General features: G+C 33.1%; 102 protein-coding genes and 2 tRNA genes (2 of these 104 cut by a window edge). 56 read left to right on the top strand and 48 right to left on the bottom strand.

Annotated features, from left to right (window positions below; translation table 11 throughout):
• Nucleotides 1–767, top strand: partial view of a L,D-transpeptidase family protein gene (locus NLJ00_RS09340; protein ID WP_256637000.1) — the 3' portion only. 817 nt of this gene lie to the left of the window's left edge; 767 of the gene's 1,584 nt are visible here — the last part of the coding sequence; the start codon falls outside the window, past its left edge; the stop codon is at nt 765–767.
• Here NLJ00_RS09340 and NLJ00_RS09335 read toward each other — a convergent pair.
• A complete protein-coding gene (locus tag NLJ00_RS09335) occupies nt 756–1,484 on the bottom strand; it encodes a murein L,D-transpeptidase catalytic domain family protein (RefSeq protein ID WP_256636999.1) in 729 nt (242 codons plus the stop codon). The genes NLJ00_RS09340 and NLJ00_RS09335 overlap by 12 nt on opposite strands.
• Before the next feature lie 300 nt (nt 1,485–1,784).
• Between NLJ00_RS09335 and NLJ00_RS09330 the strand changes: the two genes are divergently transcribed.
• Both NLJ00_RS09330 and gpmI read left to right on the top strand, forming a co-directional pair.
• Nucleotides 1,785–4,214 (top strand): DUF5916 domain-containing protein, encoded by a 2,430-nt coding sequence (locus NLJ00_RS09330; RefSeq protein WP_256636998.1) that lies wholly within the window; start codon nt 1,785–1,787, stop codon nt 4,212–4,214.
• A 141-nt stretch (nt 4,215–4,355) separates the two neighbouring features.
• Complete coding sequence (gene gpmI / locus NLJ00_RS09325) at nt 4,356–5,873, top strand: 2,3-bisphosphoglycerate-independent phosphoglycerate mutase (RefSeq protein WP_256636997.1); 1,518 nt, start codon at nt 4,356–4,358, stop codon at nt 5,871–5,873.
• Between the two features lie 317 nt (nt 5,874–6,190).
• Here the strand turns inward: gpmI and NLJ00_RS09320 are convergent, their stop codons facing one another.
• Complete coding sequence (locus NLJ00_RS09320) at nt 6,191–7,444, bottom strand: DUF445 domain-containing protein (protein WP_256636996.1); 1,254 nt, start codon at nt 7,442–7,444, stop codon at nt 6,191–6,193.
• A gap of 234 nt (nt 7,445–7,678) precedes the next feature.
• Between NLJ00_RS09320 and map the strand changes: the two genes are divergently transcribed.
• The 6 genes from map (at nt 7,679) to apaG (ending at nt 14,624) form a co-directional block, all read left to right on the top strand.
• On the top strand, nt 7,679–8,497 hold the full coding sequence (gene map / locus NLJ00_RS09315; RefSeq protein ID WP_256636995.1) for a type I methionyl aminopeptidase: 819 nt from the start codon (nt 7,679–7,681) through the stop codon (nt 8,495–8,497).
• A gap of 70 nt (nt 8,498–8,567) precedes the next feature.
• The gene (locus NLJ00_RS09310) at nt 8,568–8,942 is read left to right on the top strand and encodes a GxxExxY protein (RefSeq protein ID WP_256637467.1); all 375 of its coding nucleotides are present in this window, start codon (nt 8,568–8,570) and stop codon (nt 8,940–8,942) included.
• Nucleotides 8,943–9,023: 81 nt separating this feature from the next.
• Entirely contained in the window at nt 9,024–9,797 is a 774-nt protein-coding gene (locus NLJ00_RS09305) for a class I SAM-dependent methyltransferase (protein ID WP_256636994.1), read from the top strand.
• 122 nt (nt 9,798–9,919) lie between these two features.
• Nucleotides 9,920–12,820: a DEAD/DEAH box helicase gene (locus NLJ00_RS09300; RefSeq protein WP_256636993.1), complete on the top strand. Its 2,901-nt coding sequence runs from the start codon at nt 9,920–9,922 to the stop codon at nt 12,818–12,820.
• Nucleotides 12,821–12,898: 78 nt separating this feature from the next.
• The gene (locus tag NLJ00_RS09295) at nt 12,899–14,158 is read left to right on the top strand and encodes a type IX secretion system plug protein (RefSeq protein ID WP_256636992.1); all 1,260 of its coding nucleotides are present in this window, start codon (nt 12,899–12,901) and stop codon (nt 14,156–14,158) included.
• 79 nt (nt 14,159–14,237) lie between these two features.
• Nucleotides 14,238–14,624, top strand: a complete 387-nt coding sequence (gene apaG, locus NLJ00_RS09290; protein ID WP_073489142.1) for a Co2+/Mg2+ efflux protein ApaG — start codon at nt 14,238–14,240, stop codon at nt 14,622–14,624.
• On the opposite strand, the gene pdeM is transcribed toward apaG, so the two are convergent.
• The 4 genes from pdeM to NLJ00_RS09270 all read right to left on the bottom strand — a co-directional run bounded on the left by pdeM (nt 14,621) and on the right by NLJ00_RS09270 (nt 20,856).
• Nucleotides 14,621–15,256 carry a ligase-associated DNA damage response endonuclease PdeM gene (gene pdeM, locus NLJ00_RS09285; protein WP_256636991.1) on the bottom strand — a complete coding sequence of 212 codons (636 nt, stop codon included), beginning with the start codon at nt 15,254–15,256 and terminating at the stop codon, nt 14,621–14,623. The genes apaG and pdeM overlap by 4 nt on opposite strands.
• Before the next feature lie 7 nt (nt 15,257–15,263).
• Nucleotides 15,264–17,723, bottom strand: a complete 2,460-nt coding sequence (locus tag NLJ00_RS09280) for a ligase-associated DNA damage response DEXH box helicase (protein WP_256636990.1) — start codon at nt 17,721–17,723, stop codon at nt 15,264–15,266.
• A 289-nt stretch (nt 17,724–18,012) separates the two neighbouring features.
• The gene (locus tag NLJ00_RS09275; RefSeq protein ID WP_256636989.1) at nt 18,013–19,614 is read right to left on the bottom strand and encodes an ATP-dependent DNA ligase; all 1,602 of its coding nucleotides are present in this window, start codon (nt 19,612–19,614) and stop codon (nt 18,013–18,015) included.
• A gap of 180 nt (nt 19,615–19,794) precedes the next feature.
• Nucleotides 19,795–20,856: a ligase-associated DNA damage response exonuclease gene (locus tag NLJ00_RS09270; RefSeq protein ID WP_256636988.1), complete on the bottom strand. Its 1,062-nt coding sequence runs from the start codon at nt 20,854–20,856 to the stop codon at nt 19,795–19,797.
• A gap of 192 nt (nt 20,857–21,048) precedes the next feature.
• Here NLJ00_RS09270 and pruA point away from each other — a divergent pair, with 192 nt between their 5' ends.
• Together pruA and NLJ00_RS09260 are read left to right on the top strand one after the other, a co-directional pair.
• Nucleotides 21,049–22,674 carry an L-glutamate gamma-semialdehyde dehydrogenase gene (gene pruA, locus NLJ00_RS09265; protein WP_256636987.1) on the top strand — a complete coding sequence of 542 codons (1,626 nt, stop codon included), beginning with the start codon at nt 21,049–21,051 and terminating at the stop codon, nt 22,672–22,674.
• A 318-nt stretch (nt 22,675–22,992) separates the two neighbouring features.
• Nucleotides 22,993–23,724: a hypothetical protein gene (locus NLJ00_RS09260; RefSeq protein WP_256636986.1), complete on the top strand. Its 732-nt coding sequence runs from the start codon at nt 22,993–22,995 to the stop codon at nt 23,722–23,724.
• A 73-nt stretch (nt 23,725–23,797) separates the two neighbouring features.
• On the opposite strand, the gene rsmG is transcribed toward NLJ00_RS09260, so the two are convergent.
• Nucleotides 23,798–24,427 (bottom strand): 16S rRNA (guanine(527)-N(7))-methyltransferase RsmG, encoded by a 630-nt coding sequence (rsmG, locus tag NLJ00_RS09255; protein ID WP_256636985.1) that lies wholly within the window; start codon nt 24,425–24,427, stop codon nt 23,798–23,800.
• A 107-nt stretch (nt 24,428–24,534) separates the two neighbouring features.
• Between rsmG and NLJ00_RS09250 the strand changes: the two genes are divergently transcribed.
• A complete protein-coding gene (locus NLJ00_RS09250) occupies nt 24,535–25,632 on the top strand; it encodes a fatty acid desaturase family protein (RefSeq protein ID WP_053472042.1) in 1,098 nt (365 codons plus the stop codon).
• 72 nt (nt 25,633–25,704) lie between these two features.
• The gene (locus NLJ00_RS09245) at nt 25,705–26,895 is read left to right on the top strand and encodes a pyridoxal phosphate-dependent aminotransferase (RefSeq protein ID WP_053472041.1); all 1,191 of its coding nucleotides are present in this window, start codon (nt 25,705–25,707) and stop codon (nt 26,893–26,895) included.
• Nucleotides 26,896–26,946: 51 nt separating this feature from the next.
• Here NLJ00_RS09245 and NLJ00_RS09240 read toward each other — a convergent pair whose 3' ends face one another.
• Nucleotides 26,947–28,005: a serine hydrolase domain-containing protein gene (locus tag NLJ00_RS09240; RefSeq protein WP_256636984.1), complete on the bottom strand. Its 1,059-nt coding sequence runs from the start codon at nt 28,003–28,005 to the stop codon at nt 26,947–26,949.
• Between the two features lie 363 nt (nt 28,006–28,368).
• On the opposite strand from NLJ00_RS09240, the gene NLJ00_RS09235 reads away from it, so the two are divergent.
• The 7 genes from NLJ00_RS09235 to NLJ00_RS09205 all read left to right on the top strand — a co-directional run bounded on the left by NLJ00_RS09235 (nt 28,369) and on the right by NLJ00_RS09205 (nt 34,398).
• Entirely contained in the window at nt 28,369–28,824 is a 456-nt protein-coding gene (locus NLJ00_RS09235; RefSeq protein ID WP_053472040.1) for a ferritin-like domain-containing protein, read from the top strand.
• 120 nt (nt 28,825–28,944) lie between these two features.
• A complete protein-coding gene (locus NLJ00_RS09230) occupies nt 28,945–29,523 on the top strand; it encodes a hypothetical protein (protein ID WP_256636983.1) in 579 nt (192 codons plus the stop codon).
• Nucleotides 29,524–29,657: 134 nt separating this feature from the next.
• Complete coding sequence (locus NLJ00_RS09225) at nt 29,658–31,532, top strand: peptidase U32 family protein (RefSeq protein ID WP_256636982.1); 1,875 nt, start codon at nt 29,658–29,660, stop codon at nt 31,530–31,532.
• A 324-nt stretch (nt 31,533–31,856) separates the two neighbouring features.
• Nucleotides 31,857–32,345 carry a hypothetical protein gene (locus NLJ00_RS09220; RefSeq protein ID WP_256636981.1) on the top strand — a complete coding sequence of 163 codons (489 nt, stop codon included), beginning with the start codon at nt 31,857–31,859 and terminating at the stop codon, nt 32,343–32,345.
• The gene (purT, locus tag NLJ00_RS09215; RefSeq protein ID WP_256636980.1) at nt 32,342–33,502 is read left to right on the top strand and encodes a formate-dependent phosphoribosylglycinamide formyltransferase; all 1,161 of its coding nucleotides are present in this window, start codon (nt 32,342–32,344) and stop codon (nt 33,500–33,502) included. The genes NLJ00_RS09220 and purT overlap by 4 nt, the downstream gene beginning before the upstream one ends.
• Nucleotides 33,503–33,505: 3 nt before the next feature.
• Nucleotides 33,506–33,823 (top strand): DUF6370 family protein, encoded by a 318-nt coding sequence (locus tag NLJ00_RS09210; RefSeq protein WP_256636979.1) that lies wholly within the window; start codon nt 33,506–33,508, stop codon nt 33,821–33,823.
• Nucleotides 33,823–34,398 (top strand): Crp/Fnr family transcriptional regulator, encoded by a 576-nt coding sequence (locus NLJ00_RS09205; protein WP_256636978.1) that lies wholly within the window; start codon nt 33,823–33,825, stop codon nt 34,396–34,398. Before NLJ00_RS09210 ends, NLJ00_RS09205 begins: the two co-directional genes overlap by 1 nt.
• A 209-nt stretch (nt 34,399–34,607) precedes the next feature.
• On the opposite strand, the gene aceA is transcribed toward NLJ00_RS09205, so the two are convergent.
• Together aceA and aceB are read right to left on the bottom strand one after the other, a co-directional pair.
• On the bottom strand, nt 34,608–35,888 hold the full coding sequence (aceA, locus tag NLJ00_RS09200; protein ID WP_256636977.1) for an isocitrate lyase: 1,281 nt from the start codon (nt 35,886–35,888) through the stop codon (nt 34,608–34,610).
• A gap of 339 nt (nt 35,889–36,227) precedes the next feature.
• A complete protein-coding gene (aceB, locus tag NLJ00_RS09195) occupies nt 36,228–37,829 on the bottom strand; it encodes a malate synthase A (RefSeq protein ID WP_256636976.1) in 1,602 nt (533 codons plus the stop codon).
• Between the two features lie 196 nt (nt 37,830–38,025).
• Between aceB and NLJ00_RS09190 the strand changes: the two genes are divergently transcribed.
• From NLJ00_RS09190 to NLJ00_RS09175, 4 genes are all read left to right on the top strand, one after another.
• On the top strand, nt 38,026–39,507 hold the full coding sequence (locus tag NLJ00_RS09190; protein WP_256636975.1) for a helix-turn-helix domain-containing protein: 1,482 nt from the start codon (nt 38,026–38,028) through the stop codon (nt 39,505–39,507).
• A gap of 30 nt (nt 39,508–39,537) precedes the next feature.
• Nucleotides 39,538–39,873: a hypothetical protein gene (locus tag NLJ00_RS09185; protein ID WP_256636974.1), complete on the top strand. Its 336-nt coding sequence runs from the start codon at nt 39,538–39,540 to the stop codon at nt 39,871–39,873.
• Between the two features lie 390 nt (nt 39,874–40,263).
• Complete coding sequence (locus NLJ00_RS09180) at nt 40,264–40,980, top strand: pirin family protein (RefSeq protein ID WP_053471584.1); 717 nt, start codon at nt 40,264–40,266, stop codon at nt 40,978–40,980.
• 154 nt (nt 40,981–41,134) lie between these two features.
• Nucleotides 41,135–41,668 carry a YceI family protein gene (locus tag NLJ00_RS09175; RefSeq protein WP_256636973.1) on the top strand — a complete coding sequence of 178 codons (534 nt, stop codon included), beginning with the start codon at nt 41,135–41,137 and terminating at the stop codon, nt 41,666–41,668.
• A gap of 304 nt (nt 41,669–41,972) precedes the next feature.
• Here NLJ00_RS09175 and NLJ00_RS09170 read toward each other — a convergent pair whose 3' ends face one another.
• Complete coding sequence (locus NLJ00_RS09170) at nt 41,973–42,836, bottom strand: helix-turn-helix domain-containing protein (RefSeq protein WP_256636972.1); 864 nt, start codon at nt 42,834–42,836, stop codon at nt 41,973–41,975.
• Between the two features lie 96 nt (nt 42,837–42,932).
• Here NLJ00_RS09170 and NLJ00_RS09165 point away from each other — a divergent pair, with 96 nt between their 5' ends.
• Nucleotides 42,933–43,295, top strand: a complete 363-nt coding sequence (locus NLJ00_RS09165) for a DUF983 domain-containing protein (protein ID WP_073489108.1) — start codon at nt 42,933–42,935, stop codon at nt 43,293–43,295.
• 72 nt (nt 43,296–43,367) lie between these two features.
• Complete coding sequence (fabD, locus tag NLJ00_RS09160; protein WP_053471588.1) at nt 43,368–44,243, top strand: ACP S-malonyltransferase; 876 nt, start codon at nt 43,368–43,370, stop codon at nt 44,241–44,243.
• A 91-nt stretch (nt 44,244–44,334) separates the two neighbouring features.
• Here fabD and NLJ00_RS09155 read toward each other — a convergent pair whose 3' ends face one another.
• From NLJ00_RS09155 to NLJ00_RS09135, 5 genes are all read right to left on the bottom strand, one after another.
• Nucleotides 44,335–44,652 carry a hypothetical protein gene (locus NLJ00_RS09155; protein WP_256636971.1) on the bottom strand — a complete coding sequence of 106 codons (318 nt, stop codon included), beginning with the start codon at nt 44,650–44,652 and terminating at the stop codon, nt 44,335–44,337.
• The gene (locus tag NLJ00_RS09150) at nt 44,640–44,837 is read right to left on the bottom strand and encodes a hypothetical protein (protein ID WP_256636970.1); all 198 of its coding nucleotides are present in this window, start codon (nt 44,835–44,837) and stop codon (nt 44,640–44,642) included. The genes NLJ00_RS09155 and NLJ00_RS09150 overlap by 13 nt, the downstream gene beginning before the upstream one ends.
• Nucleotides 44,838–44,889: 52 nt before the next feature.
• Nucleotides 44,890–45,795 carry a DMT family transporter gene (locus tag NLJ00_RS09145; RefSeq protein WP_053471591.1) on the bottom strand — a complete coding sequence of 302 codons (906 nt, stop codon included), beginning with the start codon at nt 45,793–45,795 and terminating at the stop codon, nt 44,890–44,892.
• A gap of 82 nt (nt 45,796–45,877) precedes the next feature.
• A complete protein-coding gene (gene galE, locus NLJ00_RS09140) occupies nt 45,878–46,894 on the bottom strand; it encodes a UDP-glucose 4-epimerase GalE (protein WP_256636969.1) in 1,017 nt (338 codons plus the stop codon).
• A gap of 35 nt (nt 46,895–46,929) precedes the next feature.
• On the bottom strand, nt 46,930–48,063 hold the full coding sequence (locus NLJ00_RS09135) for a DegT/DnrJ/EryC1/StrS family aminotransferase (RefSeq protein WP_256636968.1): 1,134 nt from the start codon (nt 48,061–48,063) through the stop codon (nt 46,930–46,932).
• A gap of 133 nt (nt 48,064–48,196) precedes the next feature.
• Between NLJ00_RS09135 and NLJ00_RS09130 the strand changes: the two genes are divergently transcribed.
• Both NLJ00_RS09130 and NLJ00_RS09125 read left to right on the top strand, forming a co-directional pair.
• Nucleotides 48,197–49,429 carry a 3-deoxy-D-manno-octulosonic acid transferase gene (locus tag NLJ00_RS09130; RefSeq protein WP_256636967.1) on the top strand — a complete coding sequence of 411 codons (1,233 nt, stop codon included), beginning with the start codon at nt 48,197–48,199 and terminating at the stop codon, nt 49,427–49,429.
• A gap of 344 nt (nt 49,430–49,773) precedes the next feature.
• A complete protein-coding gene (locus NLJ00_RS09125; protein ID WP_053471595.1) occupies nt 49,774–49,998 on the top strand; it encodes a PG1828 family lipoprotein in 225 nt (74 codons plus the stop codon).
• Nucleotides 49,999–50,159: 161 nt separating this feature from the next.
• Here NLJ00_RS09125 and NLJ00_RS09120 read toward each other — a convergent pair whose 3' ends face one another.
• The 4 genes from NLJ00_RS09120 to mutS all read right to left on the bottom strand — a co-directional run bounded on the left by NLJ00_RS09120 (nt 50,160) and on the right by mutS (nt 53,620).
• Nucleotides 50,160–50,540, bottom strand: coding sequence for a DUF1508 domain-containing protein (locus tag NLJ00_RS09120; protein ID WP_256636966.1), 381 nt, complete (start codon nt 50,538–50,540; stop codon nt 50,160–50,162).
• A 139-nt stretch (nt 50,541–50,679) separates the two neighbouring features.
• Nucleotides 50,680–50,765: transfer RNA gene (locus tag NLJ00_RS09115), tRNA-Leu, on the bottom strand.
• A gap of 14 nt (nt 50,766–50,779) precedes the next feature.
• Nucleotides 50,780–50,852 (bottom strand) — tRNA-Gly (locus tag NLJ00_RS09110).
• 161 nt (nt 50,853–51,013) lie between these two features.
• Nucleotides 51,014–53,620, bottom strand: a complete 2,607-nt coding sequence (gene mutS / locus NLJ00_RS09105; protein ID WP_256636965.1) for a DNA mismatch repair protein MutS — start codon at nt 53,618–53,620, stop codon at nt 51,014–51,016.
• Between the two features lie 156 nt (nt 53,621–53,776).
• On the opposite strand from mutS, the gene NLJ00_RS09100 reads away from it, so the two are divergent.
• The 3 genes from NLJ00_RS09100 (at nt 53,777) to NLJ00_RS09090 (ending at nt 57,968) form a co-directional block, all read left to right on the top strand.
• Nucleotides 53,777–54,208 carry a DUF1573 domain-containing protein gene (locus NLJ00_RS09100; protein ID WP_053471598.1) on the top strand — a complete coding sequence of 144 codons (432 nt, stop codon included), beginning with the start codon at nt 53,777–53,779 and terminating at the stop codon, nt 54,206–54,208.
• Nucleotides 54,209–54,282: 74 nt separating this feature from the next.
• Nucleotides 54,283–54,819 (top strand): RNA methyltransferase, encoded by a 537-nt coding sequence (locus NLJ00_RS09095; RefSeq protein WP_256636964.1) that lies wholly within the window; start codon nt 54,283–54,285, stop codon nt 54,817–54,819.
• Nucleotides 54,820–54,932: 113 nt separating this feature from the next.
• Nucleotides 54,933–57,968, top strand: a complete 3,036-nt coding sequence (locus NLJ00_RS09090; RefSeq protein WP_256636963.1) for an Ig-like domain-containing protein — start codon at nt 54,933–54,935, stop codon at nt 57,966–57,968.
• Between the two features lie 94 nt (nt 57,969–58,062).
• Here the strand turns inward: NLJ00_RS09090 and folK are convergent, their stop codons facing one another.
• Complete coding sequence (gene folK / locus NLJ00_RS09085; RefSeq protein ID WP_256636962.1) at nt 58,063–59,196, bottom strand: 2-amino-4-hydroxy-6-hydroxymethyldihydropteridine diphosphokinase; 1,134 nt, start codon at nt 59,194–59,196, stop codon at nt 58,063–58,065.
• A 137-nt stretch (nt 59,197–59,333) separates the two neighbouring features.
• Between folK and sppA the strand changes: the two genes are divergently transcribed.
• The 3 genes from sppA (at nt 59,334) to NLJ00_RS09070 (ending at nt 64,821) form a co-directional block, all read left to right on the top strand.
• Nucleotides 59,334–61,091 carry a signal peptide peptidase SppA gene (gene sppA / locus NLJ00_RS09080; RefSeq protein WP_256636961.1) on the top strand — a complete coding sequence of 586 codons (1,758 nt, stop codon included), beginning with the start codon at nt 59,334–59,336 and terminating at the stop codon, nt 61,089–61,091.
• Between the two features lie 12 nt (nt 61,092–61,103).
• A complete protein-coding gene (locus tag NLJ00_RS09075; RefSeq protein ID WP_256636960.1) occupies nt 61,104–62,051 on the top strand; it encodes an alpha/beta hydrolase in 948 nt (315 codons plus the stop codon).
• Nucleotides 62,052–62,220: 169 nt separating this feature from the next.
• A complete protein-coding gene (locus tag NLJ00_RS09070; RefSeq protein WP_256636959.1) occupies nt 62,221–64,821 on the top strand; it encodes an AsmA-like C-terminal region-containing protein in 2,601 nt (866 codons plus the stop codon).
• Nucleotides 64,822–64,897: 76 nt separating this feature from the next.
• Here the strand turns inward: NLJ00_RS09070 and NLJ00_RS09065 are convergent, their stop codons facing one another.
• Nucleotides 64,898–65,950, bottom strand: a complete 1,053-nt coding sequence (locus NLJ00_RS09065; RefSeq protein WP_256636958.1) for a glycosyltransferase family 9 protein — start codon at nt 65,948–65,950, stop codon at nt 64,898–64,900.
• 284 nt (nt 65,951–66,234) lie between these two features.
• The gene (locus NLJ00_RS09060; RefSeq protein WP_256636957.1) at nt 66,235–67,029 is read right to left on the bottom strand and encodes a DUF2797 domain-containing protein; all 795 of its coding nucleotides are present in this window, start codon (nt 67,027–67,029) and stop codon (nt 66,235–66,237) included.
• A gap of 220 nt (nt 67,030–67,249) precedes the next feature.
• Between NLJ00_RS09060 and NLJ00_RS09055 the strand changes: the two genes are divergently transcribed.
• On the top strand, nt 67,250–68,758 hold the full coding sequence (locus tag NLJ00_RS09055; RefSeq protein ID WP_256636956.1) for a GH3 auxin-responsive promoter family protein: 1,509 nt from the start codon (nt 67,250–67,252) through the stop codon (nt 68,756–68,758).
• 243 nt (nt 68,759–69,001) lie between these two features.
• On the opposite strand, the gene serB is transcribed toward NLJ00_RS09055, so the two are convergent.
• From serB to NLJ00_RS09020, 7 genes are all read right to left on the bottom strand, one after another.
• Nucleotides 69,002–70,231 carry a phosphoserine phosphatase SerB gene (gene serB, locus NLJ00_RS09050; RefSeq protein ID WP_053471675.1) on the bottom strand — a complete coding sequence of 410 codons (1,230 nt, stop codon included), beginning with the start codon at nt 70,229–70,231 and terminating at the stop codon, nt 69,002–69,004.
• 157 nt (nt 70,232–70,388) lie between these two features.
• Nucleotides 70,389–70,826: a VOC family protein gene (locus NLJ00_RS09045; RefSeq protein ID WP_053471606.1), complete on the bottom strand. Its 438-nt coding sequence runs from the start codon at nt 70,824–70,826 to the stop codon at nt 70,389–70,391.
• Between the two features lie 117 nt (nt 70,827–70,943).
• Nucleotides 70,944–71,387 (bottom strand): SRPBCC family protein, encoded by a 444-nt coding sequence (locus NLJ00_RS09040; RefSeq protein WP_256636955.1) that lies wholly within the window; start codon nt 71,385–71,387, stop codon nt 70,944–70,946.
• A gap of 2 nt (nt 71,388–71,389) precedes the next feature.
• Nucleotides 71,390–71,797 carry a VOC family protein gene (locus NLJ00_RS09035; protein WP_053471608.1) on the bottom strand — a complete coding sequence of 136 codons (408 nt, stop codon included), beginning with the start codon at nt 71,795–71,797 and terminating at the stop codon, nt 71,390–71,392.
• Nucleotides 71,798–71,914: 117 nt separating this feature from the next.
• Complete coding sequence (locus NLJ00_RS09030) at nt 71,915–72,319, bottom strand: SRPBCC family protein (RefSeq protein WP_256636954.1); 405 nt, start codon at nt 72,317–72,319, stop codon at nt 71,915–71,917.
• Nucleotides 72,320–72,343: 24 nt separating this feature from the next.
• Nucleotides 72,344–72,751, bottom strand: a complete 408-nt coding sequence (locus NLJ00_RS09025) for an SRPBCC domain-containing protein (RefSeq protein ID WP_256636953.1) — start codon at nt 72,749–72,751, stop codon at nt 72,344–72,346.
• Nucleotides 72,752–72,772: 21 nt separating this feature from the next.
• Complete coding sequence (locus tag NLJ00_RS09020) at nt 72,773–73,171, bottom strand: VOC family protein (RefSeq protein WP_256636952.1); 399 nt, start codon at nt 73,169–73,171, stop codon at nt 72,773–72,775.
• A gap of 155 nt (nt 73,172–73,326) precedes the next feature.
• Here NLJ00_RS09020 and NLJ00_RS09015 point away from each other — a divergent pair, with 155 nt between their 5' ends.
• From NLJ00_RS09015 to NLJ00_RS09005, 3 genes are all read left to right on the top strand, one after another.
• Nucleotides 73,327–74,292 carry a GlxA family transcriptional regulator gene (locus NLJ00_RS09015; protein WP_256636951.1) on the top strand — a complete coding sequence of 322 codons (966 nt, stop codon included), beginning with the start codon at nt 73,327–73,329 and terminating at the stop codon, nt 74,290–74,292.
• Between the two features lie 185 nt (nt 74,293–74,477).
• Nucleotides 74,478–75,113: a hypothetical protein gene (locus NLJ00_RS09010; protein WP_256636950.1), complete on the top strand. Its 636-nt coding sequence runs from the start codon at nt 74,478–74,480 to the stop codon at nt 75,111–75,113.
• Nucleotides 75,114–75,118: 5 nt separating this feature from the next.
• Complete coding sequence (locus tag NLJ00_RS09005) at nt 75,119–77,086, top strand: hypothetical protein (RefSeq protein ID WP_256636949.1); 1,968 nt, start codon at nt 75,119–75,121, stop codon at nt 77,084–77,086.
• A gap of 68 nt (nt 77,087–77,154) precedes the next feature.
• Here NLJ00_RS09005 and clpX read toward each other — a convergent pair whose 3' ends face one another.
• The 6 genes from clpX to NLJ00_RS08975 form a co-directional block, all read right to left on the bottom strand.
• Entirely contained in the window at nt 77,155–78,387 is a 1,233-nt protein-coding gene (clpX, locus tag NLJ00_RS09000; protein ID WP_073489066.1) for an ATP-dependent Clp protease ATP-binding subunit ClpX, read from the bottom strand.
• Between the two features lie 158 nt (nt 78,388–78,545).
• Nucleotides 78,546–79,220 (bottom strand): ATP-dependent Clp endopeptidase proteolytic subunit ClpP, encoded by a 675-nt coding sequence (gene clpP / locus NLJ00_RS08995; protein ID WP_053471615.1) that lies wholly within the window; start codon nt 79,218–79,220, stop codon nt 78,546–78,548.
• A gap of 222 nt (nt 79,221–79,442) precedes the next feature.
• On the bottom strand, nt 79,443–80,765 hold the full coding sequence (locus NLJ00_RS08990; protein ID WP_256636948.1) for a trigger factor: 1,323 nt from the start codon (nt 80,763–80,765) through the stop codon (nt 79,443–79,445).
• Between the two features lie 114 nt (nt 80,766–80,879).
• Nucleotides 80,880–81,224, bottom strand: a complete 345-nt coding sequence (locus NLJ00_RS08985) for a phage holin family protein (RefSeq protein ID WP_053471617.1) — start codon at nt 81,222–81,224, stop codon at nt 80,880–80,882.
• Nucleotides 81,225–81,314: 90 nt separating this feature from the next.
• A complete protein-coding gene (locus tag NLJ00_RS08980) occupies nt 81,315–82,244 on the bottom strand; it encodes a sterol desaturase family protein (RefSeq protein WP_256636947.1) in 930 nt (309 codons plus the stop codon).
• Nucleotides 82,245–82,388: 144 nt separating this feature from the next.
• Entirely contained in the window at nt 82,389–83,153 is a 765-nt protein-coding gene (locus NLJ00_RS08975) for an alpha/beta fold hydrolase (RefSeq protein WP_256636946.1), read from the bottom strand.
• 210 nt (nt 83,154–83,363) lie between these two features.
• Between NLJ00_RS08975 and NLJ00_RS08970 the strand changes: the two genes are divergently transcribed.
• Together NLJ00_RS08970 and NLJ00_RS08965 are read left to right on the top strand one after the other, a co-directional pair.
• The gene (locus NLJ00_RS08970) at nt 83,364–84,512 is read left to right on the top strand and encodes a M12 family metallopeptidase (RefSeq protein ID WP_256636945.1); all 1,149 of its coding nucleotides are present in this window, start codon (nt 83,364–83,366) and stop codon (nt 84,510–84,512) included.
• A 349-nt stretch (nt 84,513–84,861) separates the two neighbouring features.
• Nucleotides 84,862–86,217, top strand: a complete 1,356-nt coding sequence (locus NLJ00_RS08965; RefSeq protein WP_256636944.1) for a hypothetical protein — start codon at nt 84,862–84,864, stop codon at nt 86,215–86,217.
• A 47-nt stretch (nt 86,218–86,264) separates the two neighbouring features.
• On the opposite strand, the gene NLJ00_RS08960 is transcribed toward NLJ00_RS08965, so the two are convergent.
• The 3 genes from NLJ00_RS08960 to NLJ00_RS08950 form a co-directional block, all read right to left on the bottom strand.
• A complete protein-coding gene (locus NLJ00_RS08960) occupies nt 86,265–87,119 on the bottom strand; it encodes a DUF4249 domain-containing protein (RefSeq protein WP_256636943.1) in 855 nt (284 codons plus the stop codon).
• Nucleotides 87,120–87,121: 2 nt separating this feature from the next.
• Complete coding sequence (locus tag NLJ00_RS08955) at nt 87,122–89,395, bottom strand: TonB-dependent receptor plug domain-containing protein (protein WP_256636942.1); 2,274 nt, start codon at nt 89,393–89,395, stop codon at nt 87,122–87,124.
• A 78-nt stretch (nt 89,396–89,473) separates the two neighbouring features.
• Nucleotides 89,474–90,187 (bottom strand): pyridoxine 5'-phosphate synthase, encoded by a 714-nt coding sequence (locus NLJ00_RS08950; RefSeq protein WP_053471624.1) that lies wholly within the window; start codon nt 90,185–90,187, stop codon nt 89,474–89,476.
• 116 nt (nt 90,188–90,303) lie between these two features.
• Between NLJ00_RS08950 and NLJ00_RS08945 the strand changes: the two genes are divergently transcribed.
• The 8 genes from NLJ00_RS08945 (at nt 90,304) to murI (ending at nt 98,738) form a co-directional block, all read left to right on the top strand.
• A complete protein-coding gene (locus NLJ00_RS08945) occupies nt 90,304–90,963 on the top strand; it encodes a CBS domain-containing protein (protein WP_053471625.1) in 660 nt (219 codons plus the stop codon).
• A gap of 67 nt (nt 90,964–91,030) precedes the next feature.
• On the top strand, nt 91,031–91,915 hold the full coding sequence (locus NLJ00_RS08940; protein WP_053471626.1) for an NAD kinase: 885 nt from the start codon (nt 91,031–91,033) through the stop codon (nt 91,913–91,915).
• 173 nt (nt 91,916–92,088) lie between these two features.
• Entirely contained in the window at nt 92,089–92,778 is a 690-nt protein-coding gene (gene porG / locus NLJ00_RS08935) for a type IX secretion system protein PorG (RefSeq protein ID WP_053471627.1), read from the top strand.
• 5 nt (nt 92,779–92,783) lie between these two features.
• Nucleotides 92,784–93,524, top strand: coding sequence for an isoprenyl transferase (locus tag NLJ00_RS08930; protein WP_053471628.1), 741 nt, complete (start codon nt 92,784–92,786; stop codon nt 93,522–93,524).
• Nucleotides 93,457–96,213, top strand: a complete 2,757-nt coding sequence (locus NLJ00_RS08925; RefSeq protein ID WP_256636941.1) for a BamA/OMP85 family outer membrane protein — start codon at nt 93,457–93,459, stop codon at nt 96,211–96,213. The genes NLJ00_RS08930 and NLJ00_RS08925 overlap by 68 nt, the downstream gene beginning before the upstream one ends.
• Before the next feature lie 59 nt (nt 96,214–96,272).
• Complete coding sequence (locus tag NLJ00_RS08920) at nt 96,273–97,295, top strand: OmpH family outer membrane protein (protein WP_256636940.1); 1,023 nt, start codon at nt 96,273–96,275, stop codon at nt 97,293–97,295.
• 13 nt (nt 97,296–97,308) lie between these two features.
• Nucleotides 97,309–97,812: an OmpH family outer membrane protein gene (locus NLJ00_RS08915; RefSeq protein ID WP_177178064.1), complete on the top strand. Its 504-nt coding sequence runs from the start codon at nt 97,309–97,311 to the stop codon at nt 97,810–97,812.
• 149 nt (nt 97,813–97,961) lie between these two features.
• The gene (murI, locus tag NLJ00_RS08910; protein WP_256636939.1) at nt 97,962–98,738 is read left to right on the top strand and encodes a glutamate racemase; all 777 of its coding nucleotides are present in this window, start codon (nt 97,962–97,964) and stop codon (nt 98,736–98,738) included.
• Here the strand turns inward: murI and NLJ00_RS08905 are convergent, their stop codons facing one another.
• Nucleotides 98,739–99,977 (bottom strand): aromatic hydrocarbon degradation protein, encoded by a 1,239-nt coding sequence (locus NLJ00_RS08905; protein WP_256636938.1) that lies wholly within the window; start codon nt 99,975–99,977, stop codon nt 98,739–98,741.
• Entirely contained in the window at nt 99,978–101,306 is a 1,329-nt protein-coding gene (locus tag NLJ00_RS08900) for a DUF4270 family protein (protein ID WP_256636937.1), read from the bottom strand.
• A gap of 281 nt (nt 101,307–101,587) precedes the next feature.
• On the opposite strand from NLJ00_RS08900, the gene NLJ00_RS08895 reads away from it, so the two are divergent.
• The 5 genes from NLJ00_RS08895 to NLJ00_RS08875 all read left to right on the top strand — a co-directional run bounded on the left by NLJ00_RS08895 (nt 101,588) and on the right by NLJ00_RS08875 (nt 105,648).
• Nucleotides 101,588–102,379 carry a DUF6268 family outer membrane beta-barrel protein gene (locus NLJ00_RS08895; protein WP_256636936.1) on the top strand — a complete coding sequence of 264 codons (792 nt, stop codon included), beginning with the start codon at nt 101,588–101,590 and terminating at the stop codon, nt 102,377–102,379.
• 16 nt (nt 102,380–102,395) lie between these two features.
• Nucleotides 102,396–103,403, top strand: coding sequence for a Kelch repeat-containing protein (locus NLJ00_RS08890; protein WP_053471635.1), 1,008 nt, complete (start codon nt 102,396–102,398; stop codon nt 103,401–103,403).
• A complete protein-coding gene (locus NLJ00_RS08885; protein ID WP_256636935.1) occupies nt 103,393–103,722 on the top strand; it encodes a DUF4907 domain-containing protein in 330 nt (109 codons plus the stop codon). The genes NLJ00_RS08890 and NLJ00_RS08885 overlap by 11 nt, the downstream gene beginning before the upstream one ends.
• A complete protein-coding gene (locus NLJ00_RS08880; RefSeq protein ID WP_256636934.1) occupies nt 103,723–104,814 on the top strand; it encodes a sensor histidine kinase in 1,092 nt (363 codons plus the stop codon).
• Nucleotides 104,815–104,931: 117 nt separating this feature from the next.
• Entirely contained in the window at nt 104,932–105,648 is a 717-nt protein-coding gene (locus tag NLJ00_RS08875; RefSeq protein WP_053471638.1) for a LytR/AlgR family response regulator transcription factor, read from the top strand.
• Between the two features lie 110 nt (nt 105,649–105,758).
• Here NLJ00_RS08875 and NLJ00_RS08870 read toward each other — a convergent pair whose 3' ends face one another.
• Nucleotides 105,759–106,271 (bottom strand): gamma carbonic anhydrase family protein, encoded by a 513-nt coding sequence (locus NLJ00_RS08870; protein WP_256636933.1) that lies wholly within the window; start codon nt 106,269–106,271, stop codon nt 105,759–105,761.
• Nucleotides 106,272–106,280: 9 nt separating this feature from the next.
• Nucleotides 106,281–107,270, bottom strand: coding sequence for a PorP/SprF family type IX secretion system membrane protein (locus tag NLJ00_RS08865; RefSeq protein ID WP_256636932.1), 990 nt, complete (start codon nt 107,268–107,270; stop codon nt 106,281–106,283).
• Between the two features lie 143 nt (nt 107,271–107,413).
• Here NLJ00_RS08865 and NLJ00_RS08860 point away from each other — a divergent pair, with 143 nt between their 5' ends.
• The 3 genes from NLJ00_RS08860 to NLJ00_RS08850 all read left to right on the top strand — a co-directional run bounded on the left by NLJ00_RS08860 (nt 107,414) and on the right by NLJ00_RS08850 (nt 109,678).
• Nucleotides 107,414–108,313, top strand: coding sequence for a NifU family protein (locus NLJ00_RS08860; RefSeq protein ID WP_256636931.1), 900 nt, complete (start codon nt 107,414–107,416; stop codon nt 108,311–108,313).
• A 134-nt stretch (nt 108,314–108,447) separates the two neighbouring features.
• Nucleotides 108,448–108,774 carry a hypothetical protein gene (locus NLJ00_RS08855; protein ID WP_053471642.1) on the top strand — a complete coding sequence of 109 codons (327 nt, stop codon included), beginning with the start codon at nt 108,448–108,450 and terminating at the stop codon, nt 108,772–108,774.
• A 91-nt stretch (nt 108,775–108,865) separates the two neighbouring features.
• Nucleotides 108,866–109,678: a mechanosensitive ion channel family protein gene (locus NLJ00_RS08850; protein ID WP_256636930.1), complete on the top strand. Its 813-nt coding sequence runs from the start codon at nt 108,866–108,868 to the stop codon at nt 109,676–109,678.
• Between the two features lie 8 nt (nt 109,679–109,686).
• Here NLJ00_RS08850 and tsaB read toward each other — a convergent pair whose 3' ends face one another.
• The 5 genes from tsaB to NLJ00_RS08825 all read right to left on the bottom strand — a co-directional run.
• Nucleotides 109,687–110,361, bottom strand: a complete 675-nt coding sequence (gene tsaB, locus NLJ00_RS08845; RefSeq protein WP_256637466.1) for a tRNA (adenosine(37)-N6)-threonylcarbamoyltransferase complex dimerization subunit type 1 TsaB — start codon at nt 110,359–110,361, stop codon at nt 109,687–109,689.
• Nucleotides 110,362–110,650: 289 nt separating this feature from the next.
• Complete coding sequence (locus tag NLJ00_RS08840; protein ID WP_256636929.1) at nt 110,651–111,940, bottom strand: efflux RND transporter periplasmic adaptor subunit; 1,290 nt, start codon at nt 111,938–111,940, stop codon at nt 110,651–110,653.
• Nucleotides 111,941–111,946: 6 nt separating this feature from the next.
• On the bottom strand, nt 111,947–113,335 hold the full coding sequence (locus NLJ00_RS08835) for a TolC family protein (protein WP_256636928.1): 1,389 nt from the start codon (nt 113,333–113,335) through the stop codon (nt 111,947–111,949).
• Between the two features lie 81 nt (nt 113,336–113,416).
• A complete protein-coding gene (locus NLJ00_RS08830) occupies nt 113,417–114,535 on the bottom strand; it encodes an efflux RND transporter periplasmic adaptor subunit (protein ID WP_180857522.1) in 1,119 nt (372 codons plus the stop codon).
• A gap of 42 nt (nt 114,536–114,577) precedes the next feature.
• A protein-coding gene (locus NLJ00_RS08825) for an ABC transporter permease (RefSeq protein ID WP_180857523.1) crosses the window boundary here: on the bottom strand, nt 114,578–115,343 show its 3' portion. 500 nt of this gene lie beyond the right edge of the window; the window shows 766 of its 1,266 coding nt (coding positions 501–1,266); its start codon lies beyond the right edge, outside the window — the gene reads right to left on this strand; its stop codon occupies nt 114,578–114,580.

Here is a 115,343-nt window from a genome sequence, read left to right as displayed (position 1 = left end):
CTTTAAACTATTCTAAAGAAAGAAGAAAACAGCAGATTATTGCCAATTTAGAACGCTGGAGATGGTACCCGAATGAATTTGCCGAGAATTATTTTCTGATCAATATTCCGGATTACAGCTTAAATGTTGTCGAAAATCAGGATACAACTTTAGTTCGAAATATTGTAGTAGGAACAAGTAAAAGAAAAACGCCTATTATTACATCTGTTTTAAAAACGGTTGTTTTTAACCCAACGTGGACCGTTCCGCCAACTATTTTAAAAGAAGATGTTGTTCCGGCAATGAAACGCAACCGAAATTATTTAGCGAAGAAAAACATAACGATTTACGACACATCAGGAAATGTTGTCGATCCGCATTCGTGGAACGAAAACAAACCTAATAATTACAGATATGTTCAAAGTCCGGGTTATAATAATTCATTAGGCTTAATGAAGATTTTGTTTCCAAATCATCACAGTGTTTATCTGCATGATACCAACCACAGAAATTATTTTGAACGTAATAATCGTTCATTAAGTTCGGGCTGTGTTCGTGTTGAAAATCCGCTTGAATTGGCAGAACATATTTTGGATGATCCCGAAAGATTTTCAAAAGTAAAAATTGATACGATAATTGCGTCTAAAAAAACCATGAGTTTTAAAATTACCAAAAAATATGCTTTATATCAATGGTATTGGACGGCTTGGAGCAAAAAAAATCAGCTCATTTTCAGAGCTGATATTTATAATCTTGATTCAGATTTGTATACTAAGTTAAGAGATTAACTTCTCTTCCATCGTAAAGCTTCTTGACGGATGGTAGATATACAAACATGATTTGTCTTTAATTACCTGAATGATTTCATCTGTCAATTCAACCGGAACTGCAGGACAACCCTGGCTTCTGCCTAATCTTTTGTGGTCTCTGATAAATGATTCAGAAACATAATCAGCTCCATGCATTACAACTCCTCTTTCGCGGGCGTTGTCATTTAAACCTCTTTCAAGACCGTCTAAACGTAATGAAGCACCATGTTTTCCCTGATAGATTTCACCTGTTGCATAAAACCCTAAACTACTTTTAAATGAAGAGTTTAAGTTTGAAAATGCTGTAGCAAATTCTTCTCCGGTATTTCTACCATGAGCTACCAAAGAGTTAAATAAGATTTTATTAGTTGTCATGTCAATTACCCAAAGACGCTTGGTATTTGATGACAAACTAAAATCAATTAATGTTAAAATGTTTTTCTGAACAATTCCTCTTTCTTTTAAAAGATAAAATCCTTTTAAAGCTTCTGTAAAACTTTTAAGATCAGGAATTTTACAATTATTGTTCGAATCTAACTCACTGTAAACATTTGCAATTTTTGCTTCGACAGAAAGGTTTGTTTCAACTTTTGCAATACTTTTTGTTGTTACAGATTTCAATTCGGAAGTGTTTTTAGAATCTTTACCAAAAGACAATAGAAAAAACACCAGCAGTGGATACATTTTGTAAATCATTGAATTTCTTTAGGTTAATAATAAATTTGGGTAAGGCAAAAGTAGAAATTTTTGAAAATACACAAAATAAAACCCTGTAAATCAGGCTTTTTTTGTTGAAAATTTAACATTATTAACACAAATTAGATCTTTCTGTAAGATTTTTTCTCATGCAAAAAATCATAATATTTTAACTGCTTTTCTTAAAAAAAGGTCAAAAAAGTGGAAATTTTGAAACTAAAACTGTAACAAGTGAAACAAAATGAAGTCTATTATTCTTAAATTAAAGTACTTTTACAATCATTTTTCGCTCAAATTTTCATGAATAAACTTGTTTTTCTAACGTTTTTTTTATCTACTTTTTTGTGTTTCAGTCAAAAAAAGGCATTGCAGGCGAAGTCTATTTCGCAAAACATTTCTATTGACGGAAAACTGGAAGAAAGCGCATGGGAAAATGCCGGAATTGCTTCAGACTTTATCACATTAGAACCCGATAACGGAAAAGCTGCTCCGGAGAATAAAAAATCTACTGTCAAAGTTTTATATGATAATGACGCCATTTATATTGGCGCCATGATGTATGATGATGAGCCTGATAAAATTTTAAAAGAGATTTCGCAGCGCGATAATTTTGGAACTGCAGATATTTTTGGTGTCTTTATAAACGGTTTTAATGACGGTCAGCAGGATTTTATGTTTTATGTTTCTGCTGCTGATGTTCAGGCAGATTGTATAATGACTGATGCAAATGGCGAAGATTATTCCTGGGATGCTGTTTGGATCAGTAAAGCTTCGATTACCGAAAATGGATGGGTTGTTGAAATAAAAATTCCATATTCAGCATTGCGTTTTTCACAGGAAAACAAACAAACCTGGGGAATTAATTTTTTCAGGGAAGTAAAACGTACGCGTTATAAGTATACGTGGAACTTTGTCGATAAAAAAATTGGAACTTTTACGCAGCAAGCCGGAACTTTAGAAGGAATTGAAAATATAAAACCTCCTACCCGATTGTTTTTTATGCCTTATGCTTCTTATTATTTGAATGCCGGTGAAGGACAAAAAACATATGGAACTGTAAAAGGTGGAATGGACATAAAATACGGAATCACGGACGCTTTTACTGTTGATGCTATTTTAATTCCTGATTTTGGGCAGACCAAATATGACGATCAGATTTTGAATTTAGGTCCGTTTGAACAGCAGTTCAATGAAAACCGAGCTTTTTTTACCGAAGGAACTGATTTATTCAATAAAGGAAATATGTTTTATTCGAGAAGAATTGGCGGTAAACCTTCTGTTGAACCCGATTTAAAAGACAATGAAGAAGTTATTGAAACCGTACAAAACGTTAATCTTATTAATGCTTTAAAACTTTCAGGACGAACTAAAAACGGTTTGGGAGTTGGAATTTTAAATGCGGTGACCGAAAAAACTTTTGCGACTATAAAAGATACTATTTCCGGCGAAACCAGACGTGAGGTTGTTGAACCGCTTACAAACTATAATGTTTTGGTTCTGGATCAGCGTTTTAGAAAAAATTCATCGGTTACTTTTATCAATACAAATGTGACCAGAAACGGTCATTATAAAGATGCGAATGTAACGGGTTTAGCATGGGATTTAAATACTAAAGCCAATACTTACAGCTTGTTTGGAAATGTAAAATACAGTACTATAAATGATAAAGAAGATACAAAAGGTTTTTTCTCCACTGTTAGTTTTGCTGAAACAAGCGGGAATTATCGCTATAGTTTAGGTACTGATTTTGTTTCTAAAGATTTTGACCCAAATGATTTGGGAATTAATTTCTATACCAATTATTACAATTTTTACGGAAATGCGAATTACAGAATTCTAAATCCAACAAAGCTTTTTAATAGTTTTAGAATTGACTATGAAATGTATTCTGAATTCAATAAAGACTCCGGAAAAGTTCAGGCAAACCGAATTGAAGCCGAAGTAAATTTAAGTACCGTAAAAAATAATTATTACGGAGCAGGACTTTCTGTTTCTCCATTAGAATCTCATGATTATTACGAACCAAGAGCAGACAATCGATATGTTATAATTCCGAGAAAATTTGATTTTTGGGGAAGCATTTCGACAAATTACAACCATAAATTTGCTATCGATATTAATCCGTCATTTTCTGTTGCTGATGAACCCGGAAGAGCCGCTTATGGCACCGACATTAGTCCGAGATATCGTTTTAATGATAAACTTTTACTGGTTTATACTTTTAGTTTTCTTAAAAGAAACAATAACAAAGGTTATATCGACGGTTATGACGACGACGATAATGAAAGCACTCCCGAAACTGTTGTTTTTGCTAATCGTGACGTTATCACATACGCCAATACTATATCAGGAAAATACGCCATTAACAGCACTATGACACTTAATTTAGCTGTTCGACAATATTGGTCTTCTGCAGAAAATAAAGATATTTTGAAGCTTGAAGCAGATGGAACTCTGGATCCGTATCCGCAATATACCGAAAATAAAAACTCAAGTTTTTATTCCTGGAATGCCGATTTATCGTATTCATGGTGGTTTGCACCCGGAAGTCAGCTTTCGGCTTTATACAGAAACAACGCTTCTAATTTTGAACGTATTATCGATAAGGATTTCAAACACAACGTAACGAGCTTATTGACTAACGACGCCTTAAAACATATTTTTTCTGTTAGTGTAAAATATTTTATAGACTATAACGCTGTCAAAAATAAGGTTAGAAAAAGAGCTTAGCGTGAATTAATTTTAAAAAATAAAGAGTTCTATAATTAATTTAGTATTTTTTGTTACACTTCATTTTATTAAACATAAATGTCATTAAGCTTTCTCTCCAAATTTTAGAAATGGCTTATCTTTGTAAAAAACAAAAATGTAATGAACAAAAAAGTTATCCTTATGATTTTAGATGGTTGGGGAAAATCTCCTGACCCTAAAGTATCTGCAATAGACAATGCAAATGTTCCATTTATAAATAGTCTTTACAAAAATTACCCAAGCGCGCAATTGCGTACCGATGGATTAAACGTTGGTCTGCCGGAAGGTCAAATGGGAAATAGTGAAGTTGGGCACATGAACCTTGGTGCCGGAAGGATTGTATATCAGGATTTAGCAAAAATTAATTTAGCCGTAGCGCACAAAACACTTGCTAAAGAACAAGTGTTAATCGATGCTTTTACTTACGCTAAAAACAACAATAAAAAAGTACACTTTTTAGGACTAGTTTCTGACGGAGGTGTTCACTCTCATACTTCTCACTTACGCGGATTAATCGACGCTTCGCAAGAGTATGGTTTAGATCAGGTTTACATTCACGCTTTTACAGACGGACGTGACGTTGACCCAAAATCCGGAGCAAAATACATTCATGATTTAGATGAATATATTAAAGATACTCCGGTAAAAATTGCTTCTATCGTTGGTCGTTATTATGCAATGGACCGTGATAAACGTTGGGAACGTGTAAAACTGGCTTATGATTTAGTAGTAAACGGAGTTGGAATTCCGTCTACAAATGCAGTAGCAAGTGTTCTTGACAGTTATGCACGCGATGTTACTGACGAATTTATCGAGCCGGTTGTAATCGTAAATGAAGAGCAAAAACCTTTGGCTACAATTATTGAAGGAGATGTTGTTATCTTCTTTAATTTTAGAACAGACAGAGGACGTGAACTTACTGAAGCGCTTTCTCAGCATGATTTTCACGAGCAAAATATGCACAAGTTAAACTTGTATTATGTAACGCTTACGAACTACGACGAAACGTACCAAAACGTAAAAGTGGTTTACAATAAAGATAATATTACCGAAACTCTTGGTGAAGTTTTAGAAAAAGCGGGTAAAAAACAAATTCGTATTGCTGAAACGGAGAAATATCCTCACGTAACTTTCTTCTTTTCAGGCGGTAGAGAAACTCCTTTTGAAGGTGAATCAAGAATTTTGAGAAATTCTCCAAAAGTTGCAACTTACGATTTACAGCCAGAAATGAGTGCTTACGAACTTGCTGATGCTCTTGTTCCTGAATTGAACAAAGGCGAAGTTGATTTCGTTTGTCTAAACTTTGCAAACGGAGATATGGTTGGACATACTGGAATCATGAGTGCTGCGATTCAGGCTTGTGAAGCAGTTGACGCTTGCGCGAAAAAAGTAATCGAAGCCGCTCTTGCAAACGACTACACAACAATCGTTATTGCTGATCACGGAAACTGCGAAACAATGATCAATCCTGACGGAAGCCCAAATACAGCACACACAACAAACCCAGTGCCGATTATTTTAGTTGACAAACAATTGAAAAATATTCAAGATGGTGTTCTTGGTGACATCGCTCCTACTATTTTAGAATTAATGGGAGTGCAGCAGCCAAACGCAATGACTTGTCATTCACTTTTGTAATTTTTCAAACCATATAAGTTATATAAGTTCATTTAAATTGAATTTAAAAAAATCTCGCAAAGACGCTAAGTCGCAAAGAAATTTATAAACTTTGCGTCTCTGCGACTTTGCGAGAACTATTTTATACCAGAATGTAAAATATTTAAACCATATAAGTGATATAAGTTCATTTAATTGAAGCGCTAAAGCTTTATTAAACTTATACTTCTTATATGGTTTTTAATTTTATATACCCGTTTTGTCACCCTGAGCGAAGTCGAAGGTTTATGGAACCAAAAAGGGCTTCGACTTCGCTCAGCCTGACATTCGTGTTTTTATCAAATAATAAAATAATGATACAATTGCTCAACACCATAAATCACAAGCCCAATAATCCCTCCTACTAAAGTTCCATTGATTCTGATGTATTGAAGATCTTTTCCTATTTCAAGTTCCAGTTTTTCAGAAACTTCTTTTCCATCCCAGCTTTTTACGGTTGATGAAATTAAATCACCAATTACTTTTTTATTGTTTAGAAGAACCGATAGCAAATCATTTTTGATGAAATTATTGATTTTGTCAATCATAATCACATCTTCTTTAATACCATTTCCAAAAGTTTGAATTAAACCCGAAACACTATTTTTAATTGAAGATTCATCGCCTTTATCTAAATCATTAGTTATCGAAAGTTTTATTTCGTCCCAAATTCCGTTGATGTAATCCTGAACTTCTTTTTTTCCGGCAAAACTCAAAATCATATCGTTGATTTTAACTCGCATTTCTTCGGAGTTTTTGACTTTCTCTAAAAAATTAAAAATATACTCATCAATCTTTTGGCGCACTGCGCTGTCCGGTTTTTTGGCTTCATTTAAAAAATCCTGCAAACCATTAAAAACACCTTCAGTAATACTTTTATCGGCCAGTCCAAAGCTTAAAAACGGTGTCGATGCTTTTACTTTTTGCCTGATTAAATCTTTATTATTAGTCAATTCGCTGCTCATTACTTCAAGAAGATTCGTCAGCATTTGATTTTTTAAATCCCCTTTTTGTAAAGGTTCTAAAGCAACTGCAACCCAGTCTCCAAAATTTATTCCTTCTAATTTTTCTTTAAATTGAACCTGAATAAATCTTTTTACATCTTCATCTTTTATGGTTCTTAAAATTCCGGGAATAATATTTACCGCAACAACATTCGCAATTTTATCTGCATTTTCTTCCTCTGAAAGCCATTCTGAAGCTTTTGTAGCAAAGTTGAATTCATCGAGTTTAATTTCCAGTTTTTCCCGATTTAGAAATTCTTCTGAAACAAAATTTCCGAGATTTTCTCCAATTTCATTTTTCTTCGTCGGAATAATAGCTGTATGCCAAATCGGAATCCCAAGCGGGTGGCGAAATAAAGCCACAACCGCAAACCAATCGGCAATTCCCCCAACCATTGCCGCTTCGCTAAAAGCCTGCAGTATTGGAATTTTAAAATAAATAGCAATTATAAAAAGAAGCACCGCAAAACCCAAAAGCGCCAAAGCACTTGCCTGCATTTTCCTTAAAGCTTTTATTTTTACTATATCTTGATCTGTAGCAGTTTCCATGATAATCACATTTTACTACTAATTTATGGCTTTTTTCTGAGATATTAAATTAAATAAGTTTGCCACGAATTTCACGAATTTTCACGAATTGCTTTGTCTTTAAAAATTCTGCTAAACTATAATTCGTGTTAATTCGTGAAATTCGTGGCCAAAAAAACCTAATTCGCAGCGAAAAATTTTAGACAAAAAATAATATTAAAAATTGTACTTTTGCGAACTGAAAATCTGAAAAATATGATTATCCAAAAAACGAGAGAGGAAATCGAATTAATGCGCGAAAGTGCTTTGATCGTATCGAAAACATTAGGAATGATTGCTTCTGAAATTAAAGAAGGAGTTACTACATTATATCTGGACAAATTAGCCGAAGAATTCATTCGTGATCACGGTGCAGTTCCTAGCTTTTTAGGATTGTACGGTTTCCCGAATTCACTTTGCATGAGTCCGAATTCTCAGGTTGTACACGGGATTCCGAATAATACACCTTTACAAAGTGGTGATGTAATTTCTGTAGACTGTGGTGCGTTCAAAAACGGATATCATGGAGATCACGCTTATAGTTTCGAAATTGGAGAAGTTGCACCGGAAGTTAAAAAACTTTTGCAGATAACTAAAGAATCTCTTTACGTTGGGATTAGAGAATTTAAAGCCGGAAATCGTGTTGAAGATGTTGGAAATGCGATTCAAAAATATACAGAATCTTACGGTTACGGAGTAGTTCGTGAATTGGTTGGACATGGTTTAGGACAAAAAATGCACGAAGAACCTGAAATGCCAAACTACGGAAAACGCGGGCGCGGAAAACTTTTCGTTGAAGGAATGGTAGTTGCAATCGAACCTATGATTAATATGGGAACAAGAAACATCAAACAACATAAAGACGGCTGGACAATCACAACAGCAGACGGAAAAGCAAGTGCGCATTTCGAACACGATGTGGCGTTAATTGATGGTAAACCAGAATTATTATCGACTTTTCAATATATCTACAAAGCTTTAGGAATCGAAAGTAACGAAGAAGATGAATTCAGAAAAGTGCCGTTAGTATTATAACACGAATTTCACGAATTTGCACGGATTAATACTGTGGTGAAATTTCACGGATTGAAAGATTGAATGAATGATGAGTGAATTATATTTAAAAGATGAATCCTATAAAATTATTGGGATTTGTATGGAAGTCCATAAAATATTAGGAAAAGGACATAGTGAAAAGGTTTATGGAGATGCTTTAGAATATGAATTTCAACGAAATGAGATTCCTTATAATCGTGAATTAAGATATAATATTGCTTACAAAGACATTGTATTACCAAGTTACTATTTTGCAGATTTCGTTATTTTCGATGAAATTATTTTAGAGCTTAAAGCGATTGCAACATTAACAACAAGTGAAATCAAGCAGACATCAAATTATTTGGCTGCATCAAAAAATAAATTAGGCCTATTAGTCAATTTTGGAGAAGACAGCCTTAAATACAAAAGAATAATACTATAACCCAAATCAAAAGTTCGTGAAATTTCACCACAGTATTAATCCGTGTCAATTTGTGAAATTCGTGTTCAAATTTATTTAACCGTGAAGAAACTTTTTAAATTAGTACTTAATACAATCCCGCGTCCATTATTAATTCGTTTGAGTTATGTGGCGCGTCCCATTTTAGCTTTCTCGTTAAAGGGAAATAAATTTACTGATCCTATTGATGGCAGAAGCTTTAAATCATTTTTACCATACGGGTACGGAAAGCAGCGTAACAATGTGCTTTCGCCAAGTACACTTTCTTTAGAAAGACACCGTTTACTTTGGCTGTATTTAAACGATCAGACTGATTTTTTTACAGCACCGAAAAAAGTACTTCATTTTGCGCCGGAACAAGCTTTTTATAAAAGATTCCGCAAGCAGAAAAACCTTGATTACACGACAACCGATTTATTTTCGCCTTTGGCAGATGTAAAAGCAGATATCTGTAATTTACCATTTAAAGACAACGAATATGATGTGATTTTATGTAATCACGTTTTAGAACATATTCCGGATGATACAAAAGCAATGCAGGAATTATTCCGTGTTTTAAAACCGGGCGGAATGGCGATTTTGCAGATTCCACAAGATTTAAACCGTGAAGTTACTTTCGCAGATGATTCAATTACAGACCAAAAAGAACGTGCTAAAATATTTGGGCAATACGATCACGTTCGTATTTACGGACGCGATTATTTCGACAAATTAAGAAGCATCGGTTTTATTGTAATTGAAGAAGATTACACCAATAAAATTGCACCAGAATTAGTAGAAAAATACTGTTTGGCAAAAGGAGAAATTATTCCACTTTGCTTTAAACAGGAAAACTAATTTTTTTCACCATATAAGTGATACAAGTTCATTTCAAAAGAGTTTTCAAATTATTGATATTTTGAAAACTCTTTATTTTTTTGCCCAATAACTAATTTACAAGCCAACCAAATCCCTAAACCTTGGAACCTACAAAATCATTTCAGTTCTGTTTTGACATCAGTTTTGAAAAAAATCTGAATGTTTATATTCCAACATCCTACATCGTTGAGAATACCGATGAAATCAAATATCTGGACAAAAAAGCAACCGCCGGAATAATTCAAAGTTTCGGAATTGTTTTTGACGATTTAGATTCGAATACAAAAAAAATACTGACTGCCTGCGAATCTTTAAAACCTGAATTTATATTCAAAAAATTCAGTGCCAAAATAAAATCGGCAAAAACCATTGCTGATTTGCAAAAAGATTCTAAAATTGAGTTTGCAATCCGTCAGCATTTAAAATTAAATCTGTCTTCTTTTTACAGTCTAATTGTAGAAGAACAATTTCCGTTGTCAATAAATATTGGCCCTGAAAAAGATTTTTACCGTTCGAGAGTTGATATTAGTCCGCTTTATTTTGAACCTCAAATTCAATTTGATAAACACGCTGAAGGAATTACCTATACCCTTTCTTTAAAAGAAAATGAAACGGCTTTTTTACCCATGGAAAGCAATATTGATATCCTTTTAGATGAACCGGGCTGGTTAATTATCAATAAAAAACTAGGTCAGTTAACAGCCCTTAATGCTAAAAAACTGATGCCTTTTTTAAAGAAAAAATCAATCGAAATACCTTCAAAATTAGTTGATGATTACTTTAAGAATTTCATTCCCGAAATAGCTAAAAAAATTGACATCGAAGCAACAGGTTTTGAAATCGAACAGCGTGATGAAATTACTTCCTGCACGATTCAGCCGGTTTATGATTTCTTTAAAAACTGTTATTACCTCAACCTTTATTTTGATTATAACGGCTATTCATTTGACGGAAGTAAAACAAAGAAAACACATTCGTTTGTAGATTTCAGCGTTGCAAATGAACCTAAAATCATTCAGTTTAAACGAAATGCTGATGAAAATTTGTATGCCGATAAATTAACCGAAATTGGTTTAATAAAAATCAAAAACGAGTTATTTGGATTAAATTCTGAGGCTGAAACTTCAGATCCTTATATCAACATTCAATTGATAATTGACAATAAAGAAAAGCTGGAAAGTTTAGGTTTTAACATTCAAAATTTAAAGCTGGAAAGCAAAGAAATTGTTACTTCAAATCATACCGTTTCTGCGTCAAAAGATACAAATGGAGATTGGTTTGACATCAAAATTATCATTACAATTGGGTCGTATACAATTAATTTCAGCGAAATTATTCCGAATATAAAAAGCAAAGAAAGACTCTTTCCTCTTCCTGATGGAAACTATTTTTTGATTCCATTAGAATGGTTCAGCAAATACAGTTCGCTGGCAAAACTCGGAAAAATAGAAAGCGGAACTTTACTTTTACGCAAAAGTAATTTCACTGCCCTTGATGCTATTGCCGAAATCAAAGACGATGTAACTTATAAAGCTGAATATGTGGCTTCTGATTTATTAAAAGCAACTTTAAGACCGTATCAAATTGACGGTGTAAAATGGCTTTTAGGGCATTTTAATTCCAATTTGGGCGCTTGTCTGGCAGATGATATGGGACTTGGGAAGACGTTACAGACTTTAGCCGTTCTGGTTGCCGTTCAGGAACAATTAGGATTTACGACTAAAACTACCAATTTTGATTTATTTGCAAACGAAACTACTGTAGAAAGAGAACCGCTTAAAACTTTGATTGTTTTACCTTCTTCATTGGTTTTTAACTGGTACAACGAATCTGCAAAGTTCACTCCGCATTTTTCGAAAATGCAATATGTGGGGAATGACCGAAAACAATTAGTCGCAAGACTAGCGACAACTGATTTAATTTTTACCAGTTACAGCATCGTTCATCGTGATATTTCTATTTTAGAAAAATATGATTTCCGTTATTTGATTTTGGACGAAAGTCAATACATTAAAAATAAAAACTCTAAGATTTTTAAAGCCATAAATAAAATAAGTACGGGTCATAAAATCGCTTTAAGTGGTACACCAATCGAAAATTCGCTTGACGATTTATGGTCACAAATGCAGTTTATAAATCCGGATATTTTAGGAACTTATAATTTCTTTGCAGAAAATTTTAAAATTCCGATTGAGAAAAAGCAGAACGAAGATGTTTTATCTGAATTAAAAAACTTGGTTCAGCCTTATATTTTACGAAGAACCAAAGAACAGGTTTTAAAAGATTTACCTGAATTATCAGAGCAGATTTATTATTGTGAAATGGACCCTGAACAGGAAAAATTATATGAACAGGAAAAATCAAAAGCGCGTAACTTTTTATTAAAAATGGATGGCTCAAGTCCTGACAAAATCAGCATTATTAATACGCTGATGAAGTTAAGACAACTGAGTAACCACCCAAAAATGGTAGATCAGGAATCTGAAATTGATTCGGGAAAATATATTGCGGTTACTAATTATCTCGAAAATTTAGTCAAAGCAAAACAGAAAGTAATCATTTTCAGTTCGTTTGTTACCAACCTGCATTTCTATACAGATTGGTGCAAGGAAAACAAAATAACCTATTGTGAAATTACAGGCGAAACGCCAGCCAGCAAAAGAGAACAGCAGGTAAAACTGTTTCAGGAAAAAGAAGAACCTTTATTGTTTTTTATTTCGCTAAAAGCCGGAGGAGTTGGTTTGAATATTACAAAAGCTTCTTATGTTTTATTTTTAGATCCTTGGTGGAATCCTTTTGCAGAAAAACAAGGAGTTGGAAGGGCTCACCGAATTGGACAGCTAAATAAAGTAAACGTGATTCGTTTTATTTCGAAAAATACAGTCGAAGAAAAAATCATCAAACTGCAGGAAAATAAAAAGCTTTTATCTGATTCACTTTTAGAGGAAAGCTATATAAATGATGAGATCGAAGCTAATTTAGAATACATTTTAAATTCTTAATAAATCGCTTCATCCAATAAATGGCATCTTATTACGTTTAATAAAATTCTTATATTTACAATCTTACAACGTAATAAGATGCCAAAATTTTTATATCAAAGTTTGCTTTTGTTTTTTGTTTTTACTTTCGCGAAAGCTCAGGAAATACAAACTGAAGTAGTTCCTCCATACAATATCAAAACCGTTACTTTTGTTCAGAATGGCAATAATGTTGTTCCGATATTTGAATTGAATTCTACATTTGAATTTCAGTTTGATGATTTATTTGGTAACGAAGCCAATTATTATTTTGAAATCACACATTGCGATTATAACTGGAAACCAACTGATATTCCGAAAACAGATTATTTAAGAGGTTTTGACGGCCAAAGAATTACAGATTATTCGAACTCATTTAATACGCTTCAGGTTTATTCACATTACCGACTGGCGTTTCCAAATCAATTTACAACGCAGTTAAGATTGTCCGGAAATTACATCTTGAAAATTTTAAATGAAGATAAAGAAGTTATTTTCTCCCGAAAATTCATTTTATACGAAGATCATTGTACGGTGGCGGCACAGGTAAAAAGAACCCGAAACTTGAGCAATATTGATTACAAACAGAATTTGGATTTTTCGATTGTTTCAAATGATATTACATTTCAGACTCCAATTCAAAATGTAAAAGTTCTTTTGTTGCAAAACGGAAATTTCAATACCGCCATTAAAAATATTCCTCCACAATACACGATTGGGAATCAACTGGTTTATAAATACGATGCTGAAACGCAATTTTGGGGCGGAAATGAATTTTTATATTTTGAAAACAAAGACATTCGTGCTGCAAATAATAATGTAGGACGAGTGGGCGCTAACAACGATATTTACAATGCTTATTTGTATACCAATGCAGCAAGAGGAAATCAGATTTATACCAATTATCAGGACGTAAACGGTAATTTTGTTGTGAAAAATATAAATGGTTCAGACAACAGTATTGAAGCTGATTATGCCTGGGTTTATTTCACGCTTTCGGCTCCGGCTTTCAGGCTTAACAAAGATATTTATGTTACAGGAATGTTCAATAATTACAGCTTATCGCCAGAATACAAACTGGATTACAATACCGATAAAGCCGTTTTTGAAAAAGCAATAATGATCAAACAGGGTTTTACTAATTTTCAATACACCGTTGCCGATAAAAAAGGTACTATAGATAATGAAAATGCCGTTGATGGTAATTTTTATCAAACAGAAAATGAGTATACTATATTAGTTTATTACAAAGAAAGTACAGATCGTTATCAAAGAGTTATTGGAAAAGGCAATGCAAACTCCATAAACATAGTTAATTAAAACATTGTTAAGGTTTTAGGTTTCCTAGTTTTTTTTCGTAGCTTTGTGCCTATAACTCACACAGATTTACTAGGTTAATATGGTTTCTCAAATTACACGAGGCATAAAAATATCGGTTCTAACTAGTTTTGAAGGCACTTACTTCAAGAACTACAAGATTCACTTTGCTTTTAGTTACGTAGTTACAATCGAAAATCATAGTAAAGATTCTGTTCAGCTTACTTCTCGCCACTGGGAAATCCATGATTCATTAAACGACTTAGATATCGTTGATGGTGAAGGCGTTATAGGCAAAAAACCTGTTTTAAAACCAGGTGAAAATCACACTTACAGTTCTGGTTGTTTATTATCTTCTCCTTACGGCGCTATGAAAGGTCATTTTAATATGATCAATTTCACTACAACCAAAACATTTAAAGTAATTGTGCCTACTTTTAGAATGTGTGCTCCTTTTGCATTGAATTAATTCATCGCTATTTCTATTACTTCTTCTTTTGTAATGGCGTAAACTTGGTCATTTTCTTCGGGAATTAAGTAAAAATTGCCTGTGAATTCTCCAAAAGAAGGAAAAATCAATTGATGCGGTTTTCTAAAAAAACAGGACAAACTCAAAAATTGTTTCCCTAATCCTTTTAGTTTTATTCCGGGATGAATATGTCCGCAAAAATTAAAAAAGTTTTCTCGTGTTGTGGGATGATGCGTTAATAGAAAATCATCGATTATCAATTCTTCGTAAATTTCGATATTTAAATCGGCGTAGTTTTTTTTTGAGATAATATCGTGATTCCCTTCAATCAGAATAATCTGCTGAGAAACCGTTTTAGTCCAATCAGCAAAAAAATCCCATTCGTTATTGATTTTACTGTGGAATAAATCTCCAAGAAAAATAATCGTTTCAGAATCGAATAGATTCAACACTTCATTTAATCTTGCAAAATTTTCCAAAACCGCTTTCTCCGGAATTGCCATTCCGTGTTTTCTAAAATGCGCAATTTTCCCCAAATGTAAATCAGAGATTAAGAGCATCTTCTTTTCTTCCCAAAAAGCGGTTCCGGATTGATGCAAAACGAAATTTTGATTGTTGATACTGATCTTCATATTGTAATTATTTCATGTAACTCGCTGTCATTTTTTTAATTCTTTCTTGTAATGTTTCGCTGGATATTTTTTCCCTTAATCGATCTGTAATTATAGGAAAACTAAATGGCGTTGGCTTTTTGCATTGTTTCCAGACAATCGTCTGATTATTTATTCTTTCCATGGCCTGAATTAAACGTCCTTCTTCTAACTGATGTTCAAAGGTTTCAATATAAGCCTGCTGTAATAATAAATTATCGGGTTCATAATCCCTAAAAACTTCAAAAAGCAATTGTGAACCACTTTGCAAATGTTTTGTTTTAACTGGTTTTCCGGGCATTCCGGTAAAAACTAAACCCGCGATTACGGCAATATCACGAAATTTTCGACGCGCCATTTCGGTTGCGTTTAAGCTTTTCTGCAAGTCATGATGAACATATTCTGTAGTAAACAAATTATTATCAAAAACAGACTGCATATCAATTTCCTGATCAGAAAGCAATTCGAATCCGTAATCATTATAAGCCAGCGAAAAAGTGATTGGCGACAATAAACTTATTCTATAGGAAATTAAACTAGCCATTGCTTCGTGAACATATCGGCCTTCAAAAGGATAAAAAATCGCATGAAAACCTTCGCGTGTTTTAAAAGTTTCTATTAAAAATTCGTCATTATTAGGTACAATACTTTCTTTTCTTTGTCTGTCAAAAATAGGTTTCAAAGCTTTTAATTCGGGAGTTAAATGATCTGTGTTTGCGGCGTATAATTCTTCCCGAAGCAATTCACTCATTTGTGCCGATAACGTCATTCGTCCTCCCATCCAGCTTACCACTCGTGCAGTTTTTTTAGGATCGGCTTTTCGAACTAAAACCTGCATATTTTTAATTTGAAATAATTCAAGCCGCCTTCCGGCAAAAGTAAAAACATCGCCTCGCTGTAATTTTGAAGCAAACCATTCTTCCACAGTTCCAATAAATCCTCCACTTAAAAATTTCACATTCAAAACGGCGTCGCCCACAATTGTTCCCATTTGCATTCTGTGATGCATGGCAATAAAACGGCTGTTGATTTTATAACGTCCGTCTTCTTCAATTTCTACTTTTTTGAATTCATCGTAAGCTTGCAAACTCTGGCTTCCGTTGGTTATGAAATTCAAAATCCAGTTCCAGTTTTCTTTGGTTATATTTTGATAACAAAATGTTGTTTTAACTTCTTCGTAAATTTCATCCGGAAAAAATCCGTCAGAAACTGCGAGTGTATTTAAATATTGCACTAAAACATCCCAGCTGTTTAAATACGGCATTCGGTCTTCGACAACGGTTTGGGCAACTGCTTTTTTTAATGCCGAAGCTTCGATTAATTCCATCGCATGTGTGGCGAGAAAGTAAATCACACTTTCTTTTCCAGGCTGATGTCCGCTTCGTCCCGCTCTTTGCAGAAATCTTGCAACTCCTTTTGGTCCGCCAACCTGAATTATGGTTTCAACAGGTGCAAAATCGACACCAAGATCTAAACTCGAAGTACAAACCACGACTTTTAATTCTTCGTTTCTAATTGCGTTTTCAACCCACAAACGAGTTTCTCTGCTGATACTGCCGTGATGCATGGCCATTTCGCCTGCAAATTCCGGATATTTTTCTAAAATAGCCTGAAACCAAATTTCGCAGGCAGAACGCACATTGGTAAAAATTAAAGTCGTTTTGCTTTTTCGGATAATTTTCGCAACCTCATCAATCAAATGTAAACCCATGTGTCCGCGCCACGGATAGGTTTCCATTTTTTCAGGCAGAATCGATTCTATCTTTATTTTTTTATTGATATGTGCTTTTATCAAAACGGAATTTTTATACGCTTCCGTATCATGTCCTAACAAAACTTCTTGTGCTAATTCGAGATTTCCTATTGTTGCCGAAATCCCCCAAATTCGCATTTTTGGTGCAATTGTTTTTAATCTCGAAAGCGCTAATTCCATTTGCACGCCTCGTTTAGTTCCCATTAATTCGTGCCATTCGTCAACTACAATGGCACCGCAATTGGCAAAGGTTTTTTCATATTGTTTTGATGCTAAAAGAAGCTGCAAACTTTCGGGCGTTGTAATTAAAAGATCGGGCATTTTGTTTTTCTGCTTTGCTCTTTCACTTTGCGAAGTATCTCCGGAACGAATTCCGACAGTTAATGGCAAATCTAAATCTGTAATAATTCGTTCTGCTGCTTGTTTTATTTCTACAGATAGTGCACGTAATGGCGTAATCCAGATTGCTTTTAATCCGGGTTTATGTTTAGTTTTATAATCAGGATTTTTTTTAATATAATCGAGAACTACAGGAAACCATAAAGCATAGGTTTTCCCACTTCCGGTTGGCGCGTTTAATAAACCGTTTTTTTCCTGCAAAAAAGCAGTCCAGGTTTGTGTCTGGAATGGAAAAGATTTCCAACCCTGGCTTTTAAACCAGTTTTCGGCTAATACATATAATTCGTCCCTATTCATTTATTATATTTTGAATATTAGAATAATGCCACAGATTTTAATGATTAAAAATGATTTTTTTTGCCACGAATTTCACGAATTTTCACAAATCATTGTGTGAAAATTAATTCGTGGAAATCCATGAAATTCGTGGCGGTAATTTTAACACATAAAAACATAGTTATTAAAACTGCATAAAGGCGTTTCACTTGCATTAACAAACATAGCTATGTGTGAAAATCTAGATTTTTTTTAAACTCTTTTTAGCATTAAAATCTATGTTTCTATGTGTTTAAAAATTGTCAACGTATTACGAAATCATACTTTTTAAATCTTCAATACAATTGGCTTCTTCTATTTTTTTGTCTTGTCGCCATCTCAAAATTCTTGGAAATCTTGTAGCAATTCCGCTTTTATGTCTTTTGGAAAGCGAAATTCCTTCAAAACCAATTTCAAAAACCAACTTTGGTGTTACGCTTCTAACGGGGCCAAAACGTTCTAAAGTATTCTTTTTTATAAAATCATCCACTTTTCTGAATTCGGCATCGGTTAAACCGGAATAGGCTTTTGCGAAAGTGACGAGTTCTTTTTCTCCCTTTTCATTGTTTTGCCAAAGCGCAAAAGTATAATCGGTAAATAAATTAGATCTTCGTCCGTGTCCTCGCATGGCGTAAGTCAGAACGGCATCGATTACCAAAGGTTCGATTTTCCATTTCCACCAATCACCTTTTTTTCTTCCAACTTGATAAGGTGAATTGTTTCTTTTTATCATCAAACCTTCGCTCTTCATTTCGCGGGCGCGCTCTCTTTCCTTTGCTACATCTTCCCAAGAAGTTAAAGCAACCCGTTTTGAAAGTTGAAAAGAAGTCGTATAATCTTTTATTTCTTCATATAAATCTTCCAATAATTTTCTTCTTTCTATATACGGTAAATTTCGAATATCTTTTCCTTCCCATTCTAAAATATCATACGCTTTAAGAATTACAGGAACTTTTTCCAGCAGATTTGCCGATATGGTTTTACGCCCAATCCTGGCTTGTAGATCATTAAATGTTCCTATTTCATTTTCGGGAAAAGCCAAGATTTCTGCATCAATTACAGTTCCGTTTGGGATAAGTCCAACGAAAGATTTAAACTCAGGATATTTATCGGTAACCAGCTCCTCGCCTCTTGACCAAACATAAATTTCATCATCTCGAATAATGGTTTGCGAACGTATTCCATCCCATTTATGTTCGATGGACCAATCTTCGGGATTTCCTAAATCTTCGACATCACCTTCAATTGGATACGCGAGATAAAACGGATAAGGTTTTGATAAATAATCGGAACTTTTTTCATCCAGAATCAATTCCTGAAATGTAATAGTATTGGGATTCCAGTTTCCCATTAATTTATAAGCCAGTGCATCTTCATCTACTTCTTCTGCTTTTGATAAAGCACGTGTCATTAATTTTTGGCTTACGCCGATTCTGAAGCTTCCGGTAATTAATTTGGTGAAAACGAAACGTTCGTAATAATTTAAAGCCATCCAGTTTTCATGCAGATATTCCTTTTTCTCTGGATCGGTTTTCTTTTTTAAGGCTATGATTTCCTGTAGAAACTCGGTTAAACTTTTATCAGAATGTTCTTTTGTAGTTGGAATTATCAAAGCAATAGTTTCAGCCAAATCGCCCACAATATGATAACTTTCTTCAAAAAGCCATAACGGAATATTCGCCAGTTCATTTGCCCAAAGCCTTAATAAAGTGGTATTAACAGGTCTTGCCGGACGACGATGTGAAAGAATCGCAATAGTCCATACTTTATCTTCCGGCGATGCATTTTTAAAATACATCGTCAAAGCATCGACTTTTACGTTCGTTTTATTAGAACTGTCCAGTGTTTTTATAAGTTGGGCGAAATTTTTCATTTACATCATACTATTTTAAACTCATTGTGTATAGTTTTTAAACACATAGAAACATAGGTTTTATTGCTAAAAAAAGAGTTTAGAAAAAATCTAGATTTTTACACATAGCTATGTTTGTTTAGAAAAAATGAAATGCCTTTAACCACAAAGAAAAACTATGTTACTATGTGTTAAATTTTTTCATTGCAAATTTTCAGAAATAATCGAAGTTTCATTTTGATCTATTTCGGTTTCTTTTTCTTCTTTTTCCATTTCTGCTGCTTCACCTTCGTATTGTGTTTTTTCAGTTCTGGCATCGTAACCTAATTCTCTTAAATATTTGGCAAAAATATCGGTATAACCATGCGTGCAAATTACTCGTTCTGCGCCGGTTGCTTTGACGCTTTCTAATAAAGAATGCCAGTCGCAGTGATCGCTTAAAACGAAACCTTTATCAATGGCACGTCTGCGTCTTGCACCTCTAAAGGCCATCCATCCGCTTGCTGAACCGGTTACAAAAGGCGTCATTTTTCTAATCCAGATACTTCCGTGTGCGCTTGGCGGAGCGAGAACTATATTTCCTAAAAGAGCTTCTCTTTTGGTTTCTCTGGTTATTAATTCAGTTGGAGGAAAATAAACCATCGGGCGTAAAACATTTGTCATATTTTCGATGGCGCCGTGGGTGTATATTTTTCCAATATCAGTATCTAAATATTTTAAAAGTCTTTGTGCTTTTCCTAAAGAATATCCAAACAGAATTGAAGTTCTGCCTTCTGCTTTATTTTCTGCCCACCAATTATTAATTTCTGTAATAACTTCGGTTTGCGGCGTCCAATTGAAAGCTGGAAGTCCGAAAGTACATTCGGTTATAAAAGTGTCGCATTTTACAACTTCATACGGAGTTGAAATTCCGTCGTCTTCTGTTTTATAATCTCCGGTAAAAACCCAGACTTCGCCTTTGTGTTCTACTCTGATCTGAGAACTTCCAATAATATGTCCGGCAGGATGAAGGGAAAATTTTACATTATTGATTACAAAGGTTTCTCCCCATTCTTTTCCGGTAACATTTATTTCTCCCAAACGATGTCGGATTATGGGAATATTGGTATGATGTGTAATATAATTTTGATGTCCCCAGCGCGAGTGATCGGCATGTCCGTGTGTGATTATGGCGTTTTTTACAGGTCGCCACGGATCAAGGTAAACATCTGCCTGCTGGCAGTAAATACCTTTGTCATTAAAAGCTAAGAGGGGGATTTTCATAATAATACATTTAAAAACATCTTTTCAGAAGTATCTCAAATTTAAACGTTTATAGAAAACTTCGTTTTACAACTTCACCTGATTAGTTTATTAAATTACAACTTTTTAATATTGTATTGTGATATAATCAAATTATCATTTGTACTTTTGTATAAAATTAAACAATTCGTAAATTTTAAAACAATTTATCCCATGTTAAAAGGATTCTTTCATGTACCAAAAGCGGTAAACGAACCTGTAAAAGGTTACGCACCGAACTCACCAGAAAAAGCAGCTGTTCAGGCAGCTTACACTACAATGTGGAACTCTCAAATTGATGTTCCTTTATATATTGGAAGTGAAGAAATCAAAACTGGAAACACAAGAAATATTACAGCTCCTCATGATCACAAACACATCGTTGGAAAATATCATTTAGCTGAAAAACAACATATCGAAAAAGCGATTGCAAATGCTCTTGAATCAAGAAAAGCGTGGGCAAATATGGCATGGGAACAACGTGCTGCTATTTTCTTAAAAGCTGCTGAATTAATCGCTGGTCCTTACAGAGCGCGTATTAATGCTGCAACTATGATTGGTCAATCTAAAAATATTCACCAGGCAGAAATTGATGCTTCTTGTGAATTAATTGACTTTTTACGTTACAATGTTGAGTTTATGACTCAAATCTACAACGATCAGCCAAAATCTGATTCTACTGTTTGGAACCGTTTAGAATACAGACCTCTTGAAGGTTTTGTTTACGCTATTACTCCTTTTAACTTTACTGCTATTGCTGCAAACCTTCCTGCAAGTGCTGCAATGATGGGTAACGTTGTGGTTTGGAAACCAAGTGACAGCCAGGTATTTTCTGCAAAAGTTATTATTGATGTTTTCAAAGAAGCTGGAGTTCCAGACGGTGTTATCAACGTTGTTTTTGGAGATGCTTTAATGATTACAGATACAGTTTTAGCCAGCCGCGATTTTGCTGGTGTTCACTTTACAGGTTCAACTCATGTATTTAAAGATATCTGGGCTAAAATTGGAGCAAACATTCACAATTACAAAACGTATCCAAGAATCGTTGGTGAAACTGGTGGTAAAGATTTTATCATTGCACACCCAAGCGCAAACGTAAAACAAGTTGTTACGGGTATTACTCGTGGAGCTTTTGAATTTCAAGGTCAAAAATGTTCTGCAGCTTCAAGAGCTTATATTCCGCAAAGTTTATGGCCGGCTGTAAAAGAACAATTAATTACTGATGTAAAATCTATGAAAATGGGTTCTCCGGAAGATTTCGGAAACTTTATCACAGCAGTTATTCACGAAGGTTCTTTTGACAAATTAGCTAGTTATATTGATCAGGCTAAAAAAGATGCTGATGCTGAAATTATCATTGGAGGAAATTACGATAAATCAGTTGGATATTTTATTGAGCCAACAGTTATTGTAACTACAAATCCAAAATATACTACAATGGAAACCGAATTATTCGGACCAGTAATCACGATTTATGTTTACGAAGATGCTAAATGGGAAGAAGCTTTAGAATTAGTTGATACTACTTCTGAATATGCTTTAACCGGAGCAGTTTTCAGCCAGGATCGTTATGCTATTGAAGTAGCAACTACTAAATTGCAAAATGCTGCCGGTAACTTCTACATTAATGACAAGCCAACTGGAGCAGTTGTTGGAATGCAGCCATTTGGTGGTGCAAGAGCTTCTGGAACTAACGATAAAGCAGGTTCTGCATTGAACTTATTACGTTGGGCTTCTCCAAGAACTATTAAAGAAACTTTTGTAACTCCAGAAGATTACAGATATCCTTTCTTAGGTTAATTTTTTGTTTCAAATTCAGGTTTCATGTTTTGTGACCTGTCCATATAAAAAGCCGAATCTTAAAAAAGATTCGGCTTTTGCTGTTTAGATACTTTTGCTAATAATAAAGTTATAATTAAATCTGTATGAGTCTTATATACAAGACAATTTTAAAAATTGTAGTACTTTTCTTATATATCTAATTATCAACAACATACGTTGCGAAAAAAACATATTTTGATATTTTAAAAACTTCTTGTTCCATTCTAAAAAGACACATCACTCTAAATTTGTCCCTGTAAAAAATTACAAGTTATACAAGATAAACAACTAAAAAATATGAGAAATTTAAACAATGTTCCACAGGTAATTTCAGAAGCAAAAAGTATTGGACATCCTATTAATTTTAAATGGACAAAAAAGAAAATAGATCAGCTTTTAGATCCTATTGAAGGAAATGATGCATTAGAATGTGTATTAATGCAAATTAACCATAAAGCGTCTGTAGGTTTAACAGCTGCTTTATTAGAATGGGTTTATTGGCGTTTTACAGGTTATACACAATTTACGCAAGACACACAAAAACGTATTGAAGCACTTTGGTGCTCCATTAACGATCGTGAGCAAACAAATCCTTTATTATTTGACTGCAATCTTGATATACCTGCTAATGGTTTAGTAAACGGGGCTTTATGGATCGCTCTAATGAATGTGAGAATGGTCGATGTAAAATACAGAAAAGGATCTTACCTGCTTCAAAGCGAACTTGTAGGTCTGACCTTATTAGCCCGACACGTAACTCCAAAAAAGAAAACATTTGATAAATGGTTCGAGAAAACAATTGCCGAACTAATTCGTTTATATCCTTGTCAATATAGCTATGATAATCTTGATGAAACTGATGAAGCAGTTTATGATTCTTCAAACGAACCGGTTTTATGCAGAGAATTGTTCTTTGATACTGAGTTTAAATACTCTGTAGAAGCATCAGAAAATGCCATTCATAACTTTATTGATAATTTAGACATAAAAGCAAATCCTTTTCTGGATTTTTCCAGGAGAGCATCTTAGTAGTAAAAACTATTAATTCAAAAAATAACCCGGAAAGAAATTCTTTACGGGTTATTTATCTTTTATGTTTAACTTAGGGTTTAAACTTTAAAGGAAGATGAACCACTTTTTTAGTTTCAAAAAATTCATCATCAAATATTGCTGCCAAATCATACAAAGTTGCACTTGGAAAATCTTTTAATTCTTCGGCCAGGTCGCCGCCCTTTAAATATAAAATTCCATTTTTTAAAGTATGCTTATGCTGTTTTTTAATTTTATCTTTTATCCATGAAACAAAATCCGGCATATTGGTTACGGCACGGCTTACGATAAAATCGAAATCGCCTTTTACCAATTCAGCACGTTTTTGTTCAGCTTTTACGTTCTTTAATTCTAATGCATCAACAACACCCTGAACTACTTTTATCTTTTTAGCAATAACATCAATTAAATAAAAACGGGTTTCCGGAAAAAGAATCGCTAATGGGATTCCTGGAAAACCGCCGCCGGTTCCAACATCCAGAACTGTTGCTCCGGGTTCGAACTTCATAATTTTAGCAATCCCTAAAGAATGTAAAATGTGTTTTGTATATAAGGAATCAATGTCTTTACGTGAAATCACATTGATTTTTTCATTCCAATCGTGGTATAAAAAGTCTAATTTTTGAAATTGTTCTATTTGAAGATCGGTCAAATCAGGAAAATATTTCAATATCTCATCCATTGCAGTAAATTTTTAACAAAAGTACTACTTTACGATTGAAATATTTAACTCAATTTTGCAAATTGAGAATTTATAATAATTACCTTTGAAAACTATTTAAAACAATTATGAATAACACTGCTCCAACTTTTGCAAGGCAAGACAATCTGAAGTTTTTCAGAACACTTAACTCACGGGTAAACAATTACTTTAAGGAGAACAACATTCAGAAAACTGGAAACTGGAAGTTACACTTAAAAGCCGTTATTCTATTCGCAGTTTTTTTAACTCCTTATTTTTTAATTCTTACATTAAACATGCCTTTTTGGGTAATGCTGCTTTTATCAATCGTCATTGGCGTAGGGATGGCAGGCGTTGGAATGAACGTAATGCACGATGGTAATCACGGTTCATACTCTAACAAAAGCTGGATTAATAAATTCATGGGCGGAACTATTTATGTTCTTGCCGGAAACGTTTACAACTGGCAGGTTCAGCACAATGTGCTTCACCATACTTATACTAATATTCCCGGACACGATGAAGATCTGGATGCGGGAAGGATTATCCGTTTTACAGAACATGCTGAATGGCATAGTTTTCACCGTTTTCAACATTATTACTCTGTTTTCTTATACGGTTTATTGACTTTCAATTGGGCGATTACTACCGATTTTAAGCAAATGAGAAATTATCTGAAAAGAAAATTATCTTACGGTGAACCAAAAAGTCCAAAAATTCTTTGGACAACATTAATTATTACAAAAGTAATTTACATTTCAATCTGGATTGTTTTACCAATACTTATTGGAATTACATGGTGGAAAGTGCTTCTAGGATTTTTCGTAATGCACTACACAGCCGGATTAATCTTAAGTGTTGTATTTCAATTAGCACACGTTGTAGATCATACTACAAATCCATCTCCAAATGAATTAGGAGAAATGGACAATACATGGGCAGTTCACCAATTGTATACTACAACTAATTTTGCACCAAAAAATGCAATCGTAAACTGGTACACTGGCGGATTAAACCACCAAATTGAACATCATATTTTTCCAAATATCAGTCACATTCACTATGGTAAAATTGCAAAAATCGTAAAGGAAACTGCAAAAGAATGTAATTTACCATATTACGAATACAAAACAATGAGAAGTGCTATTGCAGCTCACTTTAAACATTTGCGTGACTTAGGAATGAAACCTGAATTATCTGTTTAAACTAAAAAAAATCTATTAATAATTAACCATCCTTAAATAGCGCAACAATTAAGGACATTCAAAATTTTTATAATGAACCATATTCTTTCGGACAGAATCAACAATCTTGCGACTTCGCAGACATTGGCAATGGCAGCTTTAGCTCGCGAATTAAAAGCACAAGGAAAAGACATTATCAGTTTAAGTTTGGGTGAACCAGATTTCAATACACCAGACTTTATCAAAGAAGCTGCAAAAAAAGCAATCGACGATAATTACAGTACATATTCTCCTGTTGATGGATATCAGGATTTAAAAGAAGCTATCTGCAGAAAATTTAAAAGAGACAATGATTTAGAGTACAAACCATCTCAAATCGTAGTTTCTACAGGAGCAAAACAATCTTTATACAACATTGCACAAGTAATGTTAAATGATGGTGACGAAGTTATTTTACCAGCACCATACTGGGTTTCTTATTTCGAAATCGTAAAACTTTCTGGCGGAGTTCCGGTTGAAGTTCCTACTTCTGTAGAAACAGATTTCAAAATTACTCCAGAGCAATTAGAAGCTGCAATCACGCCAAAAACAAAAATGATGTGGTTCTCTTCTCCTTGTAATCCTTCAGGATCTGTTTACAGCAGAGAAGAATTAACAGCACTTGCAAAAGTTTTAGAAAAACACCCAAATATTTATGTAGTTGCCGATGAGATTTATGAGCACATCAATTTCTCAGGAACTTTCTGCAGTATCGGTTCTATCCCGGGAATGTTAGAGAAAACAATCACAGTAAACGGAGTTGCAAAAGCATTTGCAATGACAGGATACAGAATTGGATATATTGGAGCTCCGGAATTTATCGCAAAAGCGTGTACAAAAATTCAGGGACAAGTAACATCTGGAGCAAACTCTGTGGCACAAAGAGCTACAATTACTGCAGTAGATGCTGACCCAAGCGTATTAAACGAAATGGTTCAGGCTTTCCACGGTCGTAGAGACTTAGTTGTGGGATTATTAAAAGAAATCCCGGGAGTAAAAATCAACGTTCCAGAAGGTGCATTCTACGTATTCCCAGACGTTTCTTCTTTCTTCGGAAAAACATTAAAAGGAACTGAAATTAAAGATGCAAACGACGTTTCGATGTATCTTTTGGCTGAGGCAAACGTAGCAACAGTAACTGGAGACGCTTTCGGAAATCCAAACTGTATCCGCTTCTCTTACGCAACAAGCAACGATATTTTGAAAGAAGCATTACGCAGAATCAAAGAAGCTTTGACTGTATAATTAGCTATAATATAAAGTAAAAAGGGTGTTTTAAAAACACCCTTTTTTTGTTTAATCAATTAAAAGAGCAGCGATATCTTTTGTAATTGAAGTTGGAGAATTACATTCACAATTACTCAAACCAACCACATAAATTTGTTCTGTCGGCTCATAAACTCCCATAGATTTAAAACCGAAAATACTTCCGCCATGTTCACGGATTATTTTGTTTTTCACCTTTTCTAAATGCCAGCCGTATCCATAATCTATATTCGTCCCGTTATTTAGCTTATAATTCGTAAAAGCTTTTTCTGTATAAACTGGATTTAATAATATATTGGTATTTATTGCATTTTGCCATTTCAGCAAATCATCAACATTGGACATTATCGATCCCGAAGCATACGGAATAGAAAAACTAATATAATTTGCATTTATATAACCATTCTTGTCACGATAACCAGATACCCTGTTTTTAATAATTTTATCATGACTTGCATAATAACTATTCTCCATTCCTGCTTTCTTAAAAATATTTTGAGTTATGAATTCCTCATAAGTCTTTCCTGATACGATTTCAATTATATAACCCAAAAGCATATATCCCGAATTGCAATATTTATATTGTTCGCCAGGTTTAAAATCAACAGGTTCATTCTTAAAAAAATCTACTAATTCTTTAGGCGATAAATCCTGTCTGGCAATATCTTTAATCGATTTCATACTCGTAAAATCTTTAATTCCTGAAGTATGTGTAAGCAAATGATGCAGTGTAATCACATTTCCATTCGTTGGATAATCCGGAATAAACTTCGTAATTTCATCATCAAGCTTCAGTTTTCCCTGTTCAGCAAGCATTAAAACAGAAACAGCCGTAAATTGTTTGGTCATCGAACCAATTTCAAAAACAAATTCAGGCTTCATTTTAATATTCATTTCTAAATCAGCCATTCCAAAAGCTTTTCTATACACTACTTTCCCTTTCTTAACTGCAAGAAAAACAGCTCCTGGGTTTTCAGGTTTAAACTTTGAAGTAATTAAACTATCTATTTTAGTTTCTAAATTCTGAGCCGACAAACCCGAACAAGCCATTATAAACAGAACAATAAACGATTTTAAGATTGTTTTCATTTTGTGATGATTTAGTTTGATTGATAAAGCTTTGACGGCATCAATCAATTAAAGGTTACAAAAAATAAGTTTCTATAATTTTTGGGCGTGCCCCTCCGGGTCGGGCTATCCGTTACAAGTCCTCGTCTCGTCAAAAGACGAGACTGCGGGCTTTTCACTACTATCCCTCACGCAAAACGGAAACGACACAATTCATTTTCAAAAGAAAAAATCAGCTGAATCTGCTAAATCTGCGAGAACAAAAAAAATAAACTTTCAAAATTCCCATTCCACAATATTGTAAAACACCACATATAATCCTGTAAAACATAACACTTTATAAATCGCCAACTTTGTAATGTATTAATTTAAAAACTATTAGTCATGATACATACAGATGAAACCACAAAAGAAACAGTGAAAACTTTAGAAGGATTAATTTCAATTCTTGAAGATGGAAAACTAGGATATACAAACGCCGCAGAACATGTAGAGAATTTAGCCATTAAAGCTGATTTTCTTGAATATGCTCGTGAAAGAGCTTTATTTATTGTAGAATTACAAGACGAAATCAATAAACTTGGAAAATCAACAGATACATCAGGCGGCGGACCACTAGGAGCTTTACACAGAACTTGGATTGATATCAAATCATCTTTCACAGGTGGTGATACCGAAGCTATTATAAACGCTTGTATTACCGGAGAAGAAGCTGCTATCGAAAAATATAAAAAAGCGCTCGAAGAAAATGAATTAGAACACAGTCAGGTTTTTATTGTTTCAAAACAATTAAACAGCATTCAAAATACTTTATCGCAAATTAAAATGAAAGCAAGCTAATCGATTGGTTCATGCTTTTTTTGAAAACTACTTGGTTTTAGGACTGGGTAGTTTTTTTGTTTTGTCAAAATTGATAAAAAATCTTACTTTCATCGCAGCCAAAATAATAAATCAAAAAACATGACCTTAACTTTACGCAGGATATTTATTTGTTTCATTTTTATTTCCTTTTTCCCTTATGCGACCAAGGCACAAAACACAGGTAAATTTATCAACGCCTCAATTGGCCTTGGATTGACTACGTCATATTACAAAGAAAAAAATCCAGAAATAATTGATGGTTCGGGTTTTTATGCTCAGGGAGAATATGTAGTTGGTTTAACTTCATGGTTTAGCTTGCGACCTTATGCAGGAATTATAATTACATCAACTAATGAAAATTTAGAAAAAAACCCAGAAAATTATAAAGTGACAACTAAAGCTTTTTCTTTGGGAGGAAAAGTTCGTATTTGTGCACCAATTCCTTGGGTTGCACCTTTTGTTGAGGGTGGAATTGGTACTTCAATAGGTTCTTTTGAAACTTATATTCCAGATGTTAATATCAAAAAAAACGGGATGGTATTTGACATTCCTTTCTCTTTTGGTTTGGCACTCGGTCCTAAAAACAATATAGATGTTGCATTTACTTATCTATTTCATCCAGCTGCTGATCAATTCTCTGGAGCAGTAGCCGCAGGATTTTCTTTTCCATTAGATTAAAAATCCATTTATCATCATTCCATATTAAGTTAACAATTTCAAAAAAATCCCTTCATCATTAGCAAACTCAAATAATTTATAAGACCTTTGCACACTTTTTTTCGGGAATACCACAAAAGTCTAAAGTTTTAGAAATGAAGAAGAAAATCGAAATATTAGCTCCTGCTAAAGATTTAATTGGAGGAATGGCAGCCATAAACAGTGGTGCTGATGCAGTATATATTGGTGCGCCGCAATTTGGTGCACGTTCTAATGCAAACAACTCTATTGAAGATGTTGCTGCTTTGGTACAATATGCGCATTTATTTAATGCTCAGGTTTTTGTCGTTATGAATACCATTTTATACGACAACGAATTAGAGACTTGCCGCCAAATGATTTGGGAATTATACGAGATTGGTGTTGATGCCCTGATTATTCAGGATATGGCGATTATGGAAATGGAGCTTCCTCCTATCGTACTTCACGCGAGCACACAAGCTAATAATCGTGATGCCGATAAAATAAAATTCTTAAAAGATGCCGGAATTAAACGTGTGGTTTTAGCACGTGAATTGAACTTGCATCAAATTAAAACGATTTACGACCACGCTGATGTTGAATTAGAATTTTTCGTAACCGGAGCTTTATGTGTTTCTTTTAGCGGAAACTGTTATATGAGTGTGGCAAACGGAGAACGCAGCGCTAACCGTGGTTCTTGCGCACAAAACTGCCGTTTACCTTATAACTTAATCGACGGAAACGGAGAAACTTTAATCAAAAACAGCCACTTACTTTCTATAAAAGATTTAGATATTTCAGAGCAAATTCCGAATTTGATTGAAGCTGGAATCGTTTCCTTTAAAATTGAAGGACGATTGAAAGATGTGGTTTACGTAAAAAACAACGTGTCTTATTTACGTCAAAAACTAGACAGCTTTTTAGAAGGCGAAGGAAGCGAAAAATATAGGAAAGCTTCTTCGGGAACTTGTACTTATACTTTTGATTCTTCTTTAAGCAGAACCTTTAATCGTGGTTATACAGACTATTTTGTAAACGAAAGACACAGCTCGATTGGTTCTTGGGAAAGCCCAAAATCAAAAGGACAATATATTGGTAAATTAATCAGAACGGTTGGAAACGCTTACGAAATAGAAAACGGTGAATTATTAAATAACGGTGACGGACTTTGCTTCATCAACGAAAATAACGAAGCCGACGGAATTTACGTAAACAAAGCCGAAAACGGAAAAATTTACCCGAACGTTCTAAAAGAAGTAAAAGACGGAACTTTCATCTATAGAAATAACGACGCTGCTTTCATCAAAATAGTAGAAAGGGAAGACAGTGCAGTTCGTAAATTAAGCACAACTTTACTACTTACAGAAACTGAAACTGGTTTTGAATTAATCGCAACCGACGAAGACGGAAATGTAAGTATCGTTAATTTAGAACACGCTAAAGAGCAGACAAAAACTGGTGAATCAATAGAAGAAAACATCAAAACACAATTGGCAAAAACAGGTTTCACACCTTATACTGCTGATGAAATCAATATTATGTTTTCTCAAAACTGGTTCCTTCCTATTTCAAAAATCAACGAAATGCGAAGAACTGTTTACGATCAGTTAACTGAAATTCGTTTGGCAAATTACAAACGTGAAGAGCACCAAATGGTAAAAACGTCACATCCGTATCCTGAAACCAAATTGGATTTCATGTACAACGTTTCAAACAAAACGGCTCGTAAATTCTACGAACGTCACGGTGTAACCGAAATAGAAAAAGCATTTGAATTACAATGGGATCCAGGAAAATCTCGTGTAATGACAACGAAATATTGCATCAAATACGAATTAAAAAAATGCCCAATACACCAAAAAGACATAGTAGGTGTTAAGGTAAAAGAGCCATTGGTATTGAAACAAGGCGAACTTGAATACAAACTAAAATTCAACTGTAAACCCTGTGAAATGGAAATCTGGGAAAAAGATGCTGAATTTGAAATTGAAGAAGATCATTTTCATTGATTTTACCGCAAAGATTCACAAAGAAATACACAACGGTTCGCAAAGATTAATCTAAAATCTTTGCGAACCTTTTTCTTTTTTTATCCTGCTATTTGCCTCAATCTTGTCATTTCGAGGAACGAGAAATCTTCGCAAGTAGCTCCGTTCCAATAAGTCAATCTTTGTCGAGCTTCTCGCGAAGATTTCTCGTTCCTCGAAATGACAAACTGCATGGTTACTTAATCTAAAAATTAAATTCCAATCAAATTAAATCTCCCGAATCTGCAAAATCTGCATGAGAATAAATTCCATTTTATTTATCTTTACTCTCCAAACTAAATTTAAATGGAATTAAAAAATAATATTCAAAAACACGCAATTATTGCTGGGATTTTTGTGACCGCTTTTTTTCCATTATTAATATTTTCGGATAGTTATTTTATCGATTTATGTATTCAAATATGTGATTTCGGTATTTTTTGGAATCCAATTTTCTGGGGAATTTTATTTCCAATATTTATCATTTTTCTTTTTTGGAATACAGCTAAAAAAATAAGTTATTCATTAAATCAAATCACTTATTTTCAAGTTTGTTCTCAATTTTCTTTTGGAGTAAGTTCAAAATTAATATTAGCTCTTTTCACACTTTATATAGTCGGATTATTTTTTAACGGAATATCTGTTGCATTGAGAGTAGAACTTTATGACAAAATTCTATTTTCAATGCTAATGATTTTATTCCTATCATTTATATTAATGATTTTAATTTTTATAAGCAGTTTAATTATTGTAAAAGCAAGCCAAAATACCCAAACTTTAAATCAAATAAAATGAAAATACTACTCCTAGGTTCAGGTGAATTAGGCAAAGAATTTGTCATTGCCGCACAACGAATCGGACAAACCATAATTGCAGTTGACAGTTACGAAAATGCACCCGCCATGCAGGTTGCACACGGTTTTGAAGTCATTAATATGCTCGACGGCGAAGCACTTGACAGAATCGTAGCCAAACACAAACCCGATTTTATAGTCCCTGAAATAGAAGCCATTCGCACCGAACGTTTTTACGATTACGAAAAACAAGGAATCACCGTTGTACCTTCAGCGAAAGCGGCAAACTTTACCATGAACCGTAAAGCAATTCGTGATTTAGCTTCAAAAGAATTAGGTTTAAAAACAGCAAAATATCAATACGCAACTTCAGCCGAAGAACTGCAAAAAGCCGTTCAGGAAGTTGGAATTCCGTGCGTAGTAAAACCTTTAATGTCTTCATCTGGAAAAGGACAATCAACAATCAAAACAGAAAGCGATATCGAAAAATCATGGCAATATGCTGTTGCGGGTTCGCGTGGCGATGTTATCGAAGTTATTGTAGAAGCTTTTGTAGATTTTCATTCAGAAATTACGCTTTTAACGATTACTCAAAATAACAATCCAACTTTATTTTGCGCTCCAATTGGACACAGACAAGAACGCGGTGATTATCAGGAAAGCTGGCAGCCAGCACAAGTTTCTGAAGCTGATTTATATGAAGCACAGGATATGGCTGAAAAAATTACCGAAGCGCTTGGAGGTGCCGGGCTTTTTGGTGTTGAATTTTTCCTGACAAAAGAAGGCGTTTATTTCTCTGAACTTTCTCCGCGTCCGCACGATACCGGAATGGTAACTTTGGCCGGAACTCAGAATTTTAACGAATTCGAATTGCACTTAAGAGCTATTTTAAGTCTCCCTATTTTTGAAATTACATTAGAAAAAGCTGGAGCAAGTGCCGTAATTTTAGCATCAGAAGATTCTACAAATCCAACTTTTACCGGAATTGAAAAAGTAGCTGCTTTACCAAAAACTGATTTCAGAATTTTTGGAAAACCAACTTCAAGACCGTATCGCCGAATGGGAGTTATTTTAACCCAGGATTCTTTATCAACTCCTATCGAAAAAGTAACCGAACGCGCCAAAGAAACGGCAAAATTAATAACTGTAAATTCATAAAAAATGAAAAAAATTATATTCGTGCTTTTCCTGTTTGTTGGAATTGCTACTCAAGCTCAATCTAAAAAAGTAATCGATAAACCAACAATTGTAGAAGCTTCTTGTGGAGAATGTCAATTTGGAATGAAAGGCAAAAGCTGTGATTTAGCCGTTCGTATTGACGGAAAAACGTATTTCGTTGACGGAACTACGATTCACGATCACGGAGATGCACATGCCGAAGATGGATTTTGCAACGCTATAAGAAAAGCTTCTGTAACCGGAACAATAGAAAAAAATCGTTTTAAAGCGACATCATTCACTTTAGTAAACGAAAAATAATGGCATTAATTCTTGAAAATATTGCCAAACATGTTTCTTTGACATCAGAGGAACAAGCACTTTTTTTATCAAAACTAGAAACGAATACTTATAAAGCCAAAACGATTTTATTAAATGCCGGCGAAGTCTGTAAACATTCTTATTTTGTAAACTCAGGTATTTTAAGGAGTTTCAATATCAACGATAATATTGTGGAACATGTGCTTTCATTTGCCTGCGAAGGCTGGTGGATGAGCGATATGTACAGTTATTTTTCGCAAAAACCGGGACAGCTTTTTATTGAAGTTCTGGAAGAAGCCGAAGTTGTTTCTTTATCCAAAGAAAATCAGGAACAATTGTATCTTGAAATTCCAAAATTGGAACGCTTTTTTAGAATTTTAATTGAAAATTCATTAGTCGCTAATCAACAAAGATTAATGGACAATTTAAGTTTACCCGCCGAAGAACGTTTCGAAAAATTCACTAAAAAATACGGAACATTGGTTCATAAAGTTCCTCAAAAACAAATCGCTTCTTTCATTGGCGTAACACCAGAATTCTTCAGCAAAATGAAAGCTAGACTTTTGAAGAAATAGTTTTTTTTTGCCACAGATTAAAAGGATTAAATAGATTTAAAAAAATGTTGCCACGAATTACACAAATTTCCACGAATTAAATCGTATTAAAAATTGAAATAAAATTCGTGGAAATTTGTGTAATTCGTGGCGAAAAAAAATCCTTTTAATCCTTTTAATCTGTGGCAAAAAAAATAAAGCCAGTTCATCGAACTGGCTTTTCTTTTGAATTAAAATTGCTCAACCTCTGTAGAATGTTTCATCGCTGTTATTGAGGATCTCCCTATCATAACCGTATTTTGAACTGCGTCGAAATAAGAAGTCCCTACAAAAGCCTGATGTTTTACCGCTCTGAATCCGTTTTTCTGTAAAGCGAATTCACGTTCCTGCAATTCAGAGTAACCCGCCATTCCGCGTTCTTTATACGCTTTAGACAATTCAAACATACTTGTATTCAATGCATGGAATCCTGCCAAAGTAATGAACTGGAATTTATATCCCATTGCTGCTAAATCTTCTCTGAACGTTTCCATCTCGGCAACCGTTAATTTTGCTGCCCAATTAAAAGACGGAGAACAATTGTATGCCAGCATTTTATCCGGGAATTCTTTTTTCATAGCCGTTGCAAACTTTCTTGCAAATTCTAAATCCGGATTACTGGTTTCCATCCAAATTAAATCGGCGTACGGTGCGTAGCTCAAACCTCTTGCAATTCCTTGTTCGATTCCGTTTTTTACGTAGAAGAAACCTTCGGCAGTTTTCTCTCCGGTTAAAAACTTTCTGTCTCTTGGATCTGCGTCGCTCGTTAATAAATTTGCCGCATCTGCATCTGTTCTGGCAACGATTAAAGTTGAAGCTCCCATAACATCTGCAGCCAAACGTGCCGCAATTAATTTATTGATTGCTTCCTGAGTTGGAACCAAAACTTTTCCACCCAAATGGCCACACTTTTTAGCAGAACTTAATTGATCTTCAAAATGAACTCCAGAAGCTCCTGCTTCAATCATTGATTTCATTAATTCGAAAGCATTTAAATTCCCTCCAAAGCCCGCTTCAGCATCAGCTACAATAGGAACTAAATAATCTTTTTTATCTTCAATTTTATTTACGGTCTGAATCTGATCCGCACGCAGTAAAGCATTGTTGATCTTTTTAACCACCATCGGAACGCTGTTTACCGGATAAAGCGATTGGTCAGGATACATTTCGCCCGCCAGGTTTGCATCAGCAGCAACCTGCCATCCGCTCAAATAAATCGCTTCTAAACCCGCATCGACTTCCTGAATCGCCTGATTTCCAGTCAACGCTCCCAAACCAGCTACATAATCCTGACTTTTTAACTTTTTCCATAATTTTTGCGCTCCCATTTTCGCAATAGAATGCTCAATATGATAAGATCCCTGAAGTTCAACTACTTCACTAGCGGTGTAAGGGCGTTCAACACCTTTCCATCTTGGGTTTGTTATCCAATCGTTAATCAATTCCTGAATTCTGTCTTCTGTTGTTTTCATAAGTATAGTTTAAGTGGTTAGTAAAGTTTTCAGTCTCAGTTATCAGTAATCAGTTTTAACTGGACTTATTTTTTTAACACATAGAAACATAGTTATACTTTGTGGTTAAAGGCGTTTCACTTGTTTCAATGCATCCCGATAGCTATCGGGACTATGTGTGAAAAACTAGTTTTTTCTTTTCCCTTTTTAAAGAAAAATTAAAATCTATGTTTCTAAGTGTTTAAATAATTTAATACTGAATTTTATCTGCCTGATCCGCTAAATCTGCGTGAAAAAATTATTCGCTCGCAGATTTGGCAGATTGAGCTGATTTTATTTATATATTCTGTGTCTAAAAAATCACAAGTATTTGTAACATGGAATCGTCAAGAAATCAACAAAATCAGTATTTACTACTAATCTTTCCAGTACTTTTTCAGCCAATGGAAATTGTTGTTTTTCATGATTTTCTTCTCCTAATTCTTCTTTTATTTTTCTGAATTCATCTAAAGTTAGTTCATGATAATAAGCCAAATCTAATTTTCGTCCGTTATCTAAAAGCACTTTATTCTGAAGCCATTGCCACAATTGCGATCTCGAAATTTCGGCCGTTGCGGCATCTTCCATCAAATTATGCAATGCCGCCGCGCCCTGTCCGTTTAGCCATGAAGCCAGATACAAAACCCCAACATTGATATTTTTTCGAACGCCATTTTCAGTAATGATCCCAATTGGTGGTTCAATTAAATCAGCTTCTGTAATTTTTCGATGTTCTCTTTTAACATGAATTTGATTTGGAGTTGGCATGCCTTTATCAAAAATTTCTTTTGCCAGCGCAACCAAATCCGGATGAGCAACCCAGGTTCCGTCGTGTCCGTTTTTAACTTCACGTTCTTTATCCGTTCTCACTTTTGCAAAAGCGACTGCATTGGCTTCTTCATTATTTCTAATCGGAATCTGCGCTGCCATTCCGCCAATCGCATGAATTCCGCGTTTATGACATCTTTGAATAACCAAATTAGAATACGCATTCATAAAAGGCGAAGTCATATTTACCTGATCGCGATCCGGAACGATGAATTTTGGATTTTTTCTAAATTTTTTGATGTAGGAGAAAATATAATCCCAACGCCCGCAGTTCAAGCCAACAATATGTTCTTTCAATTCGTAAATAATTTCATCCAGCTGAAAACTTGCCGTTATCGTTTCAATTAAAACCGTCACTTTTATCGTTCCTCTTTTCAGTTTCAAATAATCCTCGGTAAAATCAATTACATTATTCCACCAGCGAGCTTCCAGATAATGTTCCAATTTCGGAATGTAGAAATACGGCCCTGAATTGTTTTCTAAAAGTCGTTTATGATTATGAAAAACATACAATCCAAAATCTACCAAAGAACCCGAAACCTCATTTCCTTCAATTAAAAGATGTTTTTCTGGCAAATGCAGACCTCTTGGACGCACAATTAGCGTTGCAATTTTTTCATTTAAATGATAGGATTTTTGTTTTACCAAATCGGTATAGGTAATTGTTTTGTTAACCGCATCGATTAAATTCACTTGGCCATCCATAAGGTTTTGCCACGTTGGCGAAGTGCTGTCTTCAAAATCGGACATAAAAGTTTTGGCGCCAGAATTCAAAGCGTTGATGATCATTTTTCGATCAACTGGACCAGTAATTTCCACTCTTCGGTCTAACAAATCTTTTGGAGTTTCGGCAGCTGTCCAATTACCTTCTCTGATATTCTTCGTTTCCGGAATAAAAGTCGGCATGATTCCCTGATCAAAAGTGACTTGTTTTTGCTCGCGCTGTAAAAGCAATAGTTTTCGCTGTGATTCGAATTTTCTATGCAATTCAGTTATAAAAACAATCGCTTCTTCTGTCCAGATCTTTGGATAACGAAGCTTCTTTTCGGCTAAAAATTCCATTGCCGTTTCGGTAATTTCAATTTGGTTTTTCATAGCTGTGGTTTTTAATTTTCATTAGAAACAATTGAATCGTTTGTTGTTTTTCAAAACACTAAACCATAACAATCTGATATATAATAATTTCTACACCACAATATTAGAAAAAAGTTTTTTACAAAACAAGCGAACGTTCGCTAAATATTAAAAATAATTTTTTGGCGATTATTTTTAGAATAACTATATTTGATTCATGGATATCGAAAAAGACTATATAAAGCTGATTTTCGGGCTAAAACTGAAGCAAGTCCGCACCCAAAAAAATCTGTCACTTTTTGGCTTGGCCAAACTGACAAATCTTTCAAAATCGTATTTAAACGAGATTGAAAAGGGAAAAAAATATCCAAAAACTGATAAAATTTTATTGCTCTGCGAACATTTGGACGTGACTTACGACCAAATGGTGTCTTTAAAACTTGATAATAATCTCGCTCCGATTGGCGAAATTTTAAAATCCGGAATTTTAAAAGAGATTCCGTTAGAGCTTTTTGGAATTCAGGAAGCTGATTTAATTGATATTATTGCCAATGCTCCTGCAAAAGTCAATGCATTTATTAGTACCATTATCGAAATTGCACAGCATTATAATCTGAGCCGAGAAAGTTTCTTTTTAGCCGCTTTACGTTCGTATCAGGAAGCGCACAGTAATTATTTTGAAGATTTAGAAGAAAAAGTAATTGGGTTTTCGAAGTCGTTTCAAATTAATCTGGATTCTAAAATCAGCACTGAAGAATTAGAAGATATTCTAAAAGAAGAATACGAATACAATATAAAAGAAATTGCTTTTACAGATCAGGAAGCTTTAGACGATTTACGTTCAATTTATGTTCCTAAAAGCAAAACTTTATTACTTTCTACAGAACTTGATGCTCCGCAGAAAGCTTTTATTTTAGCCAAAGAAATTGCTTATAATTATTTAAAAATCTCCGATCGATTATTGACTTTCAGCTGGATTAAGTTTGAAAATTTCGATCAGGTTTTGCATAACTTTTATGCTTCTTATTTTGCCGGTGCTTTATTATTACCGAGAAAATTAGTGGTTGACAAAATCAATTCTTTTTTGGAAAATGAAAATCCAAAACCGGAAGAATTTGTAGCGTTAATAGAAAGTTTTGAAGTTTCGCCTGAATCTTTTTATCAGCGATTAACTAATTTATTACCGAAAGATTTTCAGTTAAAGAATCTTTTCTTTTTAAGATTATCACATAAAATCGGATCTGATTTTTATCAGATAAATAAAGAATTACACATTACGCATCAGCAAGAACCGCATGCTAACGAAACCAACGAACATTATTGCAGAAGATGGGTTTCTGTTAAAACGATTGACGAGGCTATCAAACAAAATAAATCTCATTTTTTTGATGCACAAATATCCAGTTACGCCAATAGCGGAAACGAATATTTAGTTTTTTCATCGGCGACAAAAGATCCTTTTGCAGAAAATTATATTCGAAGTATTTCAGTTGGGATTTTAATTAATCCGACAATGAAAAAGAAATTCAAATTCATTGAAGGCAAACCTTTAGTGAAACGAATTGTTGGTGTAACTTGTGAGACTTGTGCCGTAAAAGATTGTCTGGAAAGAGCTGCGCCGCCAATTGTTTTAGAAAGAAAAAAACGCCATGAGAATACTGATGCGGTTGTACAGCAGTTTATTAACCAATATAGTTAGAACGTTATGAAATATTTTGCTTTAATAATAATGCTACTTTCCATTAACTTAATCCAAAAAACAGATAAGCTTAATGGCCACTACAATTATTTGATTGAAGAAAACGATTCGTATATTCAAAAAGATAAAATTTCTTTTAATGATAGTGTTTTCAAATTTGACAACAAGTATTTACCAAAAGGAACAATTTCTTATGGCAACAAAATACTATTGGATAATTTTATTAATACGGATTTAATTATAAGTATTTCAAAAGATCAAATTACAAAAGACACTATTCTATTTAATATGCATGATAAGCAAAGTTCGTCTGCAAATTATCTTGATGAAGTGGTTGGAAAAGGGAAATTGATTAGGATTAAATAATTCAGACTTTAACTGACTTCAACATAACACCAATCTTTGTCGAGCCACTTGCGAAGAATGGATTAAAATCCATCCCTACAATATGTTTTGTTCCTTCGGAACGTTATCCCTTTACGCCTATTCAACTTCTGAAAATTAAATTTCTAGTTTAGCCCCGATAGAAGTGGAAATCCTTTTGTATCTCGTTTTTGAACGAGACACAAAAGATTGCAACGGATAGCGGGACTGAACGTCTTTTGAAAACCAAAATTTCTGCTCCAGAAAAAACCTTTGAACCTCTGCAACTCTGAACCTTTGAACCTCTCAGAAAAACTTCTTAATCTAGGTTAAGTGCGTTTCCTTGACCTTGGTGGTATCTTTGTACTATAAAATTACAAAACATACAAGATCATGGAAAATATAATATTACATAAGGCAGAAACAAGAGGAAATGCAAATCACGGATGGCTAAATGCTTATCACAGTTTTAGTTTTGCGAGCTGGTATAATCCAGATAGAATTCAGTTTGGAGCGCTTCGTGTTTTGAATGATGATACAATTGCTGCAGGAATGGGATTTGGAACGCATCCTCACGATAACATGGAAATTATTACGATTCCGTTAGAAGGAGATTTGGCTCACAAAGATAGTATGGGAAATACTGAAATTATCAAAAATGGTGATATTCAGGTAATGAGTGCAGGAACCGGAGTGCAACATAGTGAGTTTAACCCAAATGCAGATCAACAGACTAAATTATTGCAGATTTGGTTGTTTCCAAATAAAAGAAACGTTACGCCACGTTACCAACAAATTACTTTAGATGTTGCGGACAGACATAATAAATTATCTCAGATTTTATCTCCAAATGCTGATGATGAAGGTGTTTGGATTCATCAGGACGCTTGGTTCAATATGGGAAATTTTGACTCTGGCGTAACGACTGAATATAAAATTAAAAAAGAAGGAAACGGAGTTTATGCTTTCGTTTTAAAAGGAAACGTAACCATCAACGGGCAGGAATTAAATACCCGTGATGCCGTTGGAATTTCAGGAACTGATATCTTAAATATAAAAGCAAATACAGATGCTGAATTTTTATTAATGGACGTTCCGATGAACTATTAATTCAACAGCAATTTATCAAACAATAAAAACAAAACAAACTGGGAATCAAATATTTATTTCGTCTTCATTTCTTAATCTAGGTTAAGTGCCAAATGAAGACTACCGAAGTAACTTTGTCCTATCAAAATGAAATTAATATTTAAAAAATAAAATTATGGCAACTACAAAATGGTCAATTGACCCAACACATTCAGAAATTGGTTTTAAAGTTAAACACATGATGTTTACAAATGTTTCAGGTAAATTTGGAACTTACGACGCTACAATTACTACAGACGGAGACAACTTCGAAAATGCTCAAATTGAATTTTCTGCTGATATTGCTTCAGTTGATACTGCAAATGCAGACAGAGACGGACATTTAAGAAGCGGTGATTTCTTTGATGCTGAAAATCATCCAAAATTAACTTTCAAAGCTTCGTCTTTCAAAAAAATCAATGAAGGAAGCTATGAAATTACTGGAGATTTAAGCATTAAAGGTGTTTCTAAAAGCGTAACTTTTCCTGTAGAATATAGCGGAATCCTAACTGATCCTTGGGGGAATACAAAAGTAGGTTTAAGCATTGAGGGAAAAATCAATCGTAAAGATTGGGGTTTAAACTGGAATTCAGCTCTTGAAACCGGAGGTGTTTTAGTTGGTGAAGAAGTAAAATTAAACATTGAGTTACAATTTGTAAAACAAGCTTAATACTTTATAATAGGTTTTAATTTGGTTGGTTACGAAGCCTGCACCTTTTCTCGGGAGTGCAGGCTTTTTTTTTGGTTTGCCACGAATTACACTAATTTTTACGATTTTTTTTCTTTCAAAAACTGGAGATGTTTTTTTTCTGCCACAGATTAAAAAGATTAAAAAAGATTTTTTTTGTATTGCGTAAGAATAAATAATCTGTGAAAATCCTTTAATCTGTGGCAAAAAAATTAAAATAATAATTCGTGGAAATTAGTGTAATTGCTTCGCCTGTTCGCTATCGCTCGGGTCGTGGCCAATAAAATCATCGCACTGTATTTCGAAATTCTGTTGGTGACAATCCTGTTTGTTTTTTGAAGAATCGGGAGAAATAGGAGTAATCTTCGTAGCCTACTTTAAAGGCTACTTCGTTTACGGCTAATTGTTTGTCGATCAGCATTCTTTTAATTTCTAGGATTACACGATCTGTGATAACTTCTGTGGCGGTTTTTTGTAAAATTTCGTTGCAGATTCTGTTTAAATGTTTTAATGTAATATTTAGTTTTTCTGCGTAGAAAGACGGCAATTTTTCAGTTCTGAAATATTCTTCTAAAAGCAATTCAAACTTATTGATTTTAATATTGTACGAATGGGTTTGATGCGAATACGTTTCGCCATATTTGCGTGCAATTTCGATATGAATTGAATCTAATAAATTCAGCATTTTGTCCAGCTGATATTTATTATTTTGATTGTTTTCCTGAATCAGCAAATCAAAATAAGGCTGAATTTTCGGAATTTCTTTTTCTTCAAAAACCAATTCCGGTCGGTTATGAATGGAATGATAGAAATTATATTCGTTGATGTTTTTTTGTCCAAAATATAAATTATACAATTCCTGCGAAAAGATAATTACAAAACCTTCAACATCTTTAGACAAACTCCAATGATGCATTTGTCCGGGCTGCAGTACAAATAAACTTCCTCTTTTTATTTCGAATTGATCAAAATCTACTTCGTGCTGCCCGGAACCTTTTGTAAAAAATACCATTAAATAGGAATCATGGCGATGTGGCTCTTCGACAAAACTGTGGCTTTTTAAATGCTCTGTAAAAGTATTGACGTAAAAATCGCGATGAATATCATTGCAGCTAAAATTCTGAACGCTGTAAATGGGATATTTTTTCATAACAAATGTCTTTATTGTGCTAGAATAAGCGAAGATACTAAAAAGGCTTTTATCCTGCTCTGAATTACCTTTGTATAAATAAAAAACATCAAAGTCATGTCAAATTCATTAACTCATATTTTAAGCAACGAATGTCCTGTTTGTCATAAAGGAAAAGTATTTACAGACAGAAATATTTTTTTATCTTTTGGTCTTCCAAAAATGAATGAATACTGCAGTCATTGCAATTACAAGTTCCAAAAAGAGCCTGGTTATTTCTTTGGTGCGATGTATGTAAACTACGGATTAACAGTCGCTCAGGGAATTGCAACGTATTGTGTTGCTCAGTTTTTCTTTGAGACAAATTTCGATTTAAGAATTATTCCAATCATCGCTGTTGTCATTACTTTACTTACTTCTTTCAATCTTAGATTTTCAAGATTAGCATGGATTTACATGTTTAAGGATTATACGAAATAAAAAAATAGTACTTTTGCCTTCCAATTGAAACTAATTTTCAATTTTAAAAAAAGTAAAAATTAAATTAGACAAATGAAAGCATACGTATTTCCAGGTCAGGGCGCACAGTTTACAGGAATGGGCAAAGACCTATATGAAAACTCGGCTTTAGCCAAAGAATTATTCGAAAAAGCCAATGAAATTTTAGGTTTTAGAATTACAGATATCATGTTCGAAGGTACAGCCGAAGAACTAAAAGAAACTAAAGTTACACAGCCGGCAGTATTTTTACATTCTGTTATTTTAGCGAAAACTTTAGGCGAAGATTTTAAACCAGAAATGGTTGCAGGACATTCTTTAGGAGAATTCTCTGCATTGGTTGCTAACGGAACTTTATCTTTTGAAGATGGTCTTAAATTAGTTTCTCAACGTGCACTTGCTATGCAAAAAGCCTGCGAAATCACTCCATCTACAATGGCTGCCGTTTTAGGTTTAGCTGATAATATTGTTGAAGAAGTATGTGCGTCTATCGACGGAGTTGTTGTTGCTGCAAATTATAACTGCCCGGGACAATTAGTTATTTCTGGAGAAACTTCAGCTGTTGAAAAAGCTTGTGAAGCGATGAAAGCTGCGGGAGCAAAACGCGCTTTAATTTTACCTGTTGGTGGTGCATTCCACTCACCAATGATGGAACCGGCAAGAGAAGAATTAGCTGCTGCAATTGAAGCAACTACTTTCTCTACTCCTATTTGTCCAGTGTATCAAAACGTAACTGCCAATGCGGTTTCTGATGCAAATGAAATTAAAAAGAACTTAATCATTCAATTGACTGCTCCTGTAAAATGGACGCAATCTGTACAGCAAATGATCGCTGACGGTGCTACTTTATTCACTGAGGTTGGCCCAGGAAAAGTATTAGCTGGTTTGATTAATAAAATTGATAAAGAAGCGGTTACTGCTAACGCATAATTAGTGTTCAGTATTCAGTTTTTAGTGATCAGTTAAAAACTATACTCATAAAAAAATCCTCATGAACTAATTGTTTATGAGGATTTTGTTTTTATAGCTCTTTTGCTTCTTCTGTATAATTATTTGTAATTCCTGTTATTATATAATTCCGATCTCTTTTCTCAAAGAAAATATACCAAGTTGTTCTTGCATTTGATTTATAAAAAATATAATTCGAACCTAAATATTGAAGTGATTTTGGAGTTTTCTTGGGAGGAAAAGTAGAAGTACTCGAAATAATAAAATCAACTATTTTATCGATATAATTCTGAGCGGATTCATGAAAACCGAAATACTCTTCTTTAAAAACTGAATAAACTAAATTATCAAAATATTCAAGAACTGCTTTTTCAAAAATTATTTTTTCCAAGGATAAGCCTTTATTCTTTTAGACATTTCAGCTTTAAACTCCTCCGGTGTTAATCCTCTTGCAAACTCAGCATCAAAATCAAAAGTTTCAGGATCTATTCCTTTAAATTTAGGCTTTTGAATTTCGTATTCTACTCTTGGCTCTTCAACCTTATCATTCTTTTTATTTTCTTCTTCCGAATTCATAATTCCTACATTTTTAATTCTTACAAATTTACAAAATAAACTGAATCAAAACTTATAAAGCTTTCTTTTCCTTCTTCTTATAATTGACAATAAAAACGCCAAGAATAATCAGCGCAGTAGCAATAATAAAATCAATTGTAATAACTTCGTCTAAAAGCAACCAACCCAAAAAAACCGCAATTATCGTATTTATATAAGCTAAAATAGAAACTTGAACTGCTGTAACATGTTTTAAAGCATAACTATAACTAAAAAAAGCAATTACTGATCCGAAAATCGACAAATACAAAGCCGCGAAAATACTTCTGGAAGTCCACGAACTAAAATCAGGATTTGGCGAAAAAATTGAAGCCAAAACCAACTGAATACAAGACGCAGATGTAAATTGATAAAACAAATTAAGCACAATATTGTTTGATTTATTGGCGTGTGTTTTGGTGTAAATTGTTCCAATGGCCCAAGCTAAAATCGCAAATCCCATAAACATCATTCCAGTTCTATAATCAGCATCTAAAAACGACCCAAGTCCGTCTTTGAATATAAAAACAACTCCCGAAAACCCAATTAATACTCCAACAAAACCTTTAAAGCTCATTTTTTGCAAACCCACTAAAATGCTTCCAAGAAATATCAATATTGGAGATAACGCACTTATTACAGATGCCAATCCGCTTGGTAATGTCTTTTCTGCAATTGTGGTAAAACCATTTGCAATTACAATCATCAAAACCGAAGGAATAAGTTGTTGTTTAAAACTCTGCCAACCAATCCATTTTAATTCTTTTTTGAATAATAAAATAGTCATCATAATCAATCCAGCCAATCCTTGACGAATTGAAGTAACAAACCAAGGCGGAATAGTCTCAACCGCAACCCTGATTCCTAAAAATGTCGTACCCCAGATAATTCCAACAGCTGCCAGAGCAAAAATCAATTTATAATCTAAACTTTGTTTCATAATAATCAGCATCTAAAAAAAAATCCCAAACTATATTGCTATAATTTGGGATCTAAAAATTTTATAATTTTAATGTGGAGAATTATTTATTCCTCACTTTTTGTTCCCATTTCCAGGCGCTTGCCATAGCTTCGTCTAAACTTAATTCAGCTTTCCAACCCAAGACATTATTAGCCTTATCTGTATTTGCATATGCTTCTGTAATATCACCTTCGCGACGTGGCTTAATTACGTATGGCAATTTTTTATCGCTTACTTTTTCAAAACTGTGAATCACTTCAAGCACAGAACTTCCTTTTCCAGTTCCTAAATTAAACGTTTCCACTTTTTGCAAATTCTTTTTATTCAATAAACGCTGTAATGCAATTACGTGCGCTTTTGCTAAATCGACAACGTGAATATAATCGCGAACAGCAGTTCCGTCTGGTGTTGGATAATCATTTCCGAAAACTGATAATTCCTGACGTAACCCTACTCCTGTCTGTGTAATAAACGGAACTAAATTTTGAGGAACTCCTAATGGTAATTCTCCAATTTCTGTAGAAGAATGCGCACCAACCGGATTAAAATAACGCAATAAAATCGCGCTAATGTTAGTTACTTTTGCTGTATCTGCAATTATTTCTTCTCCAATTTGTTTGGTATTTCCGTAAGGAGACATTGCTGTTTGAACCGGAGCATCTTCTGTAATTGGCATTTTTTCGGCTTGACCGTAAACTGTACAAGACGAACTGAAAATAAAACTTGCTTCAGGTTTTTGCTGTAATTCCTGTAGAAGATAAACCAAACTGCTGATGTTGTTTTCGTAATACAACAAAGGCTGTTCAACACTTTCACCAACTGCTTTTGAAGCGGCAAAATGAATTACCCCAGTAACATCATTATGTTTTTTAAAGAAATCCCGAACGGCACTTTTTTCTCTTAAATCAATTTTTTCGAATAAAGGCGTTTTTCCCGTAATGGCTGTAATTCCTTTTAAAACATCTTCTGAAGAATTTGAAAGGTTATCAATTATCACAACTTCAAAGCCTTCATTTTGCAATTCGACTACCGTGTGAGAACCTATAAATCCTAATCCTCCTGTTACTAATACTTTCATTATTTGGTTGTTTATGTGGTTATTTTGGCTGTTAATTATTTATTCAAAAATTCTAAAACAGAATCTGTAATAAATTTGATTTGTTCGTCGTCAAGTTCTGTATGCATTGGTAAAGCAATTACTTCCTGCACTAATTGATTTGTAATCGGAAATTGCTCTTCTTTATAGCGAGGATCTAAATATGCTTTTTGAGAGTGTAACGGAATTGGGTAATAAATTGCACATGGAATTCCTTTATCTAACAAATGCTGCATTAAAGCATTTCTGTCGGCATCTAAGATTCTTAAAACATATTGGTGAAAAACGTGATCGTTTTCATTTACATCAAATTCTGGCGTAACAATGTGTTTATTTCCAGCAAATGCCGCATTGTATTTTGTTGCCGCTAAACGACGCGCTTTATTATATTCATCTAACAAAGGAAGTTTTGCATTTAAAACTCCTGCTTGGATACTGTCTAAACGTGAATTTACTCCCACAACATCATGGTGATAACGCTCGTACATTCCGTGATTTACAATTCCGCGGATAACGTGAGCCAATTTATCATCATTTGTAAAAATTGCTCCACCGTCTCCGTAGCAACCTAAATTTTTAGATGGGAAGAATGAAGTTGCCGCAACGTGACCAATAACTCCGACTTTGCTTTTTGTTCCAGATTTTGAAATATAATCAGCTCCAATTGCTTGTGCATTATCTTCGATTACATATAAATTATGTTCAGCTGCAATTTCCATAATGGCATCCATATTTGCAGCGCGTCCAAATAAATGTACCGGAACAATTGCTTTTGTTTTTGGGGTAATTGCTTTTTTTACTGCATCAATATCGATGTTCATATTATGCAAATCAACATCAACTAAAACCGGAGTTAACTGTAACAATGCAATAACCTCAACTGTTGCTGCAAAAGTAAAATCGGCAGTAATAACTTCATCACCTGGCTTCAAATCTAATCCCATCATGGCAATCTGCAAAGCATCAGTTCCATTTGCACACGGAATTACGTGTTTTGCTCCTAAATAGTCTTCAAGATTTTTTTGAAACTGATGAACTAAAGGTCCGTTAATATAAGTATTTGTATCTAAAACCTCTTGAATTGAAGCGTCTACAGTTGTTTTTATTTTTTCATATTGACTTTTTAAGTCAACCATTTGTATTTTTTTCATTTTCGATATTTTATTTAAAAAAGCCTTTCTATTAAACCAGAATGTCAGAAAGAAGGAACAAAAATAGTTATTAATACCTTCAAACCAATGAAAATAAACGAAAGAAATGTAATTTAGCTGCAAAAATTACTACATGCTTTTTTTATACAATTTAGCTGTTTCTTTAGCAGCGTTTTTTCTTAAAATAGTCGCACTTTTTAGTCCGAAAATTAAGCTTTTTGTTGAAGGTCGGAAAAATGTATTCTCCATTTTAGAAGAAAAAATAAAGCCCGAAGACAAGACAATTTGGTTTCACTCTGCTTCGCTTGGCGAATATGAACAAGGACTTCCGGTAATTGAAAAAATCAAAGAAAAATATCCTACGCATAAAATTATTGTAACTTTTTTTTCCCCTTCGGGATATGAAGTGCGTAAAAATAACACCGTTGCCAATGTCACCATTTACCTGCCTTTGGACACCAAAAGCAATGCTAAAAGATTTTTAAAATTAGTTCATCCTGAATTTGCTTTTTTCATCAAATATGAATTTTGGTTAAATTATTTAAAGGAATTAGAAAAAAGCAAAACGCCAACTTATTTGATTTCCGTAATTTTCAGGGACAGTCAGATGTTTTTTAAATGGTACGGCGGTTTTTACAGAAAAGCATTAAAAGCCTTCACTTATTTCTTTGTGCAGAATGAAAGTTCAAAACAAAAAATTGAAGCTGTAGGTTTTAAAAATGTAATTGTTTCCGGCGATACGCGTTTTGACAGAGTTGCTGCGATTTTAGAAAGAGATAATACGCTTGATTATATCGAAAATTTCAAAAATAGCCAGCAAACGATAGTTATTGGAAGTTCATGGCCAAAAGATGAAGTTTTAATTGCTGAATACATCAATCAGGCGCCGGAAAATGTAAAATTTATTATTGCACCGCATAATATAAAAGCAGATCAAATTTCAAATCTTAAATCGCAAATTACAAAATCGACAGTTTTATTTTCTGAAAAAGACAATAAAGATTTATCCAATTATAATGTCTTTATCATTGACACTATTGGGATTTTAACAAAAATATATAGCTACGGAACGATCGCTTATGTTGGCGGCGGATTTGGAAACCCGGGAATTCACAATATTTTGGAACCGGCAACATTTGGAATTCCAATTGTAATTGGCCCTAATTATTCTAATTTTGCCGAAGCGGTTTCTTTAGTTGAGTTTGGCGGATGTATGCCAATTTCTAATGTTTCTGAACTAAAAGAAATTTTAGACCGTCTTCTGACTGACCAAACATTTCTTAAAGAAAAAAGTCAAATTTGCGAATCTTTTATTCAGAATAACAAGGGAGCCACAAATGCAATTATGAGAGTTGTTTCGAAGTAAGTCACGATTCAAATTAAATTTTGGGAGCGATTATTTCAGAGAAACGAATTAAAAGCTGGTAATTTTCATTGTGTACACGAAAGCAATATTCCTTAAAAAGCAAGATAAAGTGCAATTAAGAGAAATGAAATAGCCAATTCGACCGTAGAATTTTCAACAAAAAATTATTTATACAAAATATTAAATAATTTAAGATAATTTTATATTTTTGGCATATTCTTTGATAAATAAGATAAACGTGAGCTAGGAAAATATTTTAAAAAAAAAGTGAAAAAATATTTTACATATTAAAAAATTTATATCTTTGCCACGAATTAATAATTAACCTTTTATAATAAAGTAAGATGAAAAAAGTATTTTTAAGTTTAGCTGTTGTTGCTGTTTTAACTGTTGTATCTTGTAAAAAAGCTGACGCTGCAGCTACTGAAACTGTAGATTCTACTGCTGTTGCTGTTGATTCTGCTGCTGCTGTAGTTGATTCTGCTGCTGCAACTGTTGACTCAGCTGCTACTAAAGTTGATTCTGCTGCTGCTAAAGTAGAAGAAGCTGCTAAAGAAGTAAAAAAATAATTAGAACCTAAATTCTAAAGATTTTAAAACCATCCTTGTGATGGTTTTTTTTTGCTTAAAAATCAACAAAACAAAATTCTAATATTTTAAAATTCCAAATCCCAACAATACATTACGCACATTGGAATTTGGAATTTTAAAATATTGGAATTTCTTTTTATTTAATCCTCCACTTCTTCTTCAATAAAAACCTCTTCATCTCCAAAAATCGATTCACCCGACGAGAAATCCAAAATCTCTGCTTTTGATGCATAAGTCACAATTTCTTTTATTCCTTTTTGCAAAAGCAATTCTGTAGTGTATTTTCGGCTTGTTGCAAAGTGAACGCCATCTAACATCAATTTAAAAAAATACTTTCCTCCAGAGCCTTTAAATTTTAAAAATTTAGAAAGTTCAATTGTTCTTTTAAATCTTTCAATATCTTCTTCACATTCAAACCTCAATTCATAACTCAAACTTGTAAAAATCACTTTCCCTTTTCGAGAAGTAAACACAAACTTATATTCATCATTAAATCGCCTGCTAATTACAAAAGCACCCATATATTGAATTGTTGATTTTAGATTGTTGATTTTAGATTATTGATTGTTAATTCCCTCAGAATCTTAGAACCTCAGCACCTTAGCGCCTTTTAAAGAATTTACACAATAAAAAAAGCCTCTTCAAAAGAAGAGGCTTTAGTACTCAGAGCGGGACTTGAACCCGCACGAACATTGCTGTTCACTGGATTTTAAGTCCAGCGTGTCTACCAATTTCACCATCCGAGCATTATATGGTTTTGAGCGAAAAACGGGGCTCGAACCCGCGACCTCGACCTTGGCAAGGTCGCGCTCTACCAACTGAGCTATTTTCGCGTTTCAAATTCTAGTAAGAACTACAATACTTGACTTGTTTCGTATTGCGAGTGCAAATTTAGGACATTTATTCAATTACACAAGCCTTTTTTCAAAAAAATATTTACTTATTTTATAACTTTCTGATAACCTAAACTTTAAACTTGAAAAATTTTTTCGATTTATTTCTTAACCAGCATTCTTTTTATTTCATTCAGCTTCATCAAGGCTTCAACGGGTGTGATCGCATTAATATCGAGGCTTAAGATCTCTTCTTTGATTTCTTCCAGCAAAGGATCATCAAGATTAAAGAAACTCATCTGCATTTCATCATTAGCAGATTTTACTCCGTTTAATGCATCGCTCGAATGATTTTTTTCTAATTTCTTTAAAAGTTTCTGTGCTTTCAAAATCACAATCTGCGGCATTCCGGCCATTTTTGCCACGTGAATTCCAAAACTATGCTCACTTCCGCCTTTTACAAGCTTTCTAACAAAAAGAACGGTATCTTTTAATTCCTTTACCGCAACATTATAATTTTGAATTCTGGAAAGTGATTCCGTCATTTCATTCAATTCATGATAATGCGTCGCAAACAACGTTTTTGGTTTTGAAGGATGTTCGTGCAAAAACTCGGCAATAGCCCAGGCAATCGAAATTCCGTCATACGTACTCGTTCCTCTTCCAATTTCATCTAGCAGCACCAAACTGCGATCTGAAATATTGTTCAAAATAGAAGCCGTTTCATTCATCTCAACCATAAAAGTCGATTCTCCCATCGAGATGTTATCAGATGCACCTACCCTTGTAAAGATTTTATCTACAACTCCCATTCTTACGCTGTCAGCCGGAACAAAACTTCCCATTTGAGCCAAAAGCACAATTAAAGCAGTTTGTCTTAAAATAGCCGACTTACCCGACATGTTAGGTCCGGTAATCATTATAATTTGCTGCGTTTCTCTATCCAGAAAAACGTCATTAGCTATATAAGGAGTTCCAACCGGCAATTGTTTTTCAATTACAGGGTGTCTTCCGTTTTTAATGTCTAATTCAAAAGTTTCATCAATTTCAGGACACACATATTGGTTTTCAACCGCCATTTGCGTAAACGAACATAAACAGTCTAATTGTGCTACCAAATAAGCATTCATTTGAACAGGTTTGATATAAGTCGCAATCCATGCAACCAACTGCTCAAAAAGTTCTGATTCAATTTTATGGATTTTTTCTTCGGCACCTAAAATTTTGGTTTCGTATTCCTTTAATTCTTCGGTAATATAACGTTCTGCGTTTACTAAAGTCTGCTTACGAATCCATTCTTCCGGAACTTTATCTTTGTGCGTATTTCGAACTTCAATATAATATCCGAAAACATTATTGAATGATATTTTTAAAGATGAAATCCCTGTACGTTCTGATTCTCTTCTTTCTATTCCTTCCAAAAATTCTTTTCCAGATGTCGAAATGGCTCTCAATTCATCTAATTCTTCATTAATTCCTGTTGCAATTGCATTTCCTTTTGAAATAGCAACGGGCGCATCCTGATTTAAAGTAGTTTTGATTTTTTCGCGTAACAAATCACACGAATGTAAACTGTCGCCAATAACCTTTACAGCTTCCTGCGGGCTTTCGAGCGCTAAAGTTTTTATTGGAATAATAGCATCCAGAGATTCTTTCAAATACACAATTTCGCGCGGAGAAACTTTTCCTGCTGCAATTTTAGAAATCAAACGCTCTAAATCTGAAATCTGCTTAATTTGATATTGAATATTTTGTAAAACATCCTGATTTGATTTCAAATATGCAACCACATCATGACGTCCTTTTATTTTATTACCGTCTTTTAGCGGAAGTGCCAGCCAGCGTTTTAACAAACGTCCGCCCATTGGAGAAAGCGTTTTATCGATTACATCCAAAAGTGTTACAGCATTTGGATTATAACTGTGATACAATTCTAAATTTCTAATCGTAAAACGATCCATCCATACATAAGCATCTTCGGCAATTCGCTGAATCGCTGTAATATGCTGCACTCTGTTATGCTGCGTTTCAGACAAATAATAAAGGATTGCTCCCGCAGAAATAATTCCTTCTTTTAATTCTTCTACACCAAAACCTTTTAAAGAATTGGTTTGAAAATGTTTCGTCAGCGTTTCTAAAGCGTAATCTTCTTTGTAAATCCAGTCTTCCAGATAAAAACTGTGAAAATCTTCTCCAAAAGCGGTTTTAAAATCACTTTTGCAATTCTTAGGAACAAGAACTTCACTTGGATTAAAATTCTGCAGTAATTTATCTATGTATTCGGCATTTCCCTGAGCGGTAAGAAATTCTCCTGTCGAAACATCTAAAAATGAAATCCCGATATTTTTGTTAGCAAAATAAACAGATGCTAAAAAGTTGTTTGTTTTAGATTGTAAAACTTCATCGTTTAAAGAAACTCCCGGAGTTACCAATTCTGTAACACCTCGCTTTACAATCGTTTTTGTCATTTTAGGATCTTCAAGCTGATCGCAGATTGCAACACGAAGTCCGGCTTTCACCAATTTTGGCAAATATGTATTGATTGAATGGTGTGGAAAGCCTGCCAGAGCCGTCTCTGTATCAGACCCTGCGCCTCTTTTTGTTAAAGTAATCCCAAGAATCTTAGAAGCTCTGATGGCATCTTCTCCAAAAGTTTCATAAAAATCCCCTACTCTGAAAAGTAGACAGGCATCAGGATATTTTCTCTTGATCTCGTTATACTGTTTCATTAAAGGTGTTTCCTTCACCACTTTCTCTTTAGCTGCCAAAATTGATATGTTTTTAAATGAAAATTAAGACAGCGAATTTATAATTTTTTGGCGGCATAACAGTCACTTCAAAAATTAAAATATTTTAAGATTTTTTTATGTTCAGATATAAGAATTTTATATAGCTTTGTTCATCATTAAAAAAGACCCTTAAAAATGAAAAAAATAATTTTATTCGCTATGTTAGCTGTAGCTGGTATTACGGCTACTAACGCACAAACAACTAAAAAAGCTAAAGCTGCTAAAGTTGCTAAGGTTGAAGGAGCAGGAATGCTTTTTGAAACAGAAACTATCGATTACGGAACTATCGCTCACAATGCTGACGGTAAACGTGAATTCGTTTTTGTTAACAACGGAACAAAACCGTTAATCATTACTAACACTCAAGGTTCTTGTGGTTGTACAGTGCCTACAACACCAAAAGAGCCAATCGCTCCAGGTGCTAAAGGTATTATTGGTGTAAAATATGCTACTGACAGAGTTGGTGCTTTTACAAAAACTGTAACTGTTACTTCAAATGCTGAAGGACAACCAACAAAAGTACTTACAATTAAAGGTACAGTTTTACCAGATCCAGTAAAAAGCTAATCTGAGAAACAACAAAATAATTGAAAAAGCTTCCTTATCTTTGGAAGCTTTTTTTATGACCTGAATTTAAACCAATGAGAAAACTCGAAAATAGCGAACTAGACAGAAAATCAATCGAAGATTTTAAAAAATCAGATAAAACTCCTTTAATATTAGTTTTGGATGATATTCGCAGTTTGCACAATATTGGATCTGTTTTTAGAACTGCCGATGCTTTTTTGATCGAAAAAATAATTCTTTGCGGTATTACAGCAACTCCACCCAATAAAGAAATTCATAAAACCGCTCTTGGTGCTACCGAAACTGTTGCGTGGGAACATCACGAAAATGTATTGGAAGTTATCCAAAACCTAAAAAAAGAAAATGTCCTTACTCTTGCTATTGAACAAGTTGAAAGTGCCATTTTTCTTCAGGATTTTAAAGTGGAGAAAAACCAAAAATATGCTTTAGTTTTTGGAAATGAAGTTTATGGTGTATCTCAGGAAGCGGTTGCTATTTGCGATGGCTGTATTGAGATACCGCAATTAGGAACAAAACATTCCTTAAACATTTCTGTAAGCGCCGGAATTGTGGTTTGGGATTTATTCCAGAAATTAAACTGGCCAAACTAAGAATTAAAGAATATTTCTACCAAAAAAATGTGATTTTTAAATTAGTTTCAGACTTTAAATGTTAGAAATATAAATATATTTTTTTATTATTAAGAAATTGATACTTTTATAAAATGAAAACTATCTATTTCCTTAAACCACAACATTTATTTTTCTTACTGCTTTTCCCTTTTACCGGATTTGCTCAATATACATCTATTCCTGATCCAAATTTTGAACAGGCTTTAATTGATTTAGGCATTGACAGCGGCGTTATTGATAGCCAGGTCCTGACTGCAAATGTTAAAGATGTAACGATATTATTCATTCAAGGTAGAAACATTGCCGATTTAACTGGTATTGAATCTTTTGTAAAACTGGAAAGATTAGCCTTGGGAATAGCGAATGATAATATATATCAAAGAAACGCTCTTACCACTTTAAACCTTACAAACAACATTTTCCTGAAGTCTTTATCGTGCGAGTATAATGAATTATCTACTATAGATCTTTCAAAAAACACGGCATTGGAAGTTTTATCTATAGAGAATAATAAATTAAGCAGTCTGGATGTTTCAAAAAATACCTCCTTAAACACTCTTTTTTTTTCCAACAATAACCTAACAAGTATAGATATTACTAAAAATACTTCTTTAACAAGCTTATCTTGCTTCTTTAATAAGTTAACAGCTTTAGATCTTTCAAAAAACATTAATTTAATATCTCTAAGGTGCGATAATAACAATTTATCAAATCTTGACCTTTCTAAAAACGCAGCATTGCAATTTTTAGTCGCAAATAATAATCAAATAACTTCTCTAAATGTTTCCAATAATCCAGATTTAGGATTTTTCGATTGCGGTAAAAATCAAATAACTTCTCTGGATATTTCTAATAATTCAATTTTAGGACACTTAGATTGCAATAATAATCAATTATCTAGTTTAGATTTATCTAAAAATATTAATCTAACTACTCTTTTGTGTAATGATAATCTGTTAACAAATTTGAATTTAAAAAACGGGCAGAACGCAAAAATAAGCCATGGAAATTTCAAATCGAATTCAAGTCTAACCTGCATACAAGTTGATAATGAGATTTATTCAAACACAAACTGGACGGCCTACAAAGAAAGTACAGCAAAATACTCAAACGACTGTAGTAAACCTGCAACAACTGCCCCTATTGTTAAAGCAACCGGAGATCAGTTATACTGCCCACAAAATACTATAAAGATTGTAACTGATTTTACTATTACGCACGATCCAGCAGAAACAGCAACTGAAGGTGTTTATATTCAAATTTCGTCTGGTTATTCAAGTGGTTTAGATCAGCTTGCGCTTTCAAATGCGGCAGCACACCCTAACGTAATAACAAGCTGGGACGCAACAGCAGGAAAATTAAGCATAACAAGCCCAACAGGTGGCAATGTTTTATATGCTGACTTAGTTGATGCTGTAAAAGATGTGGTTTTCTCAAATTCTTCGGCTACAGCTTCCGGAACAAGAACTTTCTCCATAACAATTGGTAATGCCAATTATTTACCTTCAACACAGCACTTTTATTTATTTGTCCCGAGTATTGGTATTACCTGGACAAGTGCAAAAGCAGCTGCAGAAGCAAGTACTTATTACGGGCTTACAGGATATTTAGCTACTGTTTTATCTGCTGATGAAGCTCAATTAATAGGTGAACAAGCCTCTGGAACGGGATGGATTGGCGGAAGCGATGCTGAAACTGAAGGTCTATGGAAATGGGTTACAGGGCCCGAAGCCGGAACTATAATGAATTATACTTTCTGGAACTCCGGAGAACCAAATAATTTAGGTGAAGAAGATTATGCGCATATTACGCAACCGGGAATAGGAATTAGAGGTTCATGGAACGATCTTTCTAATACCGGTTCGTTAACGTCTGGAGATCCTTATCAGCCAAAAGGTTATGTGGTGGAATATGGCGGAATGCCGGGAGAATCTCCGCTTGAAATTGCGGCAAGTACAAAAATTACAATTCCTGTTGCAACACCGGGAGCAAATCCAAATCCGGTTTGCGATTCTGGAACTTTTACTTTTACTGCAACAGCAACTGCGGGAGCAACAATTAGCTGGTATGATGCCGCTGTAGGAGGAAATTTATTAGGAACAGGAAACACGTATACTACTACAACAATAAATACTACAACAACTTATTATGTAGATGCAGGCTGCGAATCAAACAGAAAATCGGTTACGGCTACGGTAAACATGACCCCAACAACTCCGGTTGCGGGTAAGCCTTCTTATTCAAACTGCGGGCCGGGATCTGTAACTATTAGTGCAAGTTCAAACATTGGAACTATAAACTGGTTTACAACTCAAACTGGAGGAACAAGTGTTTTTAACGGAAGCAGTTTTACAACGCCAACAATTTCATCAAATACAACTTATTATGCTGAGGCTTCAAATTCAAGTTGCGTTAACCCAACTCGTACACCTGTAGAAATTCAAATTTATACACCGCCAGTTGTTCATGATGAAACCTTACCGCTGTGTCAATCTCAAACTATACTACTAGATGCGGGAGTTTCAGGAATGACTTATGCATGGTCAAATGGAGATACAACACAAACAACACCCGTTTCAAAAGGCGGTACTTATACTGTAATTGTAACAAGTCCAGCTCCTGAAAGCTGTTCAAGTACAAAAACAATAATAGTTGAAGAGCGTCCGGTTCCAGAAATAGACCGAATTGATGTAAGCGGAACGAGAGTGGTAATTTACATTAAAAAACAAGCTCCGTATTTTGAATTTTCTGTAGATGGAGTTAATTTTCAGGATTCGAATGTTTTTTATGATGTTCCGGGCGGACTGCAAACGGCATATGTTCGCGAAAAAAGCGGCTGCGGCGGAGATACGCAAAACTTTGTTGTTCTTGTTTTTCCAGCATTTTTCACTCCAAATAACGATACTCATAATGATTTATGGGAAGTAACCGGAATGGAAAATTATCCACAGGCAGAAGTCACTATTTTTGACCGTTATGGCAAACTCATCGCGCAGTTAAACGCTTCTAATATGACTTGGGACGGAACTTTTGAGAGAACACCGCTTCCGGCTTCGGACTATTGGTATGCTTTAAAAATAGACAATACAAAACCTATTTTACGAGGACACTTTTCATTATTAAGATAATATCTTAATTAGAAAATGTGTCAATTAGAAAATGAGATAATTAAAAAACATCTTAAAATAAATTTTCTAATTGACACATTTTCTAATTAGCTAATTAATTCAGCTTTTTCTGGATTTCGCTTAAAACAAAAAGATAATCTTCCTGTTTTTTCACAAAATCACGATCAGAAACATCGATAATTAAAACATTCAAATCGGTTTGGGATTTTATGTATTCCAAATATCCGTTGTTGATTTTATCCAGATATTCAGCTTCAATATTTTGTTCGTAGCTTCGGCCTCGCTTTTTTATGTTTTGAAGAAGACGTTCAGTATTTTGATACAAATAAATATACAAATCCGGTTTTGGCATTTCTTTGTAAATGATATCGAATAAATTTCGGTACAAACGATATTCATCTTCCTGCAACGTAATTTTAGCAAAAATCAGTGATTTAAAAATATGATAATCGGCTACGATAAAATCTTTAAACAAATCAAATTGCGCCAAATCATCAGATAATTGTTGATAACGATCGGCCAAAAAAGACATTTCAAGCGGAAAAGCATATCGGTTTTGATCTTTATAAAACTTGGGCAAAAACGGATTATCTGCAAAACGTTCTAAAACGGTTTTCGCATTAAAATCATCTGCAAATTTGTGAACTAAAGTAGTTTTTCCGGCACCAATATTTCCTTCAAAAGCAATATAATTATATTTCTCTAAGGGAATTTCACTCAGCGGACATTTCAAATCCTGAACAACCGTACAAACGCTGTCGTCTGGAGAAAGGGTAATTAATTCTGAAATAGATTTCTGAAAAACAGGATGTTTCCAGTCTAATTTTAAATCCTGCATTGGTAATAAAACAAAATTTCGGTTCTGCATCAAAGGATGCGGAATATGAAGTTTTTCTGTTTTAATAATCTCATCATCAAAAAAAATTACATCAACATCAATAATTCGGGATTGATAACCTTCCTGATTTAATCTGATTCTTCCTAACTGTTTTTCGACTTTTAAAACCTGATTTAATATTTTTTGTGCCGATGATGTAGTGTGCAAAAGTAACGCGCAATTATAAAATGCATCGCTCTCAAAACCCCAGGCAGGCGTTTCATAAAGTTTAGAAACCTTGATTACAGTTCCCACTTCCTGATGTATCAAAGCGATACAGGTTTCAATGTTTTCTAACCTGTTTCCCTGGTTGCTGCCTATAGATAAAACGACTTGGTGCTGTGATTTCATAATTAATGCAAATTAACTAAAACTATTTTAGAATTAACCAATATATTTGTGAAACGGCACATCGAGCCGATTAAAATTTATGTGCGAAATTTGTAACAAATAGCCCTTTATCGCTACTTATTAAAAAAAATATACTTATGAAGTTTTTAGGAAATGTAATTGCCACAGTTATTGGTATTTTTGTATTTATCATGCTCTTCTTTTTTGGAGTAATCCTAATTGGGGCCATTTTTGGCGGAGATGACAAGGTTTCGGTTAAAAATGATTCTGTTATCGAATTAGATTTAAAGCAGATCAATAATGATTATGCCGGAAAATATAAAGATCCGTGGGTAACTGTTTTTTCAGATAAAAAAAGTGTTGGTTTAACGGATGTTATCAATGCAATTGAAGCCGCAGAAACAGACGATAATATTAAAGGAATTTCAATCTTAAACGACGAGTCTTCTCTTGGACTTGCACAATATAAAGATTTGAGAAATGCTTTGGAAAGTTTTAAAAAATCAGGGAAATTTGTCTGGGCTTACGCCAATACATATTCGCAGAAAGAATATTATTTAAATTCTGTTGCTAACGTTGTGTATTTGAATCCGGCCGGAGATTTAGATTTTAAAGGACTTTCGTCAGAAGTGATGTTCTTTAAAGATTTTCAGGAAAAATCAGGAATCCATATGGAAGTGATTCGTCACGGAAAATACAAAAGTGCCGTTGAGCCATTTTTAGAAAACAAAATGAGCGATGCGAACAGAGAACAAGTTACCGCACTTTTAAATTCGATTTGGTCAACAGTTTGCAGCGATATTTCAAAAAGCCGAAACATTCCAGTTGATAAATTAAATGAAATTGCAAACGGTTTATTAGCCAGAACTCCACAAATGGCAAAAACACAGCATTTAGTTGATATTGTAGCTTATGAAGATGTGTATCACAATGCCATTAAAAAAGCGTTGAAAGTTAAAGACGACGAAGATTATAATAAAATTTCGATTTTAGATTATACTCAAAATAATGTAACAACGGCATTAACCAATGTTGCTACTGATCAAATTGCAATTATTTACGCTCAAGGCGAAATTGCCGGCGGTGAAGGCGATGTAAATGTTATTGGCGAAGGTTCAATGCGCCGTTCGCTGCAGGAAGCCAGAAAAAATGAAGATGTAAAAGCGATCGTTTTAAGAATTGACAGCCCGGGCGGAAGCGCACTGACTTCTGACTTAATCTGGAGAGAAATTGAAGTAACCAAAAAAGTAAAACCGGTAATTGTTTCAATGGGGAATTATGCTGCTTCAGGAGGTTATTATATCGCTTGTAATGCGAATAAAATTTTTGCAGAAAGCAATACGATTACAGGTTCTATCGGCGTTTTTGGAGTTTTACCAAACTTTACTCCGCTTGCTAATAAATTAGGAATTAATACAGAACAGGTAAAAACACACGAAAACTCAGCAAATTACAGCCCGTTTGTGCCAGTTGATGAAAAATTCAAAGCTTTTACACTGGAAGGCGTTGAACAGATTTACAAAACTTTTGTAACACATGTTGCCGAAGGAAGAAAAATGACTTTTGCTCAAGTTGATTCTATTGCACAAGGAAGAGTTTGGTCTGGATCGGAAGCGTTGAAAATTGGATTAGTTGACAAAATTGGAGGTTTGAACGATGCTATTGCAGAAGCTGCAAAAATTGCTAAAATCAAAGATTACGGCACACAAAACTATCCTGAATACGAAAAAACATTTGGAGATTTAATGGGTAGTTTACCTTTTGCTCAATCTAAAGAAGCTTTTATAAAAGAAGAAATTGGCGAAGAAAATTATTTGCTTATCGAGCAGGTAAAAAGATTTCAAAGACAAAAAGGAGTTCAGGCGATGATGCCTTTCGGAATAAACATTAAATAATTCCACTTAAAGATGAAAAACATAATTCTGTTTTTAACCGTTTTGTTTCTGACATACGTAAATGCTCAAAGTCCGAAACAAGATACTTTTAAAGAAACACCTGCCATTTTAAAAATCAATAATGATCAGATTTTTGGTACACTTACCGTTCCAGACGGTGTAAAAAAATGTCCGGTTGCGTTGATTATTGCAGGTTCTGGCCCAACAGACCGAGACGGAAATAATTCGATGATGAAAAACAATTCCTTAAAAATGCTGGCAGAAGAACTGGCAAAAAACGGAATTGCATCTTTACGCTTTGACAAACGCGGCATTGGCGAAAGCAAAAAATCGGCAGTTGCAGAATCTAGTTTGGTTTTTGAAAATTACACCGAAGATGTAAAAAGCTGGATTAACTATTTGAAACAAGACAAACGTTTTACACAATTAACGGTTATTGGTCATAGCGAAGGTTCTTTAATAGGAATGATTGCCAGTGCAAAAGCCAATAAATTTGTTTCGACTGCCGGAGCCGGAGAATCTGCAGATAAATTGATAAAGACGCAAATTGCTTCTAAATCAAACAAGCAAATCGAGGATATGACCTTTCCTATTATTGACAGTTTAAAAGCCGGCAATAAAGTAAACAAAGTAGATCCGCTTTTAAATTCGCTTTTCAGGGCAAGTATTCAACCGTATTTGATTTCGTGGTTTAAATACGATCCGCAGACAGAAATTAAAAAACTGACAATTCCTGTTTTAATCATTCAGGGAAATAATGATTTACAAGTTTCGGTTAAAGATGCCGAAAACTTATCGAAGGCTAAAGCTAATTCAGAATTGGTGATTGTAGATAAAATGAATCATATCATGAAAATAATCGACGGCGATCAAAAGGCGAATATGGAAAGTTATAATAATGAAACTCTTCCCATTTCTGAAACCTTAGTCCATAAGATTGTTTCCTTTATTAAAAAATAGTTACAACAATAAAAAACTAAATCCGTTTGAAAAGTATCAAGCGGATTTTTTTTATTTAATACTAACATAATTTTCTTACAATATTAAGAAAATTTTATCGCCGTACTTCAATAAAAAAACTATTTTTGCAAGAGTCAATTTTCAAAAAATAAACCTCAAATCTATAAATATGTTAAAGAAAATTTTAAAAGTAACTGCCATTGTTCTAGTGGTTTTTGTGGCCGCTCTATTTGCCATTCCGTATTTCTTTAAAGACCAGATCAAAGCAAAAATTGCAGAAGCCATCAACGAAAGTGTTGATGCAAAAGTGAGTTTTGCCGATGCTGATTTAAGCTTGTTTAAGAATTTCCCGAATGCTGCGGTTGGAATCGAAAAATTAGTGATTATCAACAAAGCTCCTTTTGAAGGAGATACTTTGGTATCATTAGGACAATTAAACCTAAACATGAGTATTAAAGAGCTTTTTAAAGGAAAAGACGAACCTTTAAACATTCAGGGAATTACATCTGAAAACGGTTTAATCAACATTATCTTCAATAAAGACGGTGTTGGAAATTTTGATATTGCCTTAAAAGACAAAAAAGAAGACAAAACGGATGAAAAAAGCAGTCCGCTTTCTTTAAAAATCCAAAACTATAAAATCGAGAACTTTACTTTTAGATATATTGATCAGGGTTCAAAAATTAAAATGGTTATTGATAGTTTAAATCACGAAGGAACTGGAGATTTTACCAATTCTAAACTGGATTTAAATACAAAAACTACAGCAAACGTATCTTTAGATATGGATAAAGTTAATTATATGAAGAATATAAAACTGACTTTAGATGCAATTTTAGGAATTGATTTAGAACAAAGTAAATATACTTTTAAAGAAAATAAAGCTTTAATTAACCAATTGCCGTTAGAATTTGACGGATTTATTCAAATGGTTAAAGAAGGTCAGATTTATGACCTGAAATTTAAAACGCCAACTTCGTCGTTTACCAATTTCTTAGGCTTAATACCTTCTGCTTATGCATCAAGTCTTGATGGTGTAAAAACAACCGGAGACTTTACCGTTGTTGGTTTTGCAAAAGGAAAATTAACAGACACTACAGTTCCTGCGTTTAACATTGCCATTGCATCAAATAATGCTTCGTTTCAATATCCGAACTTGCCAAAATCAGTTCAGAATATTGTAATCGATACTAAAATTATCAACGAAACCGGAATTCTAAACGACACTTATGTAAACCTAGATAAGTTATCATTTAGAATTGATCAGGATGTTTTTAGCGCTAAAGCAAATGTTAGAAACATTACCGTTAATCCGCTTGTAAATGCGGCTTTAAAAGGAACTATCAATTTAGCTAATCTTTCAAAAGCGTATCCAATTAAAATGGATAAACCATTGGCAGGTATTTTAAAAGCTGATGTTACTACAAATTTTGATATGGCATCTGTAGAGAAAAGTCAATATCAAAACATCAAGAATGCCGGAACTATGAGTTTATCAGGATTTAAATATACTGATGAAAACAATAAATCAATGAATATCAGCACAGCTTTAGTTGAATTCAACCCAAGCACAATCAACCTGAAACAATTTAATGCTACAACAGGAAAAAGTGATATTGCCATCAACGGAGTTTTAGAGAATTTCTACGGTTTTATGTTTAAGAAACAAGAACTTAAAGGAAACTTCAATATGAGCTCTAATCAACTGGCTGTTGATGATTTCATGACTTCTGGAGAGCCTGCTAAAACAGAGGAAAAAACGCCTGCTAAACCAGCGGAAGCAATGAAAATTCCAGCTTTCCTTAACTGTACTTTAAATGCAAAAGCGACAACTGTTTTATATGACAATTTAAAGCTGAAAGATGTTTCCGGAAAATTGATTATTAAGGATGAAAAAGCACTTTTAGAGAACTTTAAAACGTCCATTTTTGGCGGAACAATTGGTTTGACAGGATCAGTTTCGACAAAAGCAAAAGTGCCAACGTTTGATATGAATTTAGGTTTCAATCAGGTTGATATTGCTCAGACTTTTACGCAGTTAGACATGATGAAAAAAATTGCACCAATTGCCGGAATTATCAATGGTAAATTGAATTCGACTATTAAATTAAACGGAAATTTAGATGATAAGGAATTAACGCCTGATTTAAAATCTATTTCTGGGGATTTAATTGGTCAATTACTTTCTACAACGATAAATGCTAAAAATTCAACGGTATTAAATTCATTGACTTCAAACATTAAATTCCTTGATATGAATAAACTGAATTTAAATGATATTAAAGCAGCCTTGACTTTTGAAAACGGAAAAGTAAACGTAAAACCTTTCGATATTAAATATCAGGATATTAAAGTAACAGTTGGCGGAACTCACGGTTTTGACCAGACTATGAATTACAATTTAAAATTTGATGTTCCTGCTAAATATTTAGGAAGCGAAGCAAATGCTTTTCTTTCTAAATTGTCTCCTGCAGATGCGGCGAAACTGGAAAATATTCCAATCAATGCTGTTATTGGAGGAAACTTTTCAAATCCAAAAATTACTACAGATATGAAAAGTGCTGTTACTAGTTTAGCATCGCAAGTGGCAAATCAGCAAAAAGAAAAACTGACTCAAAAAGGCGCTTCTGCTTTAACTGATTTAATTAATAAAAACACAAAAGCGAAAGACACAACTCAGGCAGCTAAAACGGAGAAAGAACAAAAAACTCAGGAAACTACTAAAAAAGCAACGGACTTACTCAACGGGCTTTTCAAAAAGAAAAAATAAGTTGTCCTAAAAATAAAAAACTGCTCCCGAAATTACTTTCGGGAGCAGTTTCTTTTTATAGCAATCTGATTTGAATTTATTGATTCAATATCTTATTTATGGCATTTATATAATCCGGAACTGTTAATTGGTTGGTATCAATCCCTACGCTGTTATTTCCGTATGGCTGATATTTTTTTAAACTTGAAATTGAAAATAAACCAGCAGTTGGAGCTTTTGAAGCACTTGACAAATGCATAATTCCACTATCTGCACCTATAAAAACATCTACATTTGCTAATACGGAACCTATTTCACGAATATCCTTACTGTAGAATGAAGGCGCCTGAAAATTAATTTGTGATACATTTTCGACCGGTAAAACTTCAAAAATATTATAATCCGGATATTCGTTTTTTAAAGCAGCATAAAACTCTTCCCACCACGAAATGCAATAACATTTTTCTCCGGTTGCAAACGTAAAAATTGCGATGGTTCTTTTTTGTTCATCAACAATGTTATTGAGAATTTCTTTTCCTTTTGAAATTTCTTCCTGGGTTAATTTTAAATCCAGAAGCGGTACTGGTTCTTTTTTATCTTCAATACCAAATTGACTTAAAAAATATCTTAAATTATAAACAGGATATTTTGCTATATGATCATGATCAACATAATTGGACTGTACATTTTCAGGAAGATCTCCAAAAAATTTATATTTAGCATTTGAGAATTGAACGGCTAAGCGGCCAGAAGAAGAATTTTGATCAACATTTATTACAAGATCGTAATTCTGTTTTTTTATTAAAGTCCAGACTTTAAAATATTTGACTAAGTCTTTGAAAGGTTTTTTAGGGAGATCGATTATTTTATCGACATTATCATACTTTTCAAAAACAATTGGAGCCAATGTCCCTTTTACAAACAAATCGATTTTTACACCCGGAAACACGGCAGAGACTTCCTGAATAAGCGGTGTAACTAAAAGCATATTTCCAAGTCTGCCGTTTGGCCTGCAGATTAGTACTTTTTTAATTTTGCTTTTATCAATAGTTCCGCCTTTACTAATGTTTGCACTACCAATATTTTTGGTTAATATGCGCATTAGGTTACGCCTGACTTTGTTAATGCTAACTTTTTTTAAGCTACTCATTGTGGTATTTATTTCGAGATTATTTTTGGAAACAGCAAAAAACATTTTAGCTAAAAAATAAAGCATAAATTGTTTAAAACACACTTTTTAAATGTTTCCAAATTTAGCCTCTTTTTTTGCTCAAAAATAAATTCTAATAATAAGCAATTATTACAAAATTGTAATAAAATCTATAATTATTCCCATTTTTGGACCTTCCAATGAAATAAAATTACAACAATTAACAAAACAAATGACAAAAAATAGACCATTAGTCGTTAAGAATCGACAGAGAATAGAAAATACTAGACGTTAATATTTACGACATAACCTTCTGAACCACGTATGTTAAAAACTGTTCCATTTTCAAAAATTAAATACTGGCCTTTGATTCCCACAAGTTTTCCCTGAAAAGCTGGCGTTTTATCTAAATTCAAACTAGCTACTTTTGGCGGATAATTTAAAACCGGATAATTTAGTTCGTATAAATCATTTTTCTGACTGTAAAAGTACTCCTTAACTTCTGCCGGGATTAGGTTTTCGACTTTTGACTTTTCAAAAATTAAGTCACATCCTTCTGCTGTACACTGCAGCATTTTACGCCAGTTTGTTTTATCAGCATAATGATCTTTTAACGCTACCTCGGTAATTCCTGCTAAATAACGGTTGGGAACCTCAACAATTGCAATAGCCTGTGTCGCTCCCTGATCGATCCAGCGTGTTGGAACCTGACTTTTGCGCGTTACCCCTACTTTTATTTCGCTCGATAAAGCTAAGTAAACAACGTGCGGCTGCAATTGTGCTTTTTGTTCGTATTCTAAATCACGATCTGCAATTCCTAAATGTGCCGTACTCAATTCAGGTCTCATAATCCAGTCGCCTACAGCAGGACTTGAGTAAAAACAATCATAACAAAAACCTTGTCTAAAAATCTTTTTCTTCTTTTGACAATTCAAACATTGAAAACCTGCAAAACTAATTTCAATTTCTTTATCTAATAATTGATTCACATTCAGGAAACTATCTTCGAAAACTAAATAATATTGAATTGGGTTTCCAAATTCAGTCTGCATTTTTGTAAGTACGCCTTGATATGTCATTAGGATTAATTGTAGATTTTAGATATTAGATTTTAGACTGCTCTTATTTTTTGAGTTAATCTTTAGTTTATAAGTAGTGGTTTTTATTACAAAAAAACACTATTTTTGATACAATGACAAAGTTACTATTTGTTGCTTGATATTCAAATTTTAAGTTCCGATTTACATGAATCGTAAAACCTAAATTTAAAATCAGCAATCTAAAACCTAAAAAACACTCATGCCTTTATCCATAATAAATTCTTTCGCTTCCTGGGTCCTCAAACAAAGGATACATCAAATCGAACTTTTTTTAAAATACCCAAATGAAGTTCAGGAAGAACTTTTGCATAATTTATTATTGGCATCTGAAAATACCGTTATTGGAAAAAAATATGATTTTGAATCGATAAACTCTTATCAGACTTTTGCAGAGAGAGTTCCCATTGCGAGTTATGAAGAATTACAGCCTTTAATTGAGCGTACACGTCAGGGCGAACAAGGTGTTTTTTGGGAATCGCCTATTAAATGGTTTGCGAAATCGAGCGGTACTACAAATGCCAAAAGTAAATTTATCCCGGTAAGTAACGAAGCTCTTGAAGATTGCCATTATAAAGGAAGCAAGGATTTACTTTGTTTGTATTTGAATAATAATGAGGATTCTGAATTGTTTTTGGGTAAGAGTTTACGTTTGGGCGGAAGTTCTCAGATTTACGAAAACAACAATACTTTTTTTGGCGATTTGTCGGCAATTTTGATTGAAAATATGCCTATTTGGGCCGAGTTCAGCAGTACGCCAAGCAGTAAAACTTCATTAATGAGCGAATGGGAAACTAAAATCGCGGCAATTATTAATGAAACCAAAAATGAAAATGTAACCAGTTTTGCAGGAGTTCCTTCGTGGATGCTGGTTTTAATGAATAAAGTTCTGGAAAATACGGGCAAACAAAGTTTATTAGAACTTTGGCCAAACCTTGAAGTTTATTTTCACGGCGGCGTGAGTTTCTCTCCTTATAAAGAACAATACAAGAAAATTTTACCAAGCAAAGATTTTAAATACTACGAAATCTATAATGCGTCTGAAGGCTTTTTTGCGATTCAGGATTTAAACAATTCAAGTGATTTATTGCTGATGCTGGATTACGGAATTTTCTATGAATTTATTCCGATGGAAACTTTTGGTGCAACAGATCAAAAAGTGATTCGTTTGGCCGATGTTGAATTGAATAAAAACTACGCCATTGTTATTACGACAAATTCTGGTTTATGGCGTTATTTAATTGGCGATACGGTGCGTTTTACTTCGTTAAATCCGTACAGAATTAGAGTTACGGGAAGAACCAAACATCATATTAATGTTTTTGGGGAAGAATTAATGGTTGAAAACACAGATCAGGCCATTGCGAAAGCCTGCGAAATTACTCAAACAGAAGTTATCGATTATACCGTTGCTCCTATTTTTATGCAGGACAAAGAAAAAGGCGCTCACGAATGGATGATCGAGTTCAAACAAAAACCAGCCGACGTTGGTCTTTTCCAAAAAGTTCTGGACGAAACCCTGCAAACTTTAAATTCTGATTATGAAGCGAAACGTTATAACAATATGACTTTAAATCCTTTAGTGATTAATGTCGCAAGGGAAAATTTATTTTATGATTGGTTGAAAGAAAGAGATAAACTGGGTGGTCAGCATAAAATTCCGAGGCTTTCGAATCAGAGAGATTATTTAGAGCAGTTGAAGGAGATGTAAGATTTTTTGGTTTGCCACGAATTTCTCGAATTAGCACGAATTTTTATTAAAGATTTTTTCATAAAAAAACCTTAGTCTTTATTGAAAAGCTAAGGTTTTTTATTTTTTATAAGTTCAGTATGTCATTTCGACGAAGGAGAAATCGCACTCGATAATCGACAAAGATTGACGATTTACATTGCGGAATTTCTAGTGCGATTTCTCCTTCGTCGAAATGACAAAAATGTCGTGAACTTTTACTGATTACATCATATCGATATATCTGTCATGATAACCTAAAAGGTATAAAACACCATCAAGTCCTAAACTTGAAATTGAGGTTGAAGCACTTTCTTTTACTTTTGGTTTTGCGTGGAAAGCGATTCCTAGACCAGCTAAGTTTAGCATTGGTAAATCGTTTGCACCGTCGCCAACTGCAATAGTCTGGTTAATGTGAATTCCTTCTTTCTCGGCGATTGCTTTTAGGTATTCGGCTTTCTTTTGTCCGTCTACGATATCTCCTAGATATTTTCCGGTTAGTTTACCATCTTTAATTTCTAATTGATTAGCGTGAACATAATCGATACCCAATTCTTTTTGAAGATAATCTCCAAAATAAGTAAATCCTCCAGAAAGAATTGCGGTTTTATATCCGTAATATTTTAAGGCTTTCATTAAACGATGTGCACCTTGCGTAATTGGTAAGTTTTTGGCAACATTTTGTAAAACGTCTTCGCTCAAACCTTCCAACAAAGCCATACGCTGTTTGAAGCTTTCGTTGAAATCAATTTCACCATTCATTGCTGATTCTGTAATGGCTCTTACTTGTGCGCCTACTCCATTTAGTTCTGCCAATTCGTCGATAACCTCAGTTTGGATTAAAGTCGAGTCCATATCGAAGCAAACCAAACGACGGTTTCTTCTGTAAATATTATCTTCCTGAAAAGAAATATCAACGTTTAAGGTTCTTGAAATTTCCATAAAACTTGCCGTCATAACAATTTTATTTACAATTTCGCCTGTTACAGATAACTGGATACATGAACGTGGATATTCCTCTTTTTCTACAATTGAAGTTCTTCCCGTTAAACGTATAATAGAATCGATATTTAAATTTTGATCTGACATTATTTTAGTTACTGCAGCCAATTGTGACGCCGCCAGTTTTTCGCCTAAAATATTGATTATGTATCGCTGCTTAGATTGCGATTTTACCCATTTCTCGTAATCTTCAATAGAAATTGGAATAAACTTTACCTTAATTTCTAATTCGTAAGCTTTAAACAGCAAGTCTTTTAAAACTGGTCCTGAAGATGAACCCGCTTCTATTTCGAATAAAATACCTAAAGATAATGTATCATGAATGTCGGCTTGGCCAATATCTAAAATATTAGCATCGTATGCCGCCAATACAGCTGTTAAACCTGCCGTCACCCCTATTTTATCGTGTCCTGAAACTTTTAATAAAATAATCTCTTTGTCTTCTATTGCCATTTTATCTTTATTATTTACGAGCGACAAAAATCGGCAATCTCTTGGTGATAAAAAAGAATAATCATTGTTTTTTTTGCAAAGAAAAAGCGCATATTCATGCGCTTTCCTGAGTAATTTAACAATTATGCTCCGCTATTAGAATAACGTAACTTTTTAATTATTTGTTTTGCATGTTTTCGTCAAAGTTTACCATCCAGTTTATACCGAATTTATCTTTGAACATTCCGAAATAAGCGCCCCAAAATGTTTTATTTAAAGGCATTTCAATTTTACCTCCAGCCGAAAGTCCATTAAAAATTCGGTCTGCTTCTTCCGTGCTTTCTGTATTAATTGAAACTGAAAAATTTTCTCCAAAAGGCAGATCACCAAATCTTGTAGAGCTGTCACTTCCCATTAAAATTGTATTTCCAATTGGCAGGGAAACGTGCATAATTCTTTCTGCATCTTCTGCTGAAACTTCGTCACAGCCTTCTTCTTTTGGCATTTCTTTAAATTTTCCGATATAAGGAAATTCTCCGCCAAAAACGGATTTGTAAAACAGGAATGCTTCTTCGCAATTTCCATTAAATAATAAATAAGGATTTACAGTTGCCATGATATTTTTTTTAATTGTGAGTTGTAAATTATAAATTGTTGTCCTTTGCTATAGTTATAAAATTTAATCTCTTCTCTTTGTTCTATTCTTTTTATTCTATAATCTTTTTTCTTTCTTCTATTTCCCTTCCTCTGAAAGTTCTTTCACAACCTCTAAACCCCTGGGAAAAACATCTTTGAAATAATCGACATATTTTTCGCCCGAATCGTTACGAGCAATCAAATCTGTAAATTCACCATCTGGAATTAATCGATAAGTTTCCATTGCGCCGCTCCATTTTTTTGTTTCTTCATCGAGAGGCTGTTCTTTAAAATCTTTTATTTCACCTATATGCTTAAAAGCCATATATTCGTTTGGCGTTTTTGTTTCGATTATGCTATACATTCCTTCTCCGGTTGGTGTCATAAAATGTATTTTATCACCTTCGTTCCAAGTACTTATGGTATGAGATCCTTCGCAAAAAACACTTGTCCATTTTCTATAGGTTTCATCCTCCCATAAAACATCCCAAACTTTTTGAGCCGGGGCTTTAATTCTAATTTTAAATTCTAAAGTTTCCATAATTAAGATAGTTTAGTAAAATCCATAAATAAAACATTCCAGCGATGTCCATCTATATCGGCAAAACCAAAGCCGTACATCCATCCCTGACTTTCGGCTGGAGAAGAAAAAATAGTTCCTCCCGCATCCTGAACTTTTTGAGCCAGTTCATCAACTTCTTCTTTACTTTCGGCATCAATTGAAATCAAAATTTCAGAACTTGCTTTTGTGTCGGTAATTTTGTTTTGCGAAAAACCTTCAAAAAGTGATTCTTCAAACAGCATTACTACAAAATGTGATTCACCTACAACCATACAGGTTGAACTTGGTGTATCGTGCTGCTCATTAAAAGAGAAGCCTATTTTCCAGAAGAAATCTTTTGCTTTTGCCACGCTTTTCACAGGCAGATTTAACCATATTTGTTTCGTCATTCTTTGATATTTTTCGTTAAACATTTTTTTTTAACCATATAAGTGATGTAAGTTAATTTAAGATTAGGGGAAACCTTTGTTACTTTGTCGCTTTGTCACTTTGAACCTATTAAAAAATCAATTATTCTCTACATAATTTTTAAAGTTGTCCAAAATTGCCTGCCAGCCTCCGCGCTGCATTTCTTCTGGATTTTGAGTTTCCGGGTCGAAGCTTTCTGTTATTTCTACTCCGTCTAAAGTTTCTTTGAAGGTAATTTCAACTTTTCTTCCGTCGGCCATAACGTATTTTATGGTTTTGTTTGGTTCTACGAAAGTGTATTCTCCTTCAAAATCAAAACTCATGCTTCCGTCTTTTGCGGCCATTGTTGATTTGAATTTTCCGCCTTGTTTTACATCATTTTCGGCATAAGGCGTATGCCAGTCCGGAGAAGCAAAACTCCATTTTGTAATATGTTCCGGTAATGTCCAAAAATCCCAAACTTTGTTTATTGATGCGTTAATTGTATTCTGTACTGTTATCATTATTTATATATTTAAAAATTATACTTATTCAACACTTTCAACGTATTTTTTAAAATTGTCAATTACGTTCTGACACCATTGCTTCTGCATACTTTCAGAATCTTCTTTGTTTGGTTCAAATACTTCTGTGATTTTTACCTTTTTGCCTTGTTCTTCAAAATGAACACTTCCGGTTCTGTTATCCAAAAGTTTATATGCTATTAATCGAAATTTTTCTACTTGGGTATATTCTCCTTCAAAATCAAAACCTGCGCTTTTATCTTTAGCAGCCATTTCATATTTAAATTTACCATTTACCTGTAAATCATTTTCTGCATAAGGCGTGTGCCATTCCTCAAAAGCATAATTCCAGTTTTGAATATGTTTTGGAGAAACCCAGAAATCCCAGACTTTATCTATAGATGCATTAATTGTATTTTGAACTGTAATCATTTTGGTCAAATTTTAAATTAATTACATCTGATCCGGAATCTGACTTTCATCCATATAAAAAACTTCCCAATGATGTCCGTCTAAATCAAGAAAAGTTTTTTGGTACATCCATCCATAATCCTGTTCTCTTTTATAATCAGTTCCACCGGCTTTAACTGCTTTCTCAATCATTTCATCAACTTCTTTTCGTGATTCTAAAGAAATAGAAATAAGGGCTTCGCTGGTTGTATGAGAATCGCAAATCTTTTTATCTGTAAAAGTTTGATAAAACTCTTCTACCAAAATCATGAGATAGATATTTTCACCAATAACTATACAAGCTCCTTTATCATTTGTAAATTTCGGATTCGTAGGAAAACCCAATTCATTATAAAATTTTATCGCTTTATCCAGCTCTTTTACAGCTAGATTTAAATACATTTTTGTTTCCATAATATATAAAGTTACAATTTATTTAAAACAAATTTAGAATTTTAGAATGGCCTTTATGATACATTAAAAGTCAACTTTAGGGGCATTTAAGACATTTTTATTACTTTTGTTGTAAAGCCAATCCTCCAAAAAACTACAAAATCATGAGCAAGAAAGTAGGTTTAATCGTTCCTCACGACTATAAATTATTAAGTATAGCCGCAATTTTAGAAGTTTTTGAAACTGCAAATAAATTAAGTCCGGCAACTGACAAACCATTTGGAATTATGATTTTTCAATTGGCAGAACAAATCAATCAGGAACGTTTGTTTGGATATGAAATTAATTCTATCGAGAATTCTGATACACTTTTAGAGCTCATTTTGATTCCGGCTTTTACTACGGATAATATGAGCGAAATGATTGCGAAGAATAAAAAATTTATTCCGTGGCTGCAAAAACAACATCAGGCAGGAGCTGAATTAGCTAGTTTTTGTACGGGAGCATTTTTGTTTGCTGCTTCGGGATTATTGAATGAAAAACTGGCAACAACTCATGTCGACGCTTGCAGTGCTTTTACTAAAGCTTTCCCAATGGTGAAATTAAAACCCGAAGAAACTTTAACAGCCGACGGAAGTTTGTATACGAGCGGCGGATCTACCTCAACGTTTCATTTATTGATTCTTTTGGTTCAAAAATATTGCGGCAACGAAATCGCAGTACAAATTGCCAAGATTTTCTCGATTGATTTAAACCGATACAAACAAAGTTATTTCAGCACGTTTAGGCCGAATCATTTGCATAATGATACTTTGGTTGCGATGTTACAGCAAAAAATTGAAAGCCAATATCACAGCATCGAAAAACTGGAAGAAATTACCAAAGATATTCCAACAAGTGCCAGAAACATGACACGTCGTTTTAAACAAGTTACGGGAATTCCGCCAATTGAATATTTACAGAATATTAGGGTTGAGAGTTCAAAGAAATATTTGGAACAAACGCAGCTTTCGATTTCAGAAATCATCGAAAAAACCGGATACAACGATCCGAAAGCTTTTAGAAAAGTGTTTTATAAAATGGTGGGCATGAAACCTATTGAATATCGAGAGAAGTTTAGGGTTCAGTAAAATTAGAAAAGAATTTAAATTATATATTTCATTCATTTTGAAGGATAAAACTATTATAAAAAAGAAAGATTTGAAAACATAATAATAACACAAAACACTTTTTTATTCCCTATATTTATAATAGATTTGAAAAAGAATATATATATATTTGCACACCAAATATTTTTTTTAAAAAAAATTCAACAATGAAACCAGATAAAACTCTAGCTATAAAATACACTATTTTTAAAGTTGCGCAGGAATATTTGAAATTTCATGGTCAGCCTGAGAACAACGTTGATTATTTTAATGAAAATAACAACTTTAATCTAGATAAATGTATTTTATTACCTTATATAATTACTATTGCAAATGGTAAGAAGGATAAATTACTAAACGGTGTATTCAATCATTCTTTTTTTCCAGATTTGGAAAAAAATGATGGAATATTTATTTGTGAATTAAAAGATAATAAAGCTACTAAATTTACAAGTAAGGATTTAGATATTACATTTAATGATAATCAAAAATTAGTTTTTAACTTCAATTCAAAAGACTTTGAATCTTTAGATCCTGACATTAAGCAAAGTATAAATCATTCTGTTGAATTTATCATTAAAAGAAGGTATCCAGATTTTGCAAATTTTAATTATACGCTATTAAAAGAAATTTGCTATGACAATGATGCTTTTGAATATTTCATGGAATTAAAAGAAACTGGAGAACTTAATGGTCTCAACGAAATTAAAATCATCGAAAAATTTCAAGAAATAGTTTTACAGTTTCCATTTTTCATTTCTTATATGAAAGAAATAGAAAAAGAATTTGAATATAGTAAATAATTCATTTGAATTATTTAAAAGACATACAAGATATTGATATCGAATCTGCTATAATTGGTGGTGGTATCGATTTTATTAAAATTAGACAAAAGTTCATTTATTCTGTTTTAAATGGCGAATATTATTTTGATAATTGTATTGATATTTTAAAAAATTTAGAAAGTAGGCTGGAAAATATAATTAGTTCTAGTTTATACTCAGAATTAAATACCAACTATCAAGTACTTGCACACACAAGATATACACTTTTATCTCATTTTGTAAGTCACTTCAAATATATTAATACTACTGTCCTAAATAGACTTTTAAACAACTACCATAGCAAGATTATAAATTTTGAATTGGATTTTTATTTTAAAAAATTTAATTTATTTGAAAAAGAAGAAACCACAACTATTCAAAAATTTCATTGGCTATTTATTGCTAATATAAAATTAGCTGAATTTGATGAAGGATATTCTGTTAATGAAAACAACATCTCTTCTCTTCTTGAGATTTATCATAAATTAAAAATAATACTCGAAAAAAATACTGTTTATTCTTTAAAGCCATTAATAAAAATCACTAAAGAAAAATGCAGTATTTTACTGTACAAAATCTTAAAAAGATTAGAAAAAACAAATAGTTCTATTTATTCTATTCTAAATAATGATTTATCTATTGAAGTTTTAGAAAAATCAATTGAAAATACAAACATTGTTGAAGAAATAAAAAATCATTATTTTTTAAACAACCCTCTGTTAATTGAAAATGTAATTCATGAGATAAAAGAAAAACTTAAATTAAACTCCATAGAAATAAAAGACATACACAAATACACGAAGTATGTTAAAAAACAAAAAAATATCAACAATAGTTTTATCTCTGAAATAAAGCAAGTAAACGCTAGCTTAGAATATTTTTTAGAAAACAAAATCCAAAAATCTAAATCAACAAACGGCTATTTAAAAGACATAAATGAAATAACTTTTAAATCTTCATTAAGTTTAATTTATAATACTAATTTCAAGATAGAAAGCGAAATACTCATAAAAAACGTAAAAAATATTTTTTCATTTAAAGATGTAAATATTGCTTTCGAGAGATTAATAGAATATTACGATATCTTAAAAAACAAAGAATTAAAAACAAACCCTAATTTTATTCTATCAAAATTATTTATAGAACAAATAGTTAAGTTATTAGAAATTTGCGACAAACAACCAAGTTTAGTATTAAACAATGATGAAGATGATTATTTAAATTTATTAAGCAAAGTATTTAAAAAATCTTACGATGTATTAAGTGATTTAAAAACACAAATAAAAATTTGTGAATTTAATCGTATTATGCCTCTTTATTTAGAAATTGAAAAATGCAAATCAAATAGTCAATATTTCTTAGATAGTCAATATATTTTACCTTCAAACTACGAACACTTATTAAATGATTGTGAAAATAAACGAGATGAATTAAAACGTCTAGAAACTATTATCAATACAATAACCCCGAAAAACATAAAAGACTTAGGTAAACAATTAAAGAAAGAAGTAAAAGATCAACAATATAGTATAATTACTGTAATTGGACTTTATGCATCATTTATCACTTTCATACTTGCCAATGTGAACGTTTTACCTGAACTGTTAAAACACAGCATAGGTTCAGTTTTAGCATTTATGTTTGTCTTCGGAATAGTTTTATTTTTCTTTATTACTTCTTTAAAGTTATTATTTACAAGTAATAGCGCTTTTGAGTATATTAAACAAAAGAAAATAAATTATATATGGTTATGGGTAATTTCTGCACTAATAGCAATCACAGGTACCTTTTACATACTAGTAAGATATTCAACTACCGATTTTAATAAAAATAATGAAAACATTAATTCATCAACAACTACAGTAATTTTTGACCCAAAAACAGGAAAAAAGCAATCTGAAACTAAAATTAAAGAGACTAAAATCAACACTGTAAAAAGAGATAGCATATAATATAAAAAAACCTGCTCAAATAAATGAACAGGTTTAAAAGTGAAACTTTGTCAAAGTTATTTGGAGATTTACGAAGCAATTTCCATTCGTTTCAATAAGTTTTTACTTAAAGTATGTTCTGCATAATCTTTATCGATTAATAAAACTTTATCGTCAGAACTTGGCAGTTCATACATTGCATCTGTCAAAATAGCTTCGCAAAGCGAACGTAATCCACGTGCTCCTAATTTGTACTCTAATGCTTTGTCTACAATAAAGTCTAAAGCTTCATCGGTAATCGTAAACTCAACTTCATCCATTAAAAATAATTTCTGATATTGTTTTACCAATGCATTTTTAGGTTGTGTCAAAATAGCACGTAGTGTTTCTTTATCTAAAGGATCCATGTGTGTCAATACCGGTAAACGACCAATGATCTCCGGAATTAAACCAAAATCTTTAATGTCTTTTGGTATGATATATTGAAGCAGGTTATTTTTATCGATATTGTCCACATTTTTAGAAGTCGAATATCCAACTGCCTGACGGTTTAAACGTTTAGAAATAATACGTTCTACTCCATCAAAAGCTCCTCCTGCAATAAACAGGATGTTTTGTGTATTTACCTCAACAAATTTTTGGTCCGGGTGTTTACGTCCTCCTTTTGGCGGTACGTTTACAACTGTTCCTTCTAAAAGTTTCAATAAAGCCTGTTGTACACCTTCACCAGAAACGTCACGTGTTATTGACGGATTATCGCTCTTACGGGCAATTTTATCAATTTCATCAATAAATACGATTCCTCTTTCTGCTTTGGTTACATCATAATCGGCAGCTTGTAAAAGACGCGTTAAAATACTTTCAACATCTTCTCCTACATAACCAGCTTCTGTTAATACTGTTGCATCAACAATAGCCAAAGGAACGTCTAACATTTTTGCAATTGTTTTAGCAACCAATGTTTTTCCTGTTCCGGTTTGACCAACCATAATGATGTTACTTTTTTCAATCTCTACTTCATCGTCTAATTGCTGCTGCATTAAACGTTTGTAGTGATTGTAAACCGCAACTGACATTACTTTTTTTGTCTGGTCCTGACCAATAACATATTGATCCAGGAAAGCTCTGATTTCTTTTGGTTTCTTTAAAATTAAGTCGCCAACAAGTTTCGCGCTTCCGCTTGATTTTAATTCTTCTAGAACAATTCCGTGTGCCTGTTCAATACACTTATCGCAAATATGTGCATTAATACCAGCAATTAATAAATTAGTTTCTGGCTTTTTTCTTCCACAAAACGAACATTCTAATACTACTTTTGCCATTCTTTATTTAAGTTACTAAGCTGCAAAGATACTAAGTTTCTAAGCTTTTTTTATCTAAAACTTTAAAACTTAACGCCTTTACAGCTTAATATTTGATTTTAAATTACAAAGAACACTTAGATTCTCAGCGTCTTAGCAACTTAGAAGCTTAAAAAAAATTAGCTTCTTCTTAATACTTCATCAATCATTCCGTATTCTTTTGCTTCTTCAGCGATCATCCAGTAATCACGCTCACTGTCTTTGTGAACTCTATCAAAGGTTTGTCCTGAATGCTGCGAAATGATGTGATATAATTCATCTTTTAATTTCAACATTTCACGTAAGTTGATTTCCATATCTGTTGCAACACCTTGTGCTCCTCCAGATGGCTGGTGAATCATTACTCGTGAATGTGGCAGAGCCGAACGTTTTCCTGCTGCTCCTGCACATAATAAAACTGCTCCCATAGAAGCTGCCATACCTGTACAAATTGTAGCTACGTCTGGTTTAATAAATTGCATTGTGTCATAAATTCCTAATCCTGCGTAAACGCTTCCTCCAGGAGAATTTAAATAAATCTGGATATCTTTTGATGCATCAGCACTTTCTAAAAATAATAACTGAGCCTGAACGATATTAGCGATTTGGTCGTCGATACCAGTTCCTAAAAAGATAATTCTGTCCATCATTAATCTTGAAAAAACGTCTAATTGAGAAATATTCAACTGACGTTCTTCGATGATATATGGTGTCATATTCGTTGGGTTCATCGCAGCTATGATTTTGTCATAGTACATAGCGTTTACTCCTTGGTGCTTTGTAGCAAATTTTTTGAATTCTTTACCGTAGTTCATATGTATCTGTTCTAAGTTTACTTTATTTAATATATATTCTCCATCAAAGGTTGTACCTATTTCTAAAGAATGTCAATTTGTCTTAGTTTTTGTTTCAGGTTTAATTTTGTTTCAGTTTTAAAGTTCTCGAACTTCAATAAACCTTAAACTTGAAACTTGAAACAAAAAAAAGAGCGTCGGCAGAAAAACTGCCGACGCTCAAATATAATTATTTTTCAGAAATTATTCTCCGTAAGAAGCTGCAATAAATTCTTCGTAAGTAACTTCTTTAGTTGTTGGATTTGCTTTCTCTTTGAATAAATCTAACAATTTAGCCGCTACAACTTGCTCAGAAAGTCTTTTCACTTCTTCTTGGTTAGATAAAACTCTAGCCACTATTCCCTGAACTTCTTCGTCAGTTGGGTTTGTTTGTCCAAATTGAGCCATTTGTTGTCTGATTGCGTTTGTTGTAAAAGCTTTCAAATCTTCAAATGTAATTTGGATATTGCTTTGAGCCATTGCTTTTCCTTCGATTAATTGAAAACGTAAACCTTTTTCAGATCTTGCGTATTCAACTTCAGCTTCTTCTGCAGAGAGTTTTTTCTCTCCAACAGTTTGTAACCATTTTTTAAGGAATTCAGCCGGTAAATCAAATTTTGTATTTTCGATTAGGAAATCCTGAACGTCTAATAATAATTTTTGATCAGCTTGCTGTGCAAATTGAGCTTCAGCATCTTCTTTAATTTTAGCTTTTAAGTCTTCTAAAGAAGCTACTTTTCCTTCACCAAAAAGTTTATCAAATAATTCCTGATTTAATTCTGCCAATTCAGCACCGTTGATAGCTTCGATAGTAAAGTTTACTTCGATATCTAAACCGTGAACATCATCATGAGATACTTTTAAATAATCCATTAATTGGTGATCATCTTCAAATAAACCTTTTGTGCTTACTTTAACAACATCTCCAACTTTTTTACCGATGAATTTATCTCCGGCTTTTTTGTTGAATGTAGAAACAGAAATTGTAGTTGTATTGCTGATACCTTTTTCTTCGTTTGTAAAAGTTCCTGTTAAATCTGAATCAGCTTCAACTTTATCCTGAGGAATTGCTTTTCCAAATTGTTTTTGGATACGCTCTACTTGTCCGTCGATTAATTTATCATCAGCAGTAACGATATATTTTACGATATTGTTTTTAGCTTCTAAATCAATTTCGAAGTTTGGCACTAAACCAATTTCGTATTCAAAAGTTAATTCTTCTGCATCCCAGTCAATATTTTCGTTTTCTTTAGCAAGAGGAGTTCCTAAAAGATTTAATCTTTCAGATTGAATAAAACGCTCTAAAGCCAAATCAACTACTTTTTTAATTTCTTCTTGTTTAATACCCTTTCCGTATTGTTTTTCAACAAGATCTTTAGGAACTTGTCCTTTTCTAAATCCTTTTACTTGCGCTAAAGGCAATTTTTCGTTGATTCTTTTTGCCACTTGACCTTTATAATCCATATGAACAACGTTCAATACAATTGTCTCGTTTACAGCGTCTATTGCTACTCTTTTAATATCCATCTTCTTCTTTAATTTACATAATAAAATTGGGTTGCAAAATTATAAAATTTTTGCAACCCAACCAAGTTTTTAATTTATTGTATTTGAAGCAGTTTATGTGCTTTTAATTTTGATTTATTTATCGTCTCCTAATATTTTGTAAGTAATTGACTGAAGAATAGACAAAATAATACTAAAAAATAATGCTGTCCAGAATGATTCGACTGCAAAACCTCCCACAATATAAGTGCAAAGTATAATTATTATAGCATTGATGACCAGTAAAAATAACCCCAGCGTAATAACTGTAACCGGAAAAGTTAATATTACCAAAATTGGTTTTATAAAAACATTTAACAATCCTAAAACCACTGCAACTATAACAGCCGTGGCAAAACTGGCAACATGAACCCCTGGTAAAAAATTCGCGATCAACAAGACTAAAGCTGCCGTGACAAGAAGTCTTAGTATTAATTTCATAACTTTTTCTTTTAAAATTTTAATAAAAGTAATGATTTTTTTCTAACCCTATATTTATTCAGAAATGGTTTCTTAAATTAAATTTTCATATTAGTTTAATATATTGTTTTGCTTCAATTCATATTCTCTTTGATAATCTTTTACTGTTTTTCCTTGTCCGTTTGGTTTCCAGCCGGGAGCATAAAACATATACTTCAATCGGTTTTGCCAACCGATGTTAGGCTGCTTAATATCTTTCCACATTTTTTTCCATTCGTAAAATAAAAGTTCAAAAGCACTATCATCTTTTGGTTTTGGATAAATTCCAAATTTCACGGGTATTTCTGGTTCTTCTTTCTGAAAAGTCCCAAATATTCTATCCCAAATTATTAATGCCATTCCCATGTTTTTGTCTAAATATTTAATATTTCTGGCATGATGCACTCTGTGATGCGATGGTGTCACTAAAATCCATTCTAAAATACCCATACTTTTTACACTTTGAGTATGTACCAAAGTTCCATAAACCTGAAACAATGCATAAGCCGCCATAATATGCCAAGGGTTAAAACCTAGAAAAGCCAAAGGAGAAAAATACAAATAACGATAAAGCGGCTGGAAAACAGGCGACCTGAATCCGGTAGAAATATTATAGTATTCTGAACTGTGATGCGTAATATGTACGGACCAAAAAAACCTTGATTTATGATCTACAACATGCAATACATAATATGCGAAATCCTGTAGTAAAAAAACAGCAGCCCAATAATACCAAATATGTATATTCCAAGAAAAAATACGGTGTTGAAAAAAGAAAAACATAACTCCAAAAGCAAATGATTTCATTATAAAATCTAATGCAAAATTAAGCACCGCAAATGTGACATTTACAAAAACGTCATTTTTAGTATACAGGTTCTTTTTACCAAAATGACTAAAGAGCATTTCGACAAAAATCAAAAGTGCAAAAAATGGAGAGGAATACAAATAAATCAATCCTAAACCACTTTCGTCAAATAAATTATAAAAATTGAAATCCATTAAATTATAAACATTAAAATTCAAAAAGCAAATTTATGAATTTTAATATTTATACGTAAGTAAATTCTTATTTTTAAGATTTTTTTAATTAATAGCGTACTATCAATTTACCTAATATTATTAATGGCTAAAGCATTTTAAAAATTACTCTTTCAAAAACTCGGTTGTCAGTTCAAAAAACATTTTAGGATTTTCGGCATGAAGCCAGTGTCCTGCGCCCGGAATAGTTTCTAGTTTAAAATTCGGAAACTGTTTTCTTATTTCATCCAAATCTGTATCTAAAATATATCCAGATTCTCCTCCTCTAATAAACAAGGTTGGATTATTAAAAACTAAGTTTTCCGCCAATGGTTTCCCGATAGCATCAAGATTGTTGTTGAAAACCTCCAAATTAAAACGGAAAGCAAGTTGTCCGGGTTCTTTCCAATATAAATTTTTCAATAAAAACTGGCGCGTTCCAAAATCAGAAACATATTGTGCAACGATTGCTTCAACGTCATTTCGGCTTGGCTTTACAGAAAAATCAACTGCATTTAAACCTGCCAAAATATCCTGATGATGCTGTTTGTAAAATTTCGGTCCAATATCTGCCACAATTAATTTATCTACAAGATCAGAATGTGTTGTCGCAAAAAGCATCGCCACTTTTCCGCCCATCGAATGTCCAAGAATATCAATTCTTGTCAGATTATTTGCCTGACAATATTCATATACGTCCTGAACCATCGCTTCGTAACTCCATTCGTCAGAATGAAAGCTGCGTCCGTGGTTTCTTAAATCTAAAATATGAACCTGAAATCCGGCCTCAACATATTGTCCTGCCAGCGTTTTCCAATTATCAGACATTCCAAGAAATCCATGCATGATGATAAATGGTTTTCCTTCGCCTTCTATTTTTGAATATAACATTTATGTTTGATTTTATCTTATAACAAAGGTAAAAAGATCTACTAATCTGTAATAGAATTTAATTGCATATTTTTGTAAAGTATTTTTATATTTATACATAAAAACTTACTTTTTAACAATTAAATTGTAAGTAAAATACTTATTTTTATTATATTGCCTTTTCAAATCAGAACTCGTTTGATTTGAATTCATTTAATAACTATATAAACCATGATTAAAAAAATTTTATTCTTAGCCGCGATTATTTCTCAGCTTACAATTTCATGCTCAAGTGATGATCGTTCAGAAACAACTGACCAGCCTTTAAATGAAGACATGTACTTATGTTCGTTTGATCTTCGAAATCAAATTCCAGATGATCATACACAAAACAATAAAACTGCGAAATCAGGAAGTACCATCGAGTCTTGGACCGGTTGGAATACTGGTCAAACAATTCGAATTAAGTTTTTAGATGGAGACGTTACAGATCATGACATAGTTAAAAGAATTGCTGTTGAATGGACTAACTATGCTAATCTTAAGTTTGAATTTGTGCCAGCTACGGAAAATGCAGACATTAGAATTGCTATTCTACAGGGAGCAGGTGCATGGTCATATATCGGAAGACAATCTAATACCTCCCAATATCAAAAACTACCGACAATGAGGTTAGGACAGGTTTCGAAAAGCTTTAATGAAGAAGCAGCAAGAAGAACAATATTACATGAATTTGGACATGCTTTAGGATTATATCATGAAATGAAAAACCCCACTTCAACTATAGCATGGAATAGAGCAAAAGCCTATAAATATTTCGATCAGTATAGTCCAGAAGAGGTAGATCGCCAGATAATAGAAAAAACCGATATTAATCGTACAAATTACAGCAAATATGACCCATTATCAATAATGCATTATTACATCCCAAGTTCTATAACATTAGACGGAATAGGTGTAGCTGCTCAAAATGATCTATCAGAAATTGATAAAAGATTTATTGAAAAACAATATCCTCGTCCCTCAAAACTAAGTTTATATCCCGGCGAACGTTTAGACAGTAATAACAAATTAAGCTCGTCAAATGACAATTATTCACTTTTTGTAGAAGTAAATGATTTAAAATTGTACAATTACAAGGATTGTAAACAAGAGGGAAAATTTTTTGCAAATATTAAATTTAATAATTTCACATCTAGTAAAGTATACTTAGAAATAGTTGGAAACAAATTATTGTTGTATAAAGGAAGTGTTCCTAGAACATTATTCGAACACCCTAACCCATTATTTAAAATTGACTACATCACTCTAAGTGATTCTGGTAAAATTAACTTAATATCACAAGGAATTTTACAAAGCTCAATTGAAATGCCTAAATAATTTTTCAAATAAAACAACCACTTAACTTACTGTTTTGAGGTTGTTTTTATTTGAAGGATTTGATAAGTTTGAATCTAAATTTGAAAATTTTATTCAAGCTTTTGAAAAATAATATTTTCTAAAATATTACTAACACCGATTTGAAATATTTCAAATCGGTGTTTTTTTTTATGAAAAATTTGATAATCAATATAATAAGTTCAATATCTTGATAAAAACATTTTATTAAAATAAAACTTACCAATTTACGGTTTCCCGTAAGGATTAGATAAATCGAAAATGTATATTCGCATTTTAAAAATCAAAACCAAAAACTTGATTTAAATCCAAATTAATTAATACCACCTTTATGATTAAAAAATTCCTTTTATTATCATTAGTTGCTTCGCAGCTTATGGTTTCATGTTCAAGCGACGAAAGCAATGATGAAGAAACTAAACCTGAAACAGAATTATCATTAGAAGAGCAAATTGCTGCAATTATCAAACAGCCTTATTCTAAATTAACTCCTGGTGAGCAAAAATTAAAATTAGAGGCTGAAGCTAATCAAATGCTTACTGAGCTGGACAAAACGAAAAGTTCTGGAGCTATTGAAGCATTAGAAAATTTATCAAGATTGTTAGGTGTTGATCAAATTGAGCTTTTTGATGGAAAAGATGATAATGGCATTGAAGATATTTTAACTGTTTCTGGTGTCTATGGTGTTTATACATGGAATAATACCAACAAAAAATGGGTAAAAACAGCTTCAACTACAGAGTTAAAATTTGTTTTCCCTGCAAAAGAATCTCAAACTGCAAACAATGCTGTTTTTACTTCTAAAAGTGTTTCATCTGACATAAAAGTAAAATTCGCCACTAATTATTATGACGATGAAGAAATAACTGACTATTTCTTTCTTCCACTTTCTGCTGATGCAGTTTTAACAATTGATAATGCTCAAGCGGCTGTATTTACACAAACTGCAAAATATGCCAACGGAAAAGAAATCCCTACTGATTTTGCATACAAAATGACTTTAAACGACGGTTACACTTGGGAAATGAGTGGTGTTAAAGCAGCGCAAAATACCTCAAAAGCATCTCTTACTTACAACGGAAAAACTCTAATTAACTTTAATGCCGGAAGTAACGCTGAAATTGACAAATTACTTGCCAATGAAGAACTTACTCAATACAGAGGTAAAGCAAATGGTTTATTCCAATTAATGGATAATTTTCTTGTTGTTGCCGATATGGATTTAGTTACTGAAGCGGCTGATCAAGCAGCATTAGAAAAAAGCCTAGTATATCCTGCTTATCCTGACTATCAAAACCCTAAAACTGATTTTAAAGCTTATTATACAGCAAAAAATGTATATGAGAAAAAATACTCTGAAGGAAGTGCTGTCAATTTTAATAAAAATATAAAATTGATTTTAGTTTCTAAAAAAGATGGAACTAAAATAGCGGATATTATACAACATTCTGCAGAGGATTACAGCTATTATGCTAACGTACCTGTATGGACAGTTGACCAATGGAATCCTGATGGTTACTGGTCTTATAACGAAGAGTTTAAAGTACAATATTATGGTGAAGATTATTATTTAAAATTCAATGATAATACTGAAGTATCTATGAGTACTTACTTCTCTGAAGGATTTGATACTTTCCAAACTAAATTTGAAGACTTTATTAGTGCTTTTAATAAAGAAGAAAAATAGTTTTAAAAAAATATAATTTAAAGCCGGTTTGAATATTCAAATCGGCTTTATTTTTTTGGAGGTGTTTTAACAATTATAGTACTTTGTCCATATCCTGCCCAAATACCAATACCTCCTTTTATATTCGATTTTAAACTTGTATTTGATGGATAAATGGGATTTTTGCTGTTTACGATTTCGTTTTGCCAGCTGTTCCAGAAATCTAATGCTTCTTTGGTTTGAGTTCTTAGTTTTACATAAATAACGTCTCCATCAGCAAAATAAGGGGTAAATTTTGTTTTAGGAAACAACAAAACACCTCTGTTTATCTGCACAGAAACCGAAGAAGTTTCGAAATTTTTATCGTCTAAATTTCCATAAAATGAAGGCACAAAAATAGGCTCTTCACCGTCAATTTTTGTAGCGATTTGGTAATAGTTTTTTTCGGCTGGCGGATCATCAAATTTTACAAAAATATAACCGGTTGTATCTATTGCATTCTTCTTTATATATTCTGCACTTTTAAGCGGCACTGATTTTGGAATTGATGTTACAGCTTCAACAACACGATTTAGGTATTCAATTTTAATAGAATATTCTTTTCCAGCCTCTCCTTTTAATGTTGATCCGAAATACACAAATGGAGGAATTCTGTTTTTATCGTTTTTCACTCTTAAAACTTCTGAATTCACACCGTCAGAAATTGTAATTTTTGCAGATCGAATTACGTGATTTAAAACATTTGTAGAATCAATAACATCTGTAACCGGAATACTGCTCGACAGTAAAACATTGGCAAAATCACCTTCTTCAATCCAACCTTCAACGACTATTTTTGATTCCAGGTTTTTTTGTTCACTAAAGTCGTCTTTTGAACAACTTGTTAGTACTAAAGCAAAAAGAAATAGTATATATTTTTTCATCTTTAAAATTTAAATCTCCAGCTAACAGAAGGAAGAATTCGGTATAAAACTTTTTTTTCCTGCTTTACCACAACTTTGCTTTTATCTTCGTTTACTTCTACATCTAAAACAACATAAACCGGGTTTGAGATATTGAATGCATTGTAAATAGAAAAGTTTAAAGCACTTTCTTTTTTCTGCGTTTTTATAAAATAATAATTGGCAGAAAGATCAGTCCTAATATAATCCGGCATTTGTGCATTATTATATCCTGAGTATTCTTTGACAGGATTATTGTTTATGAAGTACCAGGAAGTTGGCATTGTAAATCGATTTCCAGAACCGAATATTTGAGTAACCCCAAAATTCCATTTTGAGTTTAAATCATACATTCCAACAACAGAAAGATTATGGCGTCTGTCATATTTAGCAAAATACGTTTTCCCGTTATTCAGTTCATCAAAATTTCGATCAGACCAGCTTAAGGTATAACTCAGCCAGCCCGTAAATTTTCCGTTGCTTTTTTTGAGCATCATTTCAAATCCGTAGGCTTTTCCTTCACCTACATACAAATCATTTTTGAGCGTTGTGATTTCATTAAACTGCGTTATTCCATACGGATATTCCAGCAGGTTTTTCATCGAACGATAAAATCCGCCAAATGAAGAAGAAAAATTTCTGGTAATATTATGATTGGAACCAACAGCAAATTCATTAGATGATTGTGGTTTTATCCCATCAGAACTCGCAATCCAAAAATCTGTTGGAATACCAACGCTTGAAGTTGTAATCAAACTCAAGTATTGGTATTGTCTATTATAAGAAGCATAAAATGAATATTTTTCATTCGCATAATAATTCAGCACAGCGCGTGGTTGAAAATGCAAATAAGAATCTGATCCAGAAGTGTAGTAATTAATTCGAAGCCCTAAATCGGCCGTTACGTTTTCAAATAACTTAGGTTTTGCGTTTACAAAAATCGCTGCTTCATTGGCATTAATTATTCTTTGGGAGTAATTATCAAGCGTTGTCAGGTTTTCGACATTAACTTTTTGAGGCTGCAAATTGTGATAAACATATTGCAATCCTGACTCAAACGGAATATTATGAATTGAAAATCGTACGGCATTTGTAAACCCAAAATCTTTAACAAAAGAAGAAACTCCAAATTGAATTGTTGCCTGTTCCATACTTAAATCATTTGAATAATGACTAAAATAAACGGAATTAGACATACTTACTTTTGGAGAAAATGTTGTGGTTAAAGATGGCGAAACTGTAAAGTTGCTCCATTTTAATTTCGTTCGCAGCGCCAGATTTTCGTCTTTTATTTTCAATTCGTCTCCACTAAAAAAAGCATCTAATGAAAACAGATTCTTTTTAGATATTTGGGATAAAAAAGTAAAATTCGCGTCAGAAAAACCATATTTCATATCCTGAACATCATTGCTATCTGAACCAGATTTTAATATTGGTCCTACAACTTCATCTATATAAGTTTTTCTTCCAGAGATATAAAATCCTGTTTTATCATTTAAAGGAACTGCCAATGTTACTTGCGAAGCCAAAATTCCTGCATTTCCCTGAATCGAAAATTCTGACGGTAATTTTTTATTGGTGTTTAAAACTGTTGTCGAGCTCAATCGTCCGCCGTATTTTGCATTTGAACTAGATTTGTCAAATTCTACATCCTTAATATGATCTGCGTTGTAAAAAGGAAAAATTCCCAGTAAATGAGACATTCCATAAATAGGAGCTTCGTTATATAAGATGGCATTATGACCGGGATCACCGCCGCGCACGTACAAGTAACCGTTTGCATCTCCAGAATTTTGCACTCCCGGTGTAAGTTGCAAAAGTTTTATAATATCTGTAGTTCCTAAAAGTGTTGGAACAGCGTTTAATTCTTTTAAATTAAAAGAAAGTTTTCCGCCGGATAAAGTTTTGATGCCACTTTTCTTATCATTCGAAATAATCACTTCTTTTAAAAGCGAAATATCTTTTTCTAAAACAATAGAAAGTATGGTATCTTTTTGAAGATTGCAATAAATAGTTTTTGGTATAAAATCTAAATGGTTAATTTTTAGAACCAAATTACCTGAAGGAATGTTTTCTGAAAAGTTACCTAAAGTATCTGTAATAGTATACAGCTGTTTTTGGTTTATCTCAAAAGAAACATTGACACCAATTAAATTTTGATTTTCGGATGATTTTACATTTCCTGATATCCTAACATTTGACTGTGCAAAAAGGTTGGAAAAGGATAATAATAAAAAAAGAATAATAGATTTCGACACTTAATTTTAATAAGAAAAGTGCGAAAATAAACAATTATAACCCAATTACATCAGGTTATAATTGTTTTAATTTTAATCTTACTTCAATTTATTCAAATACATATTCACAACATTATCTAAACCAAGATAAAGTGCTTCTGAAATTAAAGCGTGACCAATAGAAACCTCTAATAATCCCGGAATATTTTGTTTGAAGAACTGAATATTGTCTAAACTTAAATCGTGTCCGGCGTTAATTCCTAAACCTAATTCGTTTGCTAATTCTGCAGCTTTCACATACGGATCGATTCCGTTTTTGTTTCCTAAATCATACTGATGTGCAAAAGCTTCTGTATATAATTCGATTCTGTCTGTTCCTGTCTTTTTAGCTCCTTCGATAATTTCTAAAACCGGATCAACAAAAATCGATGTTCTGATCCCGTTTCTTTGAAATTCCTGAATAACTTCGGTTAAATAATCTTGATTTTTAATGGTATCCCAGCCTGCAGAAGAAGTAATAGCACCAATTGCATCTGGAACTAAAGTAACCTGATCTGGTTTGCATTCTAAAACTAAATCAATAAAATTATGCTGCGGATTTCCTTCAATATTATATTCGGTAGTAACAATTGCTTTTAAATCGCGCGCATCCTGATAGCGAATATGACGTTCATCCGGACGCGGATGAATGGTAATTCCCTGCCCTCCAAAACGCTGAATATCGACAGCAACTTTTAATAAATCAGGTACATTTCCGCCTCTTGCATTTCGTAACGTTGCAATTTTATTGATATTAACACTTAACTTTGTCATATAAATAGATAATTAATTCAAGTAACACTATATTTGTTACGACAAAAATACAAAGTAAAACGCAGCAGTTTTTGGTATTTTTTGATTATTTTGCATCAAATATCTTCGATTGATTTATGACAGAAATTACAAACTATATCACAAATGATTTCAGAGCGATTGATAGTCAGGAAACGATAGCCTCGATTCAGGACTTTTTCATCGATGTAAATTTTTCTCATTTCCCGATTTTAGAAGATGGGATTTTCATTGGAAGTATTTCTTCTGATGATGTGGAAACATTTGATACCGATAAAAAAGCTATTGATTACAAATACACTTTAGAACGTTTTTTTGCCAGAAAATCAATGATCTGGCTGGATGTTCTGGAAGTCTTTGCAAAAAACCACACTAATATTATTCCAATTCTTGATGAGAATAACAGCTATATAGGCTATTATGAAATGGAAGATATTATGAAATTTTTTCAGGAAACGCCATTTTTAAAGGAACAAGGAGGAATTATTATTGTTCAAAAAGGACTTCTGGATTATTCAATGAGCGAAGTAACGCAAATTGTAGAAAGTAATAACGGTAAAATTTTAGGCTGTTTTGTTTCTGAAGCCGATGTAGAAAATGTACAGATTACCATAAAAATAGGTTTGGGAGCGATGAATGAAATTATTCAGACGTATAGAAGATATGGTTATGAAATTATTTCAGAACATCAGGAAGACACCTATATTAATAGTTTAAAAGAACGTTCTGATTATTTAGACAAGTATCTTAATATTTAAATTAGAAAATGTTCTCAACTAATAAATTATCAAATTAACACATTTCCTCATTATCTAATTAAGAAGAATGAAAATAGCCATTTACGGACAATATTATCAAAACAGTACCGAACCTATTATAAAAGACATTTTCTCGTTTTTCAATTCTAATAATGTAGAAATGGTAATTGAGGAAAATTTTCTGGACATGCTTTACGATAAGCAGCTTGTAAAAAAGGAGTATAAAACTTTTTCTCCAAGTACTACTTTAGATAATAGTTTTGAAATGCTGATTAGTATTGGCGGCGATGGAACGATTTTGAGAGCGGCGGCTTTTGTTCGTAATTCAGGTATTCCTTTATTAGGTATAAATGCAGGAAGATTAGGGTTTCTTGCAAAAGTTCAAAAAGAAAACATTGACAGTTTACTGCAATATGTTATCGATCAAAACTACACAACTTCTGAAAGAACTTTACTGGGCATATCCTGCGAACCTAAAAATGATGCTTTCGCAGAACTTAATTTTGCTATGAACGAAGTTACTGTCAGCAGAAAAGATACGACTTCGATGATTACTGTTGACACTTATCTAAACAATGAATATTTAAATTCTTACTGGGCAGATGGTTTGATCATTTCTACTCCAACAGGTTCTACAGGATATTCATTAAGCTGCGGAGGACCTATTTTAACTCCAGATGTAAAAAGTTTAGTAATTACGCCAATCGCACCACATAATTTAACCGCCAGACCACTTGTTATTCCAGACGATACAGAAATCACTTTGCGTGTAACGGGAAGAGAAGACCAATATTTGGTTTCTTTAGATTCCAGAATTTCTTCGGTAAAAAACGAATCAGTTCTTAAGATCAAAAAAACAGATTATAAAATAAAAATGATTGAAATACCGGGCGAAACTTTCTTAAAAACCTTAAGAAACAAACTGCTTTGGGGAGAGGACAAGAGAAATTAAACTCTTTTCTCCTTCATCACTATACGATAATACCACATTTTCTCGTTCTGCATATAGCGAATCATCATTAAATTGCTCAAAATCATAATGTAAATTGAAAAAAAAGCACATTTATCTAAAGGAACTTTGATTCGTATTGATAATTATTATATTTGCACGCAATTTTGAATTAAATGAAGAAAATTTTTAATTTATTGTTATGTTTTTTCCCTTTTATTACACTTAATGCTCAAATCAATGAGCTTGGTGTGTTTGTTGGCGGAAGTAACTTTGTTGGTGACGTTGGAAGTACAACTTACATTAACCCAAATAAACCGGCTTTTGGTATTTTGTACAAATGGAACAAAAGTCCAAGACACTCCTATCGTTTTTCTTATACACAGTCTAATATTCTTGGAAATGATGCAGATTCAGACGAAACAAGCCGCAGCAACAGAGGATATCGTTTTGAAAACGAGGTAAAAGAATTTTCTGCTGGTTTAGAATTTAATTTTTTCGATTTTAATCTTCATGATTATCACACAAAAATTACTCCTTATATATATTCAGGTTTAAGCTTTTTTATTTATGATGGCTTATACCGTAATATCAACAGCATTAGTACAACGCAAAAGATCAATTCAAATTCATTTGCTATACCTATAACACTCGGAATTAAATCAAATGTAACTCCACATTTTGTTATAGGTGCCGAAGTTGGCGCACGATATACTTTTACCGACAATATTGACGGCAGTAATCCTGATACCAGCAATACAAATATTTTAAAATTCGGAAATTTAAATAATAATGACTGGTATGTCTTTTCAGGTATTACTTTAACTTATACCTTTGGACAAAAACCTTGCTACTGCGCAGAATAATAAAAATGAATTTACTAGACTCTATAGATCAATCAAACTTACCAAAACATCTGGCCATCATTATGGACGGAAACGGGCGCTGGGCTAAACAACAAGGCTTTTTAAGAGCTTTTGGACATGAAAACGGCACCAAATCTGTAAAAAAAACAATTACAACTTGTGCCAAACTAGGTATTGAGTACCTAACGCTGTATGCTTTTTCTACAGAAAACTGGAATCGTCCTAAACTGGAAGTTGAGGCATTAATGAAAATATTGATCAATTCCTTAAAAAAAGAGCTAGTTACACTTCAAGAAAACAATATCAGACTTAATGCTATTGGAAATCTTGATAAATTGCCAAAATCGGCACAAAAGGAACTTTTAGACGTAATTGAGAAGACCAAAAACAATACCAGACTAACGTTAACCCTTGCTTTAAGCTATGGTTCCAGAGAGGAATTGGTAAATGCTGTTAGAGTGATTAGTGATAAAGTTAAAAATAATATAATTTCAATAGACACTATTGACGATTCAATTATAAATGAGCATCTTTACACGCAAAATTTACCTGACGTAGATTTATTAATACGAACAAGTGGAGAACATAGAATAAGTAATTTTCTGTTGTGGCAGATTGCCTATGCTGAATTATATTTTACTAATGTCTTGTGGCCAGACTTTAAAGATCAAGATTTATATGAGGCTATTATTAGTTATCAAAAAAGAGAACGTAGATTTGGAAAAACCAGTGAACAAATTAAATAATTTTTTAGTGTTACAAAAAAGAATACCACAAATAATCTGTACCCTTTTACTATTGGGTAGTTTTTCACAAGTTAAAGCTCAAGATAGAGTTCCTTTTGACCAAGGAAAAAAATATATTCTGGCTAAAGTTTCTGTTGTTGGTAAAATAAGCTTCAATGAGCAGACTGTTGTTACTTTCTCAGGCCTTCAAGTGGGGCATGAAATAACAGTTCCGGGTGAAGAAATCACGGGCGCTATCAAAAAATTAGGTAAACTGGGTCTTTTCGACGAAATCTCTTTTTATATTAATAAGGTTCAAAACGACAGTATTTATTTAGATTTAAATATTGTTGAACTTCCAAAATTAAATGAAGTTAAAATCACCGGCGTTAAGAAAAGTAAAGTCGAAGGATTAATTAAGGATAACAATTTAACTAAAAATAAAATTGTAAACGAAAACTTAATTACAACTACTAAAAATTACATCGAAAACAAGTATAAAAAAGACGGCTTTTACAATACAAAAGTTACCATTACTACTACTCCCGACAGTACTGCCGGAAATCAGGTAAACATGCTAGTGAGGGTAGATAAAGGAGATAAAGTTAAAATAAGCAGTATTGATTTCATTGGAAACAAACAGCTTACCGATACAAAATTAAGAGCTGCGATGAAAGATACGAAACAAAAAAATCTGCTTCGTGTTTTTAAAGCGTCTAAATTTATCCCTGAAAAATATAAAACTGACTTAGAAAAAGTTATCGCTGCTTACAAAGAAAAAGGATATCGTGATGCACGTATTATTTATGACTCTGTTACTTATAACAAAGACAAAAATATGCTTGCTATAAAAATTAATGTAGAAGAAGGAAACAAATATTACTTCGGAAATATTAAGTTTTTAGGAAATACCGTTTATTCAGATCAGCAGTTAAACCGTTATTTAGGGATCAAAAAAGGAGAAACTTATAATGGTGTTTTACTAGAAAAAAGAATCGCTGATAACACAAAACCTGACGGGGAAGATATCACGAACTTATACCAAAACAACGGTTATTTATTCTCTAAAATTAATGCTGTAGAGGTAAAAACTGTAAACGATACAATTGATTTTGAGATTAGAATTACAGAAGGTCCTATCGCTTATTTCAATAAAATCTATGTTACTGGAAATGACAAAACAAATGACCACGTTATTTACCGTGAGTTAAGAACTAAGCCAGGAAACAAATACAGCAAAGAAGAATTAGTTAGAACTATTCGTGAAATTGGTCAATTAGGTTTCTTTGATCCGGAGGCTATTAAACCCGAATTTAGAAACGTTGATCCTGCTGCAGGAACTGTTGATATTGAATACCAATTAGTAGAAAAAGGATCTAGCCAGGTTGAGCTTCAAGGAGGTTACGGAGGAGGAGGTTTTATTGGAACTTTAGGTTTATCTTTCAACAACTTCTCGGCTAGAAAATTATTTGATAAAGATGCTTACAAACCGCTTCCTATGGGAGACGGACAAAAAGTAGCACTTCGTTTACAAGGAAGTACTTATTTCCAAACGTACAGTTTATCATTCTCTGAACCATGGTTTGGAGGTAAAAAACCAGTACAGTTTAGTTCATCAATTTCATACAGTAAGCAGTTCAACAACAATTATGTAACGAGAACTGTAGATAAAAGCCAAAGTTTTAATATTTTTACGGTTCAGGTTGGTTTAGCAAAACGTTTAACGGTGCCGGATGATTATTTTGTTCTTTCACAATCTGTGAGTTATCAGCATTATGACTTAAACAATTACTATACAGGATTGTTTACATTTGGTAACGGAGCATCAAGAAACCTTGCTTATACAATAGGACTTTCAAGAAGTAATAAAGGGGTTAACCCAATATTCCCAACTTATGGTTCTGAATTTAGTATCTCTGCAAAAGTTACGCCTCCGTATTCATTATTTAATGGGGTTAACTACGGAGATTTAGGAAATCAAAAAGAATATAAAGTACAATATACCGGAGAGGCAAAAACTGGTCCAGACGGACAGCCTATAAATCCAGGTGATTATATGAAAGCTGAAACCATAAATGGATCTTCTCAATATGTGAGTGTGGGATCTGATTATAAGAGTGCTGACACAGATGCTGCAAAGGTCGATCAAAAGAAATATAACTGGTTAGAATACTATAAAGTAAAATTTAAAGCAGACTGGTATACTAAAGTGTATGGAAAATTAGTTTTAAGAACATTAACAGAATTTGGTTTCTTAGGAGCTTATGATCAATCAAGAGGAGTTGTTCCGTTTGAACGTTTCTATTTAGGAGGAGATGGAATGGCAAACTATTCAATGGATGGTAGAGAAACAATACAATTAAGAGGTTATCCGAACAACTCGCTGACACCTGTTAATTCATTGGGACAACAGATTGGAGCTACTGTTTATAACAAATTCTCGATGGAATTACGTTATCCTATTACATTAAAATCGTCTGCATCGATTTATGCATTGACGTTTTTAGAAGCAGGTTCATCATATCCATCGTTTAAAGATTATAACCCGTTTGATTTAAATCGTTCTGCTGGTGCTGGTTTACGTGTATTCATGCCTGCATTTGGATTATTAGGAATTGATTTCGGTTACGGTTTTGATGCTCTTCCAGGGTCTGTTACAAACAAGGCAAATGGATGGGAAACACATTTTATTATTGGTCAACAGTTTTAGTGCGGGTTTTAGTACAAATTTTAATACCTTTGGCTAAAAATTCAAAATAAAGTAATGTTATGAAACAACGGTTTTTATTTATATTTTTAGTCTTGATTGCAGTAAATACAATTCAGGGTCAAGGTAAAACGACTAGAATCGGTTACATTGATATGGAATATATTTTGGAAAATGTTTCTGATTACAAAGAAGCAAAATCACAATTAGAGCTAAAAGCTCAAAAGTGGAAGCAAGAAATAGAAGCCAAAAAATTAAACATCAATACGCTTAAAGAAAATCTTAAGGCGGAAAAAGCTTTATTGACTAAAGAATTAATTGATGAAAGAGAAACTGAAATAAAATTTCAGGAAAATGAAATGCTGGAGTATCAGCAAAAGCAATTTGGTGCTGATGGAAATTTAATGAGACAGAAATCAGCTTTAGCAAAGCCAATTCAGGATCAGGTTTTTACAGCTGTTCAAGATATTGCCGAAGCTAAAAATTATGATTTCATTTTTGATAAATCGTCAGATTTGACAATGCTTTTTAGCAATAAAAGATTCGATATTAGTGATCAGGTACTGCGTATTTTAAACAGAACTGATAAAAGAGAGCAATTGACTAAAAAACAATTGAAAGATCAGGAAGCTAAGGAAAGTAAAGAAAATGCAATTGATGAAAATCCTGCAATGGCAGATCGTCAAAAAGCATTAGATGAAAAGAGAACTGCAAGAGAAAAACTGATTGAAGACAGAAGACTGGAGCAGGAAGCTAAGAAAAAAGAATACGACGACAGAAGAAAAGCAATTCAGGCAGAACGAGAAGCTAAAAAAAATGGCACGGTTTCTGAACCAGCAAAAACAACCGAGGCAGCAAAAACAACTGAAACGGCTAAACCTGGAGAAACAGCTAAACCTGCAACAACAACTACTGAGCCTGCGACAACAGAACCTGCAGTAGATAAAGCGGCAGAAAGACAAAAGCTTTACGAACAGCGTAAAAAAGAATTAGAAGAGAGAAGAAAAAAAATACTCGAAGAACGAGAAGCTGCTAAAAAAGCAAAAGAGGCCGAAACACAAAAAACAAATACGACCAATAATTAATTAATTTTTTAAAATGATGAAACAAATCAAAACTTTACTAATTGCTGCAATACTTATTTTAGGAGCAAGTAATACAATGAACGCACAGGCGAAGGTTGCCCATGTTGATGTTAGCGAGATTATGTCGAAAATGCCTGCTATGCTAGATGCTCAAAATCAACTGCAAAAATTAAGTGGGACATATGATGCTGAATACAAAAAAATGGTTGACGAATACCAAACAAAAATCAAAAAGTATGAAGCTGAAGCAGCAACTGTAACTGAAGCTGTAAACGGTGATCGTTCTAAAGAAGTTCAGGATATGCAAAAAAGAATTGTTGACTACAGAGACAATGCTCAAAAAGAACTTCAACAAAAAGAAACTGATATCGTAAAACCTTTAATGGAAAAAGTAAGAGCTTCTATCCAAAAAGTTGGTAAAGCTAAAGGTTTCCAATATGTTTTAGATGGTTCTACTCTTTTATTAGCTGATGGTCCAAACATTACTGCTGACGTGAAAAAAGACTTAGGATTCTAATAAACGAATTCCTTATAATTAAACTGCTTAAATTTTAAAAATTTAAGCAGTTTTTTTTTACATTTATTTAAAATTAAAATCCATTAATATTTCCAGATTTCTACTAAATTGGAATATATTTTTATTTCAAAAAATACTAATTTTGTATTATGACAAACAATAATCCTATAGGCGTTTTCGACTCTGGTATTGGAGGGACTTCAATCTGGAAAGAAATTCACGATTTACTTCCAAACGAAAAAACAATTTATTTAGCCGATAGCAAAAATGCTCCCTACGGTCAAAAAACAAAAGAAGAGATTGTTGCCTTAAGTAAAAAAAATGTAGAGTTTTTACTTGAAAATAATTGCAAATTAATTGTAGTAGCATGCAACACTGCAACAACAAATGCAATTTGGGAACTTCGTAATGATTATGATATACCGTTTATAGGAATTGAACCTGCAATAAAACCCGCTGCTAATAATTCTAAAACGCAGGTAATTGGAATCCTGGCTACAAAAGGAACCTTAAACAGCGAACTGTTTAATAAAACTGCAGAGATGTTTCAACATACTACAATTATTGAGCAGGTTGGTTATGGTCTGGTTAAATTAATTGAAGATGGCAATTTATATTCTCCGGAAATGACGCAATTATTAGAGGAATATCTACAGCCTATGATCGATGCTAATATTGATTATCTTGTTTTAGGATGCAGTCATTATCCTTATTTAATTCCGCAGATTAAAAAGATACTTCCGGATCACATTCAAATCATAGATTCTGGAGAGGCAGTAGCAAGACAAACACAAAATATTTTGCGTGAAAAAGTCGGTTTTACTGACACTCCAAAAAGTGAACCTATATTTTATGTCAATTCAAATCCAGCAGTTTTAAAATCTATCTTAGAAGATAAATATCCGGTAATTGAAAAAAACTTTTAATTAATCAAACTTTCGTTTCACAAACCAAATTCCGTCTAAAGATAAATTAAGGGTTATCTTATGATAATTTTCTTTAATAAGATTTTCTGATACCCTGCCTCTTTGACCATAGGAATAGGAAATATTTAGGGACGAAGAGGTATTTTCGATTGGCAGATTAACTCCCACAGAAATTGAGGCGTTGTTAACTCTTTTTCCGTCAACTTCAAGATAACCGGTATCAAAATTTGCTCCTGCAGAATACGTTATCCTATCCCAATATTTACGAATATTTCTATTAGCATTGAAATATGAAAATCCAAGGGCAAATCTGTCCTGATTTACAAAATCTCCATAAAGATCAGACTGTCTCGTATCATTCCACAAACTTTTTTCGTAATCTAAAGTCATGTTCAAAACATTCTTAAATCGCTTGCTGATCCCTACTCCTATTTCTAAAGGCATATAATAATCATCCACATCCGAAGCTGTTTCAGACTCAATAACATTAACAACTCCATCTGCAGATGTTTGAACAGATTGAACTTTTGAGCCTTTAATTTGTGCCGGAAGTTTAAAAGTTGTTCCAATTGTCAATGTGGAATCTATTTTATACTGCGTTCCTAAAGTAGCACGAAATCCACTGTAATCTGTTTTTTTATGTACATTAGTAATTGAATTCAAAATAGTAAAGGTGCGGTCGTCTGTAATATTTCCAAATAACAAAGCGGCAGTAGCTCCAACAGTCAGCTTTTTACCAAAACGATATCCATAGGAAAAATCAAAATCATTTAATCCTCCTGAACCAGCTGCAGACAAATTATACGATTCCTTACTATCTGCAATAGGCAGTAAAAGATTTGAAATTTTATACGTAGAACTCGAATACGGTTTGAGTGCAATACTAAAACCTGAATTCTTAGTTACGGGAAAAGCAAAAGCTAAATGAGAAAACTGAAAGTTATTTCGCTTCTCGGTTTTGGATTTACTTTGGTATGTTGTTCCAATAGCTTTTCCGCCCACATCAAGCATAAAATGATTTAAAGGCATAAATCCTAAAGACGCCGGATTTAGATTATTGATAAAACCTTCTGAAGGCAAAGCAATTCCGGAAGATCCAATTGATGAAATCGCACCAAAATCGGCATCATACACACTTCCTAAACCATACAATGAATAGGGCGAACTCGAAATACTTTGAGAAAATGAAGTCAGCGCCATTAAAATGAAGCAGCTTACAAAAATTATTTTCTTTTTCATTTAATAGGAGAGGTAATAAATTTTTATTAGAATTTTATTTTCGGGATGTTTTTGATCTCCTAAAACAAGTCTGTTAACTGATTTAGAAATTCCGGGCAATGTTAATATCAGGGATGATCTTGAATCTGATGCTTTAAGCATTTCTTTCTGCAAAAAACTACCAAGCGGAATGGTATAACCTATATTTTCATTAAACTCATCGCTTTTCTGACTCAAAGTTCCATAAACTGCCGCTCCAGCAGCATTAAGCAAACTGCCACTAATTCTGTTTAAATTATCGCCTACATATACTTTTAAAGAATCTGCCAGAGGATATTTATTTGAATACGAATTGTTTACAGGTTTTATAAACATTTGAGCGTCGACAATAGCTCCGTTACTTGAAATATTTTTAAGCTGTTTTATGTTTGGAAAATCAATACGGCAGGCAACTCCGGTTCCGGACTGAATAAAACCTTGTTTATTGGTTAAGGAACTTGAAAGTTTACTGGTCGAAACGGGTAAATTTTGAATTATAGTTCCTGTTTTATCGAGCGATATAGAGTTAAATTGTGTCGCTGTATTTGACATCAGGAAATCGATAAAAAAAGAATCGGCATCTGCGTCGCCCTGATATTTGGAATAATACATTCGAACTTTACTGGTAGCAGTATGAAATCCTATTACACTTGATGAATTAGAACTTGAAGGAACAAGCACTAATCCTTTTAAGTATTCCGTAAGATTATCTAAACCTGTAATTTCTCTCTTTTTTATTTTTTGAAAGAGTGCTTCTCCAAAATCCTTACTCATTTTAATATTAATAGAATCTTTTTCAATTGGACGGGGTTTGTACGAAACAGTGCCCAGACTTTCGTCGCTGTAGCTTAAAGTGGAGTTATTGTAAAAACTATCATCATCTTTATTTGGCTTTACTTTTTGGGTCAGTCGATGAATGTCAAATTTTTGAACCTGAGTAGTATCTCCGTAATAATAGTTATCATATTTTAAAATCATGGAGATAGAATCAAAAACAAAATTTACAGTCTCAGTATCTGAACCTGAATTATTCAAGGCATAAGAACTGGCAGAAAGCTGGAAATAACTGTTTGATTTTACTTTTCCTAAAATAGGATCATCATAATTACCTATTAAAATTCGGCTTTGTCCCGAAGTAATAAGTGAATCGAAATTTATAGTTGACATTTCGACCGTAAGCGTGTCGATCATCACTACTTTATTATTTATAGCCAAATAATCTGAACCTACAACAAAATTTCCCGCATCAGTATCTGTACCGCAGGAAAATATAGTAAAAGCAAAAACCAACATTAATAAAAACTTGCCCATAATCAATTTTTTGAGCAAATATAAAATGCAGTCTTCTGCACCACACTATAACATATACAGTCACGTGTTTTTAGACTATCAACGGCGAAAAAACATCTACAATGGAATATTGCAAATAAATATTTCATTCGACCTTAAAAAAGGCTGTTTTGTCTATCAAAAAGAGTCATACATATATCTTCTTTTTTTTAAAACCTTCTCCAACCTACTTTTGAACCAATAAATAAGTAATGAAAATAAGGTTTATAATTTGTTCGGTTTTTTTAGTGTCATTTCTAAATATGAATGCGCAGGAAAATTTTTCAGTGCAGCTGAATTTAAAAACAGAGCCTACTGACAAAATTGATTTTACTGAAACAAGTATTGGTGTCTCGCTCAACAAAAAAATAAGTTCAAAAAGCCTGATTACAAATACACTGGAATATTCGAATTTGAATGTAAACTATGATTTAGGCCGTTATGAATCTTTTGAAGATTTAGACAAGCTGCAGTTGATTAAGAACAAATTTGAATTTTCGCAGGAAATATCAAATTCGACAAAACTGAATTTTGCGGTTACGCCAACGTTCAGTTTTCAGGAAAATTTAGGTTTTTCTGATTTTACACTTTTAGGAAGTTTTGAAATAAAACAGGAATTAAATTCAAAAACAACTTTAAGTATTGGAGCGGCCAGAACCAGCGCTTTTGGAAATCCAAAATTTCTGCCGTCAGCCTCTTTAAATTATAAAATGAATGACAACGCTAATGTGCTGATTGGTTTTCCGGATTCAAGGATTTCGTATTCAAATAACATACGCAATAAGTTTAGTTTAAGTAACAGCTTCAACGGAAGTTTTTACAATTTAAATATTCAGAATGAAATAGATAAAAATGCCGCAAAAGCTACTTTATCACAAATGACAACCTCATTTGAATATGAAAGAAATGTCGACAAAAACTGGTTTTTAAATTTTAAAGCCGGATATGATTTTGACAAAAAATACAAATTAACAGACGGTGATAATCATACTGTTTATGATTTCAACATAAACAACGGATACATTTTAGGAATTGGGATCAAATACAAACAATAAATAAATTTTAAACACTATGAATAATCTAAAAAAAGGAATATTATTCGCAACCCTGCTTTCGAGCCTCTTTTTTATAAGCTGCAGCAATGATGACGATGATGATGATTTAGTAGGTAACTGGATTAAAAAATCAGCGTTTGACGGTCCTGCAAGATCTAGTGCAACAAGTTTTGTAATTGGAGATTTTGCTTATGTAGCAACGGGTTATACCGGAGATGAATATTTAAAAGATTTATGGGCTTATAACTCAACTGGAGATTACTGGGAACAGAAAGCTAATTTCGGAGGTGTTGCCAGAAGTTCGGCATCAAGTTTTACGCTAAATAATAAAGGTTATGTGGGACTTGGTTATGATGGAACTAATAAATTAAAGGATTTCTATCAATATGATCCATCAAGCAACAGCTGGACTCAAAAAGCTGATTTTGCAGGAACAGGTCGTTATGCTGCCGTTGGTTTCCAGGCTGGCGGAAAAGCTTATTTTGGAACTGGTTATGATGGAAATTATTTAAAAGATTTTTACCAGTATGATGATCAGGCAAATACCTGGACGCTTGTAAATGGATTTAGCGGTAATAAAAGACGTAATGCTACTGTATTTGTAATTTCAGATAAAGCTTATTTGGTTACCGGAGTTAACAATGGCGTGTATCAGGAAGATTTTTGGGAATTTGATCCTGCAACTGATGTCTGGACAAGAAAAAGAGATATCGATAAAGATACAGATGATGATTACACCTGGAATGATGAATATGCCATTACAAGATCTAATGCTTCTAGTTTTTCAATGAACGGATTAGGATATGTTGTGGGCGGTGAAAACATCAAGACCGTTTGGGAATACAATCCTTCAACAGATCTTTGGGAAGAAAGAACAGCTATGGAAGGTGCAACAAGAACTGATGCTGTTGGCTTTACAATTAACAATCGCGGTTTTTACATGTTAGGAAGAGTGGGTTCTACTTACTTTGACGATGCATGGGAATTTAGACCGCAAGATGAACAAAGCGACGATGACAATTAATACTAAACAATTCTTCTGGAGTAAAATCCAGAAGAATTTATTGCTTTTCATTCTGGTTTTACAAATTGTTTCCTGTACAAAAAAGGAAGTTTTTAAAACCGAATCATTTAAAACAAATACAGGCTGGGGATATTCGATTTCTTATAAAGATAAAATCATAATCAAACAATCGATTATTCCTGTAATAAATGATAACAAAAGTTTTTCAACAGAAGAAGATGCCTTAAAAACAGCCCATTTTGTGGTTGAAAAACTCAAACAAAACTTATCTCCAACGGTAACCAAAAATGAATTAATTTTATTAAAAATAAAATTATAAATGACACTAGATACCATTAAAAATACAAATTCAAATAAAATACTATTCCATTTTATGATTTGGATTTTCTTTATTCTAACATCGCTGATTCAATTTTATGAAAGTCCATTTAGAATCAATAATGATTTCTATGTACAATGGGCAACAGGAATTTTGTTATTTTATCTGAATTATTTTTACTTGGTACCTGCTCTTCTTTTACAAAAAAAGTATTGGAAATATTTTCTGTTCATTTTTATTCTTATTGCTGTCTTCATGATTATCAGGATTCATTATTTTATTCCTGAGTTTAGACACATGAGAACAAGAATGATGCCGCCCGAAGCAATTAACCTGTATAAGCAAAAAGGCAGAGTAATGATGGCGCCGGCGAGACAGCCGTTGTTTTTTAAAATTGGCCCGTCTTTTTTTTATATTTTAATTATTACCATAAGCGCCGTTATTAGAACGCTGACAGAGTTTTACAATAACCAGCAAAACAAATTAATCGCCGAAACACACAGAACGAATACTGAATTGATTTATCTGCGAAAGCAAACCAATCCGCATTTTTTATTCAATTCGTTAAACAGTATTTATTCTCTGGCACATAAGAAATCTGATTTGGTCCCTGATGCCATCGTAACCTTATCTGAATTAATGCGCTATATGCTCTACGAAACAGATAACAAAACGGTGGCTTTAGAAAAAGAGATTAATTATATCCAGAATTATATTGAACTGCAAAAACTCAGACTGAATAATATTGAAGACATTGTTATAAATGTTCACGGCAATACCAAAAACAAGTTTATTGAACCTTTGCTTTTAATTTCTTTTGTAGAAAATGCTTTTAAGTACGGAACTGATTACAAAGGCGCTACACATGTAAAAATTAAGATATTCATTTCTGAAAATGATCTGGATTTTTGGATCGAAAATACTATCGAAAATTATGAAAAAGATCCTGACAATTCTGGTATCGGACTTATAAATATTCAAAGCCGACTGGATTTACTTTATCCAAATGCACACGAACTGACTATTAATCAGGATAATCATTTTTATCGCGTTCATTTAAGTTTAAAATTAGATGAAATAAAAACCACATAAACGTTAAAATGATACTTGGATTAATTGCGTACTTTTATGATAATTTTAAAACTTAATTCATTGGTTTAAAACTACTTTTGACTGCCAAAACAAATTTAAAAACTTAATTTTCAACAGATGAAATGTGTAATTATAGATGATGAACCTTTAGCAGTTGAACTATTAGAAGATTTTGTCAAGAAGGTAGATTCGCTTGAACTGGTCAGCACTTTTAATAATGCGATCGATGCCGTTTCATTTATCAATCAAAATAATATTGATTTGATTTTTCTTGATATTCAAATGCCGCATTTCTCCGGAATTGACTTTTTAAATACAATCGAAAAAAAACCTTTGGTCATTTTTACAACCGCTTATTCTGATTATGCCGTTGAAGGTTTTAATCTTGGTGCGGTTGATTACTTAGTAAAACCAATTCCGTTTCATCGTTTTTTAAAATCTGTGGTTCGGGCGCAGCAAATCAGTAATCCTGCAGCGGCTGTTCAGCCCATTTCTGAAAGCATTGCCACTCCGGAAGTTGAACAAGATTTTATGTTTGTGAGAGCTGAATATGAAAATGTAAAAATGAATTTCTCGGATATTCTTTTTATCGAAGGTTTGAAAGATTATGTAAAAATTTACACGACAGACAATAAATTCACGCTGACTTTAATCAGTTTAATAAAATTAGAAAACCTGCTTTCAAGCAAAGGATTTTCGCGAATTCACCGATCTTATATTATCAATATAAAACACGTAAAATCAATACAAAAAAATAAAGTTTTGATTAGCGATAAACGAATTCCAATAAGCGAAAGTTATAAAAATGCTTTCTTCGAAAAAATCAATCTTTAAAGTATTAAATTCCAAAAAATAAAAATTCCAAATTCCAATGAAGTGTCAATAACTATTGGAATTTGGAATTTTTTATTTTGGAATTTTTATTATTTGGAATTTAATAGAATTTATTCTTTAAACCAGCCAGAATACATTACGTAGTTGTTTGATATACGTTCAATTTCTCCGGCAAAATCAGATTGATCTATATCTTTTACCTTTTTGGCAGGAACACCGGCAAAAATAGTTCCCGAAGGAACAACTGTATTTTGGGTTAAAACCGCTCCGGCCGCTACTATCGAATTACTTTCGACAACGCAGTTATCCATTACAATAGAGCCCATTCCTATTAAAACATTGTCGTGAATTGTACAACCGTGAACGATCGCATTATGTCCTATAGAAACATTGTTTCCTATAATTGTTGGGTGTTTTTGATACGTACAGTGAATTATTGCGCCATCCTGAATATTTACTTTATTTCCTATTTTGATAAAGTGAACATCGCCACGAACAACTGCATTAAACCAAACGCTGCAAGATTCACCAAAAGTAACATCGCCAACTATAGTTGCATTTTCGGCAACGTAACAATCTTCTGGAATTGCAGGTGATTTTCCGTTTACAGATTTAATAAGCATAATAAAATTTTAATTAATTGCCGGACAGTTACAATCGTAACGTTCCTTTCTACAAAATATATTAACTCCTAAAGTAATCTGGTGGTATCCGCCAGTATCAAATTTTACATCGCCTGTAACCTGAGAATAGGTGTAAGCAAACATAAAGTTTTTAAAATTCACGCCCACAATTGGTGTAAAATATTGCAGTTTTTGATTTGAAACTCCGCTTCCAGAGCTAAACTGAGCTCCGTCAAAACTTCTTCTATAAGATAAAGCAGCCCATAAACTTCCAAAATCTAAATTCTTATAAGCTTTTAAGTTCAGGTCAATAGATTTTTCTTTTGTCTGATCAAACAGTTGAAATAAAATAGAAGGCTCCCAGGTAATTTTATCTCTTTTCCCAAATACATAACCTGCACTAAAAAGAAACTTTCTTAAATTATCACTTTCGTAATCTGTATACAATTCTCTTCTCGTTTCAAGAACGCCCTGAACCGTTGCATGCGCATAAAAATCTAAATAGTTATAAGAAGCTCCAAAATCTACATTAAAATAAGAGTCTTTTTGAATCGAACCAAAAACAATTGGATCAAAAGTACCGCCAAATTTTGTTTCATCTAACTGATTCTGAATCAATCCTCCGCTAATACCAAAAGAAAGCTGATTTAAATCGACTTCATCTCTTGAAAACATAATATGATGTGCATAGGTAAGCTTTACTCCTTTTTCAGAATGATATCCGTTTTTATCATTAAAAACAATAATCCCGGCACCGGAACGCTCTCCTAATCTTCCGTTAACACTTAAAGTTTGAAGTGTTGGCGCATCTTCCTGACCAAACCATTGCTTTCTGGCTGTTAATCTAACTTTTGCACAATTTGCTGCTCCAGCCATCGAAGGATGAATCAAGTAGTAATTATCTGATAAATAATCAGAGTAAACAGGAATTCCTTCTTGAGAATAAGTATAAAAAGTCGTTATTAAAAAAACAATTAATAACTTGATTTTTAATTTCATAATGGCGGGCTAGTTAGTCTAATTTTTACACTCTTGATAATTTCGTACGAATTATTTGAATAGAGTCTTAATTATTTTATTAAAAAATCAAATATAGGTAATAGTAGAAAATAACTTTAGTAAATTTGCAAAAAATTACTACCATGACAAAAATCACTATAAAAGAGACTCAAAATCCTACTATCTTAAAATTCGAATTTGAAGATTTTATTACTCAAAATCAAAACTTTGAATTCAAAAACATAGATGAAGCCCAAGCTTCGCCTTTAGCACAGCAATTGTTCTATCTGCCGTTTGTAAAAACCGTTTATATTTCAGGAAATTTTATTGCAATCGAAAGATACAGCATTGTAGAATGGAGTGACGTACAAGATGATGTTGCAGAGCAAATTGCAGCATTTGTAGACAAAGGCGGCGTTATCATTAAAGTTGACGAAAACAAAGCAAAAAAACAGCCTATTACGGTTTATGGAGAAACAACTCCAAATCCTTCAGCACTAAAATTTGTGGTAAGCAGAATGTTGACTAGAAACGCGGTTGAATACAAAAATATTGACCAGACTGCTTCTTCTCCGCTTGCGCAGGAATTATTCAAATTCCCTTATGTAAAAGAGGTTTTTATTGATGAGAACTATATTTCTGTTACTAAATACGAAATCAACGACTGGTCTGAAATCACTTTGGAGTTAAGAACATTTATTAAACAATTTATTGAAAACGGAGGAACTGTTTTAGATGAAAATCTAATTCAGACTACTACTAAAAATGATGTTACAAAAGATGAAGCATTTGATAAATTAGATGTTACATCTCAGCAAATTATCAATATTTTAGAAGAATACGTAAAACCAGCAGTTGCGGCTGATGGTGGAAATATTGCTTTTGATTCTTATAATGAAGAAGACAAAACTGTAAAAGTGATATTGCAAGGTGCGTGCAGCGGTTGTCCATCGTCTACTTTTACTTTAAAAAGCGGTATCGAAAATATGCTGAAAAGCATGTTGAATGATGAAGCCATTAAGGTTGAAGCTTTAAATGCATAAAAACTTCAATTATCTATAATTATAAGCGTCTCATTTGAGGCGCTTTTTTTATTTCATAATTAATTAAACGAAAATTAAATTGTTTTTCTCGAAAAATAATTAATATTGTAACCTCAACTAATCATTTTAAAACCATGGGATTATCATCATTTTTCAGCAATTTGTTTGGCTCGGCAAAAGAAACAGCAGTAGATTTTGCAGATCAGGCCGAAAATACTTTTGAAGAAGTCAAAGAAGCCTCAGAACCTATAATCGATTCTGCAGCAGAATATCTGGAACATACTAAAGATGCTGTGAGCGAATATGTAGAAAAAGCATCTGACTCTATACATGACGTGATTGATTCTATTAAAGAAGTAATTACTGAAACTGCAAATGAAGATTATAAATTGGTTACAGAAACTGTAGTTGATGTGAGCGAAGACGCAGTAACAGATTCAGACTCTGAAGAAGAGAAGTAACGGAAAGTATTTTCATATAAAAACAAAATATAGCTATATTTGCAAAATCAATTTACCTTCTCTTTGAGAAGGTTTTTTTATTCAAAATAATATGTACATCAATCCTGAACAATTTAGCAATTACGCTGCAAAATTCATCAATATCTTAATCGATTATTCTCCAAAATTAATCTCAGCATTATTAATTTTATTTGTTGGTTTATATGCCATTCGATTAATCAACAGAATAATTAGAAAAGTAATGGTTAAGAGAAATCTTGACCCAACATTAACAAAATTCCTTGCTGACATTTTATTGTGGGCGCTTCGAGTTTTATTGTTTGTTACTTTTATTTCAAAACTGGGAATCGAGACTTCTTCATTTGTTGCTATTCTGGGCGCAATGGGTCTTGCAATTGGTTTATCACTACAGGGTTCGCTTTCGAATTTTGCGGGCGGAATGCTGATTATCGTTTTCAAACCTTTTAAAGTTGGAGATACAATCGAAGCTCAGGGAGTTATTGCAACGGTTTTAGAGATTCAGATTTTTGTCACTAAAATGTTGACCGGAAATAATCAAACGGTTTTTGTTCCGAATGGTGCTTTGTCAAACGGAACTATTATTAATTATTCGATGCAGGGAGAAAGAAGAGCCGATTTGACTTTTTCTGTTTCTTATGATTCTGATATTAAAAAGGCAAAAGAAGTTTTATTGGATGTTTTAAATAAAAATCCAAAAGTGCTTAAAAAGCCGGCACCTGAGGTTTTCGTAAAAAATTTATCAGCAAGTTCTGTTGATTTTGCAGTTCGTCCGTGGGCAAAAAATATTAATTACGGAGCTGTTTTTTCTGATACTTTAGAAAATTGCAAAACAGCTTTAGACGAAGCAGGAATTTCTGTTCAGCCGTTTACAGTTCAAAAATAAAAATTAGATTATTGTTTTTTTGATGGCAGTGTCATCATAAAATCTTTCAAATAATAAGGTTCAAAATAAGCGACATCTACTGTGTCGCTTTTTTGATATTTATCAAAACTGATTTTACTCATTTCTCTTGCCGAAGGGTATTTGATTTCTTCTAAAAACACAAAATTTTCTTTAGTCAAAACTGGTTTGCATTTCTCTGCACAATCCCCTACGAAATAAAGTTTTTCTGTATAGGCTGCAAAAGATTCTTCTGTAATAATCTCCGCTTGGATTCCTCTTTTAACTTGTAAATCAGCAGTAAAAATCTCGCTGTACACTTCCATTCTTCTGGCGTCCAGCATCGGGATGATTTTCCCATCAGAAACATTTGCTTTTGACGCTAAAGTCTGCAAAGTATCTACAGCAATTAACGGAATATTTAATGCAAAACACAATCCTTTTGCCGCCGAAACCCCAATTCGTAAACCTGTATAAGAACCTGGTCCCTGACTTACTGCAATGGCTTTTAAATCCTGAACTGAAATACCGGATTCTGCAATAACTTCTTCAATAAAAACATGAAGTTTTTCAGCATGCGAATATCCTTCTTCAGCAATTTCTTTACAGAGAACAGTTTCTCCATTTTTTGCAATTGAGACTGAACAGTTTTTGGTAGCGGTTTCGATATTGAGAATGAAAGACAATGTAGTAAGTGTTTTTATTAAAAAATCATCTGAAAATTGTAGCTGCAAAAATAAGGGTTAATAACCAAAATAACAGAAATGCCACACCTAAATTTGCTGCTAAAAAGCCTAAATATAGGATCAGTTTTTTTTGTATTGTAAAATATTTAAATTCATCATTATAATATTTTGTTTTATAGACGCTGTAATGCACCCATATCAAATATATAACGACAGAAATAAAAGCACCCAATAAACTGAAAATCATTTCTGCCGGAACTCCATGCAATGCAATAATCATATTATTGATTTACTTTTTTGGAGCATCCGCTTTTTTAATTTTTACTTTATCACCAGAATTTAATTCTTTAGAAACTGTTGTGTACGGTCCAGTAATTACCACATCACCCGGTTTCAAACCAGACATTACTTCGATATTTGTATCGTCTTGAATTCCTGTTTTAATGATTCTGATTTTAGCTTTGTCTCCTACTTTCACAAAAACACATTCGAATTTCTTGTCGCTTTTTGGAGTTGCTTTTTTCTCGTTTGGATCTTCTACTTTAAAGTCAGTAACGGCTGTTGTATCTGACTTTACTACAACAGAACTAATTGGCACTGCTAAAACATTGTTTTTAGTTGTTGTAATAATATCAACAGTAGCTGTCATTCCAGGTCTAAAAGGAGAATACGCTGCTGGTTTTCCTTCTAATAAATCCTGATATGATTCTTTTAAAATACGAACTTTAACTTTGAAATTGGTAACCTGATCTGAAGTTAATGTTGTACTTGCAGAATTTGAAATACTGGTTACAACACCTCTAAATTTCTTTTTTAGATAGGCATCAACTTCAACATTTGCTTCATCCCCTATTTTAATTTTTACAATGTCATTTTCGTTTACATCAACTTCAACTTCCATGTTATTAAGATTCGCAACTCTTAAAAGCTCTGTTCCTGCCATTTGCTGCGTTCCTAAAACACGTTCTCCTAATTCCACATTTAGTACTGAAATTGTACCATCTGCAGGAGCATAAATTGTTGTACGTCCTAAATTGTCTCGGGCTTCTGTAACAGAAGCCGAAGCACTTTGAACATTATAGTAAGAAGATTGTTTTGTTGCCTTTGCGACTTCATAAGTCGATATGGCTTTATCCCAATCTGATTTTGAAATTACACCTTTATCATAAAGCGTTTTGTTACGCTCATAATTTGCTTTTGCCTCTTTAAAACTGGCTTCAGACTGCACTAAACCGGCTTTAGTTCCAGATAAATTTGCTACTGATCTTTCTAAACCTGAAGTATACAAATCAGGGTTTATTTTTACCAGTAAATCTCCTTTTTTTACAACCTGACCTTCTTTTACATTTAATGCAATAATTTCACCGGAAACCATTGATGAAAGTTTTACTTCAATTTCCGGCTGGATTTTTCCTGTTGCCGAAACTGTTTCTACAATTGTTGAAGCAGCTACTTTTGATGTTTCAACTTCTTTTCCTTCATCTTTGTTTCCTATTACTCCTGCTTTGGAAAGCCCTATTAATGCTATGATAATAATTACAGCTCCGCCAACTAAGAAGTAAATTGTTTTTTTTGACATAATAAATTATTTTGTAATAATTGGAACAATTGGAATTCCGAAATAGAACTCAAGTATTTTTATTTTGAACATGTAATCGTATTTCGTTCTGATAACATCAGATTGTGCATTTGTCAGCAAAGTTTGTGCTTGTGTAAAATCGAATGAATTCATTAAACCAACATCGTACTTTTCTTTAGCATAATTATATGCCTGCTGTCTTGCTTCTAAAGTAATCGTTGAAGATTCATAAGTATTTAAAGCACCTTTTGCATCTGTAAATGCTGTATAAACGTTACGTTGCAAATCTAAACTTTTTTGCTCTAAATCTATTTTAGATTTCTCTAAACTTACTTTGTTTCTTTCAACATTGTTTTTTACAGAGAAGCCATTAAATATTGGAACACTTAACTGAAAACCAAAATTGTGTCCTTTATTATCACTAAACTGATCAAAAACCGGATTTGGAGCTGCATAAATTGGCTCATTTGTAACAGGATCAGCTCCAATTATTCTGTCACTGTAACTTGCACTGGTACTAAATTGATAAAAACCTCTCAAAGTTGGCTGATAAGCTCCTTTTGCAATAGCAACATTTTTTTCGGCAATTTCCAGATTAGTCTGAGCTAATTTAAGTTCTGTTCTTGTTTCTTTTGCTTTATTGTAAATATCAATTGGGTTTTGCGCCATGATATTATTTTCATCTTTAGCATTTGTATCATCAACTACATCAAAATCTGCAAATTCCTTTAATTGTAAAAGCTGAGCCAAACTTAATTTCGAAATCAATAAATTGTTTTCAGAAACGGTAATATTTTGTTTATCTGTAGCAACAGTTGCTTTTAAATCAAATAAATCTCCACGCGGAATTGTTCCTGCATTTACCATTTCTTCAGAACGAGAATAACGTTTTTCGTCGATCGCTAATTGTTCTTTCTTTATTTTTAAATCTTCTTTGTTAGATAAAATCTGAAGAAAAGCATTGGCAACATTCAACGAAATATCTTCTTGCATTTTCATCAGTTGATATTTTGATGCTATAATAGAAAGACTAGCTCTTCTATAGGCATTTTGATTTTGAAGACCTTTGTAAATATCAACATTAGCATTTACACCTAATGAAGAATACTGCGTTGTTTGTGTAGTGGCAATATTGGTAACAGGGTTAACGTTCAAACCGATATTCCATGAATGTGAAGCGTTCCCGTTTACTGTTGGAAGATAACTTCCTAATGCTCCTCTTTTGTCAATAGTTGCCGTTTTGACATCCAGTTCAGATAATTTAATTGTAATGTTATTGTCTAATGCGTATCGCACACATTCTTCCAGTGTCCATTGTTTTGATTGTGCGTGTCCGGCTAATCCAAACCCGAACAACATAGCAAAAACAAGACTATTATATTTATTTATTTTCATATATTTTGAATGAAAGCGCAGTAAACCAAACTACGCAAATTTAACATTTTTTAAAACCAAAAAACTCTTTACAGCTTCAAATTATTTTTTTTCTTCTTTCTCGTCAATTAAACCCTGATTCCAGATTTTAATTTTATCCGTGTTTTTGATTCCGCTTTTAACCTGAACGTAAATTCCGTCGCTTACACCCAAAACTAAATCTCTTCTTTCAAATTTTTGAGGTGCTGTTTCAACTTCTACATATGGTTTTTGAGTTTTTTTGTCAAATTGAACTAATGATTCTTTTATAGCCAGAACTTTATCTGCTTTTTCAAGAATAATAGATGCATTTGCGCTTAAACCGGCTCTAATAAATGTATCATCTCTATTTTCTAATCTTGCTTTTATTTCAAACTGAATTGCTCCGTTTTCTACAACTCCTTTTGGTGCAATATCAGTTAAAACTGCTTCGAATTTTTTATTTTCAATTGCTCCAACAGTTATTTCAATTGCCATTTTTTCTTTGATTTTTCCAACCTCAGATTCGTCAATTTTTCCAATAAAAATCATTCTTCCAACATCGGCAACACTTGCAATTGTAGTTCCTTCGTTGAAATTATTACTTTCAATAACCTGGTTACCCACTTTTACAGGAACTTGTAAAACCATTCCGTTTACTGTTGAACGAATTAAGGTATTAGCATAACTTCCTAATGAAGTCGTTGTACCTGTTTTAACGATATCTAAGTTTTGTCTTGCAGCCAGATACGTTTGTTTTGCTTGTTTGTAAGCTACTTGTGCCGCATCAAAATCATTGGCAGAAATTACATCTTTATCAAAAAGTGTTTTTTGTCTCTGAAAGATTTTCTCCTGATTGTCTAAAGCAATTTTGGCAGTCTGAACCTGATTTTGAGTACTGCTTACATTAGATACGTTGGCTACAACTCTAATTTTAGCGATCATATCTCCTGCTTTTATTTTTTCTCCCGCTTTGATATAAACCTGCTCAATAATACCTGAAATATTTGGTTTGATTAATACCTCTTCATCAGGCTGAATATTACCAGTCGCAATTGTATTTTTTACGATTGTTTTAATCTCTGCTTTTTCCGTTTTAAAAACAATTGGCGATTCTTGATTCTTTGCGTATAAATAGTAAAGTGCGCCAAAAAAGACTATAGCAATTAAAATTAAAATGGTTACGGTTACTCCTTTTTTCATTTTGTTTTTTAGTTTAATCGATTATTTTTTTGATTGATAATTTTATTCTGTTCGTAAAGCATCTACGGGCTTTACATTAATTGCGATCTGTGCCGGAATAAATCCTGCCAGTAAACCAGATCCTACTAATATAATTAAAGCAACAAATACAACTCCTAAGTCGACACTTGGATTAGCAAACATGGTATCGTTTCCGGGCGGCATCGAATCCAGCGCCATGTTTAAGAGGGCTATAATTCCTGTTGCTACGGCAATACCAAACATTCCAGAAATGATTGTTAAAAATATAGACTCAGATAAAATCTGACTGCGAATTGCTCCCGGAGTTGCCCCTAAAGCTCTTCTAATTCCTATTTCTTTTGTACGTTCCTTAACTACGATCAGCATAATGTTTGAGATTCCAATAACACCCGAAATCAAAACTAATGTCCCCACAAAATAGGCAATGATTTTCAAGATATTAAATAAACTCTGCACTTTATTGAATTGCTCGTACAAATCAAAATTCCCTACTGCCCTATCATCTGCAGGATTTATGGAATGAAGTCCTTTTATTATTTCTAAAATTTTAGGTTTCAAGTCGGTAATCGATGTTTCATCTTTTGCCGTAAGTGCCATCCATCCTACTTTGTCTCCATAATTAAAAGCCTGTTGAAAAGTCGTGAACGGAATAAAAATATTTTTTTGTTCCTGTTCTGCATTTCCACCTTGCTGTTTAGATTTGTAAACACCTACAACCATAAAGTTGACACCATTAATTTTGATATAAGTCCCAACAGGTTCTTCTTCTTTTCCGTAAAGTTCACTA

It is taken from the genome of Flavobacterium panici, assembly GCF_024499525.1.
GTDB lineage: Bacteria > Bacteroidota > Bacteroidia > Flavobacteriales > Flavobacteriaceae > Flavobacterium > Flavobacterium panici.
Note: the sequence above shows the minus strand (reverse complement) of the source record. Positions and strands in the feature narration are given on the sequence as shown.

Bases quoted from the DNA above. Each gene is read 5' to 3' on its own strand.
- NLJ00_RS09335 (WP_256636999.1), bottom strand. From the start codon at position 1,484: ATGATTTACAAAATGTATCCACTGCTGGTGTTTTTTCTATTGTCTTTT.
- NLJ00_RS09330 (WP_256636998.1), top strand. From the start codon at position 1,785: ATGAATAAACTTGTTTTTCTAACGTTTTTTTTATCTACTTTTTTGTGT.
- gpmI (WP_256636997.1), top strand. From the start codon at position 4,356: ATGAACAAAAAAGTTATCCTTATGATTTTAGATGGTTGGGGAAAATCT.
- NLJ00_RS09320 (WP_256636996.1), bottom strand. From the start codon at position 7,444: ATGGAAACTGCTACAGATCAAGATATAGTAAAAATAAAAGCTTTAAGG.
- map (WP_256636995.1), top strand. From the start codon at position 7,679: ATGATTATCCAAAAAACGAGAGAGGAAATCGAATTAATGCGCGAAAGT.
- NLJ00_RS09310 (WP_256637467.1), top strand. From the start codon at position 8,568: ATGAGTGAATTATATTTAAAAGATGAATCCTATAAAATTATTGGGATT.
- NLJ00_RS09295 (WP_256636992.1), top strand. From the start codon at position 12,899: ATGCCAAAATTTTTATATCAAAGTTTGCTTTTGTTTTTTGTTTTTACT.
- apaG (WP_073489142.1), top strand. From the start codon at position 14,238: ATGGTTTCTCAAATTACACGAGGCATAAAAATATCGGTTCTAACTAGT.
- pdeM (WP_256636991.1), bottom strand. From the start codon at position 15,256: ATGAAGATCAGTATCAACAATCAAAATTTCGTTTTGCATCAATCCGGA.
- NLJ00_RS09280 (WP_256636990.1), bottom strand. From the start codon at position 17,723: ATGAATAGGGACGAATTATATGTATTAGCCGAAAACTGGTTTAAAAGC.
- NLJ00_RS09275 (WP_256636989.1), bottom strand. From the start codon at position 19,614: ATGAAAAATTTCGCCCAACTTATAAAAACACTGGACAGTTCTAATAAA.
- NLJ00_RS09270 (WP_256636988.1), bottom strand. From the start codon at position 20,856: ATGAAAATCCCCCTCTTAGCTTTTAATGACAAAGGTATTTACTGCCAG.
- pruA (WP_256636987.1), top strand. From the start codon at position 21,049: ATGTTAAAAGGATTCTTTCATGTACCAAAAGCGGTAAACGAACCTGTA.
- NLJ00_RS09260 (WP_256636986.1), top strand. From the start codon at position 22,993: ATGAGAAATTTAAACAATGTTCCACAGGTAATTTCAGAAGCAAAAAGT.
- rsmG (WP_256636985.1), bottom strand. From the start codon at position 24,427: ATGGATGAGATATTGAAATATTTTCCTGATTTGACCGATCTTCAAATA.
- NLJ00_RS09250 (WP_053472042.1), top strand. From the start codon at position 24,535: ATGAATAACACTGCTCCAACTTTTGCAAGGCAAGACAATCTGAAGTTT.
- NLJ00_RS09245 (WP_053472041.1), top strand. From the start codon at position 25,705: ATGAACCATATTCTTTCGGACAGAATCAACAATCTTGCGACTTCGCAG.
- NLJ00_RS09240 (WP_256636984.1), bottom strand. From the start codon at position 28,005: ATGAAAACAATCTTAAAATCGTTTATTGTTCTGTTTATAATGGCTTGT.
- NLJ00_RS09235 (WP_053472040.1), top strand. From the start codon at position 28,369: ATGATACATACAGATGAAACCACAAAAGAAACAGTGAAAACTTTAGAA.
- NLJ00_RS09230 (WP_256636983.1), top strand. From the start codon at position 28,945: ATGACCTTAACTTTACGCAGGATATTTATTTGTTTCATTTTTATTTCC.
- NLJ00_RS09225 (WP_256636982.1), top strand. From the start codon at position 29,658: ATGAAGAAGAAAATCGAAATATTAGCTCCTGCTAAAGATTTAATTGGA.
- NLJ00_RS09220 (WP_256636981.1), top strand. From the start codon at position 31,857: ATGGAATTAAAAAATAATATTCAAAAACACGCAATTATTGCTGGGATT.
- purT (WP_256636980.1), top strand. From the start codon at position 32,342: ATGAAAATACTACTCCTAGGTTCAGGTGAATTAGGCAAAGAATTTGTC.
- NLJ00_RS09210 (WP_256636979.1), top strand. From the start codon at position 33,506: ATGAAAAAAATTATATTCGTGCTTTTCCTGTTTGTTGGAATTGCTACT.
- NLJ00_RS09205 (WP_256636978.1), top strand. From the start codon at position 33,823: ATGGCATTAATTCTTGAAAATATTGCCAAACATGTTTCTTTGACATCA.
- aceA (WP_256636977.1), bottom strand. From the start codon at position 35,888: ATGAAAACAACAGAAGACAGAATTCAGGAATTGATTAACGATTGGATA.
- aceB (WP_256636976.1), bottom strand. From the start codon at position 37,829: ATGAAAAACCAAATTGAAATTACCGAAACGGCAATGGAATTTTTAGCC.
- NLJ00_RS09190 (WP_256636975.1), top strand. From the start codon at position 38,026: ATGGATATCGAAAAAGACTATATAAAGCTGATTTTCGGGCTAAAACTG.
- NLJ00_RS09185 (WP_256636974.1), top strand. From the start codon at position 39,538: ATGCTACTTTCCATTAACTTAATCCAAAAAACAGATAAGCTTAATGGC.
- NLJ00_RS09180 (WP_053471584.1), top strand. From the start codon at position 40,264: ATGGAAAATATAATATTACATAAGGCAGAAACAAGAGGAAATGCAAAT.
- NLJ00_RS09175 (WP_256636973.1), top strand. From the start codon at position 41,135: ATGGCAACTACAAAATGGTCAATTGACCCAACACATTCAGAAATTGGT.
- NLJ00_RS09170 (WP_256636972.1), bottom strand. From the start codon at position 42,836: ATGAAAAAATATCCCATTTACAGCGTTCAGAATTTTAGCTGCAATGAT.
- NLJ00_RS09165 (WP_073489108.1), top strand. From the start codon at position 42,933: ATGTCAAATTCATTAACTCATATTTTAAGCAACGAATGTCCTGTTTGT.
- fabD (WP_053471588.1), top strand. From the start codon at position 43,368: ATGAAAGCATACGTATTTCCAGGTCAGGGCGCACAGTTTACAGGAATG.
- NLJ00_RS09150 (WP_256636970.1), bottom strand. From the start codon at position 44,837: ATGAATTCGGAAGAAGAAAATAAAAAGAATGATAAGGTTGAAGAGCCA.
- NLJ00_RS09145 (WP_053471591.1), bottom strand. From the start codon at position 45,795: ATGAAACAAAGTTTAGATTATAAATTGATTTTTGCTCTGGCAGCTGTT.
- galE (WP_256636969.1), bottom strand. From the start codon at position 46,894: ATGAAAGTATTAGTAACAGGAGGATTAGGATTTATAGGTTCTCACACG.
- NLJ00_RS09135 (WP_256636968.1), bottom strand. From the start codon at position 48,063: ATGAAAAAAATACAAATGGTTGACTTAAAAAGTCAATATGAAAAAATA.
- NLJ00_RS09130 (WP_256636967.1), top strand. From the start codon at position 48,197: ATGCTTTTTTTATACAATTTAGCTGTTTCTTTAGCAGCGTTTTTTCTT.
- NLJ00_RS09125 (WP_053471595.1), top strand. From the start codon at position 49,774: ATGAAAAAAGTATTTTTAAGTTTAGCTGTTGTTGCTGTTTTAACTGTT.
- NLJ00_RS09120 (WP_256636966.1), bottom strand. From the start codon at position 50,540: ATGGGTGCTTTTGTAATTAGCAGGCGATTTAATGATGAATATAAGTTT.
- NLJ00_RS09100 (WP_053471598.1), top strand. From the start codon at position 53,777: ATGAAAAAAATAATTTTATTCGCTATGTTAGCTGTAGCTGGTATTACG.
- NLJ00_RS09095 (WP_256636964.1), top strand. From the start codon at position 54,283: ATGAGAAAACTCGAAAATAGCGAACTAGACAGAAAATCAATCGAAGAT.
- NLJ00_RS09090 (WP_256636963.1), top strand. From the start codon at position 54,933: ATGAAAACTATCTATTTCCTTAAACCACAACATTTATTTTTCTTACTG.
- folK (WP_256636962.1), bottom strand. From the start codon at position 59,196: ATGAAATCACAGCACCAAGTCGTTTTATCTATAGGCAGCAACCAGGGA.
- sppA (WP_256636961.1), top strand. From the start codon at position 59,334: ATGAAGTTTTTAGGAAATGTAATTGCCACAGTTATTGGTATTTTTGTA.
- NLJ00_RS09075 (WP_256636960.1), top strand. From the start codon at position 61,104: ATGAAAAACATAATTCTGTTTTTAACCGTTTTGTTTCTGACATACGTA.
- NLJ00_RS09070 (WP_256636959.1), top strand. From the start codon at position 62,221: ATGTTAAAGAAAATTTTAAAAGTAACTGCCATTGTTCTAGTGGTTTTT.
- NLJ00_RS09065 (WP_256636958.1), bottom strand. From the start codon at position 65,950: ATGAGTAGCTTAAAAAAAGTTAGCATTAACAAAGTCAGGCGTAACCTA.
- NLJ00_RS09060 (WP_256636957.1), bottom strand. From the start codon at position 67,029: ATGACATATCAAGGCGTACTTACAAAAATGCAGACTGAATTTGGAAAC.
- NLJ00_RS09055 (WP_256636956.1), top strand. From the start codon at position 67,250: ATGCCTTTATCCATAATAAATTCTTTCGCTTCCTGGGTCCTCAAACAA.
- serB (WP_053471675.1), bottom strand. From the start codon at position 70,231: ATGGCAATAGAAGACAAAGAGATTATTTTATTAAAAGTTTCAGGACAC.
- NLJ00_RS09045 (WP_053471606.1), bottom strand. From the start codon at position 70,826: ATGGCAACTGTAAATCCTTATTTATTATTTAATGGAAATTGCGAAGAA.
- NLJ00_RS09040 (WP_256636955.1), bottom strand. From the start codon at position 71,387: ATGGAAACTTTAGAATTTAAAATTAGAATTAAAGCCCCGGCTCAAAAA.
- NLJ00_RS09035 (WP_053471608.1), bottom strand. From the start codon at position 71,797: ATGACGAAACAAATATGGTTAAATCTGCCTGTGAAAAGCGTGGCAAAA.
- NLJ00_RS09030 (WP_256636954.1), bottom strand. From the start codon at position 72,319: ATGATAACAGTACAGAATACAATTAACGCATCAATAAACAAAGTTTGG.
- NLJ00_RS09025 (WP_256636953.1), bottom strand. From the start codon at position 72,751: ATGATTACAGTTCAAAATACAATTAATGCATCTATAGATAAAGTCTGG.
- NLJ00_RS09020 (WP_256636952.1), bottom strand. From the start codon at position 73,171: ATGTATTTAAATCTAGCTGTAAAAGAGCTGGATAAAGCGATAAAATTT.
- NLJ00_RS09015 (WP_256636951.1), top strand. From the start codon at position 73,327: ATGAGCAAGAAAGTAGGTTTAATCGTTCCTCACGACTATAAATTATTA.
- NLJ00_RS09010 (WP_256636950.1), top strand. From the start codon at position 74,478: ATGAAACCAGATAAAACTCTAGCTATAAAATACACTATTTTTAAAGTT.
- clpX (WP_073489066.1), bottom strand. From the start codon at position 78,387: ATGGCAAAAGTAGTATTAGAATGTTCGTTTTGTGGAAGAAAAAAGCCA.
- clpP (WP_053471615.1), bottom strand. From the start codon at position 79,220: ATGAACTACGGTAAAGAATTCAAAAAATTTGCTACAAAGCACCAAGGA.
- NLJ00_RS08990 (WP_256636948.1), bottom strand. From the start codon at position 80,765: ATGGATATTAAAAGAGTAGCAATAGACGCTGTAAACGAGACAATTGTA.
- NLJ00_RS08985 (WP_053471617.1), bottom strand. From the start codon at position 81,224: ATGAAATTAATACTAAGACTTCTTGTCACGGCAGCTTTAGTCTTGTTG.
- NLJ00_RS08980 (WP_256636947.1), bottom strand. From the start codon at position 82,244: ATGGATTTCAATTTTTATAATTTATTTGACGAAAGTGGTTTAGGATTG.
- NLJ00_RS08975 (WP_256636946.1), bottom strand. From the start codon at position 83,153: ATGTTATATTCAAAAATAGAAGGCGAAGGAAAACCATTTATCATCATG.
- NLJ00_RS08970 (WP_256636945.1), top strand. From the start codon at position 83,364: ATGATTAAAAAAATTTTATTCTTAGCCGCGATTATTTCTCAGCTTACA.
- NLJ00_RS08965 (WP_256636944.1), top strand. From the start codon at position 84,862: ATGATTAAAAAATTCCTTTTATTATCATTAGTTGCTTCGCAGCTTATG.
- NLJ00_RS08960 (WP_256636943.1), bottom strand. From the start codon at position 87,119: ATGAAAAAATATATACTATTTCTTTTTGCTTTAGTACTAACAAGTTGT.
- NLJ00_RS08950 (WP_053471624.1), bottom strand. From the start codon at position 90,187: ATGACAAAGTTAAGTGTTAATATCAATAAAATTGCAACGTTACGAAAT.
- NLJ00_RS08945 (WP_053471625.1), top strand. From the start codon at position 90,304: ATGACAGAAATTACAAACTATATCACAAATGATTTCAGAGCGATTGAT.
- NLJ00_RS08940 (WP_053471626.1), top strand. From the start codon at position 91,031: ATGAAAATAGCCATTTACGGACAATATTATCAAAACAGTACCGAACCT.
- porG (WP_053471627.1), top strand. From the start codon at position 92,089: ATGAAGAAAATTTTTAATTTATTGTTATGTTTTTTCCCTTTTATTACA.
- NLJ00_RS08930 (WP_053471628.1), top strand. From the start codon at position 92,784: ATGAATTTACTAGACTCTATAGATCAATCAAACTTACCAAAACATCTG.
- NLJ00_RS08925 (WP_256636941.1), top strand. From the start codon at position 93,457: ATGAGGCTATTATTAGTTATCAAAAAAGAGAACGTAGATTTGGAAAAA.
- NLJ00_RS08920 (WP_256636940.1), top strand. From the start codon at position 96,273: ATGAAACAACGGTTTTTATTTATATTTTTAGTCTTGATTGCAGTAAAT.
- NLJ00_RS08915 (WP_177178064.1), top strand. From the start codon at position 97,309: ATGATGAAACAAATCAAAACTTTACTAATTGCTGCAATACTTATTTTA.
- murI (WP_256636939.1), top strand. From the start codon at position 97,962: ATGACAAACAATAATCCTATAGGCGTTTTCGACTCTGGTATTGGAGGG.
- NLJ00_RS08905 (WP_256636938.1), bottom strand. From the start codon at position 99,977: ATGAAAAAGAAAATAATTTTTGTAAGCTGCTTCATTTTAATGGCGCTG.
- NLJ00_RS08900 (WP_256636937.1), bottom strand. From the start codon at position 101,306: ATGGGCAAGTTTTTATTAATGTTGGTTTTTGCTTTTACTATATTTTCC.
- NLJ00_RS08895 (WP_256636936.1), top strand. From the start codon at position 101,588: ATGAATGCGCAGGAAAATTTTTCAGTGCAGCTGAATTTAAAAACAGAG.
- NLJ00_RS08890 (WP_053471635.1), top strand. From the start codon at position 102,396: ATGAATAATCTAAAAAAAGGAATATTATTCGCAACCCTGCTTTCGAGC.
- NLJ00_RS08885 (WP_256636935.1), top strand. From the start codon at position 103,393: ATGACAATTAATACTAAACAATTCTTCTGGAGTAAAATCCAGAAGAAT.
- NLJ00_RS08880 (WP_256636934.1), top strand. From the start codon at position 103,723: ATGACACTAGATACCATTAAAAATACAAATTCAAATAAAATACTATTC.
- NLJ00_RS08875 (WP_053471638.1), top strand. From the start codon at position 104,932: ATGAAATGTGTAATTATAGATGATGAACCTTTAGCAGTTGAACTATTA.
- NLJ00_RS08870 (WP_256636933.1), bottom strand. From the start codon at position 106,271: ATGCTTATTAAATCTGTAAACGGAAAATCACCTGCAATTCCAGAAGAT.
- NLJ00_RS08865 (WP_256636932.1), bottom strand. From the start codon at position 107,270: ATGAAATTAAAAATCAAGTTATTAATTGTTTTTTTAATAACGACTTTT.
- NLJ00_RS08860 (WP_256636931.1), top strand. From the start codon at position 107,414: ATGACAAAAATCACTATAAAAGAGACTCAAAATCCTACTATCTTAAAA.
- NLJ00_RS08855 (WP_053471642.1), top strand. From the start codon at position 108,448: ATGGGATTATCATCATTTTTCAGCAATTTGTTTGGCTCGGCAAAAGAA.
- NLJ00_RS08850 (WP_256636930.1), top strand. From the start codon at position 108,866: ATGTACATCAATCCTGAACAATTTAGCAATTACGCTGCAAAATTCATC.
- NLJ00_RS08840 (WP_256636929.1), bottom strand. From the start codon at position 111,940: ATGTCAAAAAAAACAATTTACTTCTTAGTTGGCGGAGCTGTAATTATT.
- NLJ00_RS08835 (WP_256636928.1), bottom strand. From the start codon at position 113,335: ATGAAAATAAATAAATATAATAGTCTTGTTTTTGCTATGTTGTTCGGG.
- NLJ00_RS08830 (WP_180857522.1), bottom strand. From the start codon at position 114,535: ATGAAAAAAGGAGTAACCGTAACCATTTTAATTTTAATTGCTATAGTC.